General features: G+C 41.0%; 109 protein-coding genes and 3 pseudogenes (2 of these 112 only partly in view). 2 read left to right on the top strand and 110 right to left on the bottom strand.

The genetic code is table 11. The annotated features are described in order from the left end of the window. The 83 genes and pseudogenes from nusA to ACXAEO_RS04865 form a co-directional block, all read right to left on the bottom strand. Window positions 1-259, bottom strand: the 5' end (the start) of a protein-coding gene (nusA, locus tag ACXAEO_RS05275) for a transcription termination factor NusA (protein WP_474878816.1). The gene continues 878 nt to the left of window position 1, outside the view; 259 of the gene's 1137 nt are visible here — the first part of the coding sequence; the start codon lies at window positions 257-259; its stop codon lies beyond the left edge, outside the window. A 31-nt stretch (window positions 260-290) separates the two neighbouring features. Beyond that, window positions 291-758: a ribosome maturation factor RimP gene (rimP, locus tag ACXAEO_RS05270; protein WP_474878812.1), complete on the bottom strand. Its 468-nt coding sequence runs from the start codon at window positions 756-758 to the stop codon at window positions 291-293. Window positions 759-937: 179 nt separating this feature from the next. Continuing rightward, window positions 938-2353 (bottom strand): annotated as a pseudogene (locus ACXAEO_RS05265) (PolC-type DNA polymerase III); the annotation flags it as partial. 97 nt (window positions 2354-2450) lie between these two features. Next, complete coding sequence (locus ACXAEO_RS05260; protein ID WP_474878811.1) at window positions 2451-3017, bottom strand: HNH endonuclease signature motif containing protein; 567 nt, start codon at window positions 3015-3017, stop codon at window positions 2451-2453. Between the two features lie 48 nt (window positions 3018-3065). Next, window positions 3066-4265, bottom strand: coding sequence for a group II intron reverse transcriptase/maturase (ltrA, locus tag ACXAEO_RS05255; protein WP_474878809.1), 1200 nt, complete (start codon window positions 4263-4265; stop codon window positions 3066-3068). A 742-nt stretch (window positions 4266-5007) separates the two neighbouring features. Continuing rightward, a pseudogene (locus ACXAEO_RS05250) lies at window positions 5008-7914 on the bottom strand (PolC-type DNA polymerase III); the annotation flags it as partial. 92 nt (window positions 7915-8006) lie between these two features. Beyond that, on the bottom strand, window positions 8007-9704 hold the full coding sequence (locus ACXAEO_RS05245; RefSeq protein ID WP_474878806.1) for a proline--tRNA ligase: 1698 nt from the start codon (window positions 9702-9704) through the stop codon (window positions 8007-8009). Window positions 9705-9871: 167 nt separating this feature from the next. Further along, window positions 9872-11131: an RIP metalloprotease RseP gene (rseP, locus tag ACXAEO_RS05240; protein ID WP_474878802.1), complete on the bottom strand. Its 1260-nt coding sequence runs from the start codon at window positions 11129-11131 to the stop codon at window positions 9872-9874. A gap of 6 nt (window positions 11132-11137) precedes the next feature. Then, window positions 11138-12292: a 1-deoxy-D-xylulose-5-phosphate reductoisomerase gene (dxr, locus tag ACXAEO_RS05235; RefSeq protein ID WP_474878800.1), complete on the bottom strand. Its 1155-nt coding sequence runs from the start codon at window positions 12290-12292 to the stop codon at window positions 11138-11140. Window positions 12293-12324: 32 nt separating this feature from the next. Continuing rightward, window positions 12325-13113 carry a phosphatidate cytidylyltransferase gene (locus ACXAEO_RS05230; RefSeq protein ID WP_474878798.1) on the bottom strand — a complete coding sequence of 263 codons (789 nt, stop codon included), beginning with the start codon at window positions 13111-13113 and terminating at the stop codon, window positions 12325-12327. Between the two features lie 125 nt (window positions 13114-13238). After that, the gene (locus ACXAEO_RS05225; RefSeq protein WP_474878795.1) at window positions 13239-14021 is read right to left on the bottom strand and encodes an isoprenyl transferase; all 783 of its coding nucleotides are present in this window, start codon (window positions 14019-14021) and stop codon (window positions 13239-13241) included. 184 nt (window positions 14022-14205) lie between these two features. Further along, a complete protein-coding gene (frr, locus tag ACXAEO_RS05220) occupies window positions 14206-14763 on the bottom strand; it encodes a ribosome recycling factor (RefSeq protein ID WP_474878793.1) in 558 nt (185 codons plus the stop codon). Between the two features lie 2 nt (window positions 14764-14765). Further along, window positions 14766-15488, bottom strand: coding sequence for a UMP kinase (pyrH, locus tag ACXAEO_RS05215; protein WP_474878790.1), 723 nt, complete (start codon window positions 15486-15488; stop codon window positions 14766-14768). 102 nt (window positions 15489-15590) lie between these two features. After that, window positions 15591-16472: a translation elongation factor Ts gene (tsf, locus tag ACXAEO_RS05210; RefSeq protein ID WP_474878789.1), complete on the bottom strand. Its 882-nt coding sequence runs from the start codon at window positions 16470-16472 to the stop codon at window positions 15591-15593. A gap of 96 nt (window positions 16473-16568) precedes the next feature. Continuing rightward, the gene (gene rpsB / locus ACXAEO_RS05205; RefSeq protein ID WP_474878787.1) at window positions 16569-17297 is read right to left on the bottom strand and encodes a 30S ribosomal protein S2; all 729 of its coding nucleotides are present in this window, start codon (window positions 17295-17297) and stop codon (window positions 16569-16571) included. Between the two features lie 155 nt (window positions 17298-17452). After that, on the bottom strand, window positions 17453-17989 hold the full coding sequence (locus ACXAEO_RS05200) for a hypothetical protein (RefSeq protein WP_474878785.1): 537 nt from the start codon (window positions 17987-17989) through the stop codon (window positions 17453-17455). A gap of 20 nt (window positions 17990-18009) precedes the next feature. Continuing rightward, entirely contained in the window at window positions 18010-18774 is a 765-nt protein-coding gene (locus tag ACXAEO_RS05195) for a FliA/WhiG family RNA polymerase sigma factor (RefSeq protein ID WP_474878783.1), read from the bottom strand. 75 nt (window positions 18775-18849) lie between these two features. Continuing rightward, entirely contained in the window at window positions 18850-19344 is a 495-nt protein-coding gene (locus ACXAEO_RS05190) for a chemotaxis protein CheD (RefSeq protein ID WP_474878781.1), read from the bottom strand. Beyond that, on the bottom strand, window positions 19337-19975 hold the full coding sequence (locus tag ACXAEO_RS05185) for a chemotaxis protein CheC (protein WP_474878779.1): 639 nt from the start codon (window positions 19973-19975) through the stop codon (window positions 19337-19339). The genes ACXAEO_RS05190 and ACXAEO_RS05185 overlap by 8 nt, the downstream gene beginning before the upstream one ends. Window positions 19976-19996: 21 nt before the next feature. Next, window positions 19997-20431, bottom strand: coding sequence for a chemotaxis protein CheW (locus tag ACXAEO_RS05180; protein ID WP_474878777.1), 435 nt, complete (start codon window positions 20429-20431; stop codon window positions 19997-19999). A 24-nt stretch (window positions 20432-20455) separates the two neighbouring features. Next, window positions 20456-22498: a chemotaxis protein CheW gene (locus ACXAEO_RS05175; protein ID WP_474878775.1), complete on the bottom strand. Its 2043-nt coding sequence runs from the start codon at window positions 22496-22498 to the stop codon at window positions 20456-20458. 15 nt (window positions 22499-22513) lie between these two features. Further along, window positions 22514-23572, bottom strand: coding sequence for a protein-glutamate methylesterase/protein-glutamine glutaminase (locus ACXAEO_RS05170; protein WP_474883977.1), 1059 nt, complete (start codon window positions 23570-23572; stop codon window positions 22514-22516). A gap of 54 nt (window positions 23573-23626) precedes the next feature. After that, a complete protein-coding gene (locus ACXAEO_RS05165; RefSeq protein ID WP_474878773.1) occupies window positions 23627-24496 on the bottom strand; it encodes a MinD/ParA family protein in 870 nt (289 codons plus the stop codon). Between the two features lies 1 nt (window position 24497). Further along, on the bottom strand, window positions 24498-25631 hold the full coding sequence (gene flhF / locus ACXAEO_RS05160) for a flagellar biosynthesis protein FlhF (protein ID WP_474878770.1): 1134 nt from the start codon (window positions 25629-25631) through the stop codon (window positions 24498-24500). Continuing rightward, window positions 25628-27667 carry a flagellar biosynthesis protein FlhA gene (gene flhA / locus ACXAEO_RS05155; protein WP_474878768.1) on the bottom strand — a complete coding sequence of 680 codons (2040 nt, stop codon included), beginning with the start codon at window positions 27665-27667 and terminating at the stop codon, window positions 25628-25630. The genes flhF and flhA overlap by 4 nt, the downstream gene beginning before the upstream one ends. Window positions 27668-27768: 101 nt before the next feature. Then, a complete protein-coding gene (flhB, locus tag ACXAEO_RS05150) occupies window positions 27769-28845 on the bottom strand; it encodes a flagellar biosynthesis protein FlhB (RefSeq protein WP_474878766.1) in 1077 nt (358 codons plus the stop codon). An 8-nt stretch (window positions 28846-28853) separates the two neighbouring features. Continuing rightward, the gene (gene fliR / locus ACXAEO_RS05145) at window positions 28854-29627 is read right to left on the bottom strand and encodes a flagellar biosynthetic protein FliR (RefSeq protein WP_474878763.1); all 774 of its coding nucleotides are present in this window, start codon (window positions 29625-29627) and stop codon (window positions 28854-28856) included. Between the two features lie 2 nt (window positions 29628-29629). Beyond that, window positions 29630-29899, bottom strand: coding sequence for a flagellar biosynthesis protein FliQ (fliQ, locus tag ACXAEO_RS05140; protein WP_474878760.1), 270 nt, complete (start codon window positions 29897-29899; stop codon window positions 29630-29632). Window positions 29900-29908: 9 nt separating this feature from the next. Continuing rightward, window positions 29909-30577, bottom strand: coding sequence for a flagellar type III secretion system pore protein FliP (fliP, locus tag ACXAEO_RS05135; protein ID WP_474878757.1), 669 nt, complete (start codon window positions 30575-30577; stop codon window positions 29909-29911). Next, a complete protein-coding gene (locus tag ACXAEO_RS05130) occupies window positions 30570-31241 on the bottom strand; it encodes a flagellar biosynthetic protein FliO (RefSeq protein WP_474878755.1) in 672 nt (223 codons plus the stop codon). Before ACXAEO_RS05130 ends, fliP begins: the two co-directional genes overlap by 8 nt. Window positions 31242-31359: 118 nt before the next feature. Further along, window positions 31360-31722: a response regulator gene (locus tag ACXAEO_RS05125; RefSeq protein ID WP_078413260.1), complete on the bottom strand. Its 363-nt coding sequence runs from the start codon at window positions 31720-31722 to the stop codon at window positions 31360-31362. A 26-nt stretch (window positions 31723-31748) separates the two neighbouring features. Further along, entirely contained in the window at window positions 31749-32966 is a 1218-nt protein-coding gene (gene fliY / locus ACXAEO_RS05120) for a flagellar motor switch phosphatase FliY (protein WP_474878750.1), read from the bottom strand. Beyond that, window positions 32956-33954 (bottom strand): flagellar motor switch protein FliM, encoded by a 999-nt coding sequence (fliM, locus tag ACXAEO_RS05115; RefSeq protein ID WP_474878748.1) that lies wholly within the window; start codon window positions 33952-33954, stop codon window positions 32956-32958. The genes fliY and fliM overlap by 11 nt, the downstream gene beginning before the upstream one ends. Before the next feature lie 30 nt (window positions 33955-33984). Next, window positions 33985-34413, bottom strand: a complete 429-nt coding sequence (fliL, locus tag ACXAEO_RS05110) for a flagellar basal body-associated protein FliL (RefSeq protein WP_474878746.1) — start codon at window positions 34411-34413, stop codon at window positions 33985-33987. Window positions 34414-34416: 3 nt separating this feature from the next. After that, entirely contained in the window at window positions 34417-34626 is a 210-nt protein-coding gene (locus tag ACXAEO_RS05105; protein ID WP_474878744.1) for a flagellar FlbD family protein, read from the bottom strand. 56 nt (window positions 34627-34682) lie between these two features. After that, a complete protein-coding gene (gene flgG / locus ACXAEO_RS05100; RefSeq protein WP_474878742.1) occupies window positions 34683-35537 on the bottom strand; it encodes a flagellar basal body rod protein FlgG in 855 nt (284 codons plus the stop codon). A 73-nt stretch (window positions 35538-35610) separates the two neighbouring features. Beyond that, window positions 35611-35991, bottom strand: coding sequence for a TIGR02530 family flagellar biosynthesis protein (locus ACXAEO_RS05095; RefSeq protein ID WP_474878738.1), 381 nt, complete (start codon window positions 35989-35991; stop codon window positions 35611-35613). A gap of 19 nt (window positions 35992-36010) precedes the next feature. Next, window positions 36011-36646, bottom strand: coding sequence for a flagellar hook assembly protein FlgD (flgD, locus tag ACXAEO_RS05090; RefSeq protein WP_474878735.1), 636 nt, complete (start codon window positions 36644-36646; stop codon window positions 36011-36013). Window positions 36647-36655: 9 nt separating this feature from the next. Continuing rightward, the gene (locus ACXAEO_RS05085; protein WP_474878732.1) at window positions 36656-37948 is read right to left on the bottom strand and encodes a flagellar hook-length control protein FliK; all 1293 of its coding nucleotides are present in this window, start codon (window positions 37946-37948) and stop codon (window positions 36656-36658) included. A gap of 21 nt (window positions 37949-37969) precedes the next feature. After that, a complete protein-coding gene (locus ACXAEO_RS05080) occupies window positions 37970-38572 on the bottom strand; it encodes a MotE family protein (RefSeq protein WP_474878730.1) in 603 nt (200 codons plus the stop codon). 8 nt (window positions 38573-38580) lie between these two features. Continuing rightward, window positions 38581-39024: a flagellar export protein FliJ gene (gene fliJ / locus ACXAEO_RS05075; protein WP_474878727.1), complete on the bottom strand. Its 444-nt coding sequence runs from the start codon at window positions 39022-39024 to the stop codon at window positions 38581-38583. Window positions 39025-39029: 5 nt separating this feature from the next. Then, the gene (gene fliI, locus ACXAEO_RS05070; protein ID WP_474878724.1) at window positions 39030-40349 is read right to left on the bottom strand and encodes a flagellar protein export ATPase FliI; all 1320 of its coding nucleotides are present in this window, start codon (window positions 40347-40349) and stop codon (window positions 39030-39032) included. Beyond that, window positions 40339-41115, bottom strand: a complete 777-nt coding sequence (gene fliH / locus ACXAEO_RS05065; protein WP_474878720.1) for a flagellar assembly protein FliH — start codon at window positions 41113-41115, stop codon at window positions 40339-40341. Before fliH ends, fliI begins: the two co-directional genes overlap by 11 nt. Then, on the bottom strand, window positions 41108-42127 hold the full coding sequence (fliG, locus tag ACXAEO_RS05060) for a flagellar motor switch protein FliG (RefSeq protein WP_474878718.1): 1020 nt from the start codon (window positions 42125-42127) through the stop codon (window positions 41108-41110). Before fliG ends, fliH begins: the two co-directional genes overlap by 8 nt. A gap of 14 nt (window positions 42128-42141) precedes the next feature. Continuing rightward, a complete protein-coding gene (fliF, locus tag ACXAEO_RS05055; RefSeq protein WP_474878716.1) occupies window positions 42142-43734 on the bottom strand; it encodes a flagellar basal-body MS-ring/collar protein FliF in 1593 nt (530 codons plus the stop codon). 77 nt (window positions 43735-43811) lie between these two features. Then, the gene (gene fliE, locus ACXAEO_RS05050; RefSeq protein ID WP_474883975.1) at window positions 43812-44072 is read right to left on the bottom strand and encodes a flagellar hook-basal body complex protein FliE; all 261 of its coding nucleotides are present in this window, start codon (window positions 44070-44072) and stop codon (window positions 43812-43814) included. Between the two features lie 57 nt (window positions 44073-44129). Next, a complete protein-coding gene (flgC, locus tag ACXAEO_RS05045) occupies window positions 44130-44582 on the bottom strand; it encodes a flagellar basal body rod protein FlgC (RefSeq protein ID WP_474878714.1) in 453 nt (150 codons plus the stop codon). Window positions 44583-44584: 2 nt separating this feature from the next. Beyond that, a complete protein-coding gene (flgB, locus tag ACXAEO_RS05040; protein WP_474878712.1) occupies window positions 44585-44977 on the bottom strand; it encodes a flagellar basal body rod protein FlgB in 393 nt (130 codons plus the stop codon). Between the two features lie 416 nt (window positions 44978-45393). After that, a complete protein-coding gene (gene codY, locus ACXAEO_RS05035) occupies window positions 45394-46173 on the bottom strand; it encodes a GTP-sensing pleiotropic transcriptional regulator CodY (protein ID WP_474878710.1) in 780 nt (259 codons plus the stop codon). A gap of 123 nt (window positions 46174-46296) precedes the next feature. Continuing rightward, complete coding sequence (gene hslU / locus ACXAEO_RS05030) at window positions 46297-47697, bottom strand: HslU--HslV peptidase ATPase subunit (protein ID WP_474878706.1); 1401 nt, start codon at window positions 47695-47697, stop codon at window positions 46297-46299. Window positions 47698-47711: 14 nt separating this feature from the next. Then, window positions 47712-48254: an ATP-dependent protease subunit HslV gene (hslV, locus tag ACXAEO_RS05025; RefSeq protein WP_474878704.1), complete on the bottom strand. Its 543-nt coding sequence runs from the start codon at window positions 48252-48254 to the stop codon at window positions 47712-47714. A 76-nt stretch (window positions 48255-48330) separates the two neighbouring features. After that, window positions 48331-49239 (bottom strand): tyrosine recombinase XerC, encoded by a 909-nt coding sequence (gene xerC / locus ACXAEO_RS05020; protein ID WP_474878701.1) that lies wholly within the window; start codon window positions 49237-49239, stop codon window positions 48331-48333. Between the two features lie 65 nt (window positions 49240-49304). Continuing rightward, window positions 49305-50612 (bottom strand): FADH(2)-oxidizing methylenetetrahydrofolate--tRNA-(uracil(54)-C(5))-methyltransferase TrmFO, encoded by a 1308-nt coding sequence (gene trmFO, locus ACXAEO_RS05015; RefSeq protein ID WP_474878697.1) that lies wholly within the window; start codon window positions 50610-50612, stop codon window positions 49305-49307. A gap of 151 nt (window positions 50613-50763) precedes the next feature. Then, entirely contained in the window at window positions 50764-52839 is a 2076-nt protein-coding gene (gene topA / locus ACXAEO_RS05010; RefSeq protein ID WP_474878695.1) for a type I DNA topoisomerase, read from the bottom strand. Window positions 52840-53110: 271 nt separating this feature from the next. Then, window positions 53111-54010, bottom strand: coding sequence for a DNA-processing protein DprA (dprA, locus tag ACXAEO_RS05005; protein WP_474878693.1), 900 nt, complete (start codon window positions 54008-54010; stop codon window positions 53111-53113). Window positions 54011-54157: 147 nt separating this feature from the next. Next, window positions 54158-55060, bottom strand: a complete 903-nt coding sequence (gene sucD, locus ACXAEO_RS05000) for a succinate--CoA ligase subunit alpha (protein ID WP_474878691.1) — start codon at window positions 55058-55060, stop codon at window positions 54158-54160. Between the two features lie 19 nt (window positions 55061-55079). Next, the gene (gene sucC / locus ACXAEO_RS04995; RefSeq protein ID WP_474878689.1) at window positions 55080-56240 is read right to left on the bottom strand and encodes an ADP-forming succinate--CoA ligase subunit beta; all 1161 of its coding nucleotides are present in this window, start codon (window positions 56238-56240) and stop codon (window positions 55080-55082) included. Window positions 56241-56384: 144 nt separating this feature from the next. Next, window positions 56385-56672 carry an EscU/YscU/HrcU family type III secretion system export apparatus switch protein gene (locus ACXAEO_RS04990; RefSeq protein ID WP_474878686.1) on the bottom strand — a complete coding sequence of 96 codons (288 nt, stop codon included), beginning with the start codon at window positions 56670-56672 and terminating at the stop codon, window positions 56385-56387. Beyond that, on the bottom strand, window positions 56669-58336 hold the full coding sequence (locus ACXAEO_RS04985) for a hypothetical protein (protein WP_474878684.1): 1668 nt from the start codon (window positions 58334-58336) through the stop codon (window positions 56669-56671). The genes ACXAEO_RS04990 and ACXAEO_RS04985 overlap by 4 nt, the downstream gene beginning before the upstream one ends. Before the next feature lie 27 nt (window positions 58337-58363). Then, complete coding sequence (locus tag ACXAEO_RS04980) at window positions 58364-59134, bottom strand: ribonuclease HII (protein ID WP_474878681.1); 771 nt, start codon at window positions 59132-59134, stop codon at window positions 58364-58366. A gap of 134 nt (window positions 59135-59268) precedes the next feature. After that, window positions 59269-60156: a ribosome biogenesis GTPase YlqF gene (ylqF, locus tag ACXAEO_RS04975; protein ID WP_474878679.1), complete on the bottom strand. Its 888-nt coding sequence runs from the start codon at window positions 60154-60156 to the stop codon at window positions 59269-59271. A 54-nt stretch (window positions 60157-60210) separates the two neighbouring features. Then, window positions 60211-60765 (bottom strand): signal peptidase I, encoded by a 555-nt coding sequence (gene lepB, locus ACXAEO_RS04970; RefSeq protein WP_474878677.1) that lies wholly within the window; start codon window positions 60763-60765, stop codon window positions 60211-60213. 122 nt (window positions 60766-60887) lie between these two features. Next, a complete protein-coding gene (gene rplS, locus ACXAEO_RS04965; protein ID WP_474878674.1) occupies window positions 60888-61235 on the bottom strand; it encodes a 50S ribosomal protein L19 in 348 nt (115 codons plus the stop codon). A gap of 294 nt (window positions 61236-61529) precedes the next feature. Beyond that, window positions 61530-62273 carry a tRNA (guanosine(37)-N1)-methyltransferase TrmD gene (gene trmD, locus ACXAEO_RS04960; protein ID WP_474878671.1) on the bottom strand — a complete coding sequence of 248 codons (744 nt, stop codon included), beginning with the start codon at window positions 62271-62273 and terminating at the stop codon, window positions 61530-61532. Next, complete coding sequence (gene rimM, locus ACXAEO_RS04955) at window positions 62273-62791, bottom strand: ribosome maturation factor RimM (RefSeq protein WP_474878669.1); 519 nt, start codon at window positions 62789-62791, stop codon at window positions 62273-62275. The genes trmD and rimM overlap by 1 nt, the downstream gene beginning before the upstream one ends. 13 nt (window positions 62792-62804) lie before the next feature. Beyond that, complete coding sequence (locus ACXAEO_RS04950) at window positions 62805-63191, bottom strand: YlqD family protein (RefSeq protein ID WP_474878667.1); 387 nt, start codon at window positions 63189-63191, stop codon at window positions 62805-62807. A 184-nt stretch (window positions 63192-63375) separates the two neighbouring features. Next, window positions 63376-63606 (bottom strand): KH domain-containing protein, encoded by a 231-nt coding sequence (locus ACXAEO_RS04945; RefSeq protein ID WP_474878665.1) that lies wholly within the window; start codon window positions 63604-63606, stop codon window positions 63376-63378. A gap of 11 nt (window positions 63607-63617) precedes the next feature. Then, a complete protein-coding gene (gene rpsP, locus ACXAEO_RS04940; protein WP_474878663.1) occupies window positions 63618-63890 on the bottom strand; it encodes a 30S ribosomal protein S16 in 273 nt (90 codons plus the stop codon). A gap of 147 nt (window positions 63891-64037) precedes the next feature. Next, the gene (ffh, locus tag ACXAEO_RS04935) at window positions 64038-65381 is read right to left on the bottom strand and encodes a signal recognition particle protein (RefSeq protein WP_474878660.1); all 1344 of its coding nucleotides are present in this window, start codon (window positions 65379-65381) and stop codon (window positions 64038-64040) included. A 12-nt stretch (window positions 65382-65393) separates the two neighbouring features. Then, the gene (locus ACXAEO_RS04930) at window positions 65394-65726 is read right to left on the bottom strand and encodes a putative DNA-binding protein (protein WP_474878657.1); all 333 of its coding nucleotides are present in this window, start codon (window positions 65724-65726) and stop codon (window positions 65394-65396) included. A 184-nt stretch (window positions 65727-65910) separates the two neighbouring features. Continuing rightward, window positions 65911-66906, bottom strand: coding sequence for a signal recognition particle-docking protein FtsY (gene ftsY / locus ACXAEO_RS04925; protein ID WP_474878653.1), 996 nt, complete (start codon window positions 66904-66906; stop codon window positions 65911-65913). A 15-nt stretch (window positions 66907-66921) separates the two neighbouring features. Next, window positions 66922-70485, bottom strand: a complete 3564-nt coding sequence (gene smc / locus ACXAEO_RS04920; RefSeq protein WP_474878651.1) for a chromosome segregation protein SMC — start codon at window positions 70483-70485, stop codon at window positions 66922-66924. A 180-nt stretch (window positions 70486-70665) separates the two neighbouring features. Next, a complete protein-coding gene (gene rnc, locus ACXAEO_RS04915) occupies window positions 70666-71409 on the bottom strand; it encodes a ribonuclease III (RefSeq protein ID WP_474878649.1) in 744 nt (247 codons plus the stop codon). A gap of 392 nt (window positions 71410-71801) precedes the next feature. Further along, a complete protein-coding gene (gene acpP / locus ACXAEO_RS04910; RefSeq protein WP_028394589.1) occupies window positions 71802-72032 on the bottom strand; it encodes an acyl carrier protein in 231 nt (76 codons plus the stop codon). A gap of 77 nt (window positions 72033-72109) precedes the next feature. Continuing rightward, entirely contained in the window at window positions 72110-72850 is a 741-nt protein-coding gene (fabG, locus tag ACXAEO_RS04905; protein WP_474878647.1) for a 3-oxoacyl-[acyl-carrier-protein] reductase, read from the bottom strand. Then, the gene (gene fabD, locus ACXAEO_RS04900) at window positions 72850-73794 is read right to left on the bottom strand and encodes an ACP S-malonyltransferase (RefSeq protein WP_474878645.1); all 945 of its coding nucleotides are present in this window, start codon (window positions 73792-73794) and stop codon (window positions 72850-72852) included. The genes fabG and fabD overlap by 1 nt, the downstream gene beginning before the upstream one ends. 13 nt (window positions 73795-73807) lie before the next feature. Further along, complete coding sequence (gene plsX, locus ACXAEO_RS04895; protein ID WP_474878642.1) at window positions 73808-74806, bottom strand: phosphate acyltransferase PlsX; 999 nt, start codon at window positions 74804-74806, stop codon at window positions 73808-73810. Next, window positions 74790-75386 (bottom strand): transcription factor FapR, encoded by a 597-nt coding sequence (gene fapR, locus ACXAEO_RS04890; RefSeq protein WP_474878638.1) that lies wholly within the window; start codon window positions 75384-75386, stop codon window positions 74790-74792. The genes plsX and fapR overlap by 17 nt, the downstream gene beginning before the upstream one ends. 333 nt (window positions 75387-75719) lie before the next feature. After that, window positions 75720-77768 carry an ATP-dependent DNA helicase RecG gene (gene recG / locus ACXAEO_RS04885; protein ID WP_474878636.1) on the bottom strand — a complete coding sequence of 683 codons (2049 nt, stop codon included), beginning with the start codon at window positions 77766-77768 and terminating at the stop codon, window positions 75720-75722. Next, window positions 77765-78649, bottom strand: coding sequence for an L-serine ammonia-lyase, iron-sulfur-dependent, subunit alpha (gene sdaAA, locus ACXAEO_RS04880; RefSeq protein WP_474878634.1), 885 nt, complete (start codon window positions 78647-78649; stop codon window positions 77765-77767). The genes recG and sdaAA overlap by 4 nt, the downstream gene beginning before the upstream one ends. 20 nt (window positions 78650-78669) lie before the next feature. Next, window positions 78670-79332, bottom strand: a complete 663-nt coding sequence (sdaAB, locus tag ACXAEO_RS04875) for an L-serine ammonia-lyase, iron-sulfur-dependent subunit beta (protein WP_474878632.1) — start codon at window positions 79330-79332, stop codon at window positions 78670-78672. Window positions 79333-79640: 308 nt separating this feature from the next. After that, window positions 79641-81323 carry a DAK2 domain-containing protein gene (locus ACXAEO_RS04870; RefSeq protein WP_474878630.1) on the bottom strand — a complete coding sequence of 561 codons (1683 nt, stop codon included), beginning with the start codon at window positions 81321-81323 and terminating at the stop codon, window positions 79641-79643. Window positions 81324-81338: 15 nt separating this feature from the next. Continuing rightward, window positions 81339-81701 (bottom strand): Asp23/Gls24 family envelope stress response protein, encoded by a 363-nt coding sequence (locus tag ACXAEO_RS04865; RefSeq protein WP_474878628.1) that lies wholly within the window; start codon window positions 81699-81701, stop codon window positions 81339-81341. 257 nt (window positions 81702-81958) lie between these two features. Between ACXAEO_RS04865 and rpmB the strand changes: the two genes are divergently transcribed. Beyond that, window positions 81959-82147 carry a 50S ribosomal protein L28 gene (gene rpmB / locus ACXAEO_RS04860; RefSeq protein WP_474878626.1) on the top strand — a complete coding sequence of 63 codons (189 nt, stop codon included), beginning with the start codon at window positions 81959-81961 and terminating at the stop codon, window positions 82145-82147. Window positions 82148-82244: 97 nt separating this feature from the next. Here rpmB and spoVM read toward each other — a convergent pair whose 3' ends face one another. From spoVM to ACXAEO_RS04775, 17 genes and pseudogenes are all read right to left on the bottom strand, one after another. Further along, window positions 82245-82325, bottom strand: coding sequence for a stage V sporulation protein SpoVM (spoVM, locus tag ACXAEO_RS04855; RefSeq protein ID WP_034328571.1), 81 nt, complete (start codon window positions 82323-82325; stop codon window positions 82245-82247). Between the two features lie 108 nt (window positions 82326-82433). Then, the gene (locus ACXAEO_RS04850) at window positions 82434-83075 is read right to left on the bottom strand and encodes a thiamine diphosphokinase (protein ID WP_474878623.1); all 642 of its coding nucleotides are present in this window, start codon (window positions 83073-83075) and stop codon (window positions 82434-82436) included. A gap of 29 nt (window positions 83076-83104) precedes the next feature. Then, window positions 83105-83755: a ribulose-phosphate 3-epimerase gene (gene rpe / locus ACXAEO_RS04845; protein WP_474878621.1), complete on the bottom strand. Its 651-nt coding sequence runs from the start codon at window positions 83753-83755 to the stop codon at window positions 83105-83107. Window positions 83756-83757: 2 nt separating this feature from the next. Further along, window positions 83758-84639, bottom strand: coding sequence for a ribosome small subunit-dependent GTPase A (gene rsgA / locus ACXAEO_RS04840; protein ID WP_474878619.1), 882 nt, complete (start codon window positions 84637-84639; stop codon window positions 83758-83760). Window positions 84640-84660: 21 nt separating this feature from the next. Beyond that, complete coding sequence (pknB, locus tag ACXAEO_RS04835) at window positions 84661-86622, bottom strand: Stk1 family PASTA domain-containing Ser/Thr kinase (RefSeq protein WP_474878617.1); 1962 nt, start codon at window positions 86620-86622, stop codon at window positions 84661-84663. Between the two features lie 5 nt (window positions 86623-86627). After that, a complete protein-coding gene (locus ACXAEO_RS04830) occupies window positions 86628-87371 on the bottom strand; it encodes a Stp1/IreP family PP2C-type Ser/Thr phosphatase (protein ID WP_474878615.1) in 744 nt (247 codons plus the stop codon). A gap of 4 nt (window positions 87372-87375) precedes the next feature. Further along, window positions 87376-88467 (bottom strand): dual-specificity RNA methyltransferase RlmN, encoded by a 1092-nt coding sequence (gene rlmN, locus ACXAEO_RS04825; protein ID WP_474883974.1) that lies wholly within the window; start codon window positions 88465-88467, stop codon window positions 87376-87378. After that, window positions 88467-89812 (bottom strand): annotated as a pseudogene (gene rsmB, locus ACXAEO_RS04820) (16S rRNA (cytosine(967)-C(5))-methyltransferase RsmB). The gene rlmN and the pseudogene rsmB overlap by 1 nt, the downstream one beginning before the upstream one ends. Beyond that, window positions 89805-90752 (bottom strand): methionyl-tRNA formyltransferase, encoded by a 948-nt coding sequence (fmt, locus tag ACXAEO_RS04815; protein WP_474883971.1) that lies wholly within the window; start codon window positions 90750-90752, stop codon window positions 89805-89807. The pseudogene rsmB and the gene fmt overlap by 8 nt, the downstream one beginning before the upstream one ends. A gap of 11 nt (window positions 90753-90763) precedes the next feature. Further along, window positions 90764-91237 carry a peptide deformylase gene (def, locus tag ACXAEO_RS04810; protein WP_474878613.1) on the bottom strand — a complete coding sequence of 158 codons (474 nt, stop codon included), beginning with the start codon at window positions 91235-91237 and terminating at the stop codon, window positions 90764-90766. A gap of 117 nt (window positions 91238-91354) precedes the next feature. Next, window positions 91355-93763, bottom strand: coding sequence for a primosomal protein N' (gene priA, locus ACXAEO_RS04805; protein WP_474878611.1), 2409 nt, complete (start codon window positions 93761-93763; stop codon window positions 91355-91357). 4 nt (window positions 93764-93767) lie between these two features. Further along, window positions 93768-94970, bottom strand: coding sequence for a bifunctional phosphopantothenoylcysteine decarboxylase/phosphopantothenate--cysteine ligase CoaBC (gene coaBC, locus ACXAEO_RS04800; protein WP_474878608.1), 1203 nt, complete (start codon window positions 94968-94970; stop codon window positions 93768-93770). A 109-nt stretch (window positions 94971-95079) separates the two neighbouring features. After that, entirely contained in the window at window positions 95080-95310 is a 231-nt protein-coding gene (rpoZ, locus tag ACXAEO_RS04795) for a DNA-directed RNA polymerase subunit omega (RefSeq protein ID WP_474878605.1), read from the bottom strand. A 3-nt stretch (window positions 95311-95313) separates the two neighbouring features. Then, entirely contained in the window at window positions 95314-95928 is a 615-nt protein-coding gene (gmk, locus tag ACXAEO_RS04790) for a guanylate kinase (RefSeq protein ID WP_474878603.1), read from the bottom strand. A gap of 14 nt (window positions 95929-95942) precedes the next feature. After that, window positions 95943-96206, bottom strand: a complete 264-nt coding sequence (locus ACXAEO_RS04785; protein ID WP_028394614.1) for a DUF370 domain-containing protein — start codon at window positions 96204-96206, stop codon at window positions 95943-95945. Window positions 96207-96267: 61 nt separating this feature from the next. After that, on the bottom strand, window positions 96268-97143 hold the full coding sequence (locus ACXAEO_RS04780; RefSeq protein ID WP_474878601.1) for a YicC/YloC family endoribonuclease: 876 nt from the start codon (window positions 97141-97143) through the stop codon (window positions 96268-96270). A gap of 107 nt (window positions 97144-97250) precedes the next feature. Next, the gene (locus ACXAEO_RS04775; RefSeq protein ID WP_474878599.1) at window positions 97251-99929 is read right to left on the bottom strand and encodes a calcium-translocating P-type ATPase, SERCA-type; all 2679 of its coding nucleotides are present in this window, start codon (window positions 99927-99929) and stop codon (window positions 97251-97253) included. A 135-nt stretch (window positions 99930-100064) separates the two neighbouring features. Between ACXAEO_RS04775 and ACXAEO_RS04770 the strand changes: the two genes are divergently transcribed. Continuing rightward, window positions 100065-101780: an Rqc2 family fibronectin-binding protein gene (locus ACXAEO_RS04770; protein ID WP_474878597.1), complete on the top strand. Its 1716-nt coding sequence runs from the start codon at window positions 100065-100067 to the stop codon at window positions 101778-101780. 59 nt (window positions 101781-101839) lie between these two features. Here ACXAEO_RS04770 and ACXAEO_RS04765 read toward each other — a convergent pair whose 3' ends face one another. The 10 genes from ACXAEO_RS04765 to ACXAEO_RS04720 all read right to left on the bottom strand — a co-directional run. Beyond that, window positions 101840-102730 (bottom strand): TetR/AcrR family transcriptional regulator, encoded by an 891-nt coding sequence (locus tag ACXAEO_RS04765; protein WP_474878594.1) that lies wholly within the window; start codon window positions 102728-102730, stop codon window positions 101840-101842. Between the two features lie 95 nt (window positions 102731-102825). Then, complete coding sequence (locus ACXAEO_RS04760; protein ID WP_474878592.1) at window positions 102826-105939, bottom strand: efflux RND transporter permease subunit; 3114 nt, start codon at window positions 105937-105939, stop codon at window positions 102826-102828. Further along, window positions 105936-107468, bottom strand: coding sequence for an efflux RND transporter periplasmic adaptor subunit (locus ACXAEO_RS04755; protein ID WP_474878590.1), 1533 nt, complete (start codon window positions 107466-107468; stop codon window positions 105936-105938). The genes ACXAEO_RS04760 and ACXAEO_RS04755 overlap by 4 nt, the downstream gene beginning before the upstream one ends. Before the next feature lie 260 nt (window positions 107469-107728). Next, window positions 107729-108358 (bottom strand): orotate phosphoribosyltransferase, encoded by a 630-nt coding sequence (gene pyrE, locus ACXAEO_RS04750; RefSeq protein ID WP_474878588.1) that lies wholly within the window; start codon window positions 108356-108358, stop codon window positions 107729-107731. Continuing rightward, entirely contained in the window at window positions 108355-109113 is a 759-nt protein-coding gene (pyrF, locus tag ACXAEO_RS04745; RefSeq protein ID WP_474878585.1) for an orotidine-5'-phosphate decarboxylase, read from the bottom strand. The genes pyrE and pyrF overlap by 4 nt, the downstream gene beginning before the upstream one ends. Continuing rightward, window positions 109043-109984, bottom strand: coding sequence for a dihydroorotate dehydrogenase (locus ACXAEO_RS04740; protein WP_474878582.1), 942 nt, complete (start codon window positions 109982-109984; stop codon window positions 109043-109045). The genes pyrF and ACXAEO_RS04740 overlap by 71 nt, the downstream gene beginning before the upstream one ends. Further along, window positions 109981-110754, bottom strand: a complete 774-nt coding sequence (locus ACXAEO_RS04735) for a dihydroorotate dehydrogenase electron transfer subunit (protein WP_474878580.1) — start codon at window positions 110752-110754, stop codon at window positions 109981-109983. Before ACXAEO_RS04735 ends, ACXAEO_RS04740 begins: the two co-directional genes overlap by 4 nt. Then, the gene (carB, locus tag ACXAEO_RS04730) at window positions 110751-113963 is read right to left on the bottom strand and encodes a carbamoyl-phosphate synthase large subunit (protein WP_474878578.1); all 3213 of its coding nucleotides are present in this window, start codon (window positions 113961-113963) and stop codon (window positions 110751-110753) included. Before carB ends, ACXAEO_RS04735 begins: the two co-directional genes overlap by 4 nt. After that, window positions 113948-115048, bottom strand: a complete 1101-nt coding sequence (locus tag ACXAEO_RS04725; RefSeq protein WP_474878576.1) for a carbamoyl phosphate synthase small subunit — start codon at window positions 115046-115048, stop codon at window positions 113948-113950. The genes carB and ACXAEO_RS04725 overlap by 16 nt, the downstream gene beginning before the upstream one ends. After that, window positions 115045-115343, bottom strand: partial view of a dihydroorotase gene (locus ACXAEO_RS04720; RefSeq protein ID WP_474878574.1) — the 3' end only. The gene runs 991 nt beyond the window's last position; 299 of the gene's 1290 nt are visible here — the last part of the coding sequence; its start codon lies off the right edge, out of view; its stop codon occupies window positions 115045-115047. Before ACXAEO_RS04720 ends, ACXAEO_RS04725 begins: the two co-directional genes overlap by 4 nt.

Raw genomic sequence — 115343 nt, 5'->3', positions numbered from 1 at the left:
AATTCGGGTCGATGCTTTGCGCTTCCTCTACCGAAATTTCCAAACGCGTATCAAATACTTCATCGACGACATCTTTACGTGCAAACACACGCATAGAGCCTTTTTCTAAATTTAAATCCACACGCACGTTTTGCGCCTGGTTGAAGTTTCGTTTATAAGCAGAAATTAATGCTGCTTCAATTGCTTCAATAATGACTTCTTTGCCGACGCCTTTTTCTCTTTCCAATAAATCAAGGGCATCTAGTAATTCACTGCTCATATTCATTCCCCCTTAGGTTACTCAGTCAAACTTAAAAAACGATTGCGAGTCGTGCATGCGCTACTTTCTCGTAAGGAATTTCAATCGTTTTCTTTCTCGTTTTAATTTTAATAGTAATAGTAATAGTTTGCCCGTCAAATGACATAAGCTCACCTTCAAATTCTTTTTCTCCATCAATTGGCTCATATGTTTTTATGTATACATTTTTGCCAATCGAACGCTCAAAATCGGCAGCTTTCTTTAGTGGGCGTTCAGCTCCCGGAGAAGAGACTTCTAAGAAATAATTATGTGGAACAGGATCTTGTTCATCCATTTTTTCACTAAGGCGCTCACTGACGGCTGCGCACTCATCAATATCGATTCCTTTTTCTGAATCAATAAATACGCGCATGAACCACTCTTTACCTTCTTTTACGTACTCGATGTCTACAAGTTCTAAATTCATCTCATTTAAAATAGGTGCCACTAATCCTTCCACAATCTCTGTGACCTTGCTCATTGTATTCCTCCTTTTAACGACACCTTGTAATGGCTTTTTTTGATAAAAATTCCCTGCCGAATGAGCAGGGAAACATGTTAGATGATAACAATAGGAAAGAGTGGGTTTCCCCACTCTTTGTCTTCGTCATTCTTAGCATTTCCACCATTACTATAACATAACCATATTTTTTATGCAAACTAGAATAACGACAGCTGATTTTGGTCAGGAAGGGCCTCTAGGCAGCCATGATTATCCAAATATTCGATAAGCGTCTTCGAGACTTTTCCTCGTTGCTGCAAATCTTCCTTCGATAAAAACTCCCCTTCTTCTCTTGCCTTAACGATGTTTAAAGCCGCGTTCGTTCCAAGTCCAGGAATGGAATTAAATGGTGGAATTAACGAATTCCCATCAATGATGAATTCCGTTGCACTTGAACGGTATAAATCAACCTTTTGGAAAGAATAGCCACGTTCACACATTTCAAGAGCAAGCTCTAATACGGTCAACAAGCTTTTCTCTTTCGGCGCTGCATCCAAGCCTTTAGCGTTAATCTCTTCAATTCTTGCCCGAATTGGACTAGAACCTTTCACCATCGTCTCAATATCAAAATCGTCCGCACGAACTGTAAAATACGCTGCATAATAAAGAAGCGCATGATGAACTTTGAAATAAGCAATGCGCACTGCCATTAATACATAGGCAGCGGCATGCGCCTTCGGGAACATGTACTTAATTTTCTTACAAGAATCGATGTACCATGCAGGCACTCCGTTTTTAATCATTTCTTCTTCGAACTCAGGGCTTAAGCCTTTTCCTTTACGGACCGATTCCATAATTTTAAACGCTAGGGACGGTTCGAGTCCTTGATAAATTAAATACACCATAATGTCATCGCGGCAGCCAATTACTTCAGATAGGTTACATGTGCCGTTATGAATTAATTCTTGCGCATTTCCAAGCCATACGTCTGTTCCGTGAGAAAGACCTGAGATTTGCACAAGTTCTGAAAACGTCGTCGGTTTTGTATCTTCAAGCATTTGACGAACAAACCGCGTGCCAAACTCAGGAATACCGAGCGTCCCCGTTTTACACATAATTTGTTCTTCTGTGACCCCGAGGGATTCGGTACCACTGAAAATTTTCATCACTTCAGGATCATCGGTCGGAATGGTTTTTGGGTCAATTCCGCTCAAGTCTTGAAGCATCCGAATAACAGTCGGGTCATCATGACCAAGTATATCAAGCTTTAACACGTTATCATGGATTGAATGGAAATCAAAATGCGTCGTTTTCCACTCAGACCCTGTCGCATCAGCCGGAAATTGGATTGGAGTGAAATCAAACACATCCATATAATCAGGAATAACGATAATTCCTCCCGGGTGCTGACCCGTTGTCCGTTTAACACCTGTACAGCCGGACACTAGTCGATCGACTTCCGCTCCACGCAAATGCAGGTTGTGGTCACCTGCATATCCTTTCACATAGCCATATGCGGTTTTTTCAGCTACCGTACCAATTGTTCCTGCACGGTACACATTTTCTTCCCCAAACAGTACTTTCGTATAGTTATGGGCACGAGGCTGATATTCGCCGGAGAAGTATAGTGATAGGTAAGCCTTTGAAGCTATCTCCAGCTTTTCCCCCACTCCACACCGTGCATGAGGCTTTCACACTCACACGGCGTTCCATCGTTAACTTAATCGAATGTTATAAGCTAAGTTTTGGATTTCCTACTTCCGTTCTTAGCTTATTTAGTTTGTTTAAAGCTTTCTTTTCAAACTTGGCTAACATTGTTTTGTAATCTTTATTAGAAAGTGGGTCTTTATTATGAATGAACATATGATATTTCTTATTAATAATAATCAAGTTATCATAGCCATCATTACCGCCTTGGGCTGTTGGCTTAATATGGTGGCATATAGCATTATGAGGAGTCAATCGTTCACCTGTAATGCCGCAGCACCCTTTTTGAGCAACATATTTGCTTAGACGGTTGTTTTCATACAAAACACTTTTCGCTTTATATATTCCTTTACGAAACATTTCAATCTCACGAACAGACACATGTTTTATTTCTTTATGAATTGATGCCCTATCCTTTTCATTATAAACAGAGAAGTTAGGGTCTCTTTGACCTCGTATATCATGTCGAATTGCTTCAATAGGATAGACCAGTAATCCATTGCTTTTAAATCTTGAACAATTGTAATCTCCGTAGAACTTATCAATGACATTGTTCGTTTCCTTTGTATAAACAAAAACGTTTCTAAACATCAATGATTTTATATTCGGATGAACTTTATGTCTTATCTCATTAAATTCTTAAGAAATTCTCGTTGCAACTTTGTAATAGTTGTGCAAACCAAGAATGTTTGCATTAAAATTCATCACTTTTTGGGGAGTGGGACTTTTTCTCATCTTAACGAGTTGGTGGCGAATAACGCCTAGTACCTTCTCTTTTGCTTTTGGGTCCATCTTTGAGTTTACGATATAACCTGTTTTGGCATTTCCTTTTTGAACTGCTCTAAACCGGACTCCTAAAAAGTCTGTACCGTTTTTTCGTAAGTTTGTGATTTTACTTTTCTCTTCACTAATTTCAAGCCCTAGTCTTTCTTTGAGCCACTTCTCTACTGCTATTTTAATCTTTCTAGCATTGTCGTAGGAATTTGTGAAGATTTTAAAGTCATCTGCATACCTTACAAGATACATTGGTTTCAATTTTGTCTTTTTAAGTGCATCCGTTTTATTGCGTTTCAATTTATAAGGTACTCTTGTCGGCTTTGTTTCCCATTGGTTTGACACCCACCAGTCAAGTTCATTTAAGACAACATTGGCTAGTAATGGGGATAATATGCCGCCTTGAGGAGTCCCTTTAATAGGAATACCTTCACCCTTAATTTCCGCCTTTAGCATTGCTTTGATGATCGATAAAACTTTTTTGTCCCGTATTCCAATTGTCCACAACTGCCTCATAAGCTTTTTATGATTAACGTTATCAAAGAAACCTTTAATATCTACATCCACTACGAAATGCTGATGACTATGATTGACCATATGATAACACCTTGCTAAAGCATCATGAGTGCTTCGTTTTGGTCGAAACCCATAGCTTTGCGGGTGAAATTTCCCTTCAACAATTGGTTCCAAAACTTGCAGGAACATTTGTTGAATTAATCGGTCCTCAATCGTCGGAATCCCTAAAGGTCGCATTTTTCCGTTGGGTTTAGGGATAAGTACACGTCTTACTGCATGCGGCATGTAGTTTTCCAATCTCTTTTTCGTTAATCTTATTAACTTATTGGCATCCATCTTATTAAGATGTTTGATTGTGTGTCCGTTAGTGCCTTTCGTTTTACTTCCAGTATTACTCTTTAAGTTTCGAAAGGCTAATTGAATGTTTTCTTCAGAAATAATAAGTTCATAAATGTTTTTAAAATATCGACCCTTTTTGCTTTCTTCATAAAGATTATCAAAGGTTGACTGTAAGCCGAAGTATTCGTTGTTTCTTAATTTTTGAATCATTAAGTCAGCCAACTAATCACTTCCTTATGAAGCTTTCGTTTCTCTTTAGTCATACACGAATCTGACTTTTGTAGGTTTTGTTTCGACGTTAACGACTTGTGCCCTTCCCTCTGAAATGTTTTTTCCTCCGACTTATTGGTTATTCAGTCATCTGTGGCATTTCAGTAAACGGTACTATGACACTACTGCCACTCTCGTAAAATGTGTTATAGCACTTTGCCTTTCCACATACCATCGTCATCAGATTGCAACATCCTCTTATGTCGAGAGCTTCACACGTTCCACTATTCCTATCTTTACATCATTCCCTTAGGTTCCCCCTAAATTCCGCTGAGCTTGACTGTGCCTTTAACACAGTATGGATTTTCATAACCAAACGCTTACTCATCCACACTCAGAAGTCCTAATTGGACCCCGCAGCATTTCTGCTGCGTGACATTCACGAAAAGTCAGTCGAGGGTTCGTCCCAGTCATTCTACTGATTCTAACCATAGGAATTTTATAGACACCAGACCTATCATTCACAGAAGATTTGTATCTCCCTTTCCTCGCCTTAAACGTTAGGATGAACTTCAGCCTACTTTAGCGGGCTTCAAACGATGTTAATGTTTGCAATATCGCGATCGCTTGCCGCAGCTTCAGTGAGTGTGTTTCAGGGCGTTACTCCATCATTCCACACTTCGGAATAGCAGTTCTACTAGCTGTTACTAGTGCTTAACCTTTTCAGTTAAGAACGTGTCGCACTGAGATCAATGTCCGGGACCTTGTCCCCTTTAAAGCCAAGGAACGTTTCAAACGGAATATCATGCCCGTCTTTTTTATATTTCACGTTACAGTTTGGACAATCTTTGTCCGGTAAATCAAATCCTGATCCAACCGATCCATCGTTAAAGAATTCGGACTGCTTACATTGCGGACACACATAATGCGGCGGCAGTGGATTTACCTCCGTAATTTCTGTCATCGTTGCGACAAGAGATGATCCGACTGATCCCCGTGAACCAACGAGGTATCCGTCATCAAGCGATTTTTTTACAAGCTTATGAGAAATGAGGTAAATAACAGCAAATCCGTGACCGATAATACTTTTTAATTCCTTCTCAAGCCGTGCTTCTACAATTTCTGGCAGCGGATCGCCGTAAATGCTTCGGGCCATCGCATAACTCATTTCCCGCATTTCTTCATCCGCACCTTCAATTTTCGGTGTGTATAAATCATCTTTAATCGGCTTGATGTTTTCAATCATATCCGCTATTTTTTGTGTATTCTCTACCACAATTTCTTTCGCCTTTTCTTCTCCTAAAAACGAAAAGCATTCGAGCATCTCATTCGTCGTTCGGAAGTGTACATCCGGCAGTTTATGACGATTAAGCGGATTGGCTCCGCCTTGTGAACTCACTAAAATTTTTCGATAAATTTTATCTTCTGGATTCAAGTAATGGACATTTCCTGTTGCGACAACTGGCTTGTCCATTTTTTCTCCAAGCTTTACGACATTTGAAATGATGTCATGTAGTGATTGCTCGTCACGAACAATTTCAAGTTCAATTAAATGCTCATAGTTAGCAGGAGGCTGCACCTCAATATAATCGTAAAAAGCCGCTACTTTCTCCGCTTCTTCTGCTGACTTTTGCATCATATTCTCAAATACTTCTCCTCTATCGCAAGCCGTTCCAATTAATAATCCGTCTCGATATTTCTCGAGCTTAGAACGGGGAATGCGTGGAACGCGATAAAAGTACTCTAAATGAGAAAGAGAAATAAGTTTAAATAAATTTTTCAAGCCCGTCTCATTTTGAGCTAAAATGGTTGCATGATAAGGTCTTGCCCTCTGGTAGGCATTGCCTTGCCCCATATAATCATTCAATTGATTATGTGACGTAATGTCTTTTTCCATCGCTTCTTTCAACATTTTGACAAGAATGTAACCCGTTGCCTCCGCATCATAAATGGCACGGTGATGCTGGGTTAGTTCTACATCAAGCTTTTTCGCCAAGGTGTTAAGACGATGATTTTTCATTTCTGGATATAAAAAGCGTCCCAATTCCAGCGTATCAATAACCGGGTTCATTGCTTTGCCTAACCCGATTTTCAAAAATCCTGTATCTAAAAAGCCCATATCAAAGCTTGCATTATGGGCGACTAAAATGTCATCACCAATCCAATCATGGAACTTCCGAAGCACCTCTTCTACTTCTGGCGCATCTTGAACCATGTCATCCGTAATACCGGTCAATTCAATAATGGTTGCGGATAACGAACGATGCGGATTAGCAAATGATTCAAAGCGATCAATGATTTCTCCACCTTTTACCTTAACCGCGGCAAGCTCAATGATTGTGTCATAGACAGCTGATAAACCGGTCGTTTCCACATCAAACACAACATAAGTGGAATCAGCCAATGCCCGGTTCGCCAAATTATAGGCAATTGGTACACCATCATTCACTAAATTCGCTTCAACTCCATAAAGTACCTTCATGTCATTTTTCTTAGCTGCAGAATAAGCCTCAGGAAACGATTGAGCAACTGCATGATCCGTGACAGCAATAGCGGAATGGCCCCATTTCTTTGCCTGTTCAACCAGTTTGCTGACAGACGTTACGGCATCCATTTGGCTCATCGGAGTATGAAGGTGCAATTCTACACGCTTCTCCCCTTCAGGAGCCGTATCTTGGCGGCCTTCCGGTTTCAGTTCATTCACATCATTTGCAATCATAACTAAATCACGGACAAAGGTGTCGTTTTGAACACTCCCACGAACTTTTAGCCACATGCCTTTTTTGATGGCATTCAGCAACGGAATATCTTCTTTGTCGCGGGAAAACATTTTAACCATAATTGAATTCGTATAATCTGTAATTTTAAACGTTAATAACGTACGGCCACTTCGAAGTTCACGCGTTTCAGCAGCAAACACGTAACCTTGTACAGTAATTCTTTTTTCTTCATCAAAGATGCTGTCAAGTCGGACCGGCTCATCTTTAATTAAGTAACCGATCGTCAACGGACCAGATAGTTCAGCCGACTCTCCCGCTTTATCTTGTTCTTTTGCGTGCATTTCTGTAATAGCAGCCAATACCTTCTCCTGGTCTTCTTGTTTTCTTCGCTCTTCAAATTGCTTGTACTCTTCTTGTGAATGAACAACTTCTGTCACAAGCTGAAAAGCCGGAAAACCGTAGGAACTGTATTGATCTGTAATAAGATGACTATACTTGCGCTTGATGGCTTGCGCTTCTGTATCAATTCTTGTCTTCAACTGCAACTTTAAGCCTTGCAGAGTAGGAACTTGTTCCTTTAATAGCGTATGGAGCATTGGTGAAATGCCCTCAAGCTCCGCAATACAATGCTGCCAATATGCCTGAACATCTGCTTCAGCACATTCCTTCACAGGTGTCTGAATCGAAAAAGAAATGTTGGCAATATGGGAAAATTGAGTTCGGAGTCTTGTTAAAAATAATTCGTATACCGAAAACGGCAAAATCTTTTGCAAAGCAAATTCGAAATGCCATTGCTTTTGTTCTTTATGAATGACAAGTTTTTGAATGCCAGCTTGCTCAAAATAAGGAACGATGTCGTCACTTGTTAAATCGAGTTGCTGAAGCAAGAGCTGAAATCGCTCCTTTTGTTCTTTCGTTAACTCTGCCATCAAATCCCCCCTTCAAAAAAATCCTCTTTGATTGTAACACAAATTCAAGGTACCCTAAGAAAAAGGGTACCTTGAATTTGTTATTCATGAACTTATTTTAATAAATTAGCTACGGTTTGTTGTAAGTCAGCAACAGACACTTCCATTGACTCGCCTGTGCTTCTTACTTTCACTTCTACGATACCTTCAGCTGCGCGTTTTCCAATTGTTACACGAACTGGAATTCCGATTAAATCAGAGTCCGCAAACTTCACGCCTGGACGTTCTGCACGATCATCCATCAGTACTTCATATCCATTTGCTAATAACTCATCATACAGCTTTTCTCCAAGCTCTTTTTGCTCTTCATTTTTCATATTAATTGGAATTAAATGAACATGATATGGAGCAACAGCGTTTGGCCATACGAAGCCATTTTCATCGTTAAACTGCTCAGCAATCGCCGCAAGAGTACGGGACACACCAATGCCGTAGCAACCCATAATCATTGGCTGTGTACGCCCGTTTTCATCTAAGTACGTCGCGCCCATCGCTTCACTATAACGTGTACCAAGCTTGAAGACGTGTCCAACTTCAATACCTTTCGCAAACTTGATGATCCCTTGTCCATCAGGAGAAAGGTCGCCTTCTTGGATGAAGCGAATATCTGCGTAAACAGCTTTAAAGTCACGATCAGGATTCACATTTTTGTAATGATATCCTGCTTCATTTGCCCCCGCTACTGCATTAACAAGTGCCTGCACAGCGTGATCCGCAATAATTTCTACTTTTTCTGAAACAGCAATCGGGCCAACAAAGCCGACTTCACAATTCATCATTTCTTTCGTTTCCTCAGCCGTTGCCAATTCCACAACTGATGCATCAAAATAGTTTTTCACTTTAATGTCATTCACTTCATGGTCGCCGCGTACAAGAACGAGAACGAAGCGGTCGTCTACTTTAAATAAAAGAGACTTAATGCATTGCGATGACTCGACATTTAAGAAAGCAGACACTTCTTCAATTGATTTTTGCGTTGGTGTCTCTACTTTTTCTAATGCTTCAGCAGGAATGTTTGCTTTTTCATATGTTGCGACAACAGGTGCCATTTCAATGTTCGCTGCATAAGAGGACGTATCAGAATAAGCGATTGTATCTTCTCCTACCTCTGACAGAACCATAAATTCATGTGTTCCTTTTCCGCCTATTGAACCTGAATCCGCAATAACTGCACGGAAGTCCAATCCGCAACGTTCGAAAATACGGCCATACGCTTCATACATCTTATCGTATGTGTCATCTAAGCTTTCTCTAGATGTGTGGAATGAATATGCATCCTTCATTACAAATTCACGGCCACGAAGCAACCCAAAACGAGGACGCTTTTCATCACGGAACTTTGTTTGAATTTGATATAAATTCAATGGAAGACGCTTATACGATTTCACTTCGTCACGCACTAAGCTCGTAATAACCTCTTCATGTGTTGGACCTAATGTGAAATCACGATTATGACGATCTTTCATTCTCATTAGTTCAGGTCCATATGAATACCAACGGCCAGATTCTTGCCATAATTCTGCTTGCTGTAATGCAGGCATTAGCAATTCCACAGAACCGGCACGCTCCATTTCTTCACGAACAATTTGTTCCACTTTACGAAGAACGCGATAGCCAAGCGGTAAGAAGCTGTAAATACCACTTGCATTTTGACGGATAAAACCGGCGCGAAGCAGCAATTGATGGCTTTTAATCTCAGCATCTGCTGGTACTTCACGCAATGTTGGGATTAGATTTGAACTTTGTCTCATATATGTGCACCTCTTCAACTCTCCAAAAGTCTCTCTATTACACTGTTTCCATGAACAGATGTAGTTTCATTTTGAACGATACGAAAAAAAAATCAAGTTTTTTATTTACAGTAGTTTTCAACAGTTTCAACCACCACACAATTATTTAAACAAGTTAGCATTTTATCTTATAGGAAGAAACGTTGAATATCATTCCACGTAACGACAAGCATTAACAACATTAATAGAGCGAAGCCGATAAAATGAACCATTCCTTCTTTTTGACGATCGACAGGCTTGCCTCGAACAGCCTCTACCGCAAAAAACATTAAACGACCGCCGTCAAGGGCTGGAATAGGTAATAGATTCACAATTCCGAGGTTAATGCTCAATACAGCCGCCCATTTCATTAAATAGTAAATGCCGGATTGTGCCACTTGCTCGGTGGAAACATAAATGCCTACAGGACCTGACAACATATCAATGGAAAATTGGCCAGTAATCAACTTTCCTAACCCAACCACAATTTCTTTTGACCACATATATGTCTCAAATGCCCCATTTTTTAATGCCCCTGCAAACGATTTTTCCATTGGAGGATAAACACCAATTAGTCCAATCGTTTGATCTCCAACTTTTCGTTCTTCCGGCGTTACAGATAAATCAAACGTATCATTACCGCGCATCACGGTAAAAGTCAACTCTTCATTCGGATGTGCTTGGATGGTTTCCACAACATCCTTCCAAGAGCGTACCGCTTCTCCATCAATTGCCTGTACAACATCACCTTGCTGCAATCCTGCTTCAATAGCAGATCCATCTTTCGTCAACTCTCCCATAACTGGTTTATCTACCGTATATCCTTGCATTAAACCAATTGCCCAAAAAATGAAAAACGCAAGGACAAAATTCATAAGAGGTCCTGCAAAAATGGCCATCGTGCGTTGCCCTAACGTTTTGGACGCGAACTGACGATTATATGGAGCAATTTGTGATTGTTCACCATCCACAACGAAGAAAGATTGTTCACTTACATCAAAACGCTGTAACCGCTCCTCTTCATCGGACTCGTATCCAGAAATAGACATTCGATGCTCTAAATCCGCATGCTCAACTTCAATGATTTTCGCTTGTGGGTGTTGTTCTTTTCGATTAATGATAATTTTATTTACTTGTCCTTTATCATTAAATAGAAGTCCTACCATTTGTCCAGGTTTGACATCAATCATCTCCGGGTCTTCTCCCGCCATACGAACAAATCCGCCAAGGGGTAAAAGTCGAATGGTATAGACTGTTTCATTTTTACGAAACGAGAAGATTTTTGGACCAAATCCTATCGCGAATTCGCGACATAAAATACCGGCACGCTTGGCAAACACTAAATGCCCGAGTTCGTGAAAAAATACGAGCGCCCCGAAGATGAGGATAAAAGCAATCACTGTGTTCAACGGGCGTTACCCCCTTTTTGAGATTAAAGACTTAACAAAAGTCCTTGTGTTTGAATCTACCTCTTTAATTGTATCAAGGCAAGGATTTTGAATAGTAGCATGTAATTCCATTGCCTGCTGCAATACATCTTCAATCTGTAAGAACGTCAATTTCCCTTTTAAAAACGCATCTACCGCTTCTTCATTCGCTGCATTTAAAACGGCTGGCATCGTTCCGCCTTCTTTTCCCGCTTCAAAGGCAAATCTTAAACAACGGAACCGCTCAAAATCCATTTTTGTAAAATGGAGCGTACCTACTTCCCACAAATTCAACCGTTTTGTTTCAGGAAGAATAATCCGATCAGGATACGTGAGAGCATATTGAATCGGCACTCTCATATCAGGTGTTCCGAGTTGGGCGATGACACTAGTGTCTTGAAACTCCACCATTGAATGAATAATACTTTCCTTATGCAAGACAACATCAATCTTTTCATATGGCATGTTAAACAACCAATGTGCTTCGATAACTTCTAACCCTTTATTCATCATAGTAGCTGAATCAATAGTAATTTTAGCTCCCATTGACCAATTTGGATGATTTAAAGCTTGTGAGACTGTTACTCCTTCAAGTTCTTCCCTGGTTTTATCACGAAAGCTCCCGCCGGAAGCAGTCAGAATTAAACGCTCAATCGTTTGTTCCTGCTCTCCTTGCAAACATTGATAAATGGCGGAATGCTCACTATCGACAGGTAAAATAGAAACACCATATTTAGAGGCTTCTTCCATCACGATATGCCCTGCCGTAACAAGCGTTTCTTTGTTTGCCAAAGCAATCGTTTTTCCAAGTTGAATTGCTTTAAGTGTCGGCAGTAATCCTACACTTCCCACAACCGCTGTGACGACTACTTCTGCATCAGGGTGCGCCGCCACTTCTACAAGTCCTTCTTCTCCATATACAAAACTAATATGGTCAAACTCTAACTTTAATGCATCACAGTCTTCTTTTTTTAAGACTGAGACCAGTTTAGGAGAAAATTCACGAATAATCTTTTTGGCTTCTTCCATGTTTCGTCCTGCTGACATGGATACGAGTCGAAACCTTTCAGGATTCAGCCGGATGACATCCAATGTTTGTCGGCCAATTGAACCGGTAGCTCCCAATAATGCAATATGCTTCAATCTGTTTCACTCCCATTTGCCCGTAACAAGCTTTACAAAATTGTTAAAAAATGCAGAATCGGCAATACAAAAAGTAAACTGTCAAAACGATCTAAAATACCACCATGTCCCGGAAGGATTTTCCCGGAATCTTTAACACCATAATGACGCTTAAAAGCAGATTCCACGAGATCCCCAACTTGTCCAAATACCGACAATACAACCGCGATAATGAGCAACTCTAGCATTGATTGTTCGACTGGAGCCACAAGCTGAAAAATGATGGCAACGATAATTGCACATACAACCCCGCCGGCGGAGCCTTCTACAGTCTTATTCGGACTAATTTCCGGCCACAGTTTGTTTTTCCCTATTGCTCGTCCAATAAAATACGCTCCTGAATCCGTCGCCCAAATAATAAACAAGGCAAAAAATACGTAGGCTAAGCCATTTTCCCGTATCTCAATAAAATAGTAAAAGCCCATCCCAACGTAGATAGTAGCCAACATTACAAAGGCTGCATCATCAAACGTAAATTTATTTTTAATTAACACTGTATACGTTAAAAGAAACAAAACAGCAAATAAAGCAGTTTCTACTTTATAATCACTGAACATTGTGAAAAACGAATCAGATTTCCTGGGAATTAAAAACACCCATAAAAGAAGAATACTTAACAAACTTGGAATCGAAAGCAATTCAATCTTCTTCATTTTTAGCAATTCGAGTACCCCTACTGTTGCTAAAAGGTACACGAGAAGGTTAAAAGGTACACCACCATAAAAAACAATGGGTAAAAAGACGGCTGCCGCTAAGACACCTGTAATAATTCGTTGTTTCATTTTCTGCTCAACATCCTTTTATACTCGCTCCAAAAGAAGAGGGGGCACATTCGTTCACCCCCTTCCCTCAAAGCATTATGAGATCAACTAGCCATCATAAACGATTTTCTAGATGGAAGTTTCCTTTACACACCACCGAAACGTCGTCCTCGATGCTGGAAGTCTTCAATCGCTTCCACAAAATCTTGTTCCGTGAAGTCTGGCCATAATGTATCGGTAAACCAAAATTCTGTATATGCGAGCTGCCACAGCATAAAGTTGCTCAATCGCAATTCCCCGCTTGTACGGATTAACAAATCCGGATCCGGTAGGTCACTGCTCATTAAGTAAGAAGAAATTAGCTTTTCATTGATGTCTTCAAGCTCAAACTGATTTTGCTTATAGTCGCTCGCCAAACGCTTAACGCCTTCCATTATTTCCGACCGGCTTCCGTAATTTAAAGCAAAGTTTAAAACTAACCCTGTGTTGTTCTTCGTTTCATTGACGGCTTTCTCCACCGCTCGAATTGTATGCGGTGGCAGTTCATCCGTTTGACCCATGATTCGAACTTGAACATTTTCTTCAACAAGCTCTGGCAAAAATGTTCCTAAAAACTCCTCGGGAAGCTTCATCAGAAATTCCACCTCAATTTTAGGTCTTTTCCAGTTTTCGGTAGAAAAGGCATATAACGTTAATGCTTTAACGCCTAATTCATTGGCAGTTTTCGTGATGGTGCGAACAACCTTCATTCCCTCATGATGCCCAACCATTCGAGGCAAGGAACGTTTTTGGGCCCAGCGCCCATTGCCGTCCATAATAATAGCGATGTGGCTTGGAACTTCATACTTAAGCAATTCCTCTTTTCTGTCGCTCAAAGGCCTTTCATCTTTCTTTTCTTCTTTCTTCCAACGTTGAAATTTTTTTAGCATGTAAAGGTCCCCCGTTACGCAACTATCTTAAATTCAGAAGGTGTCCCTTATAGGAAGTACCTTCACCATGATAGTCTCAGAAGATAGCCTATTGCCTCTTCTTTCCTCTTCTTAACATTATTAACAAAAAAACCCCCTGTAAACAAGAGAGGGTCTTTTACATCATATTTTACAGTGAAAAGGATTAAACTTCCATGATTTCTTTTTCTTTATCTTTTGTCACACTGTCAATTTTCGCAATGTGCTCATCTGTCAATTTTTGTACATCTTCATTGTAGCCTTTAAGAGCATCTTCTGTAATTTCACCGTTCTTTTCAAGCTTTTTAAGCTCATCGTTTGCATCACGACGAACGTTACGAACGGCTACTTTCGCATCTTCAGAATATTTTTTAACTAATTTTACAAGCTCACGGCGGCGCTCTTCTGTTAAAGCTGGAATCGCAATGCGGATGAGTGTCCCGTCATTAGTTGGATTTAAACCTAAATCTGATTTTAAAATGGCTTTTTCTACTTCTGCTACTTGTGTTTTGTCATATGGTTGAATAACAAGTAAACGAGCTTCCGGTACGCTTACAGAAGCTAATTGGTTAATTGGAGTTGGTGCACCATAATAATCAACCGTGATTTTATCAAGCAAAGATGCACTTGCACGCCCAGCACGAACTGACGCTAATTCGCGTGTATATGCTTGGATTGCTTTATCCATTCTTTCTTTTGTATTTTGTAATACTTCGTTTGCCATTATTATTTCCCCCTTACAATCGTTCCAATATTTTCGCCTAAAACGACGCGTTTAATATTTCCTTCTTCCATAATAGAAAATACAACTAAAGGAATATCATTGTCCATGCATAAAGAAGATGCTGTAGAATCCATAACAGCCAATCCTTCTTTTAGCACATCAATGTATGACAATGTTTCATATTTCACAGCATCCGGTACTTTCGCCGGATCAGCATTATACACACCGTCTACATTGTTTTTCGCCATTAAAATGACCTCAGCTTCAATTTCAGCTGCACGAAGCGCAGCCGTTGTATCTGTCGAGAAATATGGATTTCCTGTTCCAGCTGCAAAAATGACGACGCGTTTTTTCTCCAGATGACGAATCGCTTTTCGTCTTATGTACGGCTCTGCTACTTGACGCATTTCAATTGAGGTTTGAACACGTGATTCTACTCCGAAATTTTCTAAGCTGTCTTGAAGAGCTAATGAGTTCATGACTGTTGCCAACATGCCCATATAATCAGCTGTTGCACGATCCATTCCCATTTCACTGCCGATTTTCCCACGCCAAATATTGCCGCCACCGACTACGACTGCTACTTCAACACCTAGCTCATGAATTTCTTTCACTTGCTTTGCAACTGATTTAATAATTTCTGGATTAATCCCGAAACCTTGTTTTCCTGCCAGCGCTTCTCCGCTAAGCTTTAAAACAACTCGCTGATATTTAGCATTACTCATGAATAAACCTCCATCGTCATGAATGCACAATGCATCTTTTTCCAAAAACAGGGAACACATGGTCATACATTGTGTTCCCTGTTGTATTTAACTATTGTAGTCTTACTTTTTAACTTGGCTCATAACTTCTTCAGCAAAGTTATCTTGGCGTTTTTCCATACCTTCGCCTACTTCATAACGAACGAAAGTTTTAACAGTTGCACCTTTTGATTCAACAAATTGACGTACTTTTTGATCTGGGTTTTTAACGAAAGCTTGGTCTAATAAGCAAATGTCTTCGAAGAATTTGCTTAAACGGCCTTCTACCATTTTTGCAACGATGTTTTCAGGTTTACCTTCGTTTAGAGCTTGTTGAGTTAATACTTCGCGCTCACGCTCTGCTTCTTCAGCTGAAACTTGGTCACGGGAAACATATTTAGGGTTAATAGCAGCAGCATGCATCGCTACGTCTTTTGCAGCAGCTTCATCTGTAGTACCTTCTAATACTGTTAATACAGCGATACGTCCGCCCATGTGTAAGTAAGCACCAAATGCATCTGCATCTGTTTTAGAGATGATTTCAAAACGGCGAAGTGATAATTTCTCACCGATTTTTGCAATTGCATTGTTAATGTGCTCTTCAACTGAAGAACCATTGTCCATTTTTTGAGCTAACGCTTCTTCAACAGTTGCAGGTTTGTTAGCTAGAAGGTGTGCACCTAACTCTTTTGTTAATTGAATGAAACCTTCGTTTTTCGCAACAAAATCTGTCTCAGAGTTTACTTCTAAAATAACTGCATCGTTACCAGCAACTTCGATTGCAGCTAAACCTTCAGCAGCAACACGATCCGCTTTTTTAGCAGCTTTTGCGATACCTTTCTCACGAAGATAGTCGATTGCTTTTTCCATATCTCCATTTGTTTCAGTTAATGCTTTTTTGCAGTCCATCATACCAGCGCCAGTTTTTTCGCGTAATTCTTTTACCATTTGTGCAGTAATTGCCATTTTTTCTTCCTCCTTAGTGGAATATGTATATAAAAGTGATGAATCATTTTGAAAAAAGGTGATAAAAGGCTATCCCCTCTTATCACCTTTCGCTCATTAAGCAGTTGTTGTTTCTTTTTCTGTTTCGATTGCAGCTGTTTCTTCACCTTGTTTTGCTTCTAAGATTGCATCAGCAATTTTACCAGTTAAAAGTTTAACAGCACGGATTGCATCATCGTTTGCAGGGATTACATAATCAATTTCATCCGGATCACAGTTTGTATCAACGATACCTACGATAGGAATGTTTAATTTTTTAGCTTCAGCCACCGCAATACGCTCTTTACGAGGGTCGATGATGAATAATGCATCTGGAAGTTGTTTCATATCTTTAATTCCGCCTAAGAACTTCTCAAGACGCTCTAATTCTTTTTTAAGTTGGATAACTTCTTTCTTTGGTAACACTTCGAAAGTACCGTCTTCTTGCATTTTTTCAATGTCTTTTAGACGCTTGATACGCTTTTGGATTGTTTCGAAGTTTGTTAATGTACCACCTAACCAACGTTGGTTTACGAAGTACATACCTGAACGCTCAGCTTCTTCTTTTACAGAATCTTGAGCTTGCTTTTTTGTACCAACAAAAAGCATTGTGCCGCCGTTAGCGCCAAGCTCTCTTACGAAGTTGTATGCTTCTTCTACTTTTTTCACCGTCTTTTGAAGGTCGATGATGTAGATACCGTTACGCTCCGTGAAAATGTATTTCTTCATTTTTGGGTTCCAACGGCGTGTTTGGTGACCGAAGTGAACACCAGCTTCAAGTAATTGTTTCATTGAAATTACTGACATGATTTTTCCTCCTAAAATTGGTTTTGATTATCCTCCGCTCATATCATTTCCAGTCAAGACTGCAAGTTCTGCAGCACCGTTGGCTGAATCCATGAACGTGTGTATTAACACCATGAACAAATATAGCATAATCCGATTTTACAAGCAAGTGAAAATTACAGATTCTTATTGAAAGTGAGCAATAACTCAATTTCTGTTTTCCCTCTATGTAAATATTTAGCTATTTCTTCAGATGTTAAACCTTTTTTTTGCAAAGAAAGCGCCATATTTTTAATTTGTTCTGGATTCAAATCTTTCTCTTGAATCGCCTCTATTTGTTCCTCTTGTGGATGATCCTGTTCTGAAACATCAGCACGATGAGAAGATTTTATTTGAAGCAAATCGTGAAAATCTTGTGCTGATGGAGCGCTCACTTCATTAACAGCAGGAAAAGTTTGAAGAGGGTGGACGCTTTTCGGCTCTTCTCTCTTCACATTCTCTTGTCGCTGTTGTTCAAATCGTTGAATGAATTCATCATTTTGCTCCTTCATCTCGAGCAAATATGCCGAGACCACTTCCTCCATGTCTTTCATCATAGCCGACTGAGTTTGTTCCATTTTTTTCAGCGTACTAAAACGTGTATACAAAAGGACTAGAAGCAAAAGCGCTACCCCATGCAGCAAAAAGCTGACGATTAGTATCCATGCCATCATGATTGTATACCTATTCTTTCTTACATGATTTTCTCTAATACATTTCGCATCTTAAACAATGCCTTGGAATGAATTTGCGAGATGCGGGAAGTAGATAAATTTAATACTTGTCCAATTTCCGTAAATGTTAGTTCTTCTTTATAGAACAACGAAACGACAAGCTGTTCTTTTTCATTGAGCTGTTCAATTACCTTCATGAGCTCTTGATACAGCTCCTCCCGTAAAATGTCTTCTTCAGGAGTCAATACTTTGTCATCTTTTAAAGAAAATGACTGATTTTCCGGTTCTTCTGAATCTTTTGGCTGATCCTCCACAGAAAGAACATTCGCAAAAAAGCCTTCATTCATCGTCTGAACAACTTCTTCCTCAGACAACCCCAGCTCTCCGGCAATCTCCTTTGTCGTCACAGTACGTAAATGCTGCTGTTCAAGCTTCTCTGCAGCCGCTTCAATTTTTTTCGCTTTTTCCCTTGCACTCCTCGATAGCCAATCTTCTTTTCTAAGCCCATCTAGAATTGCCCCACGTATTCGAAAAGACGCATATGTATCAAACTTTAATTCACGTTCATAGTCAAACTTCTCTAAAGCATCATATAATCCAATTAACCCTAGACTTACTAAGTCATCACGATTCACGTTTTTGGGCAATCCGACCGAAATTCGCTGTACATGATAATGAACTAAAGGCATGTATGTTTGGACTAATACATTGCCGGCATGAGAATCACGCGAGTGTATCCATTTTTGCCAATATTGTTGTTCATCAGTCGTTGACATACGTGACATAGATTCTCCCCCTCTCATGCTGACGAATGGTCTCTTATTTTACTTATCCATTATATCAAATGATATTTTTTCAAACTAGAGCTCTTTAATCCCATGATTGACGGTTCGAATTTGGAGAACACCTGTTTTCGGATTAAACTCAATCGTTCGTCCGTTGTTTCCCCCTACATCTTCAGCCTCAAGCGGAATACCATTCTTTTGAAGTTCTTGCTTGACCGCTTCTACATTTCTAGGCCCTATCCTCATGAAATCATTGGATGTGGCGAACTGAAACATTTGAGCCCCGCCAGCAATTTTCGCTCTTAAGTGACGTTTTTGAGCGCCATTTTTTAATAAAAGTGATATTAAAGCATTAATCGCCGTATCTGCATATTTCGCTTCATTTATCATACCCGTTTTCGCCAAATTTGAATCAGGAAGCATCACATGCACTAGTCCCGCTATACCGCTTGGCAAATCATAGATGACGGCTCCTACGCAAGAGCCAAGACCTGATGTCCGAATGAAGTCGGGAGCCTTGGCGATATCCAGTTCTGCAATGCCCACCTTGACCACTTGTGCGCTATACATAATCTGCCACTCCAAGTGCAGAAAAAATGGTCGAAAGTGAATCAGGATCTGGAATCATTAAACAATGCCCTTTAAAAGGCGTCACTTGTCCGCAGTCATCATAAATAACAGTATCAATCATAATGGCTGAATCAGTGGAATGCGACATCTCCGCTAGTCCATTGATAATAACAGCACCCGCCATATCGATAGAAAGTCCAGGAACAGAAGGAATGATTTGTAATTTTGTTAAATCCGATAAAGAAGATAAGTAAGAGCCTGCTAAAATATTCCCTATTTCCCCTAAAGCAGATAGCGATAATTCCGAAAAAGGCGGGGTAAAAAAGGAAATACTCCCATCATTCAGTACCTCGCGAACGAGCGCCCCCGCTTCTTCCAGCGAAAGAATAACAAACATGCTCCCCGATACATCTCCAGTGATTTCTAGAAAAATCGTAGCAACAATATTTTCAATCCCTCCAACAATAGCCATTAAATCGTTAAAGCTAACAATTTGTACATCAGGAACTTTCATATCAATACGCCGATTTAACAATTGAGAAAGGGCAGTAGCAGAATGCCCTGCCCCTATGTTTCCCACTTCTCTTAGTACATCCAAATGCGTTGAATTCAACGGATGGAACAACGTCATTTTTATCCCTTCCATCATTAATTATTCGGTAATTTCACTCATTTCTAATACACGAGGCAAGTTTAGCAAAATGAGCAGACGGCGCTCAATTTTAATAACACCTTTTAAATAATCAGACTCAATCCCACCTACAACTTCAGGAGGAGGTTCAACGGTTGCAGAATCAATGTCAATAACATCGTTGGCCGCATCCACAATTAACCCGACTTCCATATCTTCAAGTGCCACAATAATGATTCGCGTACTTTCATCATCTACTGCCTGTCCTAACTGAAAACGTGTACGCAAATCTAAAATAGGCGTGACAACCCCGCGTAAGTTAATCACTCCTCTTACATAAGGAGCAGTTCTCGGAACCCTTGTAATATGCTGAAGCTTTTCAATTGAACGCACTTCACTAACTGGAATACAATACTCTTCATCGTTCAATTGAAAGACGATTACTTTCATTTCCATATCTCTAATCTCCCTTTCGCTTTTCTATTTGATTAAAGCGTTACAATCCACAATTAAGGCTACTTGTCCGTCTCCCAAAATGGTTGCTCCCGAAATGGCAAAAACATTATTCAAATAAGTTCCTAAAGCTTTTAGAACAACTTCCTGTTGGCCAATAAACGAGTCCACCACAAGACCTGCCATTTTTTCACCTTTGCGTACGATAACAACGGAATGATATGCTTCTTCCTCATCTACAGCACCCGGAACATCAAAAATTTCTTTTAACTGAACCAATGGTACGATTTTCCCTCGGAAATCGATCACTTTTTGGTTATGGGCATGCAAAATATCTGATGTTTTCACAATGGCTGTTTCAATGATTGATGAAAGAGGAATTGCATACTTTTCTTCTCCTACTTCAATCAATAAGACAGAAATAATAGACAGCGTAAGCGGAAGTTGAATAGAGAACACCGACCCGCTTCCCTCCACAGAATCGATGGATACAGATCCACCTAAAGATTCAATTGTATTTTTAACAACATCCAGTCCTACACCTCGTCCAGATACGTCAGAAATTTTATCGGCTGTTGAAAAACCAGACGAGAAAATTAATTCATAAACTTGTTTATCGGAAAGAGATGCGGCTATTTGTTCCGTAATCACTCCATTTTGTATCGCTTTTTTCAATACTTTTTCACGATTGATTCCAGCACCGTCATCTTCAAGATCAATGAAAACATGGTTTCCGCTATGATAAGCTTTTAAACGAATCGTTCCTTCTTCTCTTTTTCCACGGTTGCGTCGAATATCAGGTGTTTCAACACCATGGTCAATTGCATTCCGAAGCAAATGAACGAGAGGATCGCCAATTTCATCAATAACGGTTCGATCCAATTCGGTTTCAGCGCCAACGATTTCAAGATTAATTTGTTTCCCTAAATCTCTCGCAAGCTGACGAACCATGCGTGGAAAACGATTAAATACGGTTTCAACCGGTACCATTCGCATATTTAAAATAATATTTTGCAAGTCTCCGGATATACGCGACATTCTTTCAACTGTTTCATCCAGCTCACTATTGTTTAGTTCTTTTGAAATTTGTTCGAGACGCCCTCTATCAATTACTAGTTCTTCAAATAAATTCATTAAAACGTCTAAACGTTCAATATTAACACGGATGGTCTTTTGAGCATGTTGTTGCTTAGTCTGGCTAGGCTGGTCCGATTTAGCAGCCTCTTGAGTGCTTACAGGAACTTTTTCTGCATGTTGATCCACAATCATGCTTTCTTGTTCAATCTGTTCAGCAGGCTTTGAATGATCGCCTAAATCAATATTTCTTATTTCGACATTCGCAACTTCAGACACTTTTAAAATGCGCTGCTTCACTTCTTCTGCATCACTTTGAGTCACGATTGCTACCGTAAACGTAGAATCGAATTGTTCTTCTTCGAGCTTTTGTGTATCTGGAACAGATTTAATGACCTCTCCAATCTGTTCAATTACTTCAAATACCATGTATACACGAGCGGCTTTTAATAAACAATTGTCATTTAATGTGATTGTTACTTCGTATGGCGAAAACCCTTTTTCCGTCGATTGATTTAAAATTGTTCGTTCAAATTCGTCATATTGAACTGTTAGACCTTCACTCACTTGTTCTTGCAGCTGCACTGCTGGTTCAGGTACAGAAACAGTCGGAGCCTCACCATTTTCAATCATTTTCAATTGAGCGACAACTTCTGTGACATTACGCTTTCCGTCTCCTCCACCTGCGATTGATTCGACCATAGCCTCAAGGTCATCTACTGATTGAAAGACGACGTCCAATACAGTTGTTGTAACAGAAATTTGTTTGTTTCGAATACCATCTAATACATTTTCCATTTGATGGGTAAGACTCGCTAAGTCTTCGTATCCCATTGTGGCAGACATTCCTTTTAATGTATGGGCAGAACGGAAAATTTCATTCACGATGTTTAAATCTTCCGGATTCTTTTCAAGCTCTAATAGCTGATCATTGATGTTTTGAAGATGTTCCTTGCTTTCTTCAATGAACACTTCCAAATATTGTGCCATTTCCATTTGCTTTGCCCCCTATTATATCTGTAAATATTTAGAGATTGTACTTGAAATAGACGTAAGCGGTTGAATGTCATCCACTAAGTTCGTTCCGATGGCCGACTTCGGCATTCCATAAACAATGGACGTTTCTTCAGATTCTGCAATGGCGTACGTGTTGCCACCAGATTTCAACGCTTTAAGACCTGCTGTCCCATCTGTTCCCATCCCAGTTAAAATGACGGCAATTTTTTTATACTCTTTTAACTGACTGATAGAATCAAACAATACATCGACAGAGGGGCGATGTCCTTTTCGCGGTTCTGTTTGATCAAGATGAGCGGTCAGTGCCGTTCCCACTTTTCTAATGACCAAATGATACCCACCAGGCGCTATATAAACGGTGTCTTTTTGCAGAATCTCTCCATCTTCGGCTTCTTTAACGGTTAATTTAGATAAGGAATTCAACCTATTTGATAAAGATTTTGTAAATCCAGGAGGCATGTGCTGTACAACCACAACCGGTGCCTTTAATCCTAAAGGCAGGTGAGATAACACCTCCTGAAGAGCTTTCGGCCCTCCTGTCGACGTTCCAATACAGATAATTTGTTTACCTGGCTTTTCCATCTCTCTCGAAAGCTGCGAAACAGATTGTAGTTCTATTCTACTATTCTTTTCGGCTGGTAAACTAGTATTTTGAAGTAAACTGCCACGTTCATTTTTTATAAATGCACGCAAGTTAGCTTTACTGGCTAAAATCACCTTTTCAATTAGCTGTTCCTTAATTTTGTGTAAATCAAGAGAAATGGCACCTGATGGTTTGGCAATGAAATCGACAGCTCCATATTGCATGGCCGACACCGTATTATAAGCACCTTCATGAGTTGTACTTGACAGCATAACAACAGGAAGCGGCTGTTCTTTCATAATACGCTCCAATGTTTCCAGTCCGTTCATCACCGGCATTTCGACATCTAACGTCATGACGTCTGGTTTAAGGTCGTTTACTTTACTTAATGCCTCTTGCCCGTTTCTCGCTGTACCAACAACTTGCAAACGTGAATCTTCTTTAAGAAAATCCGTAATTAATTTGCGCATAAACGCAGAATCATCTACTATGAGGACTTTTATCTTTTTATTCAAAATAAAATCCTACCTTTCCAAGAAGTGTTTTCTTAGTTTTGCCATAAAACTTAACGGTTTTGATTCAGGCATTCGCTCGAATGTATTTGATGTATATCGATTCACAATGGTCGCAAGCGCTTGGCTAGCACTGCTTCTAGGATCGGACAGCGTAAAAGGAGTTTGCCTAATAACAGCTCGGCTGACAGCTTTGTCATCTGGAATAACCCCAAGTAAATAAGCTTCCTTCTTTAAAAACTGCTGAATGACTCGATTCAGACGTTTGTACACCATTACTCCTTCTTGATCCGTATCGGCTTTATTGACCACAAGTAAATAGGCTGGCAGTACATTGTTCATGCTTAAAAATTTCATAGCCGCATATGCATCCGTAATAGCTGTCGGTTCAGGTGTTGTAACGATGACAATTTCATTAACGGCTCTTAAAAATTGAAGCATCCCTTCCGTCATACCGGCTCCCATGTCGAAGATTACATAATCATAAGCTTCCAGCAACTTGCCCAGTTCACTAATTAACCGCTCCACCTTATCTGTAGACAGTTCAAAAATGGACGTAATGCCTGTCCCTCCAGCGATATATGACAGGTTTTCAGGTCCAGTTTGAACAATTTCATGAATGGATAGCTGCTTGTCAAATATATCGACGAGAGTATGAGAGGTAGAAAGGCCCATTAAAATATCAATATTCCCCATCCCGATATCCATATCACATAGTAACACTTTGTATCCTTTTTGAGACAACTGCAAGGAGAAATTTAACGAAAAATTTGATTTTCCAACTCCCCCTTTGCCGCTCAATACCGAAATGGCTTTCGCTTCTTTTGATTGTCCCGCATATTGAAGTTTCATACGCAAGGACTCTGCCTGGTCTTTCATCATTTCACATTTCTCCAAACATTAAGTTCACGACATCTTCACGTGATACTTCTCTTAAATCATCTGGAACATTTTGGCCGTTAGTCATATAACTAATCCCTTTTTTGTATGTTAATGCCATACTTAATGCCGCTCCATATGTTGACGTTTCATCCATTTTCGTAAAAATGAAAGAATCAACAGGGATATTGGAGAACTGGTCGCAAACGGCCTCCATATCTTTCATTTTCGCTGTTAATGATAAAACGAGGTGTGTATGCATCTTTTCATTAAAAGGAAACATCTCCTTTAAATCAGCTACATACTGCTGTTGACGGTAATTTCGCCCGGCTGTGTCAATCAGAATTAAGTCACAATAAGCTAACGTTTCCAATGCTTTTTCTACATCTTCCCTGCTGTAACAAACTTCGATAGGAACATTTAAAATACTGGCATATGTTTTTAATTGATCAATGGCTGAAATCCGATACGTATCCGTTGTGATGAAAGCTACTTTCTTTTCATGCTTAAGTACACATTGAGCCGCTATTTTAGCTAATGTTGTCGTCTTCCCTACACCCGTTGGACCGACTACGTTAATATATTTTTTCGTAAAATCTATTCCTTGAAACGAATTAATTGACGACAATTGTTGAAGGAACCACACTTTTACCCATTCCTCCATTTTTCTACCTGTCGTATTTCCTTTATTCAAGTAATAGAATTCCAACAAATCAGGCGCCAGCTTATCAATAATCGTTCCGCTTATTTCTTGTTTTTTCAGCAGATTCATTGTTTTTTGCACAACTTCTGGAAAGTTAGCCTCTCTCGAAGGCTTGGAAGCAGCTATATTCTCCATCATTTTCTTCAAATCATGAATCTCCTTAGCCAGCTTCTCTTCTTGTTTCTTCTCAGCCGGTGGTGGGGGAGCAGGTTGATTCATGCTTTTTTCTTCCATTAACGGTTTATGTTTTGTTTTCATAGGTTGCTGAGGATCAATAGCTGCAATCACTTCAATACTCTTTTTACGAAAGAAACCAAACACTCCGCCTGTATGCACGACCCTTGAATTTAAAATAACAGCATCATGCCCAAGCTCTTTTCGAATTTTATTCATAGCTTCCGGCATGGAAGACGCCATATATTTTTTTACTTTCATTCGATATTCACAACTCCTACACTTTGTACTTCCACACTAGACTCCAGCTCATTATAAGATAGAACTGGCACTTGCGGCATGTAGCGTTCAATTAATTGTTTCACATACATCCTTACAGCTGGTGAACATAGGATAATTGGCGTCTGTTCAAGCATAGACAACTGTTCAGCCTGTTGGGCAATGCTTTCAATAATAGCCTGTGATATTTGTGGATCGATGGATAAATAGTTACCATGTTCCGTTTGCTGTACTCCTTCTGCCAGTACTTTTTCAATGCGTCCTGATAAGGTCATCACTTTTAATGGCTCGCCTTCTGTTGCGTACTGATTCGTAATTTGACGTGCAAGACCTTGTCGAACATACTCCGTCAGTAAATCCGTATCAGACGTCATTTTCCCAAAATCCGCTAGTGTCTCAAAAATAACCGGTAAATTGCGAATGGATACTTTTTCTTTCAATAAATTTGCCAATACTTTTTGAACTTCTCCGACTGCCAATGGATTTGGTGTCACCTCTTCTACCAAGATAGGAGAAGCTTCCTTCAAATGGTCAATCAACTGCTTAGTTTCTTGTCGACCGAGAAGCTGATGGGCATTAAGCTTAATAATTTCCGTAATATGTGTTGAAACGACTGAAGGTGGGTCTACAACTGTGTATCCAAACATCTCTGCCTGTTCTTTCACAGATTCACTAATCCATTTTGCCGGCATTCCAAAAGCAGGCTCAATCGTATCAATTCCATCAAGGGAATCATCTTCTATCCCCGGACTGATCGCTAAATAATGATCAAGTAGCAACTCGCCTCTCGCCATTTCGTTTCCTTTAATTTTCAAACGATATTCATTCGGCTGCAACTGAATGTTGTCACGGATTCTCACAACAGGAATGACCATACCTAATTCCAAAGCAAGCTGACGACGAATCATAACAATTCGGTCTAATAAATCTCCACCTTGGTTTGTATCAGCCAACGGGATAAGGCCGTATCCAAATTCGAATTCAATTGGATCAACACTCAACAAATTGACAACACTTTCTGGGCTTTTCATTTCATCTGCCTGCAGTTCTTCTTCCTCTAGCGCAACATCCGAATCCATCGGTTTATTATTTGCACGGGAAATAAAATATCCTCCTACGATTAAGAGAATGGCCAAAGGTAGCGTAATAATGTCATTGATTGGAGTAATCAGGCCTAACATTGCAATTGTTCCACCCGTCACATATAGAGTTGTTGGAAACGAAAATAACTGTCCAGTAATATCTTGACTCAAATTTCCATTTGAGGCTGCCCTTGTTACAATGATCCCTGTTGCCGTTGAAATCATTAAGGCGGGTATTTGACTCACCAAACCATCCCCGATTGTTAACAACATAAACGTTTGTGACGCTTCACCGATAGGCATTCCCATTTGTACCATCCCAATAATAATCCCAAAGATAATATTGATGATCGTAATGATAATCCCTGCAATGGCATCACCCTTTACAAACTTACTCGCTCCATCCATTGCTCCATAAAAATCGGCTTCGCGCTGAATTTTTGTTCGGCGTTCAATGGCCTGTTGCTCTGAAATCATGCCAGCATTCAAATCAGCATCGATACTCATTTGCTTACCAGGCATCGCATCTAACGTAAAACGTGCTGCTACTTCTGATACACGTTCTGACCCTTTCGTAATAACAATAAACTGGATAATAATTAATATTAAGAATACGACAAACCCAACAAGAGGGTTTCCTCCAATAACGAAGTTTCCGAACGTTTCAACAACGCCTCCACCTTCACCCGTTCCTAAGATGGAGCGTGTCGTAGAGACATTCAGCCCGAGACGAAACAATGTTAAAATTAACAATAAAGAAGGAAAAACAGCTAATTCCAACGGTTCTTTCATGTTCATTGATACTAATAAAACTAAAAGGGCAAGAGATATATTGATCATGATTAAAAAGCTAAGCAACCATGTCGGCAGCGGAATAACGAGCATAATGATAATAAGAACAACACCTAAAATAACAGGCAAATCTCTTGCTGACATTTACTATTCTCTCCTTACTTTAAAGAAAAATTGGCTGGTGACATAAAGATAGCTTAACAATTCATATCCACACTAATCAGCCAACAATACATGAACCTTCTTCAAATTTTATTTTTAATTCGGTAGACGTAAGCCAAAATTTCAGCCACCGCTTTAAAGAATTCTTCTGGAATTGGATCTCCGATATTTGTTTGCTCATATAAAGCCCTAGCCAGCGGGCGATTTTCGACCATGACAATATCATGATGTTGTGCAATGCCCTTAATTTTTTGGGCAATAAAATCCACACCGGAAGCCACGACAAACGGTGTATCCATCTTTTCCTCGTCATACTTGAGGGCAATAGCATAATGGGTTGGGTTCGTAATTACGACATCTGCATGCGGAACCTCTTGCATCATTCGCGACATCGCCATTTCACGTTGCTTTTGTTTAATTTTAGATTTAATTTGTGGATCTCCCTCAATGTTTTTATGCTCGTCTTTAATATCTTGTTTAGACATTCGAATATTCTTTTCATAATCATACTTTTGATAAAGATAATCTAATACTGATAAAAAAAGAAGCACAATCGAAGCAGCCACACCCATTTGAAACACAAGCTTCGCTAAAATAACAAGCCCATCCATTAACCCTTTTTGAGCAAGTGTCAACACTTGGCTAAGATTGATCCACAAGATGGCAAATGTCACAAGCCCTACTAAAGTAATTTTTAAAATGGATTTCAGCAATTCCACAAGCGCCCGAGCAGAAAAAATCCGTTTTGCACCGCTGATCGGGTTAATTTTATTTAAACTTGGCTTTAATGTTTCTGTTGAAAATAAAAATCCGATTTGCATATAGTTTGTTGCAACTCCACCTATTAACGCAACCAACATAATAGGTCCAACTGCAACGGCGATCTCTGGAAGCAAATCAAACAAGACAAACATAATATTGGTTTCTGTCACATCAAGCAGCAAATATTGTTCATAACTATGGGTGATAAGATCCATAAATTGCTGTAGCATTGTTTTAGCACCAAACAAAAAATATAAAAAAATAAGCAGAAGTACCAGTGCCGTATTGACATCCTGACTTTTCGCCACCTGCCCTTTTTTACGCGACTCCTGACGTTTTTTTGGTGTCGCCTTTTCTGTTTTTTCCCCGGCGAAAAATTGAAGATTTAAGCGTAGCATGAATAATCTTATCCTCCCAAAATGTTCATTAAGCTTCTCATCGCATACAGCATTTGCTCGAAAATACGCTGAATGACCATAAACATACTTCCCATGACAACAATTAACAGAACAAACGCAATGATGATTTTCACCGGAAAACCGACAACAAAAATGTTCAGCTGCGGAACCGTGCGCGCCATAATCCCAAGCGCCAAATCGACTAAAAAGATAGAGCCTACAATGGGAAGAGACATTTGAACGGCCGTTAAAAACATCGTCGCAAACGTCTGAACAACAAATTGTGCAAAAGGTTCTTGCCCCATCGAAAGAGACAATTCATCAATCGCAATAATACGATAACTATGATAAATTCCTTCAATTAACAGGTGATGACCATCCATCGTTAGAAGAAACAGCAAGGACAAAATATAAAGATATTGTCCAAATAAAGGACTTTGTCCACCTGTTTGCGGATCAATGACATTCGCCATCGCAAACCCCATTTGAAAATCAATTAACCCGCCTGCTATTTGAATGCACATAATGGCTATATAAGCAATGAGACCAAGAGAAAGCCCAACGATACTTTCTTTTAGTACGAGCAGGATAAAGGCGTCATCTATTTCAATCACAGGCAACTCCATTGTGACCATTAAAATGAATGATAAAGCAACAGACAGTCCAATTTTATGGGATGTCGGAATGTTGCGATAGGAAAAAACAGGAACACTCACCATAAAGGATGCGATGCGGACCAAAATTAGCAAAAAGGCGGGAAAATATGAAATGTACTCGTTCATTGTCATCCTATATACTGATGGAGATTGGCCAATATGTCATGGGTGAACGTCAATATTCGTGACAACATCCATGGACCGAAAAAGACAATCCCTAAAAAAACAGCGACAATCTTCGGAACAAAAGCCAATGTTTGTTCTTGAATTTGGGTTGTAGCTTGAAAAATACTAACAATCAACCCAACTCCAAGCGCTAATAATAAAAGCGGTCCGCAAACAATTAAAATCGTATAAATACCTTTTTCTGCTAACGATATAATAAACTCACTACTCATTTTCCTCACCTATTGAAAGCTTAACAACAAGGATTTTACAACTAAATTCCATCCGTCTACTAATACGAACAATAATATTTTAAAAGGCAAGGCAATCATAACAGGGGGAAGCATCATCATCCCCATTGACATGAGCACACTCGCAACAATCATATCGATGACTAGAAATGGAATAAACACCATAAATCCAATTTGAAAAGCCGTTTTCATTTCACTAATCGCAAACGCCGGAACAAGCGCTGACAAAGGAATATCTTTGATGGAGTCCGGTGCTGGTGCATTTGTATATTCTAAAAATAGAGCTAAGTCTTTTTGCCTCGTATGTTTGCTCATAAATTCCTTCATCGGAACAGCAGCCTTCTCGTATGCTTCTTCCAATGTGATTTTCTCATCAAACAACGGTTCAAGTGCTTCTTGATGCACTTGTGAAAAAACAGGTGTCATAATGAAAAATGTTAAAAATAAAGATAGGCCGATAATAACCTGATTCGGAGGCATCTGCTGTGTACCTAACGAAGTCCGAACAAATGATAGAACAATGACAATTCGTGTGAAGCATGTCGTTAAAATTAAGATGCTCGGAGCCAGTGAAAGAACCGTTAATAGTAACAGCAACTTAACAGAAGTAGAGACGTTCGCCGGATCGCTCGTGTTGAAAATTTCCATAAATTCATTCATCGTCTCGGTCGTTCCTTTCCAATTCCTTCATTGCATGTTTCCTTTGCTTAGACATTTCCTGCATCTTCTCTTTTAACATGCTGCTAAAGTCTGCTTGCATACCTGTTGTTCGATTTTTTCTATTCTCAAACAAACTCGGGAAAATGACTTTGAATTCGCCTTGTAAACCATTGGATTGGTCAAATGATTGGAGTAGCTGTTCCTTTTCTTGTTCATCCTGTATCTCTACTAGAAGCTGGACAGAATCCCCCACTCCTACCACTAGAATGCGCTCTCCTATTTTGACAATCTGAATGGAGCGGTTTCCCCCTAAAGGTGTACCGCCTAAATTTTGAACAACACGATTCGCTTGGAAGATTCGGTTGCGTTTATTCAATATTTTTAAGAGCACATACAGCAGTGCGAGAACAAATAAAAAAGCCAAAAACATTTTGGCCATATCCCATGCTGACACGATGCTGGAATCTTGACCATTATCAAGATTCCTTTCCGCTTGGGGCTCGTTTGAATCTTGACATTTTTCAGGCTGTTCCAAACATTCTTCCACAGATAGCGGCGATTGCTCCGCCAACACGACGGTTTGCGGAGCAATCACTAAAATGAATGACAAGATGATGTAGGCAATGATTAATTGTCGCAAAATTTCTGTCACTCTCTTCTTCATAAAATAAAGGAACCTTCCATTGGTAGGGACTTTCTTTTATCCCTTATCTCTTCGATGGTTAGGTAACGCTAGTTTAACAACACACTGAGCAGACCATCACCCAGTAGAGTTGGAAGCTTTATGCCAATGTTTTGGAAATCGCTTCAATGACACGGTCCGCCTGGAAAGGCTTAACGATGAAATCTTTTGCTCCGGCTTGAATAGCATCAATAACCATTGCTTGCTGTCCCATCGCTGAACACATGATGACTTTAGCCGCTGGATTAATCTTTTTAATTTCTTTCAATGCTGTAATTCCATCCATTTCAGGCATTGTGATGTCCATAGTCACTAAATCTGGTTGATGCTCATTATACTTTTCAATTGCCTGCATCCCATCTGCAGCCTCAGCTACAACCTCATAACCATTTTTAGACAAAATATCCTTGATCATCATGCGCATGAACGCTGCATCATCTACAATTAAAATACGTTTTGACATTTTTTATCTTCCTCCTCTGACATACCTTAACGCAATTTATTTATACGGTCTTGTTGACTGACAATATCAGTTACCCGTACTCCAAAATTCTCTTCGATTACCACAACTTCCCCTTTGGCAATCAATTTATTATTTAATAGAATATCAACAGGTTCTCCTGCCAATTTATCTAGTTCAATAATCGACCCAGATGAAAGCTCCAAAATGTCTTTCACCGTTCGTTTCGTTCTTCCAAGCTCAACCGTAACTTGAAGAGGAATATCCAGCAACATATTTAAATTTCTTGTTTCGGTCTCAGGCATTCCTCCGCCATCAAAACTTGAGAAAACGGCTGGCTGTATATCTACAGGGTGTGCCTGCTGGTTAATATGCTGCGGTGCAGCTTGTTGATGCATACCTGGTTGCGGCGCTGGCTGATGATACGATGGCTCAGGTGCCCGTACCGGCTCTGGTCGCGGAGGTTCTTGATAAGCTGTAGGAGCAGGCATACTCGGTGCTACAGGCTCCGGAATGCTCGGTGCTGGTGCCGAGACCGGTTCTGGTGTACTTGTTGTCGGATTGAACAATTCATCTACTAACTGTCTTGCAAACTCTACCGGAAACAATTGCATCAAATTGGAATCAATTAACTCACCAATCTTTAACCGGAACGACACTTTAACTAATACATCATCAGTCGGAATTTTCTCTGTTCCTTCCCCCTCTATAAGATTGAGTAAATCTAAGCTTGGAGGAGAGATGTCAACCTTCTTGTTAAAGACTGTTGACATTGACGTTGCAGCAGATCCCATCATCTGATTCATGGCTTCCTGCACCGCACTCAATTGAATTTCATCCATTAAGCCAGAAGGATTGGCTCCATCACCACCCAACATTAAATCCGCAATAATGGCCGCATCGCTTTGCTTAATGACTAATAAATTGCTTCCTGAAAACCCAATCGTATACTTCACTTCAATGGCAACATAAGGATTAGGAAACTCCTCAGCCAAATTGTTTCTTGGAATGATATCTACACCTGGTGTTGTAATCTCTACCTTTTGGTTCAGCAAAGTCGAAAGCGCAGTGGCAGAACTACCGAAAGAAATATTCCCGATTTCCCCAAGAGCGTCTTTTTCCATTTCTGAAAAGTAATCTTCTACAGGGGGAATATTGTTCTCATTTGAAGTTGAATCATCATCCAATGGGCTTCCTTTTAAAAGCGCATCAATTTCCTCTTGTGAAAGCATGCCATCACTCATCATCGCTGTCCCCCCCTTTAATTTCATCTAAAACTTGTACCGCTAATTTCCTTTTGAGTTTCCCCGGTTGTCCGGTAAATTTCGGCATCGTGCCTACTTTAATCGTCAACGGGTGGTCAATTCCTTGATTCAACCGGATAACATCTCCTACATCTAACATTAAAAATTCATGAACAGAAATATCGGATGAGCCTAATTCTGCTACAACAGGCAGCTCTGCCACGTGAATTTTCTTTTGCAAAAGCTCTAACTCGTAAGGTGCCGGCTCTTTTTTGGCAGACTGCATCCAATAGTGAACAGAAAGTTTTGGTATGATTGGCTCCAGTACGACATGAGGAATACAGATATTGATCATCCCCGTAGCTTCACCAATTTGCGTATTAAACGCAATAACAACAACTGTTTCATTCGGCGAAATAGCTTGTAGAAACTGGGGATTGACTTCAAATTCGGCTAATGACGGATTTACATCAATCATTCCTTCCCATGCTTCCTGGAAGCTGTCTAATGCTCGGTCAAATAAAGCTGTTAATAACTTTGTTTCAATCTCTGTTAAGTTTTCAATTTTATTGAGACTGTCTCCTCTCCCACCTAACACACGGTCCAACATCGCATATGCAATGTTTGGATTAACCTCCATAATGACACGTCCGTCCAGTGGCGGCATTTCAATCACATTTAAAATCGTCATTTTAGGAATGGAGCGAATAAATTCCTCATATGGAATTTGGTCAGCTGAAGCTACAGATACTTGAACAACGGTGCGCAGTCTTGCAGATAAAAATGTTGATAACAATCGGGCAAAATTTTCATGAATTCGAGTTAAGCTTCTAATTTGATCTTTCGAAAAACGTAAAGCTCTTTTAAAATCATAAACCTTCACTTTCCGTTCTTTTTCTTCATTTTTCAACTGTTCCGCATTCATTTCTCCTGTAGACAAAGCCGACAACAAAGCATCAATTTCATTTTGCGATAAAACATCACCAGCCAATACCTTCACCTCCTCAAAGCATATTTATAGTTACTGCAATATTTTGGAGGTTGTATACACTTTTACAACTTTTCCTTCTTGCATAAACTCGTTGATTTTTGTTTTTATGCGTTCTTCTAACTCCATAATGCCTTTTTGTCCTTGGAATTGCTCAGCCTTCATGTCAGATAATTCTTTCACAATGACATCGCGAACTTGGAAGTCTCTCATTTCCAATTCTTCTTTCGCTTTTTTCCCATCCGTTTGAACAGTAAAAGTAATACGGATAAATTCATTGCTAAGTAAATTCGTTGTAATTTCTTCAATGGTGACCGTTGATTCGACCAGTTCTTTTGCACTTGGTTCTGCTGATTCTTCTACGTTAGTAATTTTTAAAATCATAATGACTGCAATAGTCCCAACAAGAGTAAGAGCTAATAAAATGATGAGCATTATGTTAACAAGCTTATTTTTAAACAAGGACTACCCCTCCATGCTATCTTGCCGACCCATTATATTAATTTTTTGATAAAAAGAAAGGATACGTTCGTTGACTTCCTCAACCGATTCCCGGACAATAAACTTTTTTCCATCCGTTAAAGTAATCGTGGTATCTGGAAATGATTCAACTTGTTCAATATAAAGGGCATTAACCATAAAAGATTTGCCGTTTAATCGCGTTATTGTAATCATCTTTGCAAGAGCCCGGCATCACTCATCCGGGCTACTCCTCCCTTTAGACTATAAACCTATCGTTTCAAGTTGACAAGCTCTTCTAAAATTTGATCTGATGTTGAAATGATTCGGCTATTTGCCTGAAAACCACGTTGGGCTACAATCATTTCTGTAAACTCTTCCGACAAATCCACGTTGGACATTTCAAGTGTACCGGATACAATGGATCCTGCTCCGCCTGTTCCACCTGGAATTTCAATACTGCCGTTACCAGAGTTAGCTGTATCTCTAAATATGTTTTGCCCAACTTTCTCTAGTCCATCGTTATTAGGGAATTTAGCTACCGCTATTCTTCCTGCAACTTGAAGAGTACCTGCATTGTCAACATAATTGACTGTACCATCTGCACCAACACTAAAACTTTTAGCATCAGTCGGAATTCTTATTGCATCTCCCGCTGAAGCAGTTGTTCCAGGAGTCGCGTCTCCTAATAAATAGAAGCCATCTGCATTCACAACATATCCGTTTTTATCTAGATAAAAGTTCCCTGCACGTGAATACATTTCATTTGAAACGGCTGTAACAGTTGTTCCCGCACCGTTTAATGTTCCATTCCCTACTACAAAAAATCCATCACCAGAAATTGATAAATCTAATGTTCGTCCAGTCGTTTGCAAACTTCCTTGAGTGTGGATCGTGTCAATCGTTGCAATTTGTGCACCTAAACCAACTTGCTTCGGATTGACACCACCTTGTCCATTTCCAGGTGCACTCGCCCCTGAAATTTGCTGGCTGACCATATCTTTAAAGGTCGTTCGTCCTTTCTTATAGCCATATGTATTTACATTGGCAATATTATTACCGATTACGTCAAGTTTTACTTGGAAATTTTTCATCCCGCTAATTCCTGAATACATGGATCGTAACATAATTGGTTTCTCCCTTCGTTTTTGACGGCTGCTTCATTCATTCCGCAGCCAAAGCCTCCTCATAAGGTCCAGCTCATTCAATGATAATGGTTCCATTAATATTGGTGAAAATTTGAGAATTTGTTTCGTCTCTTTTCATCGCCGTTACGATGGTATTGTTTTTCGTACTGACAATAAAGGCGACATCTTTCATTAATACGAGAGAGTCTTGAACACCCTTTTGTTTCGCTTCTGTTACTTTTTGCTCCAATTGCTTCCATTTTAATGAATCAATTTGAATGTTTCGTTCATCCATTCTCTGTTGGGCATGTTTACTTATTTTTAATTCTGTTTTTTGAATCGCTTCTTGAAACTGCTGCCCAAAAGTTACTGCTGTCTGTACTGATTTCTTGATTGCCCGCTGTGACGGATGCATTGGATATGTGTGAACAGTATGTAATCTAAACTTATCCACAATCACACCTCCTCTCCCATCAAGCGCTGATTTTCAAGATTTGCTGAACGGTAATTGTTGACTCTTCAGCGTCATTCAGTTTAAAGTTGGCCCTTCCATTTTGAAATAAAACAGAGCTCACTATCGCTTGTTGCTGTTGTCCATTTGCATCTTCCCAAACGATCTTCTTGCCAATCAATCCGCTTGCCTGCATCATATAAGTTTCATTTACTGTATCATTAATGCTCGAAATATTTTCCGGCCCTAATTCCATACCGTCTTCTAAAATAAAGACCGCTCCACCATCTTTATATTCAAGTGATTGAATAATGCCTGTCCCTTGCTGAACTTGCAAGTTTTCTTCTTCACCAGTAATTTTATGCCATGATACATCTTTGCCGACGAATTGGTGATATTGAATGAGATTCGATTCGTTTTGCTGAGTGGTAAAATTCTCAAACGCTTTGCTCATATTCGTAATTTGTTCGAGCGTTGAAAATTGCGCCATTTGAGCAATAAAATCTTTATCTTCGAGCGGATTAGATGGATCTTGGTTTTGAAGCTGGACCATTAAAATTTTCAAAAAATCGTCTTTCCCTAAAACATCTGTACCTGTTTGACGCGTTTGCTTCTGGTAGTTCGCTAAATATAAACTAGAGTCTATTGTATTTGCCATGTCTACCACCTAAATGTTTAGATTGATTAATTCTTCTTGTAAAGAAGCTAAAAAGTTGCTTGTTTCTTCATTGTCTTTATTCTCTTTATGCTGTTCATTACCGTCAGCATGCTCCTGAGACTGCTCTTGTTGCTGATTGGACTGGCTCCAAGAACGATCCGGTGAAGTAAGTTGCTGTTGAATATCAATTTTCTCTACTTGAATGTTGGCATTAATTAATGCTTGCTTCAATAAAGTCATTTGGGATTCAAGCATTTCTTTCGCCTGTTGAGTAGACGCCATCATTTTAGCAACCATTACTTGGTCTTGCTTAATCAGTTCAATTGTGAGTGAGCCTAAATGCTCTGGTGCAAGCCTGATTGTCAGTTTCGCATGGTTAGCATTTTGGGTGAAAGAACTTTTAGCTAAAATTTGCTCAAAATCTTGCTGGAGATTAGCTGAAACACTTTTCCCATTAGTTGTACCGAGATGAAGAACAAATTGTTCCACTTTGCTCATTGGAAGAGATGTAGTCAGTTGCCCGCTTTCCGCTGTTTCAACCATTCTATCATTTGGGATTGGCTGTTGTGCTGCTCCCATCTGGATAAAGCGATTCGTGATCATTGTTCCGCCGTTTACTAGAAGAAGAGAATGAGTACGAGACAGCTTAGCAGACTCTTCTATGCGCATTTGTGCTTCCTGCAATTTAGCTTCTATTTTCTTCACCAAATTTTCTAGTTCTACAAATGAAGGCATCTCTTTTCTATTTTCCGTCTGCTGGTACTGTTTCAACAGCTCTTGAGCATTCGGCAACATCTGCCCCAATCCTTTCAAGAACACATACATAGCAGCGAAAACAGGTTTCGTTTCTGGATTATCCGTAACTTGTTCAATATCCGTTAACTGCTTCAGTTGAGCATCGTTCAATAAACTCATATTCTCTAAAAGAGCAGGTTGCTGTAAAAATTGGTTCATTTGTAACACCATTTCTTGCACTTTCTCTCGGTCTTGCTCATTTATAATTTGCAACTGCTCTATTAATCCTTGAATAACATCGGATATAGATTCAGATGTTTCCTCAAACAATTTTTCTCCACTTTCTACAGTGTTCATCGCAAGTTCGCTTAAAAAATATAAAATTTCTTCTTCCATGTTTAGAGTCGGTTCTTCTTGGGTATTGTTTTGTAATCCAGGTTGCATTGGAGTTTGCTGCAGTTGAGCTAAAATAGAACCAAAACCGCTAGCCGATGGTTTAGCCCCAACGGTTGAAGATTGGTGATTTCCGGTTACAATGCCTTGAATCATTGGAATCGCTCCATTCATTTGTTCACCTCCCTTCAATAACTAATTATCTTGAGCTGCCGTTTCAGACAAAAGCCCTGTATACTGTGCTGCAACGGACGGGTCCATTTTTTCTAATATGGAAGAAAGTTGATCAGGCTTAAACTGTGTAAGCAGCATCAACGCTTTGTCTTCTTCTAATTCAGAAAAGATGAGGGCCGCTTTTTTAGGTGTCATCTTTTCATAAGCAGCTACAATTTCTTTCAAGTCCGTTTGCTCTGCTTCTTCTTTTTTATCGGCTACTCCTAATTGTTCCTTTAGGCGTTGCACTTGAATTTGCAAGCTTTCTAGCTCTAGGTCTTTTTCATTTAGTTCATCTTGCATCTCATTAATCGTATCTTCTTTTTGACGCAAACTAGTCTCCAACTGCTTAATTTCTTCATTACGTTGGATAGTATTGCTTTCTGCTACACGTTCTTCTTGAGAAAGAAAAGGAATTTCCTTCACCGCTTCCTTTACTTTTCCATTCACATCTACACCGTAAAGCATTAACAGTACATAAACAATGGCAATCGTAAAAACAAGCGGGATAAAAATTACAAAGAAGAACACTTGCAGCTTGCTAGATTTTTTTTCCTCTTCTATCATCGCTTGTGCTTCTCCCACACTCTCACCTAATTCCCTTTCAGCATGTATTGCTGGATGGATACTTCATCCATTTGCTTAGATTCCAGCTCTTTTTGAGCTTCTTTATATTTTTGAAAATCCTTAGTTTTCATTTTTTCAAACTTTTTAACTTCCATATTTTTATTGCGAAGCTTCAACTCGGCTAACTGCATGTTTTGACGGGAAGTAATGACCTTTTGTTGATAAGCGGCAATTACCTTCTCAAGGTTGACAATAAAGAGCTGAAATTGCTTAATATCTGTAATAGACAAGCCCAACTTCATTTTTTGAGTATGTTCATCTATTAATTGTTCTTTCTGTTTTAACGATTCGTACAATCGCTGACCGTGTTCCTCAAACTGTTGAACAGCCTCATTATATTCCGCCATTAAACGGTCCTTCTCATTTTCTTTAATGGACATTACTCGGTCAAATTTATACTGGTAAGCCATGACTTTTAGTTCCCTTCCGCAACAAGTTCATGAAGCATCCGGATGCTTTCATGGATAGATATTTTTTCGTCGGTTCCTTGTTTTAAAAATGAAATGATTTTCGGATAGTTTTTAATTGCTTCATCGATTTCATAAGAAGAACCACGTTTATATGCACCAATGCTGATTAAATCTTCTGATTCAATATACGTGGACAACAAATCCCGAAGCTTTTCAGCTGCTTTTCGATGTTCGGTCGAAACAATGTTATTCATAACACGGCTCACACTTTTTAAAACATTAATGGCCGGATATTGTCCTTTATTAGCTAAATTCCTGTCCAACACAATATGACCATCGACAATTCCTCGGACAGTATCAGCAATCGGTTCATTCATATCATCACCATCCACAAGGACCGTATAAAATGCCGTAATGGACCCTTGACGGTTCGTTCCCGTTCGTTCAAGCAAACTTGGTAAAATCGCAAACACAGAAGGAGTGTATCCTTTCGTTGTTGGCGGTTCTCCTACGGCAAGACCAATTTCACGCTGAGCCATCGCTACACGTGTCACTGAGTCCATCATGAACATAACATTGAGTCCTTGTTCACGAAAATATTCGGCAATAGCGGTAGCTGTATAAGCACCTTTAATTCTCATTAATGGTGGCTGATCGGAAGTAGCAACAATCACAATGGAACGTGTCAATCCTTCCGCCCCTAAATCCCGTTCAATGAATTCTCGAACCTCGCGCCCACGTTCTCCAATTAAGGCAATCACATTCAAATCAGCTTTCGTGTTTCGGGCAATCATTCCCATCATCGTACTCTTCCCGACACCACTTCCGGCAAAAATACCGATTCGCTGCCCTTTCCCAACAGTCAACAAGCTGTCAAGGGTACGAACCCCAATCTCCATCGGTTCACTAATCGGCGGACGTTCAAGAGGATTAGGCGGCATCTGTTCCGTTAAAACAGGAGTTAATCCTCTTGGCAAGCTACTTCCATCAAGCGGTTCTCCTAATGGATTGAGCACTTTTCCGATCAAACCTTCTCCCACTTTTACTTGCAGCGGTTTCGCCGTCGTCTCCACGATGCATCCAGGAGCTATATCTCTTACAGATGTATACGGCATTAAAATGACGTGCTCGTCTTTAAAACCGACAACTTCTGCCTGAATTCGTTTGCGCGAATGAGCATGGTCAATATGAATATAGCAAACATCTCCAATAGAGGTGGCTGGTCCTTTTGATTCAATCATAAGACCAACGACTCTTGTTACTTTTCCATACCGTTTAAAAGAAGGAATATGTTTGACTTCCTTGATTAACTCTTTAGCTTTCATGCGCATCTTCCTTCAGCAACTCCGTTAATCGTTTCTTGATTTCATCGAGTTGACTATCCACACTTGCATCAATGCGCCCAAATGACGATTCGATAATACAAGATGTATCGGCTATTTCAGAATCTGGATAAATGAACAAGTTCGTTTCACCATTCAATAACATCATAAGCTCTTCTTTATGGTCGTGAACAAACGGATAAGAAGAAGCGGAAACGAACAAATGAATCTCCTTATGCTCCCTTACTTCCTTAATAGCCGTTCGAATGAGCGATAAAAGCTTCTCGGGATTTTCTGTTAGCTGCTCTCCGATAATCTTTTCTGCAATTTGAACACCGAGCTGTAAGATGACTTCTTCAGAAGCTTCTATATATGAATAATAGTCCCGCTTTGTCATGTCAATCATTGCTCTCACTTCTGCAAGCATCGAATCATAGGTAGCTAAGCCAGCTTCGTTCCCTGTACGAAAACCTTCTTCATATCCTTGTTTTCTCGCTTCATCGGCTATTCTTTGCTTTTCAGCTTCCCATTGCTGTCGTTCTGCTTCTAGCTGATTTTTTGCCTCCATAAGCATCGTTTGCGCTTGCTGTTCCATCATTTTCGCTTGCGCTTCAGCTTCTCTCATTAACTGTTCAGCTTGCTGTTGAAGCTGCTCTTGCATTCGGATTTCTGGCTCGATCTCAGGTTGGGTGACAAAACGCCGAATTTCAATCGTTTTCTCTCTTTGTTGCTGGTCACCTGTAAACCGGGATTTGATGATACTAGACAATAATATCATCCCCTCCGCCACGGGCTATAATAATCTCCCCGGCTTCTTCTAATCGGCGAATAGTAGCAACAATTCTTGACTGCGCTTCTTCTACATCCTTCAAACGTACAGGCCCCATAAACTCCATTTCTTCTTTGAATGTCTCAGCCATACGTTTCGACATATTGCGGAACACAATCTCTTTTACTTCTTCGCTTGCCACTTTTAAGCTCAGCAACAAATCTTCATTATTCACATCGCGAATGACACGCTGAATCGATCTGTTATCAAGAGCAACGATGTCTTCAAATACAAACATCCTTTTCTTAATTTCTTCCGCCAATTCAGGATCTTGAATCTCAAGGGCATCCAAAATTGTACGTTCCGTTGCACGGTCAACCCCATTCAACACTTCCACAACGGACTCAACACCGCCTGTTTGTGTGTAATCTTGCGTGACGGTCGTAGAAAGCTTTCTCTCCAAAATTTGTTCGACCTCGTTGATCACATCGGGTGATGTGCTGTCCATCAGAGCGATTCTGCGTGCGATATCAGCTTGCTGCTCCTGTGGCAACGAGGATAGTATTTGTCCAGACTGAGCTGGATCGAGGTACGATAAAATAAGCGCAATGGTTTGCGGATGCTCATTTTGAATAAAGTTTAAAATTTGCTTAGGGTCCGCTTTCCTTGCAAAATCGAACGGTCGAACTTGCAAGGATGAAGTAAGACGATTAATGATGACAGATGCTTTGTCAGACCCTAATGCTTTTTCAAGTACATTTTTGGCATAGCCGATTCCACCTTGCGCAATGTAATCTTGCGCAAGGGCAATTTGCTCAAACTCTTCCATGATGACATCTTTTATCTCTCCGTCCACTTTGCGCATCGCTGAAATTTCAAGAGTGAGCCGTTCAATTTCTTCTTCGGACAAATGCTTGTACACTTGTGCTGACACATCCGGTCCAAGTGAAATGAGTAAAACAGCTGCCTTTTGTTTGCCGGTCAATTCTCTTTTTTGATCCGCTTTTGCCATTTAATTTCCCCCTCTTAATCCTCAGCAATCCAAGTGCGTAATAACTTCGCGAATTCTTCCGGTTGTTCTTTTGCAAGCTGCTCCAGCTTTTGACGACGCTGCTGGGACTCTGTTAATGGAATTTCTTCCTGCTCCTGTTCAGTATCTGCTGTAATCAGAGTCTGATCGTATTCTTCTAGCTCTTCTTTACGTTTTCTTCTAAACAATAAGAATAGCAGAACTAGAATGACCACGACGAGCGCGGCACCAACCGCGTACATCCACATCGGAATCGTTTGTACCTCTTCCGTTACTACTTGCGGTTTGCCATTGAACTCTTGAACAGACACAACAACACGGTCATCAATCTCTTCATTCGTCATTTGCGCATCTTGCTGTTCCGTTTGTACAGTCGTTCGGACAATTGTTCCTAAAATCTCCGTTATATCTTCCACTCGCTCTTCTGATAACGAATCAGGGTTGCTTGGGTCCGGAGGCTCAACCATAACTTGAATGCCTAAGTCACGCACCTTATATGGACTCTCGACAATTTCTTTTCGAATGCGATTGACATCATTGTTAATTCGTTCTTCAATTTTTTCATAATCACCATTAGATCCTGCTTCAGTCGTTTCTTGATAAACAGGAATGTCGTCCTCTCCTGTTCCATTGATTCCACCCGCTGCCTGAGCACCGTCACCCGTATATGTTTCGGTAATTCGTTCCACACTAACGGCAATGCCTTCCATGTTTTCTTGATCAACAGGTTCGACAAGGTTTTCTTCCCGATTTTCCTTCGTAAAATCCACGTCAGCTGTAACAGAGACTACGACTTTATCATAGCCCATCATCGTGCCAAGCATTTGTTGGACTTGACGTTGAATATCTCGCTCTATTTCTTTTTTCATCTCATGTTGAGCAACAAAAGAACTAGATTCAGAAAAATTTTCTTTGTTATTTAGGTCAAAGTACTCAAAATATTGATTCATAATGACGATATTATCAGTAGGTAAGTTAGGAACACTTTTAGAGACAAGGTGGTATAACGACTTCACTTGCTGTTCATCGAATTCATACCCCGGTTTTGTATTTAGAACAATTGACGCAGAAGCCGCCTCAGCTTCTTCATTCACCCAAATACTTTTTTCCGGCAATGTAATCATGACGCTTGCATCATTGACACCATCAATGTTTTTCATTAGATTTGCAATTTCCGTTTGCATCGCATCAACTTTTAGAACATCAAATTCATTATCTGTCATACCAAACCCGGCATTTTGACTAAAAAAAGAGTAGTCGATGCTCCCGCTTTTTGGAATTCCTTCAGCAGCAAGCTCTACTTTTAAAGTATCGACTACTTGTTGGGGAACGGAAATCGTTTTTCCGTCATCCGAAAGCTGCGACTTAATTCCTCTTCCATCTAGTTCAGCTTTAATCTGTCCCGTTTCTTGTGGTGATAGATTGCTATAAAGAGGAACAAATGTATCTTTTGATAACATATAAGTAACGATGGCAGCCAAAAGAACAACAGCAAGCGGACCACCTATTAACAGTCCTTTTTGCCGTTTTGATCGGCTGCCCCAATATTCTTTCATCTTCGCTTGATAAGCTAATAATTTTTCGTTCATTGCAATCCCCCGGTTATTTTTTATCTATCTAATAACCGCTCACAGGCTATCTTATAGAACAAAGCGGCACATGGTTATTATACTTGCATTCTCATCGTTTCTTGATAAGCTTCTATCGCTTTGTTCCGAACTTCGATGGCAGTTTGAAGCATAATGCTCGCCTTCTGTGATGCAATCATTACTTGATGTAAATCAACGGACTCGCCCTTTACTAATTTTTCAGTAGCCGCATCCGATGCAGCCTGGGACTCGTTAATTTCATTAATTGATTGTTTCAAAAAAGAACTAAACGATTGTGTTGATTGATTAACCGTATTTGTCGGCTTTACATTTGCCATTGAAGGCTGAACTGCCTGTGTGCTATTAATGACTGACTGAATCATTTAACTTCTCCCCTATTTACCAATTTCCAATGCTTTCATCAGCATTCCTTTTGTCGCGTTCAACACTGTAACATTCGCTTCATACGAACGAGTGGAGCTAATTAAATCGACCATTTCTTTTAAAGGGTCCACATTTGGCATTTGCACATATCCTTGATTATCTGCATCGGGATGCTCAGGATTATACACAAGCTTAAATGGCGTTTGATCTTCCGTAATTTTTGTCACCTTCACGCCATTACCAATGCCTCGTGCCTCACTGCTCATCGCTTGATTTAGAACATTTGAAAAAGATTGATTTGGTTCTGTAACGACCATTTTTCGACGATAAGGTTCCCATTGTCCGTTCACAAACTTTCCTCTTGTTGTATCAACATTCGCCATATTTGAAGAAATGACATCCATCTTTAATCGCTGTGCCGTTAAAGCGGAAGACGTAATGTTCATACTATGAAAAATAGACATGCTTATCTTCCTCCTTGGATGACTGTTTTTAATGAATTAAATTTGCCGTTCAACCGTTCCGTTAAGGCTTGATAATAAATTTGATTTTCAGCTAGTTCCGACATTTCTTTGTCCATATCGACGCTATTACCGTTATGCTGATAAGACCCTTTTCGCTGTTCAATCACAAAGTTTGAAGACGACGAAGAGGAAAAATTATAATGTCTCACATCTGTTCGTTTCGCTTCAAATACATTCCCTTTCGCTTCTTGAAAAGCTGTTTGGAACGAGACATCTTTTGCTTTATAATTAGGTGTATCAACATTCGCTATATTTTGGGAAATCGTCTTTTGTTTTAAAGACGAATAATTTAGTCCTTGTTCTAGCGCTTGAAATGTATTGGAAAAAATCTTCAATTAAATCTCCCCATTTTTCTTCCTTTTTTTTCTATTTTTTTTGACAAAATTCGACTTTCTATCTTTACCTCATATTGTAAAGAAAACACCCCAACTTGTCCATGTCTTTAAGACTTTTTTTACATTTACCTCACAAAATTTAAAACAAATTTACAATTCATTTTCACTATTTAGGAATAATGAATCATTATAACTGAATTCCTTTTCAACAACCGTGACTTTTATCACACTCGACTAAACCAACTGGATAAAATGAAGTTCTCTTCCATATCAGGATTACTTAATGTTTCTTTTATTATGAAGGTCATTTACATTGAAGAGAAGAGACCAAAAAAAGGAAATTCGTCAAGTGACTAGTCACTTGACGAATTTCCTTTTTTATATTTTTATAAAGTTTCCTAAAGTATTGTTGCCTTTTAGTTAGACTTTAACTTTGCAAGTTCTACTAAAAACTTATCATTTAACACTTTAATATATGTCCCCTTCATTCCAAGAGAACGAGATTCAATTACGCCTGCACTTTCTAGCTTACGAAGCGCATTTACGATAACCGAACGCGTAATACCTACACGATCAGCGATCTTACTCGCTACTAGCAACCCTTCGTTTCCGTTCAATTCTTCAAAGATGTGCTCAATTGCTTCCAATTCACTATAAGATAGAGAGCTGATTGCCATTTGCACAACTGCTTTACTGCGCGCTTCAACTTCGATTTCTTCAGCTTTCTCTCTTAAGATTTCCATCCCGACAACTGTTGCACCATATTCAGCTAAAATTAAGTCATCATCTTCAAAACGTTGCTCAAGACGGGCTAAAATTAATGTACCAAGTCGCTCCCCGCCTCCGATAATTGGCACAATCGTTGTTAAGCCAGTTTCAAACAATTCTTTGTTTTCGATAGGAAAAGCTGTGTATTCACTTTCAACATTTAAATTAGACGATGTTTCATTAATGTTAAATAGATTTTTCGTGTACTCCTCTGGGAATTGACGATCTACTAACATTTTCTTTATACGCTCATTTTCAATTTGTTGTTTAATCGCAACACCTAATAGTTTCCCACGGCGGCTTACAACAAATACGTTTGATTCAATAACTTCACGAAGTGTTTCAGCCATTTCTTTAAAGTTTACCGGTTTACCCGCAGCTCTTTGCAACATTGCATTAATTTTTCTAGTTCTAGATAATAAATCCATCTTTCTTCCTCCTGAATTTCTTCCTTTATTCATTTTATGTGGCTCTATGATGTCCTTTTTATTAGATATATCACATTAAAGAGCTTGATTATACAGCCAACCGCCTATAATGGAAGGCGAACCTTATAAAATAAATTGACTTAAGTCTTTATTTTTCACAATTGTTCCAAGTTTCTCTTCTACATATTGCGGAGTAATGATAATTTTTTCCATCGTTACATCCGGTGCTTCGAACGATAAATCTTCCAGCAGTCGCTCCATGATGGTATGAAGACGACGAGCGCCAATATTATCCGTATCTTGATTTACTTGATAGGCGATCTCAGCAATCTTACGTATAGCATCGTCAGAAAATTCAATTTGTATACCCTCTGTTTCCAATAATGCTCGATATTGCTTTAAGAGAGCATTATCAGGCTCCGTTAAAATCCGAATGAAGTCTTCTACGTTTAGCTTTGTTAACTCCACACGAATTGGAAAGCGGCCTTGCAACTCCGGAATAAGATCAGATGGCTTAGACAAATGAAAAGCACCTGCTGCCACAAACAGAACATGGTCTGTTTTCACTGGTCCATATTTTGTGACAATTGTTGACCCTTCAACAATCGGTAAGATATCGCGCTGAACCCCTTCTCGTGATACATCAGCCGATGAGGACTGACTGTTTTTTCGAGCAATCTTATCAATCTCATCAATGAAAATGATGCCGTACTGCTCTGCTCTATTCACCGCTTCTTGTGTGACTTCATCCATGTCAATTAACTTTTGAGCTTCCTCATTCGTTAACACTTTACGCGCTTCTCTTACAGTCAATCGTCTCTTTTTTTGTTTTTTAGGCATGAGACTTCCTAATGCATCTTGGATGTTCATCCCCATCTGTTCCATACCCGACCCTTGAAGCATGTCAAACATAGATGCTTGCTGCTCTTCTACTTCAATTGTCACATAATGGTCTTCTAATTCACCGAGCGCAAGCTGATGGGCCATTTGTCTTCTTTTCATTTCAAGCGAGGCTTCTTCATTTGTAGATTCTTGCGGTGGTGGTGGTGTTTGATTTTGGCCAAACAACATCTCAAATGGATTTTTGAAATTTTGCTGCTTACGATCAGTCGGAACAAGTAGTTCAACAAGACGTTTGTTGGCATTATCTTCTGCCTTATCTCGAACGGCATGCATTTTTTCTTCCTTGATAAGTCGTACAGACGTTTCCACCAAATCTCTGACCATTGATTCAACATCTCTTCCGACATAGCCAACTTCCGTAAATTTCGTCGCTTCAACCTTAATGAAAGGAGCACCAACAAGCTTAGCAAGACGGCGCGCAATCTCCGTTTTTCCAACTCCTGTAGGACCCATCATTAAGATGTTTTTTGGAACGACCTCATCTCTTAAATCTTCAGCAAGTAAACTGCGGCGATAACGGTTTCGAAGTGCGACTGCTACCGCTTTTTTTGCTTTTGTTTGACCAACAATGTACTGATCTAACTTTTCAACAATTTGTCTTGGAGTTAAGTTCGTCTTCACAGCAAATCCCCCCTCTACAATTCTTCTACAATAATATGCTCATTTGTATACACACAAATTTCACTTGCAATTTCCAAAGCCGCCTTCGCAATCTCCTTAGCAGATAGATGCGCTGCCGCATGCTTCTTTAAAGCACGGCCGGCTGATAAGGCATAATGACCTCCGGATCCAATAGCTAAAATTCCATCATCCGGCTCAATTACCTCACCAGTTCCCGATATAAGCAACAAATGTTCTTCGTTCATAACGATAAGCATCGCCTCCAGTTTATGGAGAACTTTATCACTACGCCACTGCTTCGCTAGTTCAACCGCTGCACGTTGCAAGTTTCCGTTATATTCTTCAAGCTTGCCTTCAAACATTTCAAACAAGGTAAAAGCATCTGCCACAGACCCTGCAAATCCCGCTAATACTTTCCCTTGAAAAAGTCGGCGCACTTTTTTAGCAGTGTGCTTCATCACGACCGCATTTCCAAACGTCACCTGACCGTCACCTGACATTGCGCACTTGCCGTTATGCTGTATAGCAAATATAGTTGTCGCATGAAAAGTAGACATAAAACCCCTCCTCCGCTTTCTTCGGAATTAACAAAACATGAAATTGTTCATGACAAAAGTTTCCCGTTTTCGAGCGTTACGCACGAGGATGATGATTCATATAAACGGTGCGTAAACGATCTTTTGTAACGTGCGTATAGATTTGAGTTGTAGACAAGTGTTCATGCCCAAGCAATTCCTGCACTGTTCTTAAATCCGCTCCCTCGTTTAGCAAATGAGTGGCAAACGTATGCCTTAACGTGTGCGGACTTATTCTAGTCGTTTGCGATGTTTTTTTCACCAAACGGTCCATTACAAGACGAATGCCTCTCGTAGTCAAAGGTCCCCCGCGATGGTTTAGGAAAAGCACTTTTGTATTCATATCAGAAGAGGCTTTTTGCAACAGCTTTTTACGCCCATCCTCTATGTATATCTCCAAAGCTTTTTTAGCATAATTCCCAAATGGGACATAACGCTGCTTATTCCCTTTTCCATGTACGAGAATGATTTGCATAGAAAAATCGATATCTGATAAGTGAATTTTGGCACATTCACTCACCCTTATTCCAGTGGCATACAGCACTTCTAGAATAGCTTGATCACGTTGCCCCAGCGGTTCGCTCAAATCAGATGCTTCAAACAATTGCTCCATCTCTTCTTGATACAGGAAATTCGGATTTTTATGTTCCTTTTTTGGCAAGGATACAAGGGTAAACGGATTTTCCTTCACAAGTTTTTCACGTAACAAAAAGCGATAAAAACTTCTTAATGAAGAGATTTTTCGCGCCACCGATCGTTTGGAATAACTTTTTTCATATAATTTTGTTAAAAAAAGTCGAACATCCGAGTATGTAACATGTTGTATACCTTCAATACTTTCTTCATTTAAAAACTCTACAAATAAATTGATATCTTGCTCATAACACACAATTGTATATTTTGAATAATTTTTTTCTATTTGTAAATATTCAAGAAAGGAATTTAAAAAATATTTAACATTTATCATTGGCATCACCCCACAAAGGCTACTAAATAGTATCACAATTTAGTAGCCTGTGCAAATGATTTCGTTTATTTTTTTACAAAATTCTGAATTGTTTCCAACGCTCGTTCAGCATACTTCGCATAGCGCTCTTGCTTGTTTTTAATGCGAACGTCCAATTCTTTAAAGATCCCAAAATTAGCGTTCATCGGCTGGAAATTATCTGGATTAGCATTTGTAATGTAATGCGCCATGCTTCCCATCGCTGTTTCTTGTGGAAGAACAACCATTTCTTCACCAAGTACAAGACGAGCCGCATTCATTCCTGCCATCAATCCACTTGCAGCAGATTCCACATACCCTTCTACGCCCGTCATTTGACCAGCGAAGAATAAGTTGTCCCGCTCACGATATTGATACGTTGGCTTTAATAATCGAGGTGAGTTAATAAATGTGTTTCGGTGCATAACTCCGTAGCGGACAATCTCTGCATTTTCTAACCCAGGAATGAGTCGAATGACTTCTTTTTGCGCTCCCCATTTCAAATGAGTTTGAAAACCAACGATATTGTAAAGCGTACCTGCTGCATCATCTTGGCGAAGTTGGACAACAGCGAATGGGCGTTTCCCTGTTTTAGGATCTTCAAGTCCTACTGGCTTCATCGGACCAAACAGCATTGTTTTCTTTCCGCGTCCAGCCATTACTTCAATTGGCATGCACCCTTCAAAATAAATTTCTTTTTCAAATTCTTTTAAAGGAACCGTTTCTGCCGCAATTAACGCTTCGTAAAAACGTTCGAATTCTTCTTCCGTCATCGGGCAATTTAAGTAAGCTGCTTCCCCTTTGTCGTAGCGAGATTTTAAATAAACTTTCTCCATGTCAATGCTTTCTTTTTCAAGAATTGGTGCAGCCGCATCATAGAAATAAAGGTAATCTTCTCCCGTTAAGCCTCTGAGCTGTTCTGATAAAGCTTTAGACGTTAATGGACCTGTCGCGATGACTGTCGGCCCCTCTGGAATCTCTGTAATTTCTTCATTAAATACTGTCACATTTGGATGGTTCTTCACAGACTCTGTAACACGCGCTGCAAATTCATGACGATCCACCGCAAGAGCGCCTCCTGCAGGAACAGCACACTCATCAGCTGAACGGATAATAACCGAATCAAGGCGGCGCATCTCTTCCTTTAGTACTCCGACTGCATTCGTCAACGTATTTGCACGCAGTGAGTTACTACACACTAATTCGGCAAATTTATCCGTATGGTGGGCAGGTGTCTGTTTTACTGGTCTCATTTCATACAGATGGACCTTAATCCCACGTTTGGCGATTTGCCAAGCTGCTTCACTTCCTGCCAAACCTGCTCCAATGACATTTACTACTTGTTGTTCACTCATATTTGAATCCTCCAACATTTCATTACTTCTTTGCTTATCTTTTAACGAGAATATTTGAATACTATCGCTGTCCGCACTGCAATCCGGACATGCTCTAAAAAACTTTCGTCACATATAAAGAGGCGAGCAAAAGATATGCTCACCACGTATCCTAACCTTGAGTTTCTTCTTTATAGTCACAGTTTGTACAAACGACTTGCATTCCATTCTTTTGTTTTTTCTCGACAAGTAAGTGCTCACACTTTGGACACTTCCTTGCAATTGGCTTATCCCAAGAAACAAAATCACATTCCGGAAAACGATCGCATCCATAAAACGTACGTTTCTTTTTCGACTTACGCTCAACAATGTTTCCTTCTTGACATGTTGGACAATCTACACCAATTTGCTTCACAATCGGTTTGGTGTTGCGACATTCTGGGAAATTAGAGCATGCCATGAATTTTCCGTAACGTCCCATTTTATAAACCATCTCAGAACCGCAAAGTTCACAATCTTCTCCAGCCGGTTCATCTTTGATTTCGACTTCTTTCATTTCAGCTTCCGCTTTTTTCAAGTTTCCTTCGAACCCTTTGTAGAAGTCATCAATAACCTTCACCCATTGTACTTCACCGTCTTCAACATTATCAAGACTTGTTTCCATTTTTGCCGTAAATTCGGCATCAATAACCTCAGGGAAGAACTCTAAAATGAGCTCCAATACAATTTGGCCCAATTCAGTCGGAACGAAGCGTTTATTCTCAAGCGCTACATATCCGCGTTTTTGAATGGTGTCTAAAGTAGGGGCATACGTCGACGGACGACCTATCCCTAACTCTTCAAGGGTTTTTACGAGCCTTGCTTCCGTATAGCGAGGAGGCGGCTGTGTGAAATGCTGCTTCGGTTCAATATCTTTAGAGAAAGCGGTTTCTCCTTTTTCGATGTCCGGAAGCATATTTTCCTTTTCTTCGACTTGATCGTCGCTTCCCTCTACATATACCTTCATGAAACCAGGAAACTTAACCTTCGATCCATTCGCTCGAAACACTACACCTGAATTCTCCAAATCGACAGCCATCGTATCCATAATAGCCGGAGCCATTTGGCTTGCTAAAAACCGCTCCCAAATCAACTTGTATAAACGGTATTGGTCTCGAGATAAAAATTCTTTTATTTCAGCAGGCTTCCGCTGAGTCGAGGTTGGACGAATTGCTTCATGGGCATCTTGAGATTTTGCGTTCTTTTTTTCTTTTCTCTTTTCCTCGTTTACATACTCTTGTCCAAATGATTGCATGACATAGTCACGTGCTTCATTTTGGGCAGTTTCTGAAATGCGAGTGGAATCTGTTCTCATGTATGTAATTAAACCGACTGTTCCTTCTTTGCCAAGATCAATTCCTTCGTATAGCTGTTGGGCAATCATCATTGTCTTTTTCGCGCGGAAGTTTAATTTCCTTGCTGCTTCCTGTTGTAAGGAAGATGTTGTAAATGGCAGAGCCGGATTACGCTTTCGTTCCTTTTTGGTTACCGTTTTAATTTGGAACTCATTGCCAGCTAAATTAGCTAAAACAGCTTTTACATCTTCTTCTTTTGAAAGATTTACTTTTTTGCCATTGTACTCTATGAGACTAGCTTCAAACTGATCTTTATCTTTTTGGAACGTAGCATTTACCGTCCAATATTCTTCTGGTTCAAATTGATTAATTTCATTCTCTCGCTCGATAATCATGCGAACAGCTACCGATTGAACTCTCCCTGCACTTAAACCTTTTTTTACTTTTTTCCATAAAAGCGGACTAATATTATACCCAACGAGACGGTCAAGAATGCGGCGAGCCTGCTGGGCATCTACTAAATCCATGTTAATAGCCCGTGGATGTTTAAACGATTCTTTAATCGCATCTTTCGTAATTTCATTAAAAACCACCCGGCAGTCTGATGTAACATCAATATCTAATGTATGGGCAAGATGCCAAGCAATCGCTTCCCCCTCACGATCCGGGTCAGCTGCGAGGTAAATTTTCTTCGCTTTTTTAGCAGCAGACTTTAGTTCCTTTAAAACAGGGCCTTTTCCTCGGATGGTAATATATTTTGGTTCATATTCATGTTCAATGTCAATCCCCATCTGGCTTTTCGGTAAATCTCGAACATGCCCCATAGAGGCTTTCACTTTATATTTTTTTCCTAAATATCGTTCAATTGTTTTTGCCTTTGCAGGCGACTCTACTATTACTAGGTAGTCAGACATCAATGCTCCTCCTCAAGAGGTAAAATAAAATCTTCATTATTATTAAATATTCCAATATGGTTTGTCAAACGACAATTCATCTTTTTATGGCAAAAACTCTCCCAAAAAGGAGTTTTTGCATAAAAAATCTTTATTCGCAACTCGCTTCCCCAATGTTGAATTGTATGCTGTGCTCAATTCTCTTTTCTTCATTATAAAGTCGAAACCCTTTTTCTATACATATGAATTTGTATATTACCTTACCATTAAATGAAATCATTAGGCAACCTGTTTACTTTTTGTCACTCCCCATATATACATAAAGTTCCGATAAAATATCTTCTGCTGTATGCACAAGTTTGGCTCCTTGCTGTATTAAACGGTTCGTGCCAGTAGAACGTTCATCCGTTACAGGACCCGGAACAGCGAATACTTCCCGCCCTTGCTGGAGCGCAAGTTCAGCTGTAATGAGCGAACCGCTTCTTTCTTTCGCTTGAATAATCACGGTGCCTCTTGTTAATCCACTAATAATCCGATTTCTCATCGGAAACGCCCAGCGATTCGGCTTTTGAAAGGGCGGATACTCAGATATTAACAAATGGCTGTTTCCGATTGCAAAAGCTAATGCTTCATTTTTCTTCGGATAAATATGATAAAAACCGCTTCCTAAAACCGCAATTGTTTTCCCTTGTGCTTCAATAGCCAGTTTATGCGCAGCTGTGTCAATGCCTGACGCCAAGCCGCTGACGATGAGCCAACCAGTTGATACGAGTGGTTGCAGCACTTTAACTAACGATTGATATCCATACGGTGAAGCATCTCTTGTACCGACTGCGCTAATTTTTTTATGAAACGATAAAAGACTAATATCTCCCTTTGCATAAAGTACCCAAGGAGGATCATAAATCGATTTCAGTAACGATGGATAAGCATCATCCACATAAGAGATACAGTGAATTTGCTCCTGTTCATATTCATTTAGAATAGCTTCAATTGACATCGTTTGCAAATCTTTATTAAACTCATTGAAATGATAAGAAGGGAGTTGGAGAATAGTTTGAAGCTGTTCAGGGGACCAACTGTAGAGGTGTTGCAGTGAAGGGTCTGATTGCAGAAGTTTTCGAATGGACTTCCATCCAATCCCTCTGCAATGGGTCAAATGAATCAATTTCTTTTTAAATCCATCTTTCATTACGTACCTACCTCCTAAATGTCGTAGTGTATCAATACAGGAGCCTGTTAGGGGAAAGGAAGAAGAAAACTATCGGAGTAGATAATTGGCATAAGGACATACCGGTTTTCTATAAGATAAACCGGTATGTCCTTATAGGATACATTATTAATGAGTTTTACATTTTTCGTAAAGCCCTTTTTCTTTTAAAACAGAAATTAACGTTTCACCCATAACAGAAGGTGTGTCAGCAACTTTAATACCGCACTCATTCATCGTTTTAATTTTTTCAGCAGCTGTCCCTTTACCACCTGAAATAATTGCGCCAGCATGGCCCATACGCTTTCCTGGAGGGGCTGTTTGACCGCCGATGAAGCCTACTACCGGCTTCGTCATATTCGCTTTCACCCATTCTGCCGCTTCTTCTTCTGCGGTACCGCCAATCTCGCCAATCATGATAACAGCATACGTATCTTCATCTTCGTTAAATGCTTTTAATACATCAATGAAGTTTGTCCCGTTTACTGGGTCCCCACCGATACCAACCGCAGTAGACTGACCAATTCCCGCTTCTGTTAACTGATGAACAGCTTCGTACGTTAATGTACCGGAGCGTGACACAACTCCTACATGGCCTTTCGTATGGATATAGCCTGGCATAATCCCGATTTTACACTCTTCAGGCGTAATGACACCAGGGCAGTTCGGCCCGACAAGACGAGTTTTTTTACCTTCCATATAACGCTTCACTTTAACCATATCCAAGACTGGAATATGCTCTGTAATACAAATAACTACATCAAGTTCAGCATCTACCGCTTCTAAAATCGCATCTGCAGCAAACGGAGCTGGAACATAGATAACCGAAGCATTAGCGCCTGTTTTTTCAACTGCTTGCGCAACGGTGTTAAATACAGGTACTCCCTCTACTTCTGTTCCGCCTTTTCCTGGTGAAGTTCCGCCTACAATTTTCGTTCCGTATTCAATCATTTGCTTCGTGTGGAATAAAGCTGTTGAACCAGTAATCCCTTGAACAATAACTTTTGTGTCTTTATTAATGAAAACGCTCATCAATAGTCCCCTGCCTTTCTTATCCTACGAGTGAAACGATTTTTTGTGCACCGTCTGCCATCGATTCAGCAGCTGTGATGTTTAAACCGGATTCTTGTAAAATTTTCTTTCCTAAATCAACGTTTGTTCCTTCTAAACGAACAACAAGCGGAATGTTCAAACCAACTTGTTTCGTCGCCTCGACAACACCTTGAGCGATGACATCACATTTCATGATTCCACCAAAAATGTTGACAAAAATCCCTTTTACGTTTTGATCAGAAAGAATGATTTTGAAAGCTTCCGTTACTTTTTCTGCTGTGGCACCGCCGCCCACATCAAGGAAGTTAGCAGGGTCTCCGCCGTAATGCTTAATGATGTCCATCGTTGCCATCGCAAGACCGGCACCATTGACCATACAACCGATATTTCCATCTAATGAAATATAACTTAAATCGTATTTAGAAGCTTCAATCTCTTTTGGATCTTCCTCTTCTAAATCACGATATTCCAATATATCTTTTTGGCGATAAAGAGCATTTGAATCAAAATTCAATTTTGCGTCAAGCGCCATCACTTTTCCGTCTCCAGTTGTAACAAGCGGATTAATTTCCGCAATGGAGCAGTCTTTTTCTACAAACACTTGGTATAAGCCCATCATAAATTTAACAGCTTGTCCTACTAATTCTTTTGGAATATTAATATTAAAAGCTAGTCTGCGAGCTTGGAATCCTTGTAATCCAACAACTGGATCAATGACTTCTTTGAAGATTTTTTCAGGCGTTTCTGCCGCCACTTCTTCAATCTCCGTTCCACCTTCTTCTGATGCCATCATGACAACACGCGACGTGGCACGGTCCAATACTAAACCAATATAGTATTCTTTTTGGATATCGCAGCCTTCTTCAATAAGTAAACGCTTAACTTCTTTGCCTTCAGGGCCCGTTTGGTGTGTCACAAGTGTCTTACCTAAGATTTCGTTAGCATATGTACGAACTTCTTCTAAGTTCTTAGCAACCTTTACACCACCGGCTTTCCCACGTCCCCCTGCATGAATTTGCGCTTTGACGACGCACACTTCAGAACCAAGTTCCTTTGCCGCCTCTACTGCTTCTTCAACCGTAAAAGCCACTCGACCGTTTGGAACTGCTACCCCATATTTTCTAAGGAGTTCTTTTCCTTGATACTCATGGATATTCATTTCCCATCCTCCTGACCATATGTAACCAAAATAATACACTGCGCTTTCATTGTATAAGAATCTTTGTCACATTGTCTACTATTCTGCAAAAAATTATGAAATTTAACAAAAAAAACGGTCTCTTTTAAAGAAACCGCTTTTTGGTTATACTTTGCTATCTTTTTTCACCTGTTGATCAACTTTGTAAACATACGCAAAAATTTCAGCAACGGCCTGATACAATTCTTCCGGTATTTTCTCGTTAATGGTTAGCTGCCCAAGCAATTCTACAAGCGAAGCATCTTCCTGCACAGGAATTTGATGCTCCTTAGCCCGTTCCAGAATTTGATCAGCTACATACCCTTTTCCTTTTGCAACTACTTTCGGGGCATCATCTTTTGACGATTCATAAGACAATGCAATTGCTTGTTTTCTGTTCTGATTTGCATTCATATTTTCATATCCACTCCTGTATATGAACCGTTCTGTTCGTAAACAGAGGTGCGTTTCAAGAAAGCAGGGGATTGCGGCTCATCGTTAGAAACTGCCATCACTTTAATATCAGACAAATGATAGTTTAAGGCGGACAACTTTTCTTTTAGTTCTGGTCCAAACGTTTTAATTACGAAAGGAAGCTGCGGATTATCATTCATAATTCCAATGTTAACGACCCTATTCTGAACGGTTACATTCACAATGGTTTCATCAAGATGCTCCAGTTGCAAACAAAATAAAATACGGCAATAATTCGGGTCGATTTCACCATTTGACGATTGACGACCTTCCCATTGAATCATTACATCCTGCGGTTCATCCCCCAACACTATGGGAATCTGCATGTACAAACTCGTAAGCGGACCATCTTCACGGGCCGATAATTGATATCCGGTAATTTTGTGCACAAGCTGCTCAGCCAACTCTCTCGTTGCCCCTGTACTATGTTGTTGCAAATGAAGGAGGAGGGCTTTTAGCGTGTGTAAATCCCCTTTTCCTGATACAGCCGTTTCGTTTTTGAACAGTTCATTCGCTGCATGTTCGTGGTCCAAGCCAAGTGACTGAAGAACAAGCTTAAGCCCCTTTGCCAACTCGCTAGCTTCCCCCGCTGACTGGACATTTGGCTGCAATAGACGATCGACCAGCACCTTCTCTTCTTTTGTCAATCCAGAAAATTGAGTGAGCCGTTCTTCAGCTACGGTTGCTCGTGCATCCAACTCTTCTTGCGAAAGAAAAGATGCAAATAATTGTCCAATCGACAGACGAGCAGCGTCTTTCATCATCGCATGGCCGCCGGAAGAAACCTCCTGGCCTGCCAATGCTTGTAGCTGTTGCCCAATAGTCTTCATAGCTTGCTCTGATGTAATGTCAGTTGGAAAAATGGAGAGCTTTTTCAACAACGAAAAAGCGGCTTGTCCTTCTTGTTCATTTGCTGCCGTGAGCCATTGCTGAACGAGCTCCCTTACCGCAGCTGTTCCTTTTTCTAATGCCAGCGGTGATAATACACGAGTAACCATCTCTTTTAGCTGCATTTTTTCTGCACTGTCGCCTTCGCTTCCATCCAAGGTAGCCAAAAGGGTTTGGAGCTGTTTTGTAAAGGAAGATCCGTCATGCAGAGAGCGAAGCGATAAAAAGGTTTCTTTTGTCAACGGTAACTTTCGTTGAATCATTTGCTCCACTGTCAATATATCCGCCTCTTGATTTGATCCAGAGGACACCCACCTAGCTATTGAAGCAACATCATTTTTGGGCAACGGCAAATTTTTTTGAAGTAAAGATGCAAGCAACTTCTCGTTGCCTTTTGTTACAGGCAAGCGAAGTTCCTTTAAAAGCGCACTTGTCTCATCCTGTAGCCCACTTCGCTGCAAATCGGTCATAACCTTAAGCTGAAGCTTCCCGTTCACATTCCCTTGAACTTCAAACCAGTACTGCGTATGCGCTGTTAAAGGGGCTTGAAGTTGTGCCACTAATGAGGAACCTCCAAATTGAACGATAGCCGTTTGATTCGGAAAAAGCTTCGCCACCTTACCCTTTATAATGTCCCCTTCGGTAAAATTGAACGCTTTGCCGTACGATGCTGTTTCCTGAAACAGTTTTGAAATTGGCGAAATGATGGTACTCACACTCATCCCCTCCTTTACATCAGCACATTAGTTTTTCATATCTTTAATGGGGGCAAATGATTTACGATGTTCGGTCAGCACCCCATATGTTTCAATCGCCTGAAGGTGCTGTTTCGTTCCGTACCCCATATGCTTTTCAAAACCATATGCTGGATGCTTTTCTCCTAGTTGTTTCATCATTCGATCTCGTGTCACTTTAGCGATAATTGAACTTGCCGCAATGGAAACACTCTTCGCATCGCCTTTAATAATGGATTGCTGCGGAATCGCCACCGGCAAATTCATAGCATCAATCAGCAGATGTTCTGGGGTCACCTCTAGATTGCTAAGAGCGGTAATCATCGCTCGTTTTGTCGCTTCATAAATATTAATCTCATCAATCTCTGCCGCTTCCACTATACCTATCCCAACAGAAACGGCTTCTTTTTGAATGAGCTCATAAAAATATTCCCGTTTCGCTTCACTCAACTTTTTAGAATCTGTTATACCAGGCAAATAAAATGTTTTGGGCAAAATCACAGCAGCAGCAACAACCGGACCTGCCAAAGGTCCTCTACCCACTTCATCAATCCCAGCAATGTGGTCAATTCCTTGTTCATAAAGCATTTCTTCGTATTGTTGCATATCTACAAACTGTTGCTTCAGCTTCTCCTGTTCCGCAAAAAATTTTCGTCTTTGGGCGATTAAGGTTTGAACCCCTTTCCGTTCATCTTGCTCGCATTCTTTAAAAAACGGATCGTCCGGTGTTTCAATTAGCGCAAGCTGCTGTTTAATTTCCTGAATTGATTTTTTCATCATGTTCCCTCTCTTATCATAGTATCGGTTTGTTCATGTGAAATGTAAAGAATGCTTCCCTTTACAGCGGACGATAAAAAGACCTTTCCGTTTCTTGCCTGGTCGACAAGCTTACGAAAAAGGTCTTTTTATCCAAATCAGCTCTCGCCGAGTTCTTCTTTATCTGTATTCATATAATCTTCCGGACGTTCAAACGACAAGCGTCCAAGTTTCTCTGAACGTATTTCCCGTAAAATAAGCTCTGCTGTCTTGTCATAATCAACGAAGCCACCAGCCATCATACAACCACGTTTTGAGCCGATAGCATCAAACAGCTCTACAATCTCCTCAGGAATGTCCGTTAAGCCATATCGATTTTTCAAACGCTCCGGATATTGAGCGCTTAAAAAACGCAACGCATATACAGCTACATCTTGCAAATTTAAAATGGTATCTTTAATCGCTCCTGTTGTTGCAAGCTTCAATCCAACAAGCTCATCTTCGAATTTCGGCCATAAAATACCTGGTGTGTCGAGCAGTTCTAATTCTTTCCCTACTTTAATCCACTGCTGAGCTTGAGTAACCCCTGGACGGTCACCTGTTTTGGCAATGTTTTTACTCGCCAACCGATTAATTAAAGTCGACTTTCCTGCATTCGGAATTCCGACAATCATCGCTCGAATAGCGCGAGGATTCTTAATCCCTTTTGCTTGCATCCGATCAAACTTCTCTTTTAGGATATCTTTTGAAGCAGACACAATATCTTTCATTCCTTGACCCGCTTGAGAATTAATTGCTAGAGCTGGAATGCCCTTTGATTTAAAGTATTGAAGCCATTGCTCAGTTGCTGCTTTATCTGCCTTATCTGCTTTATTCAGCAAAACAAGGCGCGGTTTGTTTGAAATAATTTCATCAATCATCGGATTTCTAGATGATTGTGGAATACGAGCATCGACTAATTCATATACAATATCAATTAATTTAAGTTTTTCCGTTACTTGCCTTCTTGCTTTGGCCATGTGTCCCGGAAACCATTGAATGGTCATTTTCTATCACCTGCTTTATATTTACATAAGAAAAACGCAAGCACCGAATACTGGTCAGTCAGCAAGACGGGCTTCTGATATCGGCCAGTATACAAGGCTTGTTTCTCCTAATACGTCTTCCATTTTAACGAAGCCAATTTGACGACTATCTTTACTATAACGGCGGTTATCCCCCATGACAAACAAATGCCCGTCTGGAACGGTTGCTTGCCCTGGTAGAATATCTTCTAATTTAAAATCTTCCGTCAATGGACCGTCAATCACCTGCTGTTTATATTCGTCTAAATATGGTTCATCATACGCGGTTCCATTAATATATAATACATCGTTTTTATACTCAATATGATCGCCGGGAAGCCCGATGACTCGTTTTATGTAATCTTTATCTACTTCAGCATGAAACACGACAATATCAAACCGATTCGGTTCGCCAACTTTATAGGAAAATTTGTTTACAATCATCCGGTTTTGGTCATGTAATGTCGGCATCATTGACAGACCATCTACAACGATGGGCGCAAATAAAAAGTATCGGATGACTGTCGCCAATAATACAGCAATGACAATCGCTTTTATCCACTCAAAAAACTCGTTTTTCCCTCGGGCCATCCTCAGTCCCCCAACCATTTATAAAGTCTAGCTATATTTTAACCAACGAAAATTGTTTTTTAAACTTTATATTCAATAATTTGAAAAAAGGAGCTTGCATTAAACAAGCTCCCTTCTTATCATTATCGACGAATCTCTTTAATACGTGCCGCTTTACCACGAAGTTCACGTAAGTAGTAAAGTTTCGCACGACGTACTTTACCGTGACGAATTACTTCTAACTTCGCAATTTTTGGCGTATGAACTGGGAATGTACGCTCAACACCTACACCGTAAGAAATCTTACGCACTGTAAATGTTTCACTAATTCCACCACCACGACGCTTAATCACAACACCTTCAAAAAGCTGGATACGCTCACGAGTACCCTCGACAACTTTTACGTGTACACGTACAGTGTCACCAGGACGGAACTCAGGAAGGTCTGTTCTTAATTGTTCTTTTGTGATTTCTGCAATTAATTGTTGCATCGCTTAATTCAACTCCTCCCACAGATGCTCATGTAGATCTATGTCATTACAGCGGAACATCGTTTTCAAGACATCAGGAAGCAAGCTTACCTGAGTCACAAGGAATATCTTATCATAACCCAATACAAGATGCAATATTCCTAAACAAAAATTTCACCATTTTTTTATACCTTTTCACCTAATGAATAAACAAGCAGCTTTTCATCGTTTAAACAGCTTCATCTAAACATGCACTATAGGCATTTGAACATAGTTTTCGCGTAGCAATTATTCATTGTTTAGCAGTTCGTCTCTTTATTCATCTAGACGGGCTTCCTGCCGGAATTCTTCCACCCATTTTTGTTGTTTTTCATTTAATTCAAGTAGCTCAAGCATATCCGGACGGCGAAGGAAGGTTCGCTTTAACGACTCTCTTTCTCGCCATTCGTCGACCTTCTTATGATCGCCTGAAAGTAAAATGTCAGGTACCTTCATTCCGCGAAAATCAGCCGGACGTGTGTATTGCGGATGTTCCAACAAACCAGTGCTGTGAGAGTCTTGCAGGGCAGAAACATCGTTACCAAGAACGCCAGGGAGTAATCTTACTACGCTGTCAATGACAACCATCGCGCCAAGTTCACCGCCAGTTAACACAAAATCACCAATCGATATTTCATCTGTGACAATATGTTCTCTAATCCGTTCATCATATCCCTCATAATGACCACAAATAAAAATAAGGTGATCTTCTTTTGCTAGTTCTTCGGCTTTTTTTTGCGTATATCTTTCCCCTTGAGGACAAAGTAAAACGACTCTTGCCTCACTCGACTGCTTTTTTAAATCCGCGACCGCATCAAAGATTGGCTGCGGTTTGAGCACCATTCCCGCTCCGCCTCCATACGGATAGTCATCGACTGTTTTATGCTTATTGTCCGCATAATCGCGAAAATTCACTACATTGAATTCCACTGTAGCTTTTTCTTGCGCTTTTTTTAAAATCGATTCTCCTAATACACCCGTAAACATCGAAGGAAACAAGGATAGAACATCAATTCTCATTAGTCTAATAACCCTTCCATCACGTGAATTTTCACTTGCTTGCTCTCAATATCAACTTCCTTGACCACTTCTTCAATATATGGAATAAGCAAATCTTTTCCGCTTTTTCGCTGAATCACCCATACATCATTCGCACCTGGCGAGAGAATTTCTTTAATCTTTCCGACTTCTTCTCCTTCTTCTGTTATCACAGAACAGCCGATAATTTCATGATAATAAAATTCTCCTTCTTCCAGTTCTCCAAGCTCGCTTTCTGGAATTTTCAGCAAACTATCCTTAAATACCTCTACTTGGTTGATGTTGTGATACCCTTCAAACGTTAACAAATCAAACGATTTATGCTTTCTATGACTGGCAATTGTTACTTCCAAGGGCTCTGAATCTGTCCCTTTAAATATGTATAGTTTATTCCCCGGTATGTAACGCTCCTCAGCAAAGTCCGTTTTGGAAATAACACGTACTTCCCCTCGCACACCATGTGTATTGACGATTTTCCCTACATTAAACCATTTTTCCATCTATAATCCACCTCTAACGAATATTCACAATGATTCCATCTTTAATGAGAATAGTTTTAGGCTCGCTGGTTTCCTCCCAACGATCTCCTACAGCCACTTCTACGATGCTTTCCATTTCTTTTTCCAGCAATTCGCTTCCTTCTGGCAACAAGGCTAATTGGTCAAGCTGAAAGTCCAAAATACGTATCTTTTCAAGTCGGCCTTCCTGCTCTTTTTCAAACCGAGCCTCCAACAACGAAGACGACCATTTCTTAGTTTTCTCAATCTTCTTCATTTGAAACCGCAATTGTTCAATTTCTTTTTGAAGCTGTTCTTTTTGCTGTATAAAACGAGTCGCTAAATCTTCTTTGCTTTTTTCCGTTAATATTTGCTTAATAATAACTTTTTGAAGCAATTTCATATTCTCTCCCCCTATATGTTCAAGTATAGAGGAGAACTACCTAAAACGCTAATATTTAAAGAATCCGCACAAATTAGACAAAAGAAGATTCGCTTCCAAGCTTATATACCCTACATAACTTATCCACGAAAACGCAAGTCGAAATTTTAATAATAAAAAAAAGGGGAGGTTGCCCTCTCCCTTTTTAATCGTCAATCTTGACGTAAACTCGTCTATCATGTTGAGATCCTGCTGAGTTAACAACCGTTCGAATCGCTGTTGCTACACGCCCTTGCTTTCCAATGACTTTCCCCACATCTTCAGGATGAACCTTCAACATATAGGTCACTTTTTGTTCATCTTCGTTTTCATAAACATGAACATCATTTGGATAATCAACAAGAGCCTTTGCAATCGTCTCAATTAATGATTTCATTTGAGTATGAATTACTTGCCTAATTTAGCGTTATGGAATTTCTCCATGATGCCGTTGTTAGAGAAAAGGTTACGAACTGTATCAGATGGTTTTGCACCGTTTTGTAACCATTTAAGAGCTAACTCTTCATTGATTTTTACTTCAGCTGGTTGAGCTACTGGATTGTAAGTTCCAACTGTTTCGATGAAACGTCCGTCACGTGGAGAACGAGAATCAGCTACTACGATACGATAGAAAGGAGATTTTTTAGCTCCCATGCGTTTTAAGCGAATTTTTACTGCCATTTTAAAAGCACCTCCGAATATATTTCACACAAGATATTATGATAGCAAAAACCTTAATTAGTTGTAAAGGTTTTTTTCTTAACAGTTTATTTTTTAAATGGATAAAGTTCCATTAACTGTTTCAAAAATTACATAAACAAATAAGTATTAAGACATAAACGGGAATTTAAATCCTTTTTTCTTCCCTTTTGTCATGCTTGTCATTTGTTTCATCATTTTTTTCATGTCTTCAAATTGCTTGAGCAAACGATTGACTTCTTGAACGGGTCTTCCGCTTCCTTTTGCAATTCGTTTTTTTCGACTTCCATTGATGATGTCAGGATTTATCTTTTCTTCTTTTGTCATGGAGCGAATAATCGCTTCCACATGGTTGATTTGTTTTTCATCAACTTGAAGATTCTTCAAACCTTTAATTTTATTGGCTCCAGGTAACATACCGAGCAGTTCATCAAGCGGTCCCATGCTGCGAACCTGTGATAATTGCTCTAAAAAGTCATCAAACGTAAAAGAAAGCGTTCGAAGCTTTTGTTCTAGTTCTTTCGCCTTTTCTTCATCAACGGATGCTTGCGCCTTTTCAATTAACGTGAGCACATCACCCATCCCTAAAATACGGGATGCCATACGCTCTGGATGAAAAGGTTCTAATGCATCGAGTTTTTCACCAAGACCGACAAACTTAATCGGTGTATTGGTTACAGCACGGATGGATAAAGCAGCTCCTCCGCGAGTGTCTCCGTCAAGCTTTGTCAACACAACGCCTGTAAGGCCAAGTTGTTCATTAAAGTTTTGGGCTACATTGACCGCATCTTGTCCTGTCATTGCATCTACAACAAGGAAAATTTCATGTGGATTGCTTAGCTCTTTAATTTGCTGAAGCTCATCCATTAAATTTTCATCAATATGCAAACGACCAGCTGTATCAATTAAGACATAATCATTATGCTGTTCTTTTGCATGAGCGATTGCTTGTTTCGCAATTTCAACAGGGCTAACTTGATCGCCTAAAGAGAACACTGGCATACTAAGTTGTTTACCTAATGTTTCTAACTGCTTGATGGCAGCAGGACGATAAATATCAGCTGCAACAAGCAATGGGTTGCGGTTATATTTTTTACGTAAAAGATTAGCGAGTTTTCCTGTAGTTGTCGTTTTACCAGCACCTTGTAAGCCGACCATCATAATGACTGTTGGCGGTTTTGTCGCAGCAGCAATTTTGCTCTGCTCTCCACCCATAAGTGCTGTTAATTCTTCTTGTACTACTTTTATAACTTGCTGTCCTGGTGTTAAGCTTTTTAATACTTCCTGCCCGACAGCACGCTCGCTAACACGCTTGACAAAGTCTTTTACAACTTTGAAATTAACGTCAGCTTCCAATAAAGCGAGGCGAACCTCACGCATCATTTCTTTTACGTCTGCTTCTGTTACTGCACCTTTTCCTCGCAGCTTTTGAATCGTACTTTGCAATCGGTCGGCTAATCCTTCAAATGCCATTTATGCCGCCCCCTACTCTAATTTCTCAAGCGAATCAATAAGGAAAAGCAACTTGTCGTCTTCACATTCATCAGCTTTATGGAGTTCTCTCAATTGCTTCAAAATGAGTTGACGCGCTTGGAATTTTTGAAATAAAAGCAATTTCTCCTCATATTCCTCAAGCATTTGCTCAGTTCGTTTGATGTTGTCATATACCGCTTGACGACTCACATCATATTCTTCGGCAATCTCACCAAGAGAATAGTCATCTAAATAATAAAGAGACATATAGCTGGATTGCTTTGGCGTTAACAACGACTGATAAAAATCGTACAGATAGTTCATTCTCGTTGTTTTTTCAAGCATGCCCCTGCCCCCTTGTTAAGTGAATTACCTTTACAAGTAATTAGTCTACATATTTCGCGTACTATTGTCAAGTTTTTTTCTTAACAGGTGATGAAGGAGCAAAAACCTTCTTTATCACCTGTTAAATAGAAAGGTGTCGTCGTTTCAAGTAGGACCGTTACAAACGAACTCACTTGCATTTCGCTTATGCTTCTTCGTCTTCTTTATCAACCATATTAGCAAATAGGCCGTATACGTATTGCTCAGAGTCAAATTGCTGGAGATCGTCCATTTTCTCTCCCAATCCGACAAACTTAACAGGTAGACGTAGCTCATTACGAATTGCTAGAACAATCCCTCCTTTTGCTGTACCGTCTAACTTTGTAAGAACAATTCCCGTTACATCTGTCGCGTCAGAGAACGTTTTCGCCTGGCTCATCGCATTTTGTCCTGTTGTGGCATCCAATACAAGGAGCACTTCATGTGGAGCACCCGGTATTTCTCTTTCAATAACCCGTTTAACTTTTTCTAGCTCTTTCATCAAATTGACCTTATTTTGCAAACGACCAGCCGTATCGCATAGAAGAATGTCCACTTTTCGAGCTTTAGCTGCCTGAATCGCATCATACATAACAGCTGCTGGATCTGAACCTGCCGACTGCTTTACTACGTCTACTCCAACGCGTTCTCCCCACACTTCTAGCTGTTCAATTGCCCCTGCTCGGAACGTATCACCTGCTGCCATTAACACCGATTTTCCTTCTTGCTTGAACTTATGCGCAAGTTTTCCAATCGTCGTCGTTTTACCGACGCCATTGACGCCGACAAATAAAACGACTGTCAACTCGCCTTGCTGTAAGTTCAGCTCAGACAACTCTTCTTCGCCCGCTTCATAAATCTCGATAAGCTTTTCAGAGATGACCGCTTGAACGTCTTTTGTATCTTGAATGTTGCGGCGCTTTACTTCTAGCTTCAATTCATCAATTAATTCCATAACCGTTGAAACACCAACATCGGCACCAATTAAAATTTCTTCCAGCTCTTCAAAAAAATCTTCATCGACTTTTCGATAACGAGCAACGAGGTCGTTTACCTTTTCCGAAAATGAATTACGCGTCTTTTCAAGACCGGTTTTAAATTTCTCTGTTACACTATCAGTCTGTTGCGTGATTTTTTCTTTTAAGCGTTTAAAAAAGCTCATTTTTTTCATCCTTTCCTATTGAGCATATTCCTTCGACTCTTCCAAACGGACGGACACAAGCTTGGATACACCAGATTCCTGCATCGTTACGCCGTATAACACATCCGCTTCTTCCATTGTCCCCTTGCGATGGGTGATAACAATAAATTGCGTTTCGTCACTGAACTTCCGCAAATATTTTGAAAAACGCTGGACGTTCGCTTCATCTAAAGCAGCCTCTACCTCATCCAACACACAAAATGGAACAGGACGGACTTTTAGAATAGAAAACAGTAAAGCAATCGCTGTTAAGGCGCGCTCTCCTCCAGAAAGAAGGTTAAGGTTTTGCAGCTTTTTACCAGGTGGCTGTGCAACAATTTCAACGCCCGTATTCAGCAAATCTTGCGGGTTGGTTAAAATTAAATCGGCTCTCCCTCCGCCAAATAACGATTTAAACACAAAATCGAATTGTTCCTTAATACTCGAGAACGTCTGTGAAAAACGCCTTTTCATTTCTTGATCCATTTCTCCAATCACTTGATAAAGCGTATTTTTCGCTTCTTCCAAATCCGCTTTTTGCGAACTTAAAAAGTGATAGCGCTCCGAAATTTGCTCATATTCTTCAATTGAGCCGATATTGACTGTCCCAAGCTCTTCAATGGCCATCTTAATAAGCTTCATGCGCTTTCTTGCTTCCTCCAGTTCCATCGTTAAACTGTACGCTTCTTTCGCGGCTTCGAAACTTAATTGATAATCAGCACTTAACCTTTCCAGCCTGTTATCAAGCTCTACTTCATGACGATTTAATCTCACTTCCTCGTCCTGAAGTGCCTGTGCAACCTGTTTGTGTTGTCTTTTTAATTCTTTCAAGTCATTATCTAAAACTTCTACTTGCTCTTGAATGCGGACTCGCTCTTCACGTCCGTTGGCTAATTTTTCGACAAACTCATTTTTTTCTTGAAGCTTTTGGCGGGCAGCTTGTTCGAGGTGTGATTCTCCTGAGTCATTCGTCGTCATCTCCTGTGTCAGCAGTTCTAAATCTTCCTGAACTTCCACTAAACGCTTAGCCGTTTGATCAAGTTCAAATTCAAGACGTTCAAATTTTTCCCGCTGATTCATATGTGCCTGCTGCTTACTTGCAAGAATAACCTTCAATTCCGTCAGTTCATGCTGAACCGTTTCTTTTGACAATTGCTGTTCATTTTTTCGAACTGTGACAGCTTCAATTTCACGCTCAACCGTCTTCAATTTCTCTGTACTGTCTTCAATGGATGCTTGAAGCACTTCTAGTCGAGCATTAATTCGATTATGATCTACATGAAAGCTTTCCATTTCATGGTCGTATAACGCCAAACGTTCATTTAATGTTTTTTCTTCCAGCTCCAGTTGCCGCACTTGCCCTTTTAACTCATGCTGTTTTGTCCGCAATTGCTCTCCGTCTACTTGAGCAGTTTGAATGTTTCGCTCCAGTTCTTCAAGCTGTTCTTTCATTCCTTTTACTTGCCCTTCCAGAAGGGTTGTTTTCTGTTCCATTTCCTTCAATTGAGCAGTCATGCTTTCAAGCTCCCGCTGTCGGCCTAGTAAGGAATTCGTTTTTTGCTTCACCGTTCCCCCTGTCATTGAGCCTCCAGGGTTAACTACATCACCTTCAATGGTTACAATACGATAGCGATGCTGAACGAGCTTCGCAAGCTCATTAGCACCGTGTAAATCTTTCGCTACAATGACCGTCCCTAGTAAATTCCCTAAAATATTTTGGTAGTGCGAGCTGAAGGAAACCAATTCAGAAGCCACTCCTACAAAGGAATGGTGCTGTTTTAACAGATGAATATGCGCAGAGGAAAGCTGCTTCTCCCTAATCGTGGACAATGGCAGAAATGTCGCTCTCCCGTAGGAATGACGCTTTAAAAACTGAATAGCCGAACGCGCACTTGATTCGTCTTTTACAACCACATGCTGCGTGGCAGCACCAAGTGCAATCTCAATCGCTGTTTCATAGCTTTTTGGCACTTGAATCAGTTCAGCCACTGCTCCTTCAATTCCTTGAAGCTCGTGATTACGGGCTTTCAGTACTTCCTTAACCCCTTGAAAATAACCAGCATAATCTTCCTGCATCTCTTCAAGCATTTCTTTGCGCGACTTTGTCTGCTGAATATATTGATAAGCTTGATACAACATAGACTCTTTTTTACGATATTGTTCACGAAGCGTTTCCAACTTCTGCTTATTTTCATTAAAGGAATGAATAAATGTTTCAAGTTCGGCTGTACAAGCAGCTAATTCTTGCCCCCACTTTTCCTTCCTCATTTCCAACTCCTGGCGCTCTTCTAAAAATTTCTGATTAGAAACGCCAAGACGCTGCTGTTTTTCATGATTTTGAGCAATTTGCTGTTCTAAAAATACTTTTTCGTTGCGGGCTGATGTCTGTTCATTCAAGAGTTCAAAATAGTCACTTTTTAACTGTTCAAGTTTTTCTTCCAAGTTTTCGCTATAGGCGGCAAACAACGTCTGCTTTTCTTGCAATGTTTGTTTTAAACTTTGCACTTCTTGCTCATAACTTATGAGAAGCGCTTGCTCTTTTTCTTTTAAACTCGTTAGTTCAATGGATTTTTGTTGATATTCGCCAATAAGCTGTTCCAACTGGCGCTTGTTTTGGGAAGCGTTTTTCTTCCGCTCCTTCAACACTTCTTTTCGACCTTCCAGCTTTTCAAGCTCTTCACTGGCCAACAATAAAGATTGCTGTAAATCTTGTAGTTGTTTGTCCATTCCGCCTATTTCCTTACGGAATGTTTCAAGCTTCGCTTCACGATCTTGAATTTTATTGGCCAGACCCGCTTCCAGCAATTGGTGCTCTTTTAACATTTCTTTTAACTGTTGCCATTTTTGATGCAATTCTTCAATTTCACACACCATAACCGCTACATCAATTTGTTCAAGTTCCGCTTTTTTTTCAATATAGTCCTTGGCAATAGAGGCTTGTATTTTTAACGGTTCTAGACGTCCTTCAATTTCATAGAGAATGTCCATGACCCGATTCAAGTTTTCTTGCGCTTCAACTAGCTTAATCTCGGCTTTCCGCTTTCTCATTTTATATTTTAAAACGCCTGCCGCTTCTTCAAAAATACTTCTTCTATCTTCAGCTTTATTGCTTAAGATTTCCTCGATTTTCCCTTGACTAATGATGGAAAAAGCCTCTCTCCCCAATCCTGAATCCATAAACAAGTCGACGATGTCTTTCAGTCGACATGGCTGCTTATTAATGAAAAACTCGCTATCGCCGGAACGATACACTCGTCTTGTCACACTCACCTCATGATAATCAATCGGTAAAAATTGATCTTCATTTTCAAGGGTAAGAGTCACTTCTGCCAAATTAAGAGGCTTTCGGCTGTCGCTGCCCGCAAAAATGACATCTTCCATCTTGGAACCCCGCAATGATTTAGCAGACTGTTCACCGAGCACCCATCGGATTGCATCAGTAATATTACTTTTGCCGCTTCCATTAGGGCCTACAACAGCTGTCACACCCTCTACAAAATCGACTGAAATTTTCTCTGCAAACGATTTAAAACCAACGATGTCTAACCGTTTGAGGAACATAGTTATTCCCCCTCATGTTCTCATTTATCTTTCATAACGAAGATGACTCCTCCTAAAAGGAACCATCCCTCTCCTAATAATTGCCGTAATTACTACTAAAATGATTCGTAAAACAGGTAAAAGAAACCGCTTTTTCTCTTAATACCAATCGTGACGAAGAAAAATGCGGCTTCTTTATATTCAAGCATTCTTGGCTTTCAGCTTTCCAATCGCTTCTTGTGCCGCCTTTTGTTCCGCTTCTTTTTTAGAGCGCCCGACTCCGCTGCCAAGCACTTCTCCATTCAAAGAAACACGGGAGACAAACTCTCGATTATGAGCAGGACCTTTTTCTTGCAGCACTTTATATTCTAACTGGCCAGCCCCGTCTCGTTGGACCATTTCCTGCAGCTGGCTTTTATAATCCATCACATGAGAAAAAGCACCTTCGTTAATTTTCGGAAACACGACCTTTGCTAAAAAATCATTGACCGTCTCCAATCCTTTATCAAGATATAACGCACCGATGAACGCTTCGAATACATCCGCTAACAACGCTGGACGCTCTCTTCCCCCTGTCATTTCTTCTCCTTTTCCAAGAAGAACGAGCTGTCCAAACAACAATTCATGAGCAAATGTCACAAGGGATGGCTCACATACAATGGCAGCACGCAACTTTGTTAATTCGCCCTCGCTCATTGTCGGGTATTTTTTAAATAAAAACTGAGATACGGTCAGTTCTAATACAGCATCTCCTAAAAATTCTAGGCGTTCATTATCTTCATAAGGCCTTCTGCGATGCTCATTCACATAGGATGAATGGGTAAAAGCTTGAATAAGCAACATCTCGTTGTCAAACGTAATACCAATTCTCTCTTGAAATTTCTTAAAATTTTGCTTTATTTTCCCACCTAAACGCCGTTCGCGGCTTATGTAATTTTTAGGCATAATTACCTCCACTTTCATCCTGCAATAAAAATTCAACAACGTACCTTCCTTTTCATTCCTGTCTAATGAAACAAAACCGACAGTTCAGAAGTACATGATGCGTGCCATGTTTGGCTACCGACATCACTCAAGGTCGGGCAGTCGCCTGCGCTTTTCTTTTTGACATATTCCATTATAAAACGACTTTTAAAAAAAGATACGGTTTGTTGACAAAATAAATGATTTTTTTCTTTTTCAGTATGCACTCAGGGGCTAAATCTCATAACACTTGGATGCAGAAGCGATGGAAGGAGGGGGATACAGACCCGAAAAAACAAGCAAGCTTGTGTATGAAGGTAAATAGCAGAGAAAGCCCCGTCATGACAACGGGGCCTCCAAACATATACAGTTTATTATTTGCTCTGTATGTAAGTCACAGCATCTCCAACTGTTGCAATTTTCTCTGCATCTTCATCAGAGATTTCCATGTCAAACTCATCTTCAAGCTCCATTACAAGCTCAACAACATCAAGGGAATCTGCACCAAGATCATCTTTAAATGAAGACTCAAGCTTCACTTCGCTTGCATCTACACCAAGACGGTCTACGATAATTTTCGTTACACGCTCTAATACTTCTGCCATTGTCCTTCACCTCCCCTCAAGCTATTATAATTGAAAGCTTTTTAAAATACTAGGACTGACTAAATAAGAAAGCTTTCTTACATGACCATTCCGCCGTCAACGTGCAATGTTTGCCCCGTCATATAACGGCTTCCTTCAGATGCTAAGAATGACACAACATGTGCGATGTCTTCCGGCTCTCCGAAGCTTGCCAATGGAATTTGTTTTAGCATTTCTTGCTTCACATCTTCCGGCAGCTTGTCAGTCATGTCAGTTGTAATAAATCCTGGAGCAACCGCATTCACAGTAATATTACGGCTCGCCAACTCTTTTGCCGTTGTTTTTGTCAAGCCGATTACACCTGCTTTGGCTGCTACGTAATTAGCTTGCCCAGCATTTCCGCTAACACCAACGATGGAAGCGATATTGATGATGCGACCATTTCGTTGCTTCATCATTTGACGAGTAACCGCTTTTGTACAAAGGAATACGCCTTTTAAATTCGTAGAAATAACATCATCCCACTCGTCTTCTTTCATGCGCATTAATAAGTTGTCACGTGTAATGCCCGCATTGTTCACTAACACATCAAGAGAACCGAACGTTTCAATTACTTGTTTCACCATATTTTGCACAGATTCCGAATCCGATACGTTAGCTTGAATGGCAATCGCTTCACTGCCAAGTGCTTTAATTTCATCCACTACTTCTAATGCTTTCGCTTCACTGCCAGAGTAGTTCACTGCCACTTTAGCACCTAGCTTACCAAGTTCAAGCGCAATCGCTCTTCCAATTCCTCTTGAAGCTCCTGTTACAAGCACTGCTTTTCCTGTTAACATTACTCTTCCCCCTTTACCGCTTGAATCGTATCATTTAAAGATTGAATGTCGTTAACTGAAAATACAGTTGCCCGACGGTTAATTTTTTTAATTAATCCAGCTAATACTTTTCCTGGACCAATTTCAATAAAAGTATCCACTCCGTTATTCATTAACGTTTCAACTGATTCTTCCCAACGAACCGGTGAATACAGCTGTTCCACTAATCGTTGCTTAATCTCCTCAGCACTCATCATCGGTTCTGCCGTGACATTTGAAATAACCGGTACGTTTGCATTTTTAATCTCAAGATCGTGTAATACTTGAGAAAATTGTTCTGCGGCCGGCTTCATTAACGCAGAATGGAACGGTCCACTGACAACAAGTGGAATGGCACGCTTAGCCCCATTTTCTTTTGCGAGAGCAGACGCTTTTTCCACTCCTGCCGCCGTTCCAGAAATAACAATTTGACCTGGGCAATTAATATTCGCTAATTGAACAGAATCACCAGTAGCCGTCACCTCATCCGTCACCTTTTTCAGTGCTTCGGCATCCATTCCTAAAATAGCGGCCATTGTCCCTTCACCTGCAGGAACGGCTTCATCCATTAAACGCCCGCGCTGGTAAACCGCCTTTACAGCCTCTTCAAACGAGATGGAGTCCGCAGCGACTAACGCACTGTACTCACCTAAACTGTGACCTGCTGTGTAATCTGGAGTCAAACCTGATGCTTTCAACGCTTCAAGCATAATAGCACTTGTTGCTAAAAGAGCAGGCTGCGCATGATACGTAAGCGTCAATTCCTCTTGCGTGCCTTCAAATATAATATTTGTCAACTGAAAACCAAGCGTTTCATCCACTTGTTTGTACATCTCACGAGCCCATTCATATTGCTCCATAAACTCTTTTCCCATCCCGATGGCTTGAGACCCCTGTCCCGGAAAGACAAATGCTATTTTCCCCATCTTTTTCACTCCTTTATACAGATTCAGTATACGTTTCTTCAATAACAGTTTTGATTGTCGCACACACGTCATTTTCTACCATATTAACCGCTTGCTTAACGGCACTAAAAACAGCTGTTGCATCAGAAGATCCATGAGCTTTGATAACAGGCGCCTTTAAACCGAACAACCCAGCTCCCCCGTACTCACTGTAATCCATCTTCGCTTTTAACCCTTTCAACTGCGGCTTTAAAACAGCAGCTGCCAATTTGCTTTTGAACGAGCTTGTCAGTTCTGTTTTCAACATGGAAAAAATGGACATCGCAGTTCCTTCAATCGTCTTTAACGTCATGTTTCCTGTAAAGCCATCTGTTATGACCACATCAGCAACACCATTCAGTAAATCACGTGATTCTACATTTCCAACAAAATTAATGTTTGCCTCTTGTAACAACTGGAACGCTTGCTTCGTTAATTCATTTCCTTTTTTATCTTCTGTTCCGATATTCAAAAGTCCTATTTGAGGGTTCGAAATTCCTCTTACTTTTTCCGCATAGATGGAGCCCATGATGGCATACTGCAACAAATGAATTGCCTTAGCATCCACATTCGCCCCAACATCCATCATTAAAAAACCTTTCCCGTCTAGTGTCGGCAATGTCGGCGCTAATGCCGGTCTTTCAATTCCATCAATGCGCCCCACTACAAATAATCCAGCCGTCATCAAGGCACCTGTATTCCCAGCAGATATACAAGCGTCCGCTCTTCCTTCTTTCACCTCATTTGCCGCGAGAACCATGGATGCATTTTTCTTTCTCCGAACAGCTCGTACAGGCTCATCTGTTCCTTCAATCACTTCTTCTGTATGTATAATATGAATCCGCTCAGACGATTTTAAATATTGGTGAATCTGTTTTTCGTCCCCAATGAGTGTAATGTGTAAATCAGGAAAGTGGGCAATCGCTTTTTCAGCCCCTTCTACAAGAGCTTTCGGAGCATTGTCCCCTCCCATTGCATCAATTGCGATTTTCATGTTGCATCTCATCCTTTTTTGCATTTTTTGAACGATACATTTTAAAACGTCCGGAAAACACCAATTCCTGTCCGACGAAGCTGTTTACTTCCACGATTGTCCGCCCTTCTTCCCTAGAGCCCTTCACTTTAGCTTTTGCCACTACACGCTCCCCCACTCTTACTGGGCGATGAAAGTGAATCGATGCATCTGCTGTTAAAGCAAGTTCATCATTAATGACAGCAACCGCAAGGGAGTTCGCCTGGGCAAATAAGTGATGGCCACGAGCAATTTGATTTCGCTTAAATACATGCTCTTCTTTAACATCAAAAATGGAAATAGCCGATTCATCCAACTGAAGGTCAATGACTTCACCGATAATTTCCTCTAACGGCAATGACCGCACTTCTGTATCCAACTGCCGTGAAGCTACATGCTTAATTCGTTCTCGAAGCTCAGGAATTGATAGTTCAAGACGGTCTAATCGAATGGTTTGAACGCTTACCGAAAATCGTTCTGCCAATTCTTCGTCTGTAATAAAAGGATTATCTTCAATAGTTGCTTTTAAGAGCAGTTGTCTTTCTTTTTTATTCCGTTTCATATTCACCATCCGAACTTTTAATACTAGGTACTAATAGCAGTATATAATTATTAATCTTATTTTGCAACCATATTTTTTAGAAAAGCGAAGGCGACTGATTAACCTCAAGAGGTGTTGGAACTTCTGACATAGAAACCGCTTTTTGGTTTCAGTGTCAGAAGTGAAACGACCGAGAGGTTAGGAGCCGTAGCTAGACCAACCAGAAAAGCGAAGGCGACTGATTAACCTCAAGAGGCGTTGACATAATAAAGAAACCGGCATCCTCCTTTCATTGAAGCAAGACGCCGGCTTTCCATTTCTATTCTGACTAAACAGACGCACATCCTTTAACTGTTAGTCCAGCTTTTCTCCTTCAAGAACCCCAGCTTCCTCTAAATAAGCACGCATTTCCTTATATTGTTCTTCCTGCCAAAATGATTCTGAATTAACTAATTGAGTTGCGTCTGTTCTAGCTACCTCTAATGCACGGTAATCATGAACCATATCCGCTACTTTAAATTCAGGCATTCCACTTTGTTTCCTCCCAAAGAAGTCACCAGGTCCTCGTAGTTCAAGGTCTTTCTCGGATAAAACAAAGCCATCGTTTGTTTCTGTCATAATTCGCATGCGTTCTTTTCCTGTTTCTGATTTCGGATCAGCCATTAACACACAGTAAGATTGTTCACTTCCACGACCAACCCGCCCGCGTAGCTGATGCAACTGAGACAAACCGAAGCGCTCTGCATCATAAATAAGCATAACTGTCGCATTCGGGACGTTTACACCGACTTCTACAACCGTAGTTGAAACGAGAACCTGAACTTGATTCTCACTGAACCGCTGCATGACATCTTCTTTTTCGTCAGGAGAAAGTCGACCATGCATAAGTCCAACTTCCCATTTCCCTTTATAATGCTGTGTTAATGTAGCATGAACATCCATCGCGTTTTGCATATCGAGTTTTTCAGATTCTTCAATTAGCGGACAAATGACATATGCCTGCCTACCGTTTGAAAGTTCTTTATCAATGAATTGCAAAATTCTCTCCAACATATTATGCTTTACCCAATACGTTTCAATCACTTTGCGTCCTGCGGGCATTTCATCAATGATAGAAACGTCCATCTCACCGAACACAGTGATCGCAAGCGTCCTTGGAATAGGAGTCGCCGTCATAAACAAGACGTCTGGATTTTCTCCTTTTTCCCTTAATACCCGTCGCTGCTCTACCCCGAAACGGTGCTGCTCATCAGTAATAACAAGACCAAGCTTTTTAAACTGGACTTCATCTTGAATTAACGCATGCGTCCCGACCACTACTTGCACTTCACCAGTGCGCACTCGTTCAAGCAATAAACGGCGCGCTTTTCCTTTTACTGATCCTGTAAGCAGTTCAACTGTAATCCCCACTTTTCCGAGTGTGCTTTGAAGCGAATGAACGTGCTGCTCCGCCAAAATCTCGGTCGGTACCATTAACGCCCCTTGATACCCGGCCAAAATGGCCGCATATAGTGCAACAGCCGCCACAACTGTTTTTCCAGAACCTACATCTCCTTGAAGAAGTCGATTCATTCGGTATGGCGATTTCATATCACGTGTAATTTCCGTTAAAACACGATTTTGTGCATTTGTTAGAGGAAAAGGAAGCGTGTCTACAAACTCTCCTAATCGGTGGTCATCAAACTCGTGCACAATGCCTGGAGCTTGTTCCCGTTCGACTTTCCTTAAAGCCTGCATCTTTAATTGAAATAATAAAAACTCTTCATACACAAATCTTCGACGGGCTTGCTTTAACTGTTCATGATTTTGCGGCAAATGCATGACCTTTAACGCCTCTTTACGCTCTAACAGCTTATAACGCATGCGGATAGAGGGCGGCAGCATATCTTCGACCGCATCTCCGTATTGTTTTAAAGCAAGTGAGACAAAACGCCTTAAACCTTTTACCGTTAAATCACCTTTCGTCGAATACACTGGTTCAATGTCTTGACTGCGTTTAAACGGTGTGAATTGGAGTTCTTGAACAGTAATTGCTTGGCGATGCTGATCCCATTTTCCCGTTACAGTAATGGTTTGATCCATTTCTAATTTTGTTTTGTAATAAGGGCGATTAAAACAAATAACCGTTATTAAATAACGGCCTACAAGTAATCGAAATGTCAATCGGGAGCGCTTTTTGCCAAAGTAAGTGAGAGAAGGTTGACTATGAACCTTCCCCTCCACTGTCGCTCTTTCATCATGCTTCACTTCCGATAAATCCTTCAGCTGATAATCTTCATATCTAAACGGAAAATATTCCAATAAATCATGAACACTTCGAATACCAGCTTGCTCTAAAGACTGAGCAGTTTCTTCCCCAATCCCTTTTATCGACGTTACAGAAATATGTTTAAGATTACTCACTTTTCCGTCAGCGGGATACCAAAGATTTTCGCCTCAAGCTTCCGGCCTGTTGGTGTCGCCGCCAAACCTCCTTGTGCGGTTTCTTTTAAGGCAACCGGCATTGTTTGGCCGATTTTATACATAGCGTCAATAACCTCATCACACGGAATTCGGCTTGTAATGCCCGCAAGCGCCATATCGGCAGCTATCATGGCGTTAGCTGCTCCCATTGCATTACGCTTAACGCACGGCACCTCTACCAATCCCGCGACAGGGTCACATACTAACCCTAACATATTTTTAAGGGTGATAGCCATCGCTTCTGCCGCTTGTGACGGAGTCCCGCCTGCCATTTCCACAATCGCTGCCGCTGCCATCCCGCTCGCTGATCCCACTTCCGCTTGACAACCTCCTGCAGCACCTGAAATAGACGCATTATTGGCAACAACAAATCCGAAAGCGCCAGATGTAAACAAAAATTGAATCATTTCTTCACGCGTTGGATTCAACTTATTTTTCACCGCAAATAACGTACCCGGTACCACCCCAGCCGATCCGGCTGTTGGAGTGGCACAAATCGTTCCCATCGCGGCATTTACTTCATTTGTTGCTACCGCCTTGCTGACCGCATCTAAAATTAAATCTCCAGACAGGGATTTGCCGCTTTGAATATATTTTTGCAATAGAACAGCATCGCCCCCTGTTAAACCAGAGACTGATTGAACACCTTGTAATCCTCTTTCAACAGCTTGTTCCATAACTGTCAAATTCCGATCCATTTTGTCCATAATCTGTTCTCTTGACAGTCCCGTTACTTCCACTTCTTGTTCAATCATAATTTCAGCAATTTTGACGTTCTTACTTTCGGCTAACTGTACCAATTCCGCCACGTTACGAAACATACGTTTTTCCTCCCGGTTATCTATTCAACCATTCTCGTTACTTGTGAAATGTTCGGAAGCATTTTTAATTCTTCCATTACTGCATCATCAATATTTTGGTCAGTTTCAATGACCATTAAGGCTAATTCTCCTCTTTCTTTCCTTGACACTTCCATATGCCCGATATTAATGCAATACTTGGTCAATAAATTCGTCACAGAGGCAATTGCCCCGTAGCGGTCATTGTGAACAACTAGAATGGCTGGGTGCATACCTGATAACTTTAAGTCGAACCCATTTAATTCTGTAATTTGGATTTTTCCGCCACCAATTGAAATACCAACGACTTCAAGGACTTCCTGTTCATCAGATACTTTAATTCTCGCTGTATTCGGATGGTCAACAATTGCATCCTCTTGAATAAATGTAACTTCTATTCCTGCTTTTTCAGCAAGCTCTAGTGAAGTAGGGATACGGGGATCGTACGTATCAAAATCTAAAATCCCTCCGATGATGGCCACATCTGTACCATGCCCTTTATACGTTTCGGCAAATGAACCGTACAATGAAACCACCACTTTCTTCGGTTGCTTTCCAAAAAGCGTTCTAGCCACTCGGCCAATCCGAGCCGCTCCAGCTGTATGTGAACTTGAAGGCCCAATCATTATCGGCCCGATAATATCAAATACTGATTTATATTTCATGGCGATGTCTCCCCTATTTTTCAATTCCAAACAGTCAAACCACTCACCTGTATTTGATAACGGTTTCACCCATCATCAACTACCGAAAAATCTTACTTCCAATGATTTGCCTTTATTATATAATAAATTATTCAAACGATGTTCTTTTGCATAGTTTGAAATTTTTAAATAACTAACAAATCCACTTAAAATGTTGTTCCCACCAACTATATCCGCTCTCGACGCTACTGTTTCACGAAAAAAAGCTCAATTTAAACCATGATGTCACGGTTCGAATTGAGCTTTCTTTACAACGACTGTTTTTTTATTTACTCAATGGCAAAGATAAAAGAATATAAAGGTTGATTGCCTTTATGTACTTCTACTTCGATTTCTTCAAACGTTGACTCCACATACTCAATTAAAGCAGCGGTGTCTTCGTCTGTTGCATCTTCACCTTGCAAAATGGTCAAAATTTCAGCGTCTTCATCAATCATAGAAGCTAACAGCTTTTTAGCTGCTTCTGTTTTATCTTGATCTTTGACAATGATTTTACTGTCGGCGATTCCCATGAAATCTCCAATTTCTAGTTCTAAACCATCAATGCTTGTATCACGGACGGCATACGTGATTTGTCCTGTTTTCACATGACCAAGTGCCTCATTCATTGCCGATTCATTTTCTTCAAGTCCTACTCCAGGGTTGAATGCCAGCAATGCTGTCATTCCTTGAGGAACGGTTTTAGACGGAATAACAACGACCTCTTGCTCCACAACAGATGCTGCTTGGCGCGCCGCCATCACAATATTGCTGTTATTTGGCAAGATAATCACTTTTTCTGCATTCACTTCTTCAATGGCTTTAACGATATCTTCCGTACTTGGATTCATCGTTTGACCACCTTCAATAACTGCTTTTGCACCAATACTTCTAAATAGTTCAGCAATGCCAGACCCCATCGCTACCGTAACAATTCCATACTCTTCTTTTTTAGTTGGAGCTTGTACTGGTGCAGGAGGCATTTGCCCATGAGTTTCAGCTACAAGGCTGCTATGTTGCTCACGCATATTGTCAACTTTAATTTTCATAAAGCTTCCAAATTTTTGGCCGTGGTTCAGCACTTCACCCGGATATTCCGCATGAATGTGCACTTTTACGATTTCATCGTCAGACACAACAAGCAGCGAGTCTCCCCACTTGCTTAACTCATTACGGAACGCTTCTTCAGAGAATGGATGATCCTTCAATTTATCTTCTTCAAACCGAACCATAAATTCTGTACAATAACCAAATTCAATATCCTCTGTATTCATATGGCTTTGAACGCTTTTATGGTGTTCAGCATTGATCAGTTCATCAATTGAAGGGGAAGCAGCAGATACTTCAGGAAGCTCTTCACCTTTTAAGACAGCTAAAAACCCTTCATAAATAATGACAAGACCTTGACCGCCGCTGTCTACCACTCCCACTTCCTTTAACACAGGGAGCAAATCAGGAGTACGGTTAAGAGATGCTTTCGCTTCTGCTACCACTTCTTCCATGAACAACACCATATCAGATTGCTGTTCGGCAACAGTGACAGCAGCTTTCGCTGTATCTTTTGCCACTGTTAGAATGGTACCTTCAACAGGTTTCATCACCGCTTTATACGCTGTTTCAACACCTGCTTCAAGAGCTTGGGCAAATTCAGTTGTATTAATGACTTCCTTGCCTTCAATCGCTTTTGCAAACCCACGGAATAGCTGAGATAAAATAACCCCAGAATTTCCTCGGGCCCCCATTAATAGTCCTTTTGCTAACGCTTGTCCAACGTTCCCAATATGATCAGACACATTGTTTTTTACTTCTTTTGCTCCAGAAGTGATGGATAAGTTCATATTTGTTCCTGTATCACCATCTGGAACTGGGAAAACGTTTAGCGCATCCACCATTTGGGCGTTGTTCGTTAAGTGCTGCGCTCCTTGAATCACCATCTCTGCAAAACGTTTTCCGTCTAAAGTTGTAACTGACACACATTTTCCTCCTTACTACACGTTCGTGACACGAACTCCCTGCACATAAATGTTTACAGAATCAACCGCTAAGCCAACGGTTTGCTCAAGCGTATATTTCACTTTAGATTGAACATTATGCGCAATTTCAGATATTTTTGTTCCATAACTTACAATAATATACATGTCGATATGTACTTCGTCATCTTCTTGACGAACAAGGATACCGCGCGTGAAATTTTCTTTTCGAAGGATTTCTGTAATTCCATCTTTAATCTGGTTTTTTGAAGCCATCCCTACAATTCCGTAGCAGTCAATAGCTGCTCCGCCTGCAATTGTAGCAATTACATCAGTGGAAATATCAATTTGGCCGTACTGAGTTTTCATTTCGATGGACATACTTCTACCCCTTTCTTTTTACATAGACTACAAACATTTTACTATAAGTACATTCTTTTTAAAAGGATATTTGTTTTGACCTCGATTATTGATACCCCTTATTATACAACATTCTTTAAGTTTATATGTCAAGGAAAATTTCTTGAAACCTTTTTTGAAGAACTATTGCATTCTGACATGGCCTGTGATAAATTAATATAGTATTTCTGGGAAACAGAAGTTGAGTAGTTTCGTTTGAGTTAGGAGGGAAATTGAGCATGGCACGTAAATGTGTAATCACTGGCAAACAAGCGCGTTCAGGTAACGCACGTTCTCACGCTATGAACGCTACAAAGCGTAAATGGGGTGCTAACGTTCAAAAAGTTCGTATTTTAGTTGACGGCAAACCAAAACGTGTATATGTATCAGCTCGAGCTCTTAAATCTGGTAAAGTAGAGCGCGTTTAATACATGAGAAAAGCACCATATATATGGTGCTTCTTTTATTTTCTGAATGAGAATAGAATAAAACAGGACGCTCCCTCAAAAAGGGAGGCGTCCTGTTTTATTCTTTTTTGAAAGAATTTAGCATCGCCCGTACAATGCCACCTAAAAATTTTGGAAGTTTAATCGTATAAAATTTCATACTTCGCCTCCTAACCATCTCTTCACACCGCATATAGATGAACTCATTTCTTTACATCCGTATAGTCTATTCGCCGCTTATTAAAGAAGTACCATCTAAAGCAATGGATTAATCATTGCTTCTTATCATCATTAATATGCCTTTCTCAAATGAAAAAGTACCTCTTTGTTGAATAAGTTCATTGCTTATACAAAGCGTCGATCCCCACTTAACGGTATGATTCGTCAGCGGATATTTCACTCCTTCCAAAGTTAAACCGCGTATTTCATCTGAAAACGCTACAAAGGAAAGATAGCGATAGGCCGCATCTTGTTCGATATGATAAATGCCAGGCGAATGCATGGATACGATATTTTGCCGGTCAATTAGTTCGATGGAAATGTCAGCACTTAATCCTTTATACAAAAGTTGGACTGCCCCAAACATATGATCCATCCTACCGCCAGTTGCTCCAAAAACACGAATAAGGGAAGGCTTTTGTTCAATCGCCCACATTAAAGCTAACTCCAGGTCGATTTCATCCTTCTCCGCCGGGAATACTTCAAGTTGATTCAACCGCTCTTGGACAAACATCAGCTCATGCTTCGTAATGGAATCAAAATCACCGAAAGCTTTAAAAGGCTGTATCCCTTGTTCCAATAACCGAAGGACACCTCTGTCTACTCCAACCCATACTCCATCTTTCCAGCTTTCATTATGTAAGGAAGGGAGACGGCTATCTGGTCCCCCTGCTAAAATGTTTATAATCATCGCTTTCCCCTAATCAACATTCTAATCTTTTAATACGTACCGCGAATCCCTTGAATGGCCGCTTTACGGTCAGATTGATTGTAAATAGCAGAACCAGCAACAAGCACGTTCGCGCCTGCCTCTATACATTGCTTTGCCGTTTCCGGATTAATTCCACCATCTACTTCTACATCAATAGAAAGCTGGCGAATTTGAATAAGCTGTGAAATTTGTTCAATCTTAGGTAACACGCTGCGAATAAAGGTTTGGCCCCCAAATCCAGGATTAACCGTCATTAAGAGAACTAGATCTAAGTCTTCTAAAATATGCTTAACTTGATCAATCGGTGTCGCTGGATTCAAAGCAACGCCTGCTTTCACTCCGTTTTCCTTAATAAGTTGAACAGTTCGATGTAAATGGGTACATGCCTCCACGTGCACGGTGATAATGTCTGCTCCCGCTTTAGCAAATGAAGGGATGTAACGGTCAGGATCCTCAATCATAAGATGGACATCCAATGGCAAATTTGTAACAGGGCGAATGGCCTCAACCGCTAAGGCGCCAAACGTTAAATTCGGCACAAAATGACCATCCATGACATCGACATGGATATAATCCGCTCCTGCTGTATCCACCTCTTGAACTTCTTCAGCTAGTTTAGAAAAATTAGCCGACAAAATAGAAGGTGCAATTTTTATCATGTTTAATACCTCGGCTTTCTTTGCTTAATTTCTTCAATAAAGCTTGTATAATGATCGTAACGATACTTGGTAATGCCCCCGTCTTCCAACGCTTCCTTCACAGCACATTTCGGCTCAGAAAGATGCAAACAGCCTCTGAACTTACAATGTTCACTTAAACGCGACATTTCAGGAAAACATGAAGACAGATCTTCAACTTCAACATTCATGAACTCCAACGAGCTAAAACCTGGCGTGTCTGCTACAAGCCCTTGTCCAACTGCAATGAGTTCAACATGCCGTGTTGTATGCTTTCCTCTCCCGAGGGAGGCGGAAATATCGTTCGTTTTCAGTTCAAGCTCCGGTTTTAATGCATTTAATAGCGACGACTTTCCGACACCTGATTGACCGGCTATCACCGATACACAATCATCCAAATAAGGAAGTAGCTCCTCTACTCCATTTTCTGTAATGGTTGATGTTAACAAAACATCATACCCAACAGTTCGGTAGTCTTCTGCATACTGTTCAATAATTGGCCTTTTCCCATCAGTAACCAAATCCATTTTAGAAATGCAAATAAGTGGTTTAATGCCATTCGCTTCCACAAGCACTAAGAAACGATCCAGCAATAACGGGCTGAATTCCGGCTCAATCGCAGAAAAAACGAGCACTGCCTGGTCAACATTTGCAATAGGCGGACGTACAAGTTCATTTTTCCGCTCTTCAATATCCAAAATGTAACCTTCCAGCTCATTTTCCGCTTGAAACGTTACATAATCACCAACTAACGGGCTAATTTTCTGCTTACGGAATACCCCTCTGCCTCGGCATTGAGTCACGGTTCCTTCACTAAGCACATAATAAAAACCGCTTAAGGCTTTAATGATTCTGCCTTTAAGCATAACCTCACTCCTTGTATAACTCTATTGTTGTGTGTAAGGGACTTCTGTCTCCTCAATGACTTGATTATCGCGCACAATTTTATATTTAGCTGTTCCATTATACGGAATAATTAATTCGATTTCTGTTTGCGTCGTTTCGGTCAACAAAATTGTGTTCACAGGCACTTCATAATTATGATCCAAATCATCAACATAAATTTGCACTTCCTGCGGTACACCAGGCTCAGCTGGTTCATATGGAATTGTTGGTTGGACACTTATATTTTTAGGCGGCTTCGGTTCAGGACCTTTAGAAAGAGTGATTGTCAGCGAGCTCTCTTTTTCAATTGTCGTGTCAGGCGCTGGACTTTGGCTAATGACAAACCCTTCGGGAACCGTTTCTGAATGTTCTTCTCTCACTTTAACCACTATATTATAATCCGAAACATAATCTTTCACACTTTTTTCTGTCCACCCCGATAAATCTTTTAACTTTACCGAAGGGGGGCCTTTACTGACCCAAAACGTAACATCGGTATCTTCCGGAACATTCTCCGACCCTTCCGTAGGATTTTGATTGACGATTGTTCCTGCAGGTTCATCGCTATCGACACTGACTACATCAACAAATCTATATCCTTTTTGCTCTAGCATTTTTTTAACGGTGGAAACATCTTGGCCTGCATAATCCTCAAAAGCTAGCTTTTCTTTCCCTGTGCTTTGGTAGATCGTTACTTCCGTTCCTTCTTTCACGATCTCTCCAGAACTAGGAGCTGTACGAATTACCTTTCCCGCTTCCACCTCTTCATCCGCTGCCAGCACAGGATCGTCTACGACAAAACCAAGCGAAACAAGCTTGGTGACAGCCGCTTCGTAGTCCTCTTCCCTCAAATCAGGAATGGTCACATCTTTCGGAAGCAATAAAGATGGCACAACGGTTACAGCGGCAACCGCTGCACCTACCAGCATAAAAAATAATATGAGTAAAAACAGCAGTGATCTATTCTTTTTCTTTTTTGGCACATTCGGCTGAATGTGATCATCCTGCACGGAGGCCGATTTCGTAAAGGTTCTTACAATCGTTTCATCTGTTGGATTTTCTATGTAATCATCCGTAATGACGGGAATCGCTTTCGTCGCATCTTCATCATCAGGGACTTCAAACTTTTTTTCGTTGAGACGCTCAGGATTCATGGATGTCTCAAGAGCTTGCTGCATGTCCTCAACAGAATCATATCGATAAAAAGAATCTTTCGCGGTTGCCTTCAACACAACATTTTCTACACTTTGAGGAATAGTCGGATTCCACCTTTTCGGAGAAGGAGTCTCAGTTTGCAAATGCTTTAACGCAATAGAAACTGCCGACTCTCCAGAAAAAGGCACCCTCCCTGTTAAAAGTTCAAACAAGACAATTCCTAAAGAGTATATATCTGATTTTTTATTGGCCAAGCCGCCTCTTGCCTGTTCAGGAGATAAATAATGAACAGACCCAAGCACTGAATTCGTTTGTGTAATCGTTGTGGAACTAAGAGCAATGGCAATCCCAAAATCGGTCACTTTTACCGTACCATTATCATCAATTAAAATATTTTGGGGCTTTAAATCCCGATGAATGATCCCAAATTGATGGGCATGGGCAATAGCAGACGTAATTTGCGTCATAATATCTACCGCTTTTTCAACCGGAATGGGTGCATGCTGCTGGATATATTGCTTTAATGTCTGTCCAGGAACATACTCCATAACAATATAATAAATATCCTCTTGTTCGCCAACATCGTAGATGCTAACGATATTTGGATGGGCAATGCTTGTCGCCGATTGCGCCTCTCGGTGAAAACGCTTAATAAAAGCTTCGTCATTTGCGAAATCAAGACGAAGTACTTTTATGGCTACGTCACGGTCCAAGATCATGTCTCTTGCCAAATAAACGTTCGCCATCCCTCCACCACCGATGACTTTCAACACTTTGTAGCGGTCATTCAAGCGTCTGCCAAGTAGCACTGCTATCACCCACTTTCATTCGCAAAATCCACTATAATGACCGTAATGTTGTCCTCGCCGCCCGATTCGTTTGCCAAACGAATCAGCTCCTTACCTTTTGCATCTAATGCTGAATCTTCTTGAAGAATATTTTTTAACGTTTCATCAGGTACTTTATTGGATAGCCCATCGGAACATAATAATAAATGGTCGCCTTCTTCTACCTCGATGGATCTTACATCAGCGGTGACTTGCTCAGACGTCCCAAGAGCCCTCAATAAAATATTTTTACGTGGGTGATGTTCAGCATCCTCTTTTGAAATTTGGCCATTTCGGACTAGTTCATTGACAAGCGAATGATCTTCCGTCAATTGCGAAAAGCCATTTTCATTTAAAATGTAGCATCGACTATCTCCAATATGACCGATGGTGCAAAACGTATCTGTACAAATAACGGCCACTAGGGTTGTTCCCATTCCTTTACACTCTTCATGCTGAGAAGAATGGTCAAACAGTGCTTGGTTGATTTTATCTACCTGGTCTACCATCCACTTTTCCGCCGCATCAGGCGTGGACACTTGTGTACTTTTTTCCCAATATTCCTGTAATCGCTGGGTAGCCATTGTGCTGGCTACATCACCAGCACGGTGGCCTCCCATACCATCCGCAACAACAGCAAGTCTGCTGCCATCAAGATTATAAAATACCCCTCCGGAGTCCTCATTGTGTTGCCGGACTTTCCCGCGATCTGTCATAAAGACAGCTCCCATGCTATCACCTCGTCTCTTCTTTGCGCTCCTTTGCACGAAGCTGCCCGCAAGCTGCGTCAATATCATGCCCTTGCTCACGGCGAACCGTCACATTTACTCCGCGATCTTTTAATGTACGTTCAAACAGCGATATTTGATCTTTCGGTGTACGAACATAATCGCGTTCCGGCACGTAGTTAACCGGAATTAAGTTAATATGGCATTTCACGCCTTTTACAAGTTTCGCTAACTCTTCAGCATGCTCAACTTGGTCATTTACTCCCCCGAACAGGCCATATTCGAAGCTAATACGTCTACCCGTTTTCTCGACATAATATTTCACAGCCTTCATTAAGTCAGGAAGTTTATATGCGCGGTTAATTGGCATTAAGCGGGAACGCAGCTCAGTGTTAGGCGCATGCAAGGAAATCGCAAAATTAATTTGTGTTTCCTCATCAGCAAACTGATAAATTTTAGGAATAATACCGCTTGTTGATACCGTAATATGGCGAGCACCGATATTTAACCCTTCATCGGAATTGATGATTTTTAAAAATTGCATCATTGCATCGTAGTTGTCAAAAGGTTCGCCTATTCCCATAATTACGACATGACTTACTCGTTCTCCTTGTTCGTCCAATGCCTTTTGAACTTTTACAACTTGGGCAACAATTTCACCTGCTTCAAGGTTTCGTTTCAAACCTCCAAGCGTGGATGCACAAAACGTACAGCCAATTCGGCAGCCAACTTGTGTCGTGACACAAACGGAATTTCCGTACTCGTGACGCATCAATACGGTCTCAATGGTATAGCCGTCATGTAATTCAAATAGAAATTTCATCGTCCCGTCCGCTGATGTTTGCTGAACAGCTGTTTTTAAGGTTGTCAGTACAAAATGGTCCGCTAATTTTTCCCGAAGGCTTTTAGGCAAATTGCTCATTTCATCAAATGACACGGCTCTCTGTTTATAAAGCCAGTCGTAAATTTGTTTGCCACGAAATTTCTTTTCCCCATTGTCGACGACCCACTGCTCTAAATCAGCCAGCCCGTATGAATAAATAGATGGTTTTTGATTGGTTTCTTCTTTTTTAATACTTTTGATTGTTTTTTCCACTATTATTGCACCTTCTTTCGTAAACACGCGATGTAAAATCCGTCCGTTTGAAAATCATCCGGAAACAGCTGTAATTGACCGTTTTGTACCTTTTTTGATACAGATTCAGGCAATCGTTCTGCTAATGTATTATCTAATTCAAAGTGCGGATATTTTTGTAAAAATTGCTCCAACACTTCTTTATTTTCTTCCTTATCAATTGTACATGTGCTGTACACAAGTGTACCACCTTGTTTTAACAACGGCTCTACTGCTTCTAAAATTTGCAGCTGAACACGTGAAAGTTGGACGATATCTTGCGCGCTTTTCGTATATTTTAAATCGGGCTTTCGACGCATGACGCCAAACCCTGAACAAGGAGCATCCACTAATATTTTATCGAAGCTTTCTTCTTCAAAACGTTCCTGTACCTTTCGGCTATCCATTGCAGTGGCTGTCACATTCGGAAGCTGTAAACGTTCCACCTGTTCGCTAATTAATTTTACTTTATGGTCATGAATATCCAACGATGTAACTTGACCGGTATGATACAGCTTTTCAGCAATATGTGTCGTCTTCCCCCCTGGGGCTGCACAACTGTCTAAGACGTGATCCCCTTCATGTGCTCCTAGAGCATGTGCTACAAGCATGGAACTTTCATCCTGCACGGTAAAGTATCCGTCTTTGAAGGCTTGAGTATGAGCGGCATTCCCTTTTTGAACTTCAAGCGCTTCAGGAGCCACCATCCCTTTTTCAACCTCAATTCCTTCTTCAGCAAGACGAGCGATTGCCTCTTCTATAGTAAAACGGGCTGTATTAACGCGCAAAGTTTGCTTCGGCGGTTGTAGAGTCGTTTCACAAATAGCTCGCGCTTTTTCCAGTCCGTATTGACTAATCCATCTTTGAACGAGCCATAAAGGGTGGCTTGTTTCAATAGAAAGCCTCTCTGCCGGGTCCGTTATGGAATCAAGTGTTGGAACGCCTTGGCGCTGTACGTTGCGAAGCACCCCATTCACCATAGATACGATTCCTTTATGCCCTTTTTTTTCGCAATTTCCACCGCTTCATAAATTACAGCATGCTCCGGAACACGGTCGAGATAAATGAATTGATAAGCCGATAAACGCAGTAACACACGAACCCATTCCTGCATTTTTTTTGCATTTTTTACAAATGGCTGCAAATAATAATCAAGCGTCATTTTGCGCTGAATGGTCCCGTAGACGATTTCCGTCAACAACCCAGCATCCTTACCTGACAGCTTATATTTTTCAATGTTTTTGTTAAGCAATAAATTGCTGAATGCTTGATGTTTCTCGATAGACAGCAAAATGTCTAGCGCTATTTCCCTTACATTATACTTACTCATGTTGTTCTCCTATTTTCATCCCTGCTTCCAAAGCCGTTCCGCGTAAAAATTGAGCGGCACCCATCCGTTTTTTGCCAGATGGTTGGAGTTCCGTGATTTTAATCGCTGTTTCATTGCCAGTAGCAACTACTAAACCATCCCCCTCCACACTCAACACCGTACCAGGCTCACTTGTTTCAGACAGCATCACCTTTTCACTTTGCCACACTTTCAGCACCTGGCCGTTTAACGTCGTATAAGCAACAGGCCACGGGTTTAATCCACGAATATGATTGTATACTTCCTCTCCCGTTTTGCTCCAATCAATTTTTTCCTGTTCCCGTTTAATATTGTAAGCAAACGTTGCTTCTTCATCCTTTTGCTTGATTGGCGTAATTTCTCCGCGAATGAGTGCAGGGATTGTCTCCGATAATAGCTTTGAGCCTGCAACGCTTAATTTATCATGAAGTGTGCCAACATTATCCTTTTCTTCAATGGGCACTTCTACTTGAGTTAAAATGTCGCCTGCATCTAGCTTTTCAACCATATACATAATGGTCACACCCGTTTTTTCTTTTCCTTGCAAAATCGAATAGTGGATAGGAGCACCACCGCGAAGCTCTGGAAGCAACGATGCGTGGACATTAATGCAGCCATATTTAGGGGCTTCTAAAATTTCCTTCGGTAAAATTTGTCCGAAAGCAGCCGTCACAATTAAGTCGGGCTTGTAAGCCAGCACTTTGCTGTATTCTTCCTCAAAGCGAATTTTCTCCGGCTGAAGAACCGGGATATCGTGTTTTTCTGCTTCTACTTTGACAGGAGGCGGCGTCATGACTCTTTTGCGCCCAACTGGTCTGTCAGGCTGAGTCACGACCGCCGACACGTGATACCCGTCTTTCAATAGTGTTTGTAACACCGGTACAGAAAAATCCGGTGTTCCCATAAATACGATATTTAACATCTTGTCATTCACTACCCTTCTAATTCTCCTTCTTCATAATAACGCGTCACTTTTGTTGTAAATAACACGCCGTGAAGGTGGTCAATTTCATGCTGAATAGCTCTGGCAAGGAAGCCTTTTGCCTCTAGAACATATGATTTTCCCCGTCGATTTTGGGCTTTTACTTTCACGTATTCTGAGCGCTTCACATCGCCAAAAAGGTCCGGAAAACTGAGACAGCCTTCAGGACCCAATTGCTCACCCCGCTGTTCAATAATAACAGGGTTAATTAATTCGATCTTACCATGGCGGTCATCAACGTCTACAATCGCCACTTGCTTCGATACCCCTACTTGCGGAGCGGCTAAGCCGACGCCGTCCGCCTCCAACATTAAATCATACATGCCATTTAACAATTTTGCCAATTTATTATCAAACACCGTAACACGTTCACATTCCTGCTCCAATACGGGATCAGGATAATAAACGAGTGATAGTTTAGCCAATGTACATCCTCCTGAAAGTTATCATTCATTTTTTCCAACTTACTTTCGCCTTAACCTTCCATTAAGAAACTTCATAATGAATGTAGTGTAAGGAGAGCTACTATTCTGCTCTCGCCTTTACATCATAGAATAAGGCTGTAAATCAATCGCAATCGTCAGTTTTTGCTGCATTTCCTGCTGATAATGATCCATAATGAACTTAAGTGCAGGAACGAGCTCTGGTTCCAGCTTGTATTTTATCATGCATTGATATCGATATCTATCTTTTACCCTTGCAATTGGAGAAGCAACTGGACCAAGTACAATTGTACGATTGGACAATTTTTGACGCAAATATTGGGCAATTTTATCCGTAACAGCCACCACTTTTGTTAACTCTTCATGAGAGACCGTAATTAAAGCGGCATAATAAAACGGGGGATATTGATGCAATTTACGCGTCATCATTTCCTGCTGATAAAATCCGTCATAATCATGCTTGCTCGCAAGCTGAATGCTGTAATGTTCTGGCGTGTACGTTTGAACAACCACTTCACCTGGTAAATGATGCCTCCCTGCTCGTCCACTTACTTGCGTTAACAGCTGAAATGTTTTTTCAGCGGAACGAAAATCAGGAAGATGAAGCATCGTATCAGCTGACAATACTCCAACAAGGGTAACATTTGGAAAATCCAATCCTTTGGCAATCATTTGTGTTCCGAGTAAAATTTGTGCCTTCTGTTCGCCAAATTGATCTAATAAACGTTCATGCGCACCCTTTCGGCTCGTCGTATCGACGTCCATTCGAATAACAGTTGCCTCTGGAAGGAGTTTATTCAATTCTTCCTCCACTTTTTGCGTGCCTGTGCCAAAATAGCGAATATGGTCGCTGGCGCACTCGGGACACGTCACATCTGCCCGCTGCTCATGTCCGCAATAATGGCATTTTAATAAATGATTGTAACGGTGGTATGTTAATGATATTTCGCAATGTGGACAAGTATGCACGAACCCACAGTCGCGACACATTACAAATGATGAATGTCCCCGTTTATTGAGGAGAAGCACGATTTGTTCCCCTTTTTCCAGCCGGTCTTGTATTTTTTCAAACAGCAGTCCCGAAAACATGGAACGGTTCCCATTGCGCAGTTCTTCTCTCATGTCAACAATGTCCACAGCCGGAAGAGCCGATTCATTCATTCGCTTTCGTAACGTCAGCAGCTTGTATACTCCTTTTTGAGCCCTTGCAAATGATTCAAGGGTTGGAGTCGCGCTCCCAAGCACGACCGGACACCTATGATATTCACCGCGGTAAATAGCTACATCGCGCGCATGATATCTCGGTGTTTCCTCTTGCTTGTAGCTTGTTTCATGTTCTTCATCAATAATGATGATGCCTAAATTTTGAAAAGGGGCAAACGCAGCCGACCTCGCTCCTACTACAACGGACACTTCTTTCCGCTGAATTTTGCGCCACTCATCATATTTTTCCCCAGCCGATAACCCACTGTGAAGAACAGCGACTTTCGAGCCAAACCTTTCTTTAAATCGTTTTACCATTTGAGGTGTTAAGGAAATTTCAGGCACAAGTACAATCGCTTCTTTTCCTTCTTTCAACACCCGATCAATGGATTGAAGATACACTTCTGTTTTTCCACTCCCTGTGACTCCGTACATGAGAAAAACATCGTGTTTTTCTTCCTCAATGGTTTGTAAAATCGGCGTGATGGCTTGCGCTTGCTCTTCCGTTAACGGCAAAGGATTCGTTTTCGCAAAGGCCGCATCATCATATGGATTTCTGTACATTTCAATATCGGTTTCCGCGAGTATCCCTTTTTGAACAAGCGCTTTAACAGGCGCCTGAGTGACGTTCACTTGTTCACATAAATCCTTCAATGCAATTTCTTCTGGATGTTCCATGAAAAAAGAAACGACACGCTGCTGCTTCTCCGCTTGCTTAGAGAATTGTCCGAGCATATCGCGAAGGCGCGATTCATTATATAGTGGTTTAATTCCTTTAATCGTCTTCTTTTTAGCACGATTTTTTACAACATAAACGACCTCTAACAATCCTTTTTGAATGTCTCGATAAAAAGCAGACAGATGCTCTTGATGAACATCGCTCAGTTTGACGGTCGTTTTCTCCTTTAAATACAACTGCACATGTTGATGAACCGAATTAAAACCGACAGATGGAAGGAGCTTCACTTCTTTATCATAAGCTGCTTTCATCGCCGCTGGGAGCATCGCCTGAAAAGCAGAGATAGCAAAGCACAGCGTCTTTTCTGTCAGCCAGCGGCCCACTTCAAGCAGCTCTTCTGTTAATACAGGGTAAGGGTCGAGCAAATCCACAATTGGCTTCAGCTTTTGAAACTCGGATTCACTTTTAATGTCCACGACGAATCCTTGTAGTTTTCGAGGGCCAAAAGGAACGACCACACGCATACCTCGCTGCAGTACATCTTCCCATTTGCTTGGAATAAGATAATCAAACGTGCGATCAGTTTGCTTTGCTGCCACATCAACAATGACACTGGCAATTTTCATCTTATCAACCTTCTAACATATCCTGAATTTCACGTAAAATATTTTGAGCGACTTCCTTTTTGGACAGGAGCGGAAGTTCTTTCGTTTCACCTGTGCGCTTATACATTGTGACAATGTTCGTCTCGCCGCCAAATCCTGCTCCTTTCGCCTGAATATCATTGGCAACAATCATGTCTGCATTCTTTTCGCGCAATTTCTTTTGGGCATATTCAGCCACATTCTCCGTCTCTGCAGCAAAACCAATGAGCAATTGGTGGGTTTTTCGTTCGCCGAGTGCCTTTAAAATGTCCATCGTACGTTCAAGCTCGATGACCGCATCTCCAGGCTGCTTTTTCATTTTTTGCTCATGCACTAGCTTCGGGCGGTAATCAGCGACCGCTGCCGACTTAATGACAACATCAGCTTGAGGATAATGCTCCATAACCTCGTCATACATCTCTTGGGCGCTTTCAACCAAAATGACTCGTACACCTTTCGGATAGTCAATATTGGTCGGACCTGTTACAAGAGTAACATGGGCTCCTAGTTTTTTCGCTTCCTCAGCTATTGCATAGCCCATTTTTCCCGTTGAGTGATTTGTGAAGAAGCGGACTGGGTCTACCTTTTCCCTTGTCGGACCTGCGGTAATTAGTATGTGTTTCCCTTTGAACGGTTGTGGCTGAGTCGTTTCAAAATAAGCACGAATAAGCTCAGTAATTTTCTCCGGCTCTTCCAATCTCCCTTTTCCAACATACCCGCATGCTAAATAGCCTTCTGACGGTTCCACAAATTCATAACCGAATGACGCAAGGGTTTCGATGTTTCGTTTGACAGCCGGATGGTCATACATATGCACATTCATCGCAGGCGCAATCCAGACTTTGGCTGTTGCTGCAAGCAAGGTTGTGGAAATCATGTCATCGGCAATACCATTGGCCAGCTTGCCAATCATATTGGCCGTAGCTGGAGCGACAAGAATTAAATCAGCCCAATCTGCAAGGTCGATATGAGCAATGACAGCTGGATTTTTTTCATCAAACGTATCCGTATAAACGGGGTTTCTTGAAAGTGCTTGAAAAGTAAGCGGCGTGACGAATTCACCGGCTGATTTTGTCATCATCACTTTGACTTCAAACCCTGCCTGAACAAGCTTACTCGTTAACGCAGCTGCCTTATAAACCGCAATGCCGCCTGTTACACATAATAAAACCCGTTTTCCCTTTACCATTTCTTCTCCCACCTATTCCAATCAATCTCATCTATGCTTCATGCATCGTACCATATTTGCATTGAAAAAAATAACAACCTGCAACAGGTTGTTATTTTTTTCATCGTAACTATTCCTCCAAAGCAGCGCCTTTGCTATCCTGCTTTTCTACTTTTCGATAATGCAGTAATTCTGCGTCAATTTCTTCTAACGCTTTACCCACGTATTTATGGGATACTGGCTTTTCAATCATCAAATCATCTTTTACTTGAAGTTGACGCGCACGCTTTGCCGCCACTGTCACAAGCGTATATTTTGAATCTAGCTTTTTCATTAATGAATCAATTGATGGGTATAGCATAAATTATTCTACCTCCAGCATTCTTTTATAACGCGCAGACACGCGGTCACGTCGACAATGTTCTGCCGTAACAATCGCTTTAATTCGGTCGCAAGCATTTTCCACCGTGTCATTTTCCACGACATAATCATACGCGTCCATCATATCAATTTCTTCCTTCGCCACTTTCATGCGATTATTGATTAGCTCTTCGCTTTCTGTTCCACGATTTACAATCCGACTTTTCAGCTCAGAAAGGCTTGGCGGCGCTAAGAAAATAAATAATCCTTCAGAAAAGGCCTGTTTCACTTGAATAGCTCCTTGCACTTCAATCTCAAGGAACACATCCTTGCCCTCTGCCAATGTTTTTTCTACATACTCAACTGGTGTTCCGTAGTAATTCCCTACATATTCTGCCCACTCGAGTAATTTATTTTCTTTAATCATCATTTCGAATTCTTCACGGCTTTTAAATAAGTAATCAACTCCGTCTACTTCTCCCTCACGCGGCAATCTTGTTGTCGCTGAAATAGAGTATTCGAAATTCGTATCTTCTTGTGCAAATAATGCTTTGCGCACTGTGCCCTTTCCTACACCCGACGGTCCTGAAAGAACAATTAATAGTCCTCTTTCTCTCATTGTATACAGATGACCTACCCTTCTGATAATAATTCCTCTTTATTGGCAATTCGATGCGATACCGTTTCTGGCTGGACAGGTGCCAAAATAACATGGTCGCTGTCCATAATCACAACCGATCTCGTTTTCCTTCCCAATGTCGCATCAATTAACGTACCTCGTTCTTTCGCATCTTGAACCATTCGCTTAATGGGCGCAGAATCAGGATGGACGACCGAAATAATACGATGCGATGAAATAAAATTTCCAAACCCTATATTAATCAACTTGCCGCTCATCTACAAGCCTCCTAATGGGTTATATTTTAACCGTCTTGACGGCAGCCTAACCCCTGTTACATTATTCGATATTTTGCACTTGCTCTTTAATTCGCTCCAGAGCGGTTTTCATTTCGACGACTAACTGGGCAATTTCCCCGTTGTTCGCTTTTGCTCCGATTGTGTTCATTTCACGGTTCAGCTCCTGAACAAGGAAATCGAGCTTGCGGCCTACTACACCCTTTTTATCGAGCGTTTGAATGAACTGATACAGATGACTCTCAATTCTTGTTAGTTCTTCATTAATATCAGCTTTATCTGCAAACATAGCTGCTTCTGTTAGTACCCTTTGTTCATCTACTGTGCCGCCAGTCAAATCAGCCAGTCTTTTTTGCAGACGGTTTCGGTATTGTTCCACCACCTGCGGGGCCAGTAAGACGATTTGTTCACGCGCATTTTTTATCGACTCCAGCTGACCAAGAACGTCTCCAGCCAGTTTTGTCCCTTCCAGCCGCCTCATTTCCACAAGTTGCTCCGCTGCTCGCTCTGCCGCTAACAGAACAAGCTCGTAAAGGGAATCATGTTGTTTTTCTTCCTCTATCGTCGTTAGCACGTCGGACATTTTGAGCACATCTCGAACATGAACGTCCCCTTCTAGTCCATACTCCTGTTTCACTTGCCGTAAATGATGGATATATTCTTCCAATAACGGACGATCGATTTGGACTTTTTTCCTTGCCGTGCCTTCTCCTGATATCGTAACAAAAACTTCAATTCGCCCGCGTTCTATGTAAGTTTGAATGAGCTTTTTCATTTTATCTTCCATTTCAAGCAATTGTCTAGGCATCCGAATAACCATCTCGCAAAAACGATGATTGACCGATTTCATTTCAACCGTCACCGTATATTGCTCGGATTCAGCTTTTCCCCTGCCAAAGCCTGTCATGCTATAAACCATGTTATCACATCCACTATGTACATATCTTACAAAAAATAGTTATGAAAAGAAAGCAAAAGAAAAGGTCATAGAATTGGATTCTATCACCTTTTGCATTATATCACAGTTCAAGTCGTTTTTCTTGTTAAAAGTGAACCCGCCAATAAAAAAGTTGGAACGCTGGCCATCCCGAGAATAATGAGCCACTCCCTCGGCATAATCGGCATCGTATGGAAAATTGGCTGCAACGGTGGATAGTAAATAACAATGAGCATTAATAAAATAGACGACAATACCGCACCGACCAAATACAGGTTTTCAAATGGATTTCTATCAAAAATCGACTTATCGCTTCGGCAATCAAACACATGGATGAGCTGAGCCATAACAAGCGTCGCAAACGCAATGGTTTGAGCATACTCTAAATTTGCCGGCGTATTGTCATATACAATCATAAAGGCTGCTAATGTCGCAATTCCAATCAAAAAGCCTCGGCTAATTACTTTCCATCCGAGCCCTCTCGCGAAAACTCCTTCTTTTGGATGGCGCGGCTTGCGCTTCATCACATTTTCTTCAGGTTGATCAAGACCGAGCGCCATTGCTGGAAGACCATCCGTCACCAAGTTAACCCATAAAATTTGGATAGGGACTAACGGAAGCGGAAGGGCCAAAATCATCGCAAACAACATAACTAAAATTTCACCGACGTTAGAAGCGAGCAAATAACGGATAAATTTCCGAATGTTTTCGTAAATGTTTCGTCCTTCTTTAATTGCTGCTTTAATTGTCGCAAAATTATCATCAAGCAACACAAGCGCAGACGCTTCCTTTGCTACATCTGTTCCGGTTATTCCCATGGAAATGCCGATATCCGCCGCTTTAATAGCAGGAGCATCATTCACGCCATCTCCTGTCATGGCAACAACATGCCCCTTTGCCTGCAGCGCCTTCACAATTTTCAGCTTATGTTCAGGCGATACGCGGGCATATACATACACATCGTCTACTACCTCTTCTAACTCATCTGCACTCATCGTTGATAGAGTCGTCCCGTCCAATACTTTTCCACCCGACTTTAAAATGCCTAACTGAGCAGCAATCGCTTTTGCCGTAATGACATGGTCTCCTGTAATCATCACCGTTTTGATTCCTGCATCTCGGCATTCCTTGACCGCTTCTTTCACCTCAGGTCTTGGCGGATCGATCATTCCTTGCAAACCAATCATAACAAGATCACGCTCTGCCTCGCGTTCGCTTTGAAACGTCTCATTAGTTACCTGACGATAGGCGATAGCAATGGTCCTTAACGCTTGACTTGCCAGCTGATTGATGGCTCTTTTGACCTCGCTGTTCATTGAGGCTGACATGGGCTGTAATTTGTTATCCCATAAAATATTAGCACTATTGGTCAGCAACACATCCGGTGCCCCTTTTGTCACCACATAACGTTTTCCATTCTTTTTATCCATGACGACCACACTCATCATTTTCCTCGTTGAATCAAACGGAAATTCTTGAATGATTTCAAATTGCTCCAAAGCAGCATCCCGATTAAATCCAGCTTTCATAGCAGCCACAAGCAGAGCAGCCTCTGTCGGATCTCCATCAACCGCGTATTCTGTTTCTTTTTTCAATAACGTCGTTTGATTACATAGCACCCCAAAAAGCAATAATTGCTGAAGTGGTTTAAACTGCCCCGGTTCCACTTCTTTTTCACCTAAATAAAATTGACCGTGAGGATGATAGCCCGTTCCACTTACATTCCACGTACGCCCTCCTGACCAAATATGCGTAACAGTCATTTTGTTTTGTGTCATCGTCCCCGTTTTATCGGAACAAATGACCGAAGCGCACCCTAGCGTTTCAACAGCTGGCAGCTTCCGGACAATGGCCTTTTGTTTAATCATACGCTGCACACCGAGAGATAAAGCAACCGTCACGATGGCCGGAAGTCCTTCAGGAATGGCAGCGACCGCTAACGATACACCAGCCAAAAACATTTCATATAAAGCGTGCCCTTGAATGACACCAATTCCGACAACAAGTACAGTCAATAGCAATGCAACAATGATTAAAATTTTTCCTAGCTGCTGAAGCTTTCGTTGAAGCGGTGTTGTGACCGCCTCCGCATTTTGCAAAAGATTGGCAATCTGTCCCATCGCCGTATTCATTCCTGTTCCTACAACTACACCTATTCCATTTCCTCTTGTAACGAGCGTTCCCATAAACGCCATATTACTTTGATCACCAAGCGGTACGTCCTGCCCCGTTAATGGCGACGTTTGTTTTGGTACAGGCAGCGATTCTCCGGTTAATGCCGATTCTTCAATTTCGAGACTTTTCGCTTCTAAAATGCGAATATCCGCTCCGATGCGATCCCCACTCGTAAACTTAATGATGTCTCCTGCCACAAGCTCTTTTGACGGGATGCGAATCCACTCATGATCTCTGAGCGCCATGACTTGCGGAGCGGATAATTCTTTTAACGCATCCAGCGATTTTTCTGCCCGCCTTTCCTGAAAGAAGCCTAAAAAACCGTTAATGATGACAATCGCAATAATCGCAATGGCATCAATGTACTCTCCAAGCAGACCCGAAATTAAAGTGGCAGCGAGAAGCACAAGCACCATAAAATCTTTAAATTGCTCAAGAAACAAAAGTAAAGCTGACTGTTTTTCAGCTTCTTGAAGTTCGTTCATTCCATCGTTTTTTTGCTTTTCTTTCGCTTCCTTTGTTGATAACCCTTCTTCTTTTGTCGTTCTCGTCATTTGTAGTACGGCTTTTTCACTCAGTTCATACCACTTCATGCCATTTCTCCACACCCTTTACCTTCATTCTCTATATCGTAAGCTTATTCAGACTCGTCCTAAAACATGCTATACTTTTAATACAGTGTTTGGAGGCATGACGCTCTAAGCGCTTTGTGAAAGGAAGGGAAAGATATGTCGTTTGATGGGATGTTTACATATGCGATGCTGCAAGAGCTGAAAGCGAACCTTGAAACAGGACGCATTAATAAAATTCACCAGCCATTTCCGAATGAGCTGATTTTTCAAGTACGGGCAAAAGGTGTGAATCGAAAGCTGTTAATTTCAGCTCATCCGAGTTATGCACGCGTACACTTTACAAATGAGGCGTACGATAATCCAGCTGAACCACCAATGTTTTGTATGCTCCTTCGAAAACATTTAGAAGGAAGCATCATCGAAAAAGTGGAGCAGCATGAATTGGATCGTATTTTAATTATTGAAACAAAAGGCCGCAACGAAATTGGCGACCTAATTGAAAAGCAACTAATCATTGAAATTATGGGGCGCCACAGTAACATTGTCCTTGTCGATAAAGAGAAGAACATCATCATGGACAGCGTAAAACATATTCCGATGTCATTGAACCGCCACCGAACAATTTTACCTGGCCACCCATACGTTCTTCCGCCACAGCAAGGAAAAACCAATCCATTTACAGCAGAGGAAGACACGATTTTAAAGAAGCTTGATTTTAATAGCGGCAAGTTGGCTGGACAGCTTGTTCAAGCATTTGAAGGCATTTCACCGCTTCTAGCAAATGAAATCGTTCATCATGCAGGGATCGCAAATCGAAGTTCACTGCCAAAAGCGTTCATAAAGATGATGACTTCTATTAAAGAACAATCATTTAAGCCGTCCTTAATGACAAGTGCAGGAAAAGACTCTTTTTACATGATTCCACTCTCGCACTTAAACGGCGACATTCAAACATTCAGTACATTGAGTGAACTTCTCGACCGCTTTTATTATGGAAAAGCTGAACGCGATCGAGTCAAACAGCAGGCGAATGATTTGCTGCAGTTCATCTCAAACGAAACAAAAAAGAATGAAAAGAAAGTTAAAAAGCTGGAACAAACTTTAAAAGATGCGGAAAAAGCACAACAATACCAATTATACGGGGAACTGCTTACTGCCAATATGTATAACATAAAACAAGGAGACAAAGAAGTAGAGGTCATTAATTATTATGATGAGGCAGGCGGAACGGTTGTCATCCCGCTCGATCCACAAAAGTCACCGTCCCAAAATTTGCAAGCCTATTTCCTAAAATATCAAAAAGCCAAAAACTCTGTAGCTATCGTGGAAGAGCAAATTGACAAAACAATGGACGAAATCCGCTATTTCGAAGGGTTAATGCAGCAAATGGAGTCCGCTTCTCCGAAAGATATCGCAGAGATTCGAGAAGAGCTTATCGAAGAAGGATACGTGCGAAACCGAAAAGGCAAACAGGCAAAAAAGAATAAACCGCAAAAACCGATGCTTGAACAATACACCTCAAGCGATGGAACCGCTATTTTAGTTGGCAAAAACAATAAACAAAATGAATATTTAACGAACCGCCTTTCGGCAAGGGATGATATTTGGCTTCATACGAAGGATATCCCTGGTTCTCATGTCGTTATCCGAAGTCAAACACCTTCAGATGAAACGATTTTGGAAGCCGCCCATTTAGCTGCCTATTTTAGCAAAGCGAAAAGTTCGAGTGCTGTGCCTGTTGATTACACAAAAATTCGCCATGTGAAAAAGCCGAGTGGCTCCAAGCCAGGCTTCGTTATTTATGACAACCAGCAAACAGTCTACGTAACACCAAGCGAAGAGCTTGTTTTAAAACTTCGTAACAACAAATAAAAACATAGCTTGTTAAGCATCCAATCAAAAAAGGCCCCTATTCAAAAGGGCCTCTTTTGCTATGCGCTCATTTGTTGTAACTTGAGTAATTCTTTAAGCTTGGCACAATCTTCCTGAAGTTCTGGTACTTTCTCAAGATACTCAATTAATGCTTTTAATAAGAACGGTTTCGGCTTTTTGTTAGCACTTTCTTCTCCAAGTAAGGACAATGTTTGTAAATATTCCTCTTCCGCATCTACCTTCGAGCTTTTCACGGTATATTCCATCTGTCTCAACAGCAACTGGATTTTTTGCGCTTTCAACAGCGGGCTCTCCGCTCCCTCTTGCATCTCTCCGCCAAGTGCTTCGATAGTTAAGAATGGCTGTGGTTTTTCTTCCATCAACCCTTTCACGACGATATTTAACATCGTCGCTATGAATACAGCCGCCTTCTTTCCATCTACATTTAAATCGTGATGCTGTGATGTGTGCACATACTCGATAATACAGCCTTTCAAAAGAAAAATTAAATCACCTACATACTCTTCGATTTCGGGACCATAAAGATCAAGCAGAAATTCCTTATTCCACGTGTTCATTTGCTTAATTGTACATTCAACAGCTTCGTTCATTTTTCGATTTTTAAATAACGGTAAATCAAAAATGCTCATAAGCAAATGAAGTTGATTGGCAAGGACCGCCTCAATACAAATCGACAGAAAATCCACTAACTTCTCGTAACGAGAGTGATAACCTTTTGCATATATTTTCACCAGCTCTGTTTCAATTCGTTTCGGAATGAGCGCACAAATTTGATACACTAAATCTTCTTTTGAACTGAAATGCTTATAAAATGATCCTTTCGCCATACCGCTTGCTTTCGCAATTTCCTCCACCGAAGTAGAGTTATAACCCTTCTCTGAAAACAAGCGAACAGCCGCTTGCATAATGTCTGTTTGTTTCTCGTCCATCTAATCTCCCTCCTTCCCCACGTTTTAATTCCTACTTGTAGAGCAAAAATGTCCTAAAAACCTTTAAAAGGCTTTTAGGACATTTTCCCCTTTATTTACACGGAAAGTTCACTTTCTTTCGCCAATAGCCTTTTTGTTTTCTTTTCTTGACGTTTATTTTTATAAGCAGCAAGTACCATATATAAAGATGGTACCACCAATAAAGTCAAGATGGTAGAAAAAATCAGTCCGGAAATAATCGTAACCGCCATCGGCTTAAAGAGAACATCTCCTCGAATTGCAAGCGGCAGAAGTCCAACAATCGCCGTCAAGGATGTCAGTAAAATTGGGCGGAAACGGGCCTCAGTTGCTTTAATGACCGCTTCACGCAACTCCATCCCTTCATGTCGCGCTTCTTCAATGAATTCAATTAAGACAATTCCATTTCGCACGACCACTCCTGCTAATGAAATAATTCCCATAACCGTCATGAAACCGAGCGGCGTTCTAGTCAGGAATAGCCCAATAATCCCGCCCGCCGTCGATAAATAAACGGTCGTCATAATGATAAATGGAAGTGATAATGAATTAAACTGCATCGTAATTAACACGATAATCAAGAAAACAACGACAATGGAAAGCTTCCCTAAATCTATGAAGGTTTCAGCTTGCTCAGAGGTTTCTCCCCCTGTTTCCCATGCATAGCCTTCCGGGAAATTCACGGTGTCAAGCTTCCCTTCAATTTCCGCCATGACTTCCGTTGCTGTTCGGTCCTTCACATCTGCTTCCACTGTAATCGTACGGACTAAATTGTAGTGAGCAATTTGCTGAATCGAGAACGACGGCTTCACCTCACCAAGCTGCGTTAACGGAATCTGCTCTCCTCTTGCATTAGTCACACTAAGTTGTTGAAACAGAACCGTTGGGTCCTCATTATCATTTTGCAAATACAGTTTAATATCCAGCGTATCTGTTCCTGTATCGAACTGGCTGACGTTCACTCCTTCACTAATTAAACGGAGAGTACGTGACAAATCAGTATAATTGACAAGATTTTGATCCATGGATTGTTTATTAACTTCAAACTCAAGCGCATATCGTTCAATCCCTAGATTATCTTGAACATCATACGCTCCTGGTGTTGCTGCAACAACCGCTTTAACTTCTTCAGAAAGCGAGCGGAGTTTCCCTAAATCCTCACCCACGAGGCGAATCGATACTGGTTTTCCAACAGGTGGTCCCGATTGTGGCACTTCCGCTACGACCGAAATCCCAGGATACATTTCCTTGAATTTTTGCGTCCATTCCTCAACTGTCGTTTCCAGTTCCATCTCTTCTTCGTTTCCCACAATGGCAAGCTGACCAATCGCTGGTCCTTGACTTGGTAATGTTCCAACGCTGCTGAATACTTGGGGAGCATTACTACCTGCTGCTGCCGTCACTTTTTCAACTCCCGGCTGCTTTTGTACCCATGCGGAAATTTCAGTCACTTGACGGTTCGTTTCTTCAAGTGATGTTCCAACAGGCATCTCCACTTTAATCGTGAATTTCGGTTTATCTTCACTTGGGAACAGCTCAACCGGTGTAAATGGCACTAATCCATAAGCAAGCGTCCCAATTGATAAACCGATCAGCGCCGTAAACAGCGGACGTTTCAGTACTTTCGGCATCAGAACACCGGAGTAAAGACGAGTAAGCGTCTGAATTTGTTTCCCTAATAGTCCAGCAGGCTTCATGCCGCCTTCTTGTACACGCGCACGACCATTTCGCTTTTCATACCATTCACGGAAAATAGGAATAATGGTGAGTGACATAATCATTGATGCAAGCATCGTTAATGTAATAACAGTCGGAATCGGCTTAATGAACGAACCGATATCCCCTTTTAAAAACATAAGCGGAGCAAAGGCAGCAATTGTCGCCAATGTCGCCGTAATAATAGAAATCGCTACTTCCTTTGTTCCTTTAACAGCCGCAACAGAAGGACTTTCACCAAACGTCGTTAATCTCCGTTCGATGTTATCATTTACCACGACGGCATCATCCACTAAAATCCCTAACACAATGATTAAACCGATGATAGTAATTTGGTTTAATGTAATCCCTAAAAACGGAAGGAACAACAAACCTGACGCAATGGAAATCGGGATAGCAAGTGCCACAACCGATGATGTAATCATGTTTAAACCGAGTGTACAAATTAATAGAACCGCTCCAATTGCGATGGATGTTTCAATAGACAAATCATGAAACAGTTCATCAACCCGGTCTTTTTGTGCGTACAACGATTGAAGCTTCGCATATTTCGGAAGAGTTTTTTCGAGTCTATCCATCATGTTATTCACATTTTCATGGACCGATGGAACGTCACTTCCTGTTTCCGCGCTCACGCTAATCGTTACGGCCGGCTTTCCGTTCACATATGCCAAATAATTCGGTTTTTCATGCGTAAGAACGGCCGACCCTACATCCTCTAAGTAAATTGGAAATCCTTCTTGCGTTCTTGACACAATAACCTTATTTAAATTCTCAGCTTGCTGCGTTTCTTTTATGATGAGCTGATACTCACGCTCGTTATAGTCGAGCTTCCCCATTGGAACGCGCTCATTTTCCGTTTGGACAGCCTGCATGAGCTGTCCCCAAGAAATGCCGTATTGCTGCATTTTTTGCACATCGATGTCAATGCGTATTTCTTCTTCCGGAATCCCTTTAATCGTCACTTCCGAAATAGATGGGATGGTTCGAAGCTGATCTTTCCATGACTCCATTAAATCATTCAGCTTGTAAACATCCTCTTGTGAAGAGGCATACACAGCAAACGATTGAATGAAGGCTTTTGTTAAATCATCATTCACATTTGGCTGGTCTGCATCTGCAGGAAGCTCAGCTTCAGCATCCTGCACTTTTTTACGAACCTCATCCCACTTTTGCTTTGCATCAACATCGTCATCGGCAAAAATAGTAATAGTTGACAGTCCATTAGCAGATATCGAGGTAATTTTCTCGATTCCTTGCAATTCTTTAATTTTCTGTTCAATTTTCTTCGTCACATTTTGTTCTACTTTTTCCGGTGTCGCACCAGGATACGACGTTGTGACAATGGCTTGCTTCAAAATGACATCGGGCATCTCCTGCTTCGGCAGCTGAAAAAAGCTCAGCATCCCGATGATGACAATAAGAGAAAAGAATAAGAGTGTAATTTTCTTTTTCTTGACGAGGTATTCAATCATTGACTCTTACCTCCGGCAGCCTTCAGCGCATCCCCCTCAAACAATAAGTCGGCACCGCGGGTCACAATTTTGTCGCCTTCTTCTAAACCGCTGACGATATGAATTTTGTTGTTAATGAGTTGGCCTGTTTCTACTACTGTTTTGACAGCCTTCCCTTTCACTTCCTTAAAGACATACGGTTCTTCTCCATTGCTGATGACAGCCTCAATCGGCACAAGAATACCTGTGTTATCAGAAGATACACGGCTTGCTTTTACGACTTGCCCAGGGAACCAATCGAGCTTTTCATTTGGAATAATTACCTCAACGCTGATTGTACCTGTTCCTGCATTTGTTTGTGGGTAAACTTTATTAACTTTTCCTCTTCTTGTTTGATCGTGAAGTAAGACATTAACCTCTTGACCAACCTGCCATTCGTTAATATCTTTATCTGGAACTGGAAGAAGCACCTTTAACTGATCCATGAGTCCAATCTTATAGACGGCTGTTCCAGCATTGACTAATTGCCCTGTGGACACTAATTTTTCTAAGACAACGCCTGAAATTGGAGACGTCAGAGCAGTTTTAGACAATAACAGTTCCGCCTGTTCTTTTCCAACAAGTGCCTGTTCGTAGGCAGCTTGTGATTGTCCTTTCGCAGCAACGGCTTGGTCTTTCGCCGCAATGGCTTGGTCTTTCCCTGCAATCGCTTGCCCTTTTGCTGCCTGTGATTGCCCTTTTCCAGCTTGAGCTTGCTCCTTGCCAGCTTCTGCTTCTTCTAATGAAGCGTACACTTTCTGTCGTTGCTCTTCTGTGGCTCCTTCTAAAATAAGAGATAAGGCTTGCTCTGCATTTTCTACATCTTTTTTCGCATTTGAAAGCTGAAGCTGAATGTCTTCATATTCCTTTTTCGAAACAAGTCCTTCTTGATACAATCCTTTTACACGTTCAGCATCTGTGTTGATTTTGTTATAAACGCTTTTCGCTCGGTCGACAGCAAGCTTCGCTTGTGTTTTTTCTTGCTCACGCGCGCCTTTGTTTAATTCATCCAAACTTGCCTGCACGCTATGTATACGTGAAGTGGCCGCTTTAATATTTGCTTCTGCCGATTTAATGGCCTCATCAGAAGAAGCCACTCCAGCTTGCGCCGATTGAATACCTACATCTGCCGCTCGAATTGCCGCATCTGAAGAATTCAACGCAGCTTGCGCCTGTTGGATCGTTTTATTCGCATTTTCTACTTGAAGCTCATATTCAGCGGCATCGAGTCTTGTCAGCACACTTCCTTTTTTGACGGAATCACCAATATTTGCGCTCATATCAACGATACGTCCGCCTACCTCAAATGACAAAATGGTTTCATCATATGGTTGTAATGTTCCTGACAGATTGGAAATCGCATCTAACGACTCCTTACTTACCGCTGTTACTTCCACATTTTTAGCTTCTGTTTGCTCTTCCTTCGCCCCGCTTGCTTCTTTAGCCGAACACGCGGCAGAGGTAAACGTCAAACTCATCGCAATCATTACTAAAGGCCAACGATTCTTCACCCTTCTCGCTCCTTCTCTATCTTTCTATTATGTTGTTAATTCCCCATCTTTTAAAGCACAGGCCTATCCATTTTCACTACCCTTTGTACTATCAAGTCATTTTTGACCAACGAGTTCACAAACTGAATTATAGATTCCAATCTCCCCCCTGTCAACAAATAGGCAAAAAGTCATTTTTTAATTTTTTGTTAACAAAAGAGATTACATATCACAAGCATAAAAAAATAGACATGGGCGCTGATTTTGCCCATGTCCGTTTTTTAGACCATCCAATCCTCTGCTGCCGGATTTTCACGCCATTTTATTAATTTTGCGTAGTCTTCTTCTTGAATCGTTCCTTGTTCCACCGCTTTTTCAATTAAGGAAGAGTAGTCCGTCAATGAAAATGCTTTAATCCCTTCCTGCTTAAACAATTCCGTAGCTCGTTCCATTTCATATGTAAAGATAGAGACAACCCCGATGACTTCACATCCCGCTTCTCTTAAAGCCTCTACCGCTGTCATGACGCTTCCGCCTGTTGAAATTAAATCTTCAACGACAACGACTTTTTGACCTTCCATCACTTTTCCTTCAATTTGGTTGCCCCGTCCATGTTCTTTCGCCTTACTGCGCACGTAACACATCGGCAATTCAAGTGCTTCACTCACCCATGCTGCATGCGGAATCCCAGCTGTAGCTGTCCCTGCAATCAATTCTGCGTTTCCAAAATACGTTCGAATTAAATGTTGGAGCCCTTTCGCAATTTCCTTACGAACAGCTGGGTAGGATAACGTTAAACGATTATCACAATAAATGGGGGACTTTATTCCTGATGCCCAAGTGAACGGTTCATTCGGACTTAAACAAACAGCTTTAATGTCGATTAAATGTTTTGCCATCTCTTTTTTCATACTTGAACACCTTCCCATTGTTGTTTTACTTGCTTATATGCTTCAAGTGGCTGCTGAGCCGCGGTAATGGCACGGCCAACAACGATGGCACTCGTCCCATTTATTCTTGCCGTTTCCGGTGTGGCCACCCGCACTTGATCGTCTACTCCTTGATTCGCAAGACGAATGCCCGGCGTTACCGTTAAGAACGCATCTCCTGCTTGCCTGCGAATCATCGGAACTTCAAGTGTTGAACAAACGACACCGTCCAATCCGCTTTTTTTGGCTAAATCTGCATAGTGAAGCACAACCTCTTGAAGCTTATGCTCGATTAACTGCTCTTGCTGCATTTGTGTTTCCGATGTACTGGTTAACTGCGTCACGGCTATACATAACGGCCGGTGCTGCCCAGCAGGTGTTCCGGCATCCAATCCTTCTAACGCTGCTTCCATCATTGATTGCCCTCCAAGAGCGTGAACATTGACCAGATCGACGCCATAAGAAGCAAGTGACTTCATGCCGTTCTTAACTGTATTAGGAATATCATGCAGTTTTAAATCAAGGAAAATTTGATGTTGTTGCTCTTTTAAATACGTAACAATTTCCAGACCTTCTTGATAAAACAGCTCCATTCCGACTTTTACAAACAACTTTTCTCCTTCAAATTCATTCAAAAAGCCCTTCACTTCTTGAATGCCAGGAAAATCAAGAGCAATGATTAATGGCTTGTTCACGTTGTTTCCAGCTCCTTCCGATGCACTCTGAGATGTGTTCATACCCGTATGTTTCCAACACGCGAGGCAACTCTTCAATAATGGTCGGGCATACATACGGATCCACAAAATTGGCTGTCCCAACCGCTACCGCACTTGCTCCTGCATAGAAAAATTCGAGTACGTCTTCTGCACTCGTAATTCCACCCATTCCAATAATCGGAATATGAACTTGTTGACTGACTTCGTGAATCATTCGAATTGCCACCGGTTTAATGGCTGGACCGGATAATCCTCCTGTACCATTTGCTAAAATCGGCTTTGCTGTTTTTAAATCCAATCTCATCCCAAGCAATGTGTTAATCATCGTTAACCCATCTGCCCCCGCTTGTTCAATCGCTTTTGCCATCTCCACGATGTTCGAGACATTCGGTGACAACTTTACATAGACAGGAACAGACGATACTTCTTTTACTTTTTTCGTTAAATCGCCGGCAATTTGAGGATCAACACCGAATGTAATGCCACCTTTTTTCACATTCGGACAGGAAATATTTAATTCAATGGCTTTCACATTCTCAACCGTTGAAATCTCTTTTGTTACGTGAACATACTCTTCGACAGAAGACCCTGCTACATTCGCAATGATTGGCACATTGTATTGGCTGAGCCAAGGAAGTTCTTCACTCATCACTTTAGTTAAACCAGGGTTTTGTAGCCCGATCGCATTCAGCATGCCAGAGGGTGTTTCAGCGACGCGCGGTGTTGGATTGCCAAAGCGCGCTTCATCTGTTGTTGCTTTAATCATAATCGCCCCAAGCACATCAAGCGAATAAAAATGCGCATATTCACGACCAAAACCGAAGCAGCCAGATGCCGGCATGATTGGATTTTTTAACGATAATCCTGGTAACTCCATCGCTAACATGCTCATAATACTACCTCCCCGCCTTTAAATACTGGTCCGTCACTGCATACTTTTTTGTAGGCAGCCGATGCCTCATCGACACGGCACACACAGGCAAAACAAGCTCCAATGCCGCACCCCATTCGCTCTTCAAGCGATAAGTATACGTTTTTATGCGAATACGCCTGCTCAAGCGCCTTCAACATTGGCGTCGGGCCGCATGAAAATAACGTATCAAACTGAAGATTGTATTGGGTGATAACATCTGTCACAAATCCTTTTGTCCCAGCCGTTCCATCAACCGTTGCTACATATGTTTCTCCTAATCTTGCAAACTTCTCTTCATAAAATGCATCTTCACTCGATTGAAATCCTAATACATGAATGACGTTCACACCTTTTGCCGTTAACCGCTGTGACAGTTCATAAAGGGGTGGGACACCAATCCCTCCGCCAACAAGCAAAGCCGTTTCCTGCTTTGTCATCGTATCTGTCGGAAATCCGTTTCCTAAAGGACCTAGCACGTCCACCTTATCACCCGGCTTCTTTTCAGCCAGCTTTTTCGTGCCCGCTCCTTCAGCACGGTAAATCATCGTAAACTGCTGCTTTTCCCGATCAATGGAGGAGATGCTGATAGGACGTCTTAACGTCGGAAAATAATCATCGTTTACACGTATATGCACAAATTGACCAGGCTCGTTCATTTGGGTAACGAGTTGACCCGTTAAGGTCAACTCGTAAATATGGCGCGCAATGTTTTTTTGCTCGACAATCTCCATTAGTTCCGTTTTTCTCATGAAGACACCACCTCACGTGTTGTTTCAGCTTTACGCATTGGGGCTGTATGGAAGCCCATCGTTTCAAGCACTTGTAAAATCGCTACTGCTGTATCTAGTGAGGTTAAGCACGGAATTCCGTTTTCTACTGCTTCACGTCTAATTTTGAAGCCGTCACGCGCAGGCTGCTTTCCTTTTGTTAATGTATTAATAACAAGTTGCGCTTCTCCTTTACGAATTGTTTGAAGCAAGTTCTCTTCATCTTCACCAATTTTATTCACAACTTTTGTCGGAACTCCTTCTTTTTCAAACACGGCTGCTGTTCCTTCTGTTGCTAAAATGTGATAACCAATATTGTTGAAGCGTTTCGCTAGTTTGATTGCTTCCGCTTTATCTTTGTCTGCCACTGTAATCAGAACGGAACCGTAAGGCTGGATGGAGATACCGGAACCAATCAACGCTTTATATAAAGCTTTTTCAAGCGTCGTATCTTGCCCCATTACTTCCCCTGTCGATTTCATTTCAGGGCCTAATGTAATGTCGACTCTTCTTAATTTCGCAAATGAGAAGACCGGTGCTTTCACGTACACCCCTTCTTCTTCTGGGTGGATCCCTGTTTCATAGCCGAAGTCCGGCAGTTTCGCTCCTAAAATAACCTTTGTCGCAATGTTCGCCATCGGAATTCTTGTAATCTTACTTAAAAACGGTACAGTACGGCTTGATCTTGGGTTCACTTCGAGTACATACACTTCCCCTTCTGAGAGGACAAACTGGATGTTCAGCAAGCCGATGATTTTCAAGCCTTTTGCAAGGCGAATCGTGTAATCGACAATTTTATCTTTAATCTCCGTCGACAAGGTTTGAGGCGGATACACCGCAATCGAATCACCAGAGTGAACACCTGCCCGTTCGATATGCTCCATAATGCCTGGGATATACACGTTTTCTCCATCAGAAATGGCGTCTACCTCAATTTCTTTTCCTGTTAAATAGCGGTCAATTAACACCGGATGATCCGGGTTCGCTTCTACCGCGTGTTCCATGTAATGAAGAAGCTCTTCGGTTTTATAAACAATTTCCATCGCACGGCCGCCCAACACATAGGATGGTCGAACTAATACGGGATAACCGATATTTTCGGCAATTTTAACGGCCTGCTCAACAGAAGTAGCCGTTTTTCCAAGCGGCTGCGGAACACCAAGTTCTACAAGCATTTTCTCAAATTTATCACGGTTTTCTGCTTTGTCTAAGCTTTCAAGAGATGTGCCAAGAATACGCACACCGCGGTTTGATAGTTCTTCCGCTAAGTTGATAGCTGTTTGACCGCCAAACTGAACGACAACGCCGTAAGGCTTCTCCAATTCAATAATGTGCATCACATCTTCAACGGTTAACGGCTCAAAGTACAACTTGTCAGAAATGCTGAAGTCTGTTGATACCGTTTCAGGGTTGTTGTTAATAATGATGGCTTCATAGCCCGCTTCACGAATCGCCCATACGCTATGAACCGTTGCATAGTCAAACTCGACACCTTGACCGATGCGAATCGGACCGGAACCAAGAACAATTACGCTCTTTTTATCTGTGACAATCGATTCATTTTCCTCTTCGTACGTTCCGTAGAAATAAGGTGTTTCTGATTCAAACTCTGCTGCACACGTATCAACGGTTTTATAAACCGGCACAATGCCGTGCTGCTTACGGTAATCATACACTTCACGTTCACTCATACTCCAAAGCTTCGCAATCGTTTTATCCGAAAAGCCCATCTCTTTCGCTTCTTGTAATACATCTGCCTGACCGACTGCTTTTTTGAGTACTTCTTCAAATTTCACGATGTTTTCCATTTTCACTAGGAAGAAAAGATCAATTTTACTCCATTCATACAGCGTTTGAATGCTAATGCCGCGTCTAATTGCTTCTCCGAGGTAAAACAACCGCTCATCTCCAGCAACCCGAATGCGCTTTTCAAGCAATTCTGCACTAATTTGATCAGCATCTTTCAGTTCTAAATGGTACACTTTTGCTTCTAATGAACGAACCGCTTTTAAAAGTGATTCCTCGAGCGTGCGGCCGATTGCCATAACTTCCCCTGTCGCCTTCATTTGCGTACCTAATTTACGGTTAGCCGACTCAAATTTATCAAACGGCCAGCGCGGAATTTTGCTGACCACGTAATCGAGTGCCGGCTCAAACGATGCATACGTTTTCCCTGTTACCGGGTTCATCATTTCATCTAGCGTTAATCCTACTGCGATTTTTGCCGCAAGCTTTGCAATTGGATAGCCTGTTGCCTTTGATGCCAGTGCCGACGAACGGCTTACACGCGGGTTTACTTCAATAATGTAGTAGTTGAAGCTATATGGATCTAATGCAAGCTGCACGTTACATCCACCTTCAATTTTCAACGCGCGAATGATTTTTAATGAGGCATTGCGCAATAATTGATATTCTCGGTCACTAAGCGTTTGGCTCGGCGCGACGACAATGGAATCACCTGTATGTACGCCAACTGGGTCGATGTTTTCCATGTTACAAACAACAATTGCATTATCATTGCTGTCACGCATTACTTCATATTCAATTTCCTTAAAGCCGGCGATGCTTTTTTCAAGTAAACATTGTGTCACCGGGCTGTGCTTTAACCCGCTTGTAACAATTTCGATTAGTTCTTCTTCATTTTCACAAATTCCACCGCCTGTTCCTCCAAGCGTATAAGCAGGGCGGACGATAACCGGATACCCGATTTCTTCAACGAATGCGTACGCTTCTTCTAAATTATGAATAATTGCGCTCGGCGGCACCGGTTCCTTTAATTCATTCATTAACGTGCGGAACAAATCACGGTCTTCCGCCTGTTCAATCGCGCTTAATTTCGTTCCTAAAATTTCAACGCCAAGCTCTTCTAATACGCCTGATTTTGCCAATTCCACCGCAAGATTCAACCCTGTTTGCCCGCCTAATGTCGGCAAAAGTGCATCTGGACGCTCTTTTCGAATGATCGATGTCACAAATTCAGGAGTAAGCGGCTCAATATAGACTTTGTCAGCAATTTCAGAATCCGTCATAATTGTCGCTGGGTTTGAATTCACCAAAATGACTTTGTATCCTTCTTCTTTTAAAGCGATACATGCTTGCGTACCTGCATAATCAAATTCTGCTGCTTGCCCGATGACGATTGGTCCTGATCCGATAACTAAAATGGTTTTAATGTCTAAGCGTTTTGGCATAACTCATTCCCCACTTTCTTGTTTGTTTCCATCAATTCGATAAAGCGATCAAATAAATAGTTCGCATCCTCTGGTCCTGGTGATGCTTCAGGGTGATATTGAACTGTGAAAGCAGCATATGTATCATGCTTCAAGCCTTCTACCGTACCATCATTCAAGGCCACATGCGTCACAGACAATCCTGTTTCCGCTAATGACTCCTCACGTACTGTGTAACCATGGTTTTGTGAGGTCAGCGCCACTCGGTTTGTCGCTAATTCTTTAACCGGATGATTCGATCCGCGATGACCGAACTTCATTTTCTCCGTATCTGCTCCGCAAGCGAGGGCAAAAAGCTGATGCCCTAAGCAAATTCCAAACAACGGAACTTTCCCTAATACTCCTTGAATCATCTGGATAGCTTCTGGCACATCTTTTGGATCTCCAGGTCCATTGCTTAACATAATGCCGTCAGGATTTAACTGTAAAATCTCATCTGCTGTTGTATGATGTGGAACGACGATGACATCGCAATTACGCAGCGTGAGTTCCCGTAAAATGCCGTGCTTCATTCCGAAGTCGACAAGTACTACTTTCTGCCCGCGCCCTGGGCTTGGATAAGCTCGTTTTGTCGACACTTGCTGAACTTGATTCGTTGGCAAAACAGTTGCTTTTAACGAATCCACGACTTCCTCTACATTTACATCCATGCTGCACATTTTTCCTTTTAGCGTACCGTATTCGCGAATTTTTCTTGTCAGCTTTCTCGTATCGATTCCCGCTAATCCAGGAATATTTTTTTGTTTTAAAAATTCATCCAAGGTCATGGAACTGCGGAAGTTCGATGGAACTTCGCAATATTCTTTCACGATTAAGCCGTTTACTGCCGGCTCGATTGATTCAAAATCATCGCGGTTAATACCGTAGTTGCCGATTAACGGATATGTTAACGTCACGATTTGTCCGCAATAAGAAGGATCTGATAAAATCTCCTGATAGCCTGTCATTCCTGTATTAAAGACAACCTCTCCTGTTAATCCAGTGTCACTTCCAAATCTTTTTCCTACAAATACGGTACCATCTTCTAAAATGAGTTGACGCTTCATACCGTTACACTCCCTTTCTCCCATACGCATTTTCCATCTACAAATGTCATGACTGGCCAACCTTTGCAAGCCCAGTCCGTAAACGGCGTGTTTTTCCCTTTTGATGCAAAGTTTGCCGGGTCAATGTTTTCTTCCTGCTCCAAATCGATAATCGTAAGATCAGCTGCGCTGCCAACTTCTAGATGGCCTAATGATAAGCCGAATGTATGCGCTGGTTTGCTTGTCATCCAGTTAACAAGCTGTGCTAAGCTGCAAATGCCTTTTTGAACAAAGTTTGTGTACATAAGCGGGAACG

The organism is Bacillus sp. ABA4_010 (assembly GCF_056159105.1).
The sequence above is the reverse complement of the archived record's forward strand: the minus strand, read 5'-3'. Positions and strand labels throughout refer to the sequence as shown.

Bases quoted from the DNA above. Each gene is read 5' to 3' on its own strand.
- ACXAEO_RS04740 (WP_474878582.1), bottom strand. From the start codon at position 109,984: ATGAGCATGTTAGCGATGGAGTTACCAGGATTATCGTTAAAAAATCCA.
- sdaAA (WP_474878634.1), bottom strand. From the start codon at position 78,649: ATGTTTCGTAACGTGGCGGAATTGGTACAGTTAGCCGAAAGTAAGAAC.
- fliJ (WP_474878727.1), bottom strand. From the start codon at position 39,024: ATGGCTTACCAGTATAAATTTGACCGAGTAATGTCCATTAAAGAAAAT.
- pyrE (WP_474878588.1), bottom strand. From the start codon at position 108,358: ATGAAAAAAGAGATGGCAAAACATTTAATCGACATTAAAGCTGTTTGT.
- ACXAEO_RS04780 (WP_474878601.1), bottom strand. From the start codon at position 97,143: ATGGTTTATAGCATGACAGGCTTTGGCAGGGGAAAAGCTGAATCCGAG.
- pyrF (WP_474878585.1), bottom strand. From the start codon at position 109,113: ATGAACACATCTCAGAGTGCATCGGAAGGAGCTGGAAACAACGTGAAC.
- flhA (WP_474878768.1), bottom strand. From the start codon at position 27,667: ATGTCAGCAAGAGATTTGCCTGTTATTTTAGGTGTTGTTCTTATTATC.
- rplS (WP_474878674.1), bottom strand. From the start codon at position 61,235: ATGCAACAATTAATTGCAGAAATCACAAAAGAACAATTAAGAACAGAC.
- ACXAEO_RS05245 (WP_474878806.1), bottom strand. From the start codon at position 9,704: ATGAGACAAAGTTCAAATCTAATCCCAACATTGCGTGAAGTACCAGCA.
- ACXAEO_RS05165 (WP_474878773.1), bottom strand. From the start codon at position 24,496: ATGATGAAAGACCAGGCAGAGTCCTTGCGTATGAAACTTCAATATGCG.
- ACXAEO_RS04775 (WP_474878599.1), bottom strand. From the start codon at position 99,929: ATGAAGTGGTATGAACTGAGTGAAAAAGCCGTACTACAAATGACGAGA.
- flhF (WP_474878770.1), bottom strand. From the start codon at position 25,631: ATGAAAGTAAAAAAATATATGGCGTCTTCCATGCCGGAAGCTATGAAT.
- rpmB (WP_474878626.1), top strand. From the start codon at position 81,959: ATGGCACGTAAATGTGTAATCACTGGCAAACAAGCGCGTTCAGGTAAC.
- codY (WP_474878710.1), bottom strand. From the start codon at position 46,173: ATGGATTTATTATCTAGAACTAGAAAAATTAATGCAATGTTGCAAAGA.
- fliR (WP_474878763.1), bottom strand. From the start codon at position 29,627: ATGAACGAGTACATTTCATATTTTCCCGCCTTTTTGCTAATTTTGGTC.
- ACXAEO_RS04735 (WP_474878580.1), bottom strand. From the start codon at position 110,754: ATGAGAAAAACGGAACTAATGGAGATTGTCGAGCAAAAAAACATTGCG.
- ACXAEO_RS05200 (WP_474878785.1), bottom strand. From the start codon at position 17,989: ATGATGGCATGGATACTAATCGTCAGCTTTTTGCTGCATGGGGTAGCG.
- fliI (WP_474878724.1), bottom strand. From the start codon at position 40,349: ATGAAAGCTAAAGAGTTAATCAAGGAAGTCAAACATATTCCTTCTTTT.
- fliG (WP_474878718.1), bottom strand. From the start codon at position 42,127: ATGGCAAAAGCGGATCAAAAAAGAGAATTGACCGGCAAACAAAAGGCA.
- lepB (WP_474878677.1), bottom strand. From the start codon at position 60,765: ATGGCCCGAGGGAAAAACGAGTTTTTTGAGTGGATAAAAGCGATTGTC.
- fliQ (WP_474878760.1), bottom strand. From the start codon at position 29,899: ATGAGTAGTGAGTTTATTATATCGTTAGCAGAAAAAGGTATTTATACG.
- flgG (WP_474878742.1), bottom strand. From the start codon at position 35,537: ATGTTACGATCCATGTATTCAGGAATTAGCGGGATGAAAAATTTCCAA.
- rnc (WP_474878649.1), bottom strand. From the start codon at position 71,409: ATGCCTAAAAATTACATAAGCCGCGAACGGCGTTTAGGTGGGAAAATA.
- ACXAEO_RS05175 (WP_474878775.1), bottom strand. From the start codon at position 22,498: ATGGAAATGGCACAATATTTGGAAGTGTTCATTGAAGAAAGCAAGGAA.
- fmt (WP_474883971.1), bottom strand. From the start codon at position 90,752: ATGTTAAATATCGTATTTATGGGAACACCGGATTTTTCTGTACCGGTG.
- plsX (WP_474878642.1), bottom strand. From the start codon at position 74,806: ATGAAAATCGCAATTGATGCAATGGGAGGGGACAATGCTCCGAAAGCT.
- topA (WP_474878695.1), bottom strand. From the start codon at position 52,839: ATGTCTGACTACCTAGTAATAGTAGAGTCGCCTGCAAAGGCAAAAACA.
- ACXAEO_RS05105 (WP_474878744.1), bottom strand. From the start codon at position 34,626: ATGATTACAATAACGCGATTAAACGGCAAATCTTTTATGGTTAATGCC.
- ylqF (WP_474878679.1), bottom strand. From the start codon at position 60,156: ATGACCATTCAATGGTTTCCGGGACACATGGCCAAAGCAAGAAGGCAA.
- fliE (WP_474883975.1), bottom strand. From the start codon at position 44,072: ATGGCAAATGTAAAGCCGACAAATACGGTTAATCAATCAACACAATCG.
- ltrA (WP_474878809.1), bottom strand. From the start codon at position 4,265: ATGATTCAAAAATTAAGAAACAACGAATACTTCGGCTTACAGTCAACC.
- ACXAEO_RS05085 (WP_474878732.1), bottom strand. From the start codon at position 37,948: ATGAATGGAGCGATTCCAATGATTCAAGGCATTGTAACCGGAAATCAC.
- smc (WP_474878651.1), bottom strand. From the start codon at position 70,485: ATGTTCCTCAAACGGTTAGACATCGTTGGTTTTAAATCGTTTGCAGAG.
- hslV (WP_474878704.1), bottom strand. From the start codon at position 48,254: ATGTCTACTTTTCATGCGACAACTATATTTGCTATACAGCATAACGGC.
- spoVM (WP_034328571.1), bottom strand. From the start codon at position 82,325: ATGAAATTTTATACGATTAAACTTCCAAAATTTTTAGGTGGCATTGTA.
- ACXAEO_RS04760 (WP_474878592.1), bottom strand. From the start codon at position 105,939: ATGATTGAATACCTCGTCAAGAAAAAGAAAATTACACTCTTATTCTTT.
- rpe (WP_474878621.1), bottom strand. From the start codon at position 83,755: ATGATAAAAATTGCACCTTCTATTTTGTCGGCTAATTTTTCTAAACTA.
- fliP (WP_474878757.1), bottom strand. From the start codon at position 30,577: ATGAATGAATTTATGGAAATTTTCAACACGAGCGATCCGGCGAACGTC.
- frr (WP_474878793.1), bottom strand. From the start codon at position 14,763: ATGGCAAACGAAGTATTACAAAATACAAAAGAAAGAATGGATAAAGCA.
- rimP (WP_474878812.1), bottom strand. From the start codon at position 758: ATGAGCAAGGTCACAGAGATTGTGGAAGGATTAGTGGCACCTATTTTA.
- dprA (WP_474878693.1), bottom strand. From the start codon at position 54,010: ATGAAAGATGGATTTAAAAAGAAATTGATTCATTTGACCCATTGCAGA.
- sucC (WP_474878689.1), bottom strand. From the start codon at position 56,240: ATGAATATCCATGAGTATCAAGGAAAAGAACTCCTTAGAAAATATGGG.
- rimM (WP_474878669.1), bottom strand. From the start codon at position 62,791: ATGGAAAAATGGTTTAATGTAGGGAAAATCGTCAATACACATGGTGTG.
- ACXAEO_RS04850 (WP_474878623.1), bottom strand. From the start codon at position 83,075: ATGATTATAAACATTTTAGCAGGGGGACCAGATAGCCGTCTCCCTTCC.
- rpsP (WP_474878663.1), bottom strand. From the start codon at position 63,890: ATGGCAGTAAAAATTCGCTTAAAACGCATGGGAGCTAAAAAATCTCCT.
- pyrH (WP_474878790.1), bottom strand. From the start codon at position 15,488: ATGAGTAATGCTAAATATCAGCGAGTTGTTTTAAAGCTTAGCGGAGAA.
- ACXAEO_RS04930 (WP_474878657.1), bottom strand. From the start codon at position 65,726: ATGCTTGAAAAAACAACGAGAATGAACTATCTGTACGATTTTTATCAG.
- trmFO (WP_474878697.1), bottom strand. From the start codon at position 50,612: ATGAGTGAACAACAAGTAGTAAATGTCATTGGAGCAGGTTTGGCAGGA.
- fabD (WP_474878645.1), bottom strand. From the start codon at position 73,794: ATGGGGAAAATAGCATTTGTCTTTCCGGGACAGGGGTCTCAAGCCATC.
- carB (WP_474878578.1), bottom strand. From the start codon at position 113,963: ATGCCAAAACGCTTAGACATTAAAACCATTTTAGTTATCGGATCAGGA.
- ACXAEO_RS05180 (WP_474878777.1), bottom strand. From the start codon at position 20,431: ATGGAAATGAAAGTAATCGTCTTTCAATTGAACGATGAAGAGTATTGT.
- fapR (WP_474878638.1), bottom strand. From the start codon at position 75,386: ATGAAACGGAATAAAAAAGAAAGACAACTGCTCTTAAAAGCAACTATT.
- fliY (WP_474878750.1), bottom strand. From the start codon at position 32,966: ATGATGAGTGATGGCATGCTTTCACAAGAGGAAATTGATGCGCTTTTA.
- ACXAEO_RS04725 (WP_474878576.1), bottom strand. From the start codon at position 115,048: ATGAAGCGTCAACTCATTTTAGAAGATGGTACCGTATTTGTAGGAAAA.
- gmk (WP_474878603.1), bottom strand. From the start codon at position 95,928: ATGAGAGAAAGAGGACTATTAATTGTTCTTTCAGGACCGTCGGGTGTA.
- xerC (WP_474878701.1), bottom strand. From the start codon at position 49,239: ATGATAAATGTTAAATATTTTTTAAATTCCTTTCTTGAATATTTACAA.
- ACXAEO_RS04830 (WP_474878615.1), bottom strand. From the start codon at position 87,371: ATGGGAGCTGTCTTTATGACAGATCGCGGGAAAGTCCGGCAACACAAT.
- ACXAEO_RS05125 (WP_078413260.1), bottom strand. From the start codon at position 31,722: ATGTCAAAACGTATTTTAATTGTAGATGATGCAGCGTTCATGCGCATG.
- ACXAEO_RS04950 (WP_474878667.1), bottom strand. From the start codon at position 63,191: ATGAAATTGCTTCAAAAAGTTATTATTAAGCAAATATTAACGGAAAAA.
- ACXAEO_RS05185 (WP_474878779.1), bottom strand. From the start codon at position 19,975: ATGACGTTGTTCCATCCGTTGAATTCAACGCATTTGGATGTACTAAGA.
- ACXAEO_RS04765 (WP_474878594.1), bottom strand. From the start codon at position 102,730: ATGGACGAGAAACAAACAGACATTATGCAAGCGGCTGTTCGCTTGTTT.
- fabG (WP_474878647.1), bottom strand. From the start codon at position 72,850: ATGTTAACAGGAAAAGCAGTGCTTGTAACAGGAGCTTCAAGAGGAATT.
- rpsB (WP_474878787.1), bottom strand. From the start codon at position 17,297: ATGTCAGTAATTTCAATGAAACAATTACTTGAAGCTGGTGTTCACTTC.
- trmD (WP_474878671.1), bottom strand. From the start codon at position 62,273: ATGAGAATTGATGTTCTATCCTTGTTTCCTTCGATGTTTACGGGTGTA.
- ffh (WP_474878660.1), bottom strand. From the start codon at position 65,381: ATGGCATTTGAAGGATTAGCCGACCGATTGCAAAGTACGATTCAAAAG.
- ACXAEO_RS04980 (WP_474878681.1), bottom strand. From the start codon at position 59,134: ATGATGAAAAAATCAATTCAGGAAATTAAACAGCAGCTTGCGCTAATT.
- ACXAEO_RS05170 (WP_474883977.1), bottom strand. From the start codon at position 23,572: ATGCGCAAATTAATTACGGATTTTCTTAAAGAAGATTCACGTTTGCAA.
- flgD (WP_474878735.1), bottom strand. From the start codon at position 36,646: ATGGCAAATACAATAGACTCTAGTTTATATTTAGCGAACTACCAGAAG.
- flgC (WP_474878714.1), bottom strand. From the start codon at position 44,582: ATGTCTATTTTTCATAGTATGAACATTACGTCTTCCGCTTTAACGGCA.
- flhB (WP_474878766.1), bottom strand. From the start codon at position 28,845: ATGCTACGCTTAAATCTTCAATTTTTCGCCGGGGAAAAAACAGAAAAG.
- ACXAEO_RS04990 (WP_474878686.1), bottom strand. From the start codon at position 56,672: ATGAATGCAAATCAGAACAGAAAACAAGCAATTGCATTGTCTTATGAA.
- ACXAEO_RS05190 (WP_474878781.1), bottom strand. From the start codon at position 19,344: ATGTATAGCGCACAAGTGGTCAAGGTGGGCATTGCAGAACTGGATATC.
- ACXAEO_RS05130 (WP_474878755.1), bottom strand. From the start codon at position 31,241: ATGAAGAAGAGAGTGACAGAAATTTTGCGACAATTAATCATTGCCTAC.
- tsf (WP_474878789.1), bottom strand. From the start codon at position 16,472: ATGGCAATTACTGCACAAATGGTAAAAGAATTACGCGAAAAAACTGGC.
- ACXAEO_RS05225 (WP_474878795.1), bottom strand. From the start codon at position 14,021: ATGCTAAAAAAATTTCAACGTTGGAAGAAAGAAGAAAAGAAAGATGAA.
- ACXAEO_RS04770 (WP_474878597.1), top strand. From the start codon at position 100,065: ATGTCGTTTGATGGGATGTTTACATATGCGATGCTGCAAGAGCTGAAA.
- ACXAEO_RS05195 (WP_474878783.1), bottom strand. From the start codon at position 18,774: ATGTCACGTATGTCAACGACTGATGAACAACAATATTGGCAAAAATGG.
- acpP (WP_028394589.1), bottom strand. From the start codon at position 72,032: ATGGCAGAAGTATTAGAGCGTGTAACGAAAATTATCGTAGACCGTCTT.
- priA (WP_474878611.1), bottom strand. From the start codon at position 93,763: ATGAAAATTGCCAGTGTCATTGTTGATGTGGCAGCAAAGCAAACTGAT.
- coaBC (WP_474878608.1), bottom strand. From the start codon at position 94,970: ATGGTAAAGGGAAAACGGGTTTTATTATGTGTAACAGGCGGCATTGCG.
- sucD (WP_474878691.1), bottom strand. From the start codon at position 55,060: ATGAGCGTTTTCATTAATAAAGACACAAAAGTTATTGTTCAAGGGATT.
- ACXAEO_RS04865 (WP_474878628.1), bottom strand. From the start codon at position 81,701: ATGTCCATCGAAATGAAAACTCAGTACGGCCAAATTGATATTTCCACT.
- ACXAEO_RS04785 (WP_028394614.1), bottom strand. From the start codon at position 96,206: ATGAGCGGCAAGTTGATTAATATAGGGTTTGGAAATTTTATTTCATCG.
- ACXAEO_RS04945 (WP_474878665.1), bottom strand. From the start codon at position 63,606: ATGAAATCATTAATTGAGACGATTGCAAAGGCTCTTGTTGATTATCCA.
- rsgA (WP_474878619.1), bottom strand. From the start codon at position 84,639: ATGCTTAAAGGCAGAATCATTAAAGCCTTAAGCGGTTTTTATTATGTG.
- ACXAEO_RS05230 (WP_474878798.1), bottom strand. From the start codon at position 13,113: ATGAAACAACGAATTATTACAGGTGTCTTAGCGGCAGCCGTCTTTTTA.
- fliF (WP_474878716.1), bottom strand. From the start codon at position 43,734: ATGAACGAAAAATTATTAGCTTATCAAGCGAAGATGAAAGAATATTGG.
- rpoZ (WP_474878605.1), bottom strand. From the start codon at position 95,310: ATGCTATACCCATCAATTGATTCATTAATGAAAAAGCTAGATTCAAAA.
- sdaAB (WP_474878632.1), bottom strand. From the start codon at position 79,332: ATGAAATATAAATCAGTATTTGATATTATCGGGCCGATAATGATTGGG.
- ftsY (WP_474878653.1), bottom strand. From the start codon at position 66,906: ATGAGCTTTTTTAAACGCTTAAAAGAAAAAATCACGCAACAGACTGAT.
- ACXAEO_RS05260 (WP_474878811.1), bottom strand. From the start codon at position 3,017: ATGTTTAGAAACGTTTTTGTTTATACAAAGGAAACGAACAATGTCATT.